We start from the raw sequence: 108,629 nt of genomic DNA, 5'->3' as shown, positions 1-108,629 counted from the left end.
CCGGATATGGCTAGTGCAGCACAATGGCTCGAAGGCGCCCGCCCGCGGACGCTGCCCAATGCGATCGCCCCGGTCCTCGTCGGCACCGGCGCGGCCGCGTCGCTGGATGCCGCGGTGTGGTGGAAGGCCCTGTTGAGCCTGCTCGTTTCGCTGGCTCTGATCATCGGCGTCAACTACGCCAACGACTACTCCGACGGCATTCGCGGCACCGACGACGAGCGCGTGGGCCCGCTGCGTCTGGTCGGTTCGGGTCTGGCGAGTCCGGCCGCGGTGCGCGGCGCGGCGATCGCCTGCCTGAGCGTGGGCGCGATCTTCGGGTTGATCCTGGTGATCACCACGGCGTGGTGGCTGCTGCTGATCGGCGCGGCCTGCCTGGCCGGCGCCTGGTTCTACACCGGCGGCAGTAAACCGTACGGCTACAGCGGTTTCGGTGAGATCGCCGTCTTCGTCTTCTTCGGCCTGGTCGCGGTGCTGGGTACCGAATTCGTGCAGGCGGAACGGCTCGACTGGGCCGGACTGGTCGGTGCGATCGCGGTCGGCGCGTTCTCCAGCGCGGTGCTGGTCACCAACAATCTGCGCGACATCCCGACCGATTCGGTGACCGGGAAGACCACCCTCGCCGTCAAACTGGGCGACACCCGCACCCGCACCCTGCATCTGGTGCTGATGGTGGTGCCGTTCGTGGCCTCGCTGCTGCTGGTGCTGCGCACCCCGTGGGCCCTGGTGGGCCTGCTGGCGATACCGCTCGCCGTCCGATCCCACGCCCCGGTGCGGGGTGGGCAGCAGGGTCCGGGATTGATTCCCTCGCTGCGCGATACCGGCTTGGCGATGCTGGGATGGTCCCTGCTCACCGCACTGGCGCTCGGCCTCGGCTGACGAGCGGCGGCACCGCAGCGTCAGTCCCGGCCGCCCTCGGGAACCAGGACGCCGAGCACCCAGTTGACGAGGGTCACGATGATCGCACCGAAGATCGCCGCCCAGAACCCCTCGACCCGCAGGCCGTAATCGGTGGTTTCGGTGATCTTGGCGGTCAGCCACAGCATGAGGGCATTGATCACCAGCAGGAACAGCCCCAGCGTGACGATCACCAGCGGTAGCGACAGCAATTTCACGATCGGCTTGATCAGCGCGTTGACCAGTCCGAAGACGATCGCGACGCAGACCACGACGAGAATCTTGCCGCCGGTGCCCGCATCGGGCGGATCCTTCAATTCGATACCGCCGACCCAGGCCGCCGCGAGCCAGATCGCGAGGGCGTTGATCGCCAAACGGAGCAGAAGTGCCATGCGGCAATGCTAACGGCGGACGGGACGGGTTACCGGTCACGCGCTGCGCCCCTTCCCCCGCCCCGTGCTCGTCACGCCGCGCGGTCGAGCATTTCCTGAACCGCGCCGCGTACTCGTTCCATCCCGTCGTTCCCGCCCAGCAGTTCTCGCGTGGCAGGGTTGGGGGCGCGCAGGATGCCGAGTAGCACGTGCCCCGCCTCGATGCGGTCGTCACCACGGGAGATCGCCTCGCGCAGGGACAGTTCCAGCGTCTTCTTGGCCTCGCGGGTGAAAGGGATGTGCCCGAAGGTCATTCCGCCGCCGAACCGGAAACGCCCGCGGCCCTTGTCCGGAACCGGGACGGCCTCGTCGAAGGCGCCCTCGCCGAAGCTGGCCTGCACACTGTCGCGCACCGCGTCCAGATCGATGCCGATCGACCTCAGCGCGGCCGCGTCCTCCTCGCCCAGCGGTTCCTCCGCCCGCGGCCGGCCCGGGAGCGAACTCCGGATCGCTTCGGCGGTGATGCCGTTGTCCTCCAGCACTTTTCGCAGCTGAGCGTCGGCGCAGGTCGCGAGCCCCAGCAGCAGATGCTCGACATCGATACTGGGCGAACGCAATTCACGCGCTTCCTCCTGCGCGTCCACGACGGCGGAGCGCGCCGCTTTGGCAAATTTCTCGAACATCAGCGGATTCCGCCTTTCCGGTTGTACTTCTGATGGACCGCCTGCCGGCTGACCTCGAGCGCCTCGGCGATGGCCTGCCAGGACCAGCCCTGCTTACGGGCATTGGCCACCTGGATCGCCTCGAGCCGTTCGAGCAGTCGCCGCAGAGCGAGCACCGCGCGCAGGCCGACCTGGGGGTCGGGACTGCCCGCGGCGGCCGCCAGGGTTGTCGCTTCACTCATGCATGTCAATTTACGTTGACATCACGGGCGCGTCAATCAAAATTGACACCGCGCGTGTTCACCTGCGGCGAACGCCGATGCAGTGATTCCGCGGCTCAGGCGGTCCAGATACCGGTGGCGGTGAATTCGTCGAGAATCGCGTGCGACTCGTCCAGGTCCAGCCCCTGCCCCGCGACCCACTCGTCGTTGAAATACGTTCCGGCATAACGGTCCCCGCCGTCGCACAGCAGCGTCACCACGCTGCCCTCGCGACCGGCGGCGATCATCTCGGCGATGAGGGCGAACGCACCCCACAGATTGGTTCCGGTGGACCCGCCCACCCGCCGGCCGAGCACGTCGCTGGCGTGGCGGCATGCGGCGATGGAGCCGACGTCGGGCACCTCGATCATCCGGTCGACCACATCGCCGATGAAGGAAGGCTCCACCCGCGGCCGGCCGATTCCCTCGATTCGCGACGGCATACCGGTCTGATAGCCCGAGTCCCCGACCTCGTATCCGCCGTAGAACGCCGAATTCTCCGGATCCACCACGGCCAGCCGGGTGGCGTGGCGCCGGTAGCGGATATACCGGCCGATGGTCGCGCTGGTCCCGCCCGTGCCCGCGCCGACCACCACCCAGTCCGGCACCGGGTGGGTCTCCAAAACCATTTGCTGGTAGATGGATTCGGCGATGTTGTTGTTCCCGCGCCAGTCGGTGGCCCGTTCCGCGTAGGTGAACTGGTCCATGTAGTGGCCGTCGCATTCGGCGGCCAGGCGCACGGCCTCGGTGTAGATATCGGGCGCTCGGTCGACGAAATGGCAGCGACCACCCTGCGCCTCGATCAGGGCGATCTTCTCTGGCGAGGTCTTCGCCGGCACCACCGAGACGAAGTCCAGGCCGAGCAGTTTCGCGAAATAGGCCTCGCTGATCGCCGTCGATCCCGAGGACGCCTCGACGATGGTCGTCCCCTCGCGCACCCAGCCGTTGCAGATCGCGTACAGGAACAGCGACCTCGCCAGCCGATGTTTCAAGCTGCCGGTCGGATGGGTGGACTCGTCCTTGAGATACAGCCGCACCCCCCATTCGGGAGGCAGGGGATACCGCAGCAGGTGGGTGTCGGCGCTGCGCTGCGCATCGGCCTCGATCAGCCGCACCGCATTGTCGACCCACTCTCGCGAAGTACTGCGATCGCAGTACTTCACCGCAGCTCCCGCCCGCTCACAGCGCGGTTGTCGCTCACTGCGCGGTTGTCGCTCACTGCGCCTCCTCGCCGCGCAGGCGAGCTCGCAGATTCGCTTTGTCGTTGCGGCGTTTCTCGTCGACCGCCGCGATGTCCTCGTTCACGCGCGCACGCAGCCGCTTGAACAGCACCAGCGACAGCGGCATCGCCACGACCAACGCGAACAGCAGCGCGACGATCAGCGGAATGTCGACGTTCACCACGTGCGCCACCACCAGGATGATCGCGGCGATCACGGCGACCAGAGCCAGCCGGGCCAGGGTGTACAGCGCCAGATTGCGCGCGAGCCGCCGACCCGCCGAGGCCGGGGCCCGATCGCTCGCGGCGTCGTCGGATCGGGATGCTTCACTCACACGACCAGGGTAGGCGACGCCGCCGCACCCGTTCCGACCTGCCCGGGTCCCGGCGAATTCGATCGCCGGAGGTTCGCCGAGGTAACGAACCCAGCCGTACGTATATCCGATTTGTCTATTACTTCCCCTTTACCAACGTTAGATCGTTCGAACACCTGGGGGTCCGGGTGCAACGATGTCGCTATCTGATGAGGGATCTGTCGATTACGGAAAGGTTTGCGAATGACTGCGATCACCGCGGCGAGCCGCACGTTGGGTTCCGTCAACGGCCAGGAGGCCCTCCTGACCCCGGGCCAGGTGGCGGCGCTGTTCCACGTCGATCCGAAAACGGTCACTCGGTGGGCACATGCTGGGCGGCTGGGCTCGCTGCGCACCCCTGGCGGCCATCGCCGCTTCCGTGAGTCCGAAGTTATGCAGCTGCTGAAGTCGCTGACCACCGAGGCGACCCGCCCCTGAGCCGACAGGACCGCCCATTCCGGCGGTCACAGTGCGACAGGTACGCGCACGGGATTACCCTCGATGTCAGGAGGTGAGCGACGTGGCGTACCTGTTGGCACTCATCGCGGTCGTGGCTGTCGCGGTGCTGTGCTGGAAAGCGTTCGGACCGGAGCATGCGCCCCGGATCGGCATCGGACGGGGGCCCGAGAAGCGACGCCGAGTCGTGGGTCCCGATGACGATCCCGAATTCCTGTGGCGGATCTCCCGCCAACATCGCGACGGCGATCCCGGCTCGGATCACTGACGCACATAGCCTCATCTCGGGTGACGGCCGGCGGGCGGTAGGTCCCGTCGCGCGCTGAGGTGATCGGCCTGCTGCACACCGATCGGGCATGCCGCGGGCTCAGCCGATGGGGCCCGCAGCGGCCAGTGCCGCCGATACGGAATCGGCACAGGCCGGCAGTAGGGGCAGGCGTACGTGCGCGCTCGGTATCCGGCCCTGTGCCGCGAGCACCCCTTTCACCACGGTCGGATTGGCCTCGGCGAACAGTGCCCGCGCCAGCTCGACCAAGCGATTGCCGATTTTCCGCGCCGCCTCGATCCGCCCCTCCCGCCAGGCCGCGATCAACTCCGCATAGGCCGCGGGCGCCACATTCGAGCACGTCAGAATGGCCCCCTGCGCGCCCATCGCCAGCAGCGGCGCCGCGTACAGATCGTCGCCGCACAGCACCGTCGTCCGGTCGCCGACCGCCGCCAGCCACGCGACCGTGGTCTCGTCGATGACGCCGACGGCATGTTTGAAGCCCGCGACATTCGGCAGTTCGGCCAGTGCGGTCAATGTTTCCGGATCGAGCGGCCGGCCCGTGCGATGCGGGACGTTGTAGATCAGCAGCGGCACCGGGCTCCGCTGCGCGAGCCGCCGGAAATGTTCCACCACACCTCGCTGCGACGGTTTCGTGTAATACGGGACCACCGTCAGCGCTGCCGCGACGCGCTCGTCCAGTGCGGCCACGGCGTGCTCGGAATCGGCGGTCGAATTCGAGCCGGTGCCCACGATCAGCGGCACGTCACGCTCGGCGCAGACCTGGGCGCAGATGTCGACGACCCGGCGCTTCTCCTCCGCCGTCAGGGTGGCCGGCTCACCGGTGGTACCCAGGGCGACGATGCCGGAGGCGCCCGCATCGAGAACCTCGTGCGCGAGCCGGCCGAGGGCGTCGCAGGCCAGCTCGCCGTCCGCCGTGAACGGCGTGACGAGTGGAACGAAGAGACCGCTGAACGTCATGCCACCTACCCTTGTCGAGGCGTTGATTCAGGTCCAGTTCACAAATCTTCCTTCGAGCTTAAGCTGAACTTATGCTCGATGTTCGCCGCCTACGGCTCCTGCGGGAATTGGCCCATCGCCGGACGATTGCTGCGGTCGCCGAGGCCATGTCCTACACCCCGTCGGCGGTATCCCAGCAGCTCACCGCGCTGGAACGCGAGGCAGGAGTCACGCTACTGGAACGCAGCGGTCGCCGCGTCACCCTCACCGCGGCGGCGTGGCGCTTGGTGGAGCACACCGAATCGGTCCTCGCGATCCTCGAACAGGCGGAGGCCGAACTGGCTACCGCCGAGCTCACCGGCGCCCTGCATATCGGCGCCTTTCCCACCGCCGTGCAGCGGATCCTGCCGCATGCGCTGGTTTCGCTCAGCCGCGCCCATCCGCGCTTGGAACTGCATGTGACGGAACTGGATCCGGCGGCCGTGCCCGCCGCACTGCGCGCCGGCACTCTGGATATCGCGCTCATTCAGGAATACGATTACGTGCCCGCCGAACCGGAGGCCGGCCTGGAAACCGAACCGTTCCTGGAGGAACCGGTATACCTGGCCGCCCGCACGACTCAGCCGTTGTCCGCCTACCGCGATGCGGCATGGATCTCCGGAACGCCCGGCACCCTCTGCCACACCATGACTGTAAGAGCTTGTGAGGCAGCGGGTTTCGTGCCGCATATCCGCCACCGCTCCGACGATTTCGGCACCGTCCTCGCCTTGGTCGCCGCCGGCCAGGGGGTCGCATTCATCCCCCAGCTCGCGATTCCCCTTCATCCCGAAACCGACACCACCCCGGTCGAATTGACACCGCTCCCCATTCGCCGCCGCACCCGGATCGCCTACCGCGCCGGCACCCGCACCCACCCCACGATCTCCGCCGCCCGCACCGCCCTGCACGCCACCACCGGAACCATCCCCCCGGTGGAAGAGCTCACCTGAACTGCCGAGCCGTACCAGCCTCAGACCTGCGGCCGTCGACCACCGTTCGGAGTTCTCCGGGATCCCAGAAATCTCGGACACCCGGGAGGTCGGACAGGTAGTGCAGAATGCGGTCCGGAGGCCAGCCGTGGGATTCGCCGAGGCCGCCGGCCAGCATGCCGAGGTAGCGCGCGGACGGTTTGGTGAGGTCGGTGGTCTGCGGGCTGCCGGGGGAGGTGAAGGTCAGGACCGGGATGCCGTCGGCGTGGTCGACGTGCCACAACGTTTCGTAGCGGCCGTCGCCGAGTTGCACGGAGCCCTGGCGAACCACCTCGGAGGGATCGAAGTCGGGGCCTTCCCCGGGCTGGCGGTGCATTTCCTGAGCCATCAGATCGCTGAACTGGCCCACCGTGAGCAGGTAGCCACGCGCGGCCGCGCCCACCGGCCAGTCCGGTGGCGGCCGGTGGGCGTAGAACGCCACACCACCGCTCCACACCGGGCTCTGCCCGGCGAAATAGACGCATCCGGGAAGTGACAGCGGACAATTCCGCGCGGGCGGCGTGGGATCGCGGAACCCCCCGTAGAGTCGCGGGGTGCCCGGCGGATTGCCGCCCGCCCGGTAGTAGGTGAACCGCTTCTCGAACAGGTTCGATCCGTAAGCGGCGTACCACACGCGCTCCGCGGTCATCGGAGCTCGGTTCCTTCCGGAATGGCCACATCCCGACCATACGGGAGGACCGGGTGTGACCTGCGGCACCTGCGGTCCGCGGTGGGGGGCCGGTTACCGGTGGCGTGTGCACGATCAATTCGGGCTCACGACATCGGCACCGCCGCCTCACTATCGTGAACGAGTGAGTATCAGCGCGAGCGATGATCCGCGCGGCACGAGTGCACGGGATCGGCGGCGGCAGGAACTGCGCGAATATCTGCGCAGCCGCCGGGAACGGCTCACGCCCGCCGAGGTGGGCCTGCCGGAGGCCGGGCGGCGCCGCACTCCCGGATTACGACGCGAAGAGGTCGCCGTGCTGGCCGGGGTCGGGGTGTCCTGGTACACGTGGCTCGAGCAGGGGCGCGATATCAAGGTTTCGGGCGAGGTGCTCGATGCGGTGGCCCGCGCGCTGCTGCTCGACGAGGCCGAGCGCGCACATCTGTATCGCCTCTCCGGTCTCAACCCGCCGCAGCGCGAGGCGGCGCCGTCGGTCCCGGCCTCTCCGCAGATGCAGGCCCTGCTCGACGCCTGGGCGCCGCGCCCGGGATACATCAGGGACCGGCATTGGAATTTCACTGCCGTCAACGACGCCGCACGCCGCGTGTTCGGCTACGGCGACACCGACCACAACTGCCTGGTGTCCTACTTCACCAATGCCCGCTACCGCGTCCTGCACCAGCAGTGGGCGGAGAATGCGCCGGGCGTGGCGGCCGGCTTCCGCGCCGACTCCGCCCGCTATCCCGACGATCCCGAATTCGACCGCATCGCAACCGATCTCGCGCAGGTCAGCCCGGAGTTCGCCGAACTGTGGGCGCGCCACGACGCCGCCGAACACAGCGTCGCGGTGAAGGCCGTCGAACATCCCGACGTGGGCCTGCTGATCTTCGACGCCACGCTGTTCCCGGTGCCCGACCATCCCGGCCACCACCTGATCCTGCACAATCCGCGCCCCGGCACCGACACCGCCGAACGCCTGGAACGGCTGTTGCAGCCTGGTGGTGCCACACCCAGGATGAGCTGACACTGCCACCTCGCCTGTCTCGCGCCGAGGATCGTTGTCATGAGCAACGCACAGATGCAGGCGATCACTATCCCCCAATTCGGTCCCGCGGAGGTGCTGCGGCCGGCGACCGTCGACATCCCGGAACCCGGTCCGGGCCAGGTCTCCATCGATGTCGCCTACGCGGGAGCGAATTTCGCCGAGGTGCTGTACCGGCAGGGCGTGGTCGGTGTGCCGTTGCCGTTCGTGCCGGGGATCGAGGTCTCGGGCCGGATCCGCGCCGTCGGACCGGACGTGGCGGGGCTGACGGTCGGCCGGCCGGTCGCGGCGCTGACCATCGTCGACAGTGGCGGTTACGCCGAGGTCGTCGTCACCTCCGCCGCCCTGGTCGCACCGCTGGACGGTCTCGACCTGAGCCTGGACATCGCGGCCGCGCTGCCGTCCAACAGCACCACCGCTTTCCTGGTTCTCGATCGCGTGGCGCGGATCGAACCCGGCGAGAGTGTGCTGGTGCATGCGGCGGCGGGCGGCGTCGGCAGCCAGCTCGGCCAGGCCGCGCGGTTGCTCGGTGCGGGCCGGGTGGTCGGCACCGTCGGCAGCGCCGAGAAGGTCGCGGTAGCGGAGTCCTTCGGTTACGACGAGGTGATCCTTCGCGAGAACGTCTCCAGCACAGGGGAATTCGACATCGTGGTCGATATGGTCGGCGGGCCGGCCCGTCGCGCGAGCCTGGATCGGCTTCGTCCGCTGGGCCGAATGATCGTGATGGGCAACGCATCCGGCGCCGAGGATGTCGGAGTTTCGGCGAACGAGCTGTGGTTCACCAGCAAAACGGTCTCCGGATTCAATCTCGCCGCCTTCGCCGCCGCCTATCCCGCCGAAGCCGGAGCCGCGCTGCGCCGGGCCGTCGACGCCGCCGCGCGCGGGGTGCTTCGCGTCCAGGTCGAGTCCCTGCCGTTCGACCAGGTTGTGGAGGCGCATCGACGCATCGAGTCGGGCTCCAGCACAGGCAAGTTGGTATTGGCGACTACGAAAGGATGACGACCCGGACGGCGTGTGGATCCCCGTCGATCCCTTCGCCGTTTGCGGTCTCGGCGCACGGGTACTGCTGAGAAGCCGCACACCGGAATCCCTTTCGGCCCGGACACTCGCGGCACAGGAGGAGTGATCATGAACTTGTTGCTGGCTGCCGCCCACACCGATCCGGAAGCTGCCGGATTCATTCTGCGCGGCGTCAAAGGAATCTTCGTCGCCATCGGCAGCATCATCGCCGCGTTCATCTGCGCCGCCATCGCTGCCGCCAAGGGCCGCAACCCGATCGGCTGGGGGCTGTTCGGATTGTTTTTCAGCATCCTGACCCTCATCGTGGTCATCGTCGTCCCCAGCAAGAAATCCTGAAAGTTCTTCGCGCACAATTCGCCCCGGAGATCCGTTCTTCCGGGGCGAATTGTGCACCGTGACCGTCACCCCGGCGTCGATGACGGTTCATTCGCATGACCTCGGAGGTAATGGACGCGCGGACCCGGGCCGGGCAGAGTCGGAACAGTGAACGATTCCGCTCCCACCCGCGCCGTCGTGGAAGATCTGCTGGCCCGCATGGCCGGCGGCGATCCGGAGAAGATCGCCGCGCTGTACGCCCCGACGAGCGACTGGAAACTGAACTGGCCGGAAGACGAGCACGGCCGCGCCGCCACGCCGTGGATCACCCACCGCTCCACCCGCGCCGACGCGGCCGCGCATTTCCGCGACATCGCTGAGCACCATATCCCCGAAGAGGTCGGCACGGTGGTCGAGCGAATTCTCGTCGACGGCCCGGATGCGGTGGTGCTGGGCGAAATTCGCCAAACCGCACGCGCAACCGGACGCCCCTACCGCGCCCGCTTCGCCCTCCACCTCACAGTGGAGAACGGCCTGATCACCCGCCACCACGTCTACGAGGACAGCCTTGCCGTCGCCCGGGCGTTCGCCCCGGACACCACGACCGTAGAAGCGCCGTGAGATAACGACCGCCTCGATCCCACATATCCGTTCGGTGCGGGCGACCCCTGAACTCATCGTGCAAACCTCGCCGATTTCTCGAGTTTTCCGCAAATCTCATCGAGGTTGGCACGAAAAATTCAGGCCGACACCGCGAAGCGGAGAACCAGTGGGGTTCGCTAGAGCCCCGCCCCGATCCACGCCGCGAACCCCAGCAACCCCTCGGATTGACGGCGTTGCGCCGCGGCGATGCCGTACACAGTTTCGCGCACCGAAGGATGCAGCCGCGTCTGCTGCGGTGCGGCGGCACGGGCTTTGTTGAGCGCCGCCAGCGCTCGATCCGGCTTGCCGGACATCAACCACGCGCGCGCATTGTCCTGCCAGTGATGGCCGACGCGTGGTGCCGCGACGTCGGACGGGATCCGCAGTTCCGCGCCCTCACGGGCCGCTCTCCCTGGATCGCCGGCTTCCAATTCCACAGCGCAGGCATGAATTTCGACGTTACCCGGGCCGAAATCCGTCGTGTACAGGTCGCTCTCACGGCTCATCGGTCGCGCGATGTCACGGGCGGCGGCGATGTGGTCCTGTGCGAGTTCCAAACGGCGGCCGCGCGCTGCCACGATCGCCGCGCGCAGGTGCCCGTAACCGCGCAAAACCCGTTCTCCCTGGGTGGTGCCTGGAACCAACGCCATCCCTCGTTCCACCAAATTCATTGCCACATCCGTTGAGTCGTGCGCCATGAGCAGCCGCGAGCGCTTCATCAGGCTGCGAACCGCATACCCGGGGTCGTCGGCGCGCGACGCGACGGTATCGAGCCGGTCGAGCACCAACGCGGTCAACGACGAATATCCGAGCCGGCAGCATGCCCCTTCCGCTGCGATGTAGGCCGCGCACAACATGCCGTACGCTGCGGCGCGCCCCGCGTCATCGGAAGCCGTCTCGGTCGCACCGTGCAGACGCCGAATCAGATTCGGTAGCAACGCAAGAGCGCGACGCGTCCGATCGTTGTGCAACGCAGCTTCGACCGCCTCGAGTTCGGCGCGCAGCTCGGCAGCGGTCGTCGGCTCCAGTGCCTGCACATATGAACCTTCGGCAAGCACGGCGCGCAGCTCCGGCAGACCTTCGAGGGGCCCGTCCTCTTCGAGCGTCTCGAGATAGGGCGTGCCCTGCAACCTGTCCGGGTCCACCCCCAACGCCCTGGAAACCGCCGCAATGAACCCCGGCGACGCGACCTCCCGCCCCTGCTCGACCGCCTTCACCATCGACAGCGAGTAGTTCGCGCGCGCCGCCAACTGACGCTGCCCCAGACCGGCAATCTTGCGCTCGGATGCGATCCGCCGCCCCACGTGTTCGCCCATGCTCCGAGAGTAGATCGATACCGCCGCCCTGTCCCCCTGTCCCTTCACTGGCCCTCGGGCCTCCTACCTGCGCCGAATCTGACATACACAGACAGGAGGGGTAGGGATGAGAACACGTCCGACAGCGCTGGCCTGGATCGATCCGGAGGTCAGCACGGCGCCGAATTGGGATGCGGCACAGGTGAAACGGCTCGCGCGCCACCTCGGTTACACACTGCTCTGGCCAGTCCCGCATCGGACGATTCCGCTGATCGACCAGATCCGCACCGCCGATGTGGATGCGATCGTCATGCCTGCACCCGCCCACCTCGACGCCCGCACGCTCGACCTGATCATGCACCTCGCGGACGTCGAAACAGCGTGTCCTCGCTTGTCTTTCGCACGGTGGAGCGCATCCGGAGCCCCGGCGTGACTCCGAGCGAGCGCGCCGTCCTGCGCACGCTCGCGCCGGGCGGTCTGCTCACCACCGACCAGCTGCAACGCGCCACGGCGCACACGACGCGAAGCGTTCGCAACGCCCTGGCCCGCCTGCACGCGCGCGGTCTGATCGTCCCGAGCCGGGACCGCTGCCGATGGCAGCTGAGCCCGCGTGGTCGCGCCGTCGCGGCGACGATCCGGTGATCGGCCTGCTGATCGCCGCGGGTCTCCCGGCAACCGTATTGCTCTGGGCCGCATGCTGGCCGACCTGTACAGGCGAAACCTTGTTCCGGCCGGCGCGACGCAGTGACCGCCCGCGGCCACCCTCGGAGGACGTCCGCGCGAGAGGAGGGCAGTGCCCCACCCGCTGGGCGGCTCAGACCCACAGAAGTGGGGCACCGGTTCATCCCCTACCAACGAAGGCCGACGTATCCGCTCCCCAGGGAGGGCAACCTTCGCGCCAACACCGTAACCGGTATCAGCCCTCCGGTTAGGTCGCATTAATGCGATTGCAATGAATCGTTACCTCCCTGTCGACCCCGGGCCGCAACCCCGCAGGTACACGCCCACATCCGTGTCTACGCAGGTTGACGCCGCCTTGACCGCATTTGCCTCCACCTTCCCGATTCCCGGCACGAGATCGCAAGATTGCGCCACACGGACCGAGGGTTATCGCGCACCGCCGACCCACATACCGCACCGCGCGAAGCCGGCAGAACCCACACCCGCGCTGACCGCGCCTCACCCGACAGCCGCGAGGACGGCAGAGTAAGCCGACGCGCCTCGTAGCTGCCCGCCGACGGCCCGGACCGGCACGAGTCCTTCGGTCACGGCGGCACCGACGTTCGGCCCTACCGGCACGAAGGGTGCGGTGAATACGGTCGAGACACGAGCGGCCCCGGGAGTCGTATCCGCGGCGATCACGGCGCCGGTCCTCAGCGAAGGCAAGCCGATGACGGACACGCGCGAATCTCACCTCAGCCAGTCCGACCTGTTCTCGTGGAGTATGGAGCGCGACGCGATCCTGCGCTCGACGATCGTCTCGGTCGTGATGCTCGACGCGGAGCCCGACTGGGAACGACTGGTGCGGGCCATCGATCGCGGCACCCGGGTGGCGCCCCGCTTCCGCGATCGGCTGGTCGCCCTGCCGGCCGGGCTCGCGCCGCCGCGCTGGGAAGCCGATCCCGACTTCGACCTGTCCTGGCATATGCGGCGGGTCGCTTTACCAGCCGCGGTCGACCGGACGGCGGTGTTCGAATTCGCCCGCGTCGAGGCCATGACGGCCTTCGACCCGGTCCGCCCGCTGTGGCAGGTGACCGTGCTCGGCGATGTGACCGGTGGTGGCGGCGCGCTGGTGCTCAAGGTGCATCACTGCCTGACCGACGGCTTGGGCGGCATCCAATTGGCCAACGAGATCGTCGATTTCACCCGTTCCGGCGGCGAACCTCGTCCGGATCCCGAGCCCGCTCCGGCAACCCGCGGTGGGCTGGCCGACATCCTCGGATGGAACTGGGCGGTGGGGTCGGAGTTGCTGCGCGGCGGCCTCGCGCATGTGCTGCCGCTGGCCCGCCACGCCCTCACCGACCCGGTGGGGACTGTGCGCGACGGAGTGAGGCTGGCCGTCTCGATCGGCAAGCTGGCGCGACCGGTGGTCGGCACACTCTCCCCCGTGATGACGAAACGTGGTCTGGGGCGCCATCTTTCGACCCTCGACGTCCCGCTCGAACCGCTGCGCCGCGCCGCGCACACGGTCGGCTGCACCCTCAACGACGCCTTCCTGGCCGGGGTGGTCATCGGGCTGCACCGCTATCACGAACTGCACGGGTCGGAAGTCGAGCGGCTGCGGGTCACCATGCCGGTCAGCGTGCGCAAGGACACCGACCCGATCGGCGGGAATCGCATCACGCTGGTCAGATTCGTGCTGCCGGCCGGCATGACCGACCCGGCCGCGCTGATGCCCGTGCTGGACGCGATGGTCGTCGGCTGGCTGCACGAACCGGCGATCCCCTATTCGGCCGCCGTCGCCGCCACGCTCAACCGGCTACCCGTCGCCATCGTCACCGCGATGCTCGAGCACGTGGACTTCGTCGCCTCGGACGTCCCCGGCTCCCCCGTGCCGATCTACATCGCCGGCGCAGCGGTCGAGCGAATGTACGCCTTCGGCCCCACCATCGGCACGGCCTTCAACGTCACCCTCATCTCACACGCCGATACCTGCTGCGTGGGCATCAACACCGACACCGCCGCCGTGCCCGACGTGGAAGTCTTCACCGACTGCCTCGCCGAAGGCTTCCACGCCGTCCTCGAACTGGGTGAAACTAGTTGAGTCCCGCGTACGAGTGCAACCCGCTCACCACGATGTTGATGATGAACAAGTTGAACAGCATCGCGACGAAACCGGCCACGTTGATCCAGGCGGCCTTGGTTTCGCGCCAGCCGGAGGTCGCGCGGGCGTGCAGGTAGGCGGCGTAGATGACCCAGGCGATGAAGGAGACGGTTTCCTTCGGGTCCCAGCCCCAGAAGCGGCCCCACGCGCTTTCGGCCCAGATGGCGCCGAGGATGATGCCGGTGCCGAAGAGGGGGAAGGCCACGACCGTCGTGCGGTAGGCGAGGCGGTCGAGGGTGCGGGCGTCGGGGAGGCGGCGGGCGAGGGCGCCGAGCGGGTTGCTCGATTCCTGGCCTTCCGGCTGGTACATACGCAGCAGGAACAGCAGGCTCGCCACGCCGGAGAGCATGAAGATGCCGCTGCCGACGCTGACGATGGTGACGTGGATCGGCAGCCAGTACGACTTCAGCGCCGGAACCACGGGCGCGGCGTCGGCATAGAGCACCTGGCCGGCCAGGAACATCAGGATCAGCACCGGAACCAGCAGGAAGACCCACATCGCGCGGTACCGGCGATCGTGGATGAACACCAGGCCGGTGACCATCGCGGCCGCGGTCGCCATGGTGATGAACTCGTACATGTTGCCGAGCGGGAAGCGGTGGGTCGCGAAGCCGCGCAACACGATCGAGGCCAGATGCAGGCCGATCGCGACGAAGACGACCGCGAACGCCATATTGCCGAGTTGCTCCGCCAGCGAACGCTTCGGGGCGGGCTCCAGCTTGCCGGGCACGATCGGCCGGTCCGCGCTCGCGCCACCGGAGGCGCCGACGCCGACCAGTTCGCGCTCACGCTCCTGCGCGCTGGTCACCTTCTTCTTCGCCGAGGCGTACTGCACGATCAGCATCGCCAGCACCAGCAGATAGACGACGAACGCCGTCTTGAAGGCGAGATTGCTGTAACCGGCGAGTGTTTCGTCGATCGGCATGTTCACTCTCCCGTGCTCTCGGTCCGGGCGACCGGGCGCTGATCCGTGGGGCTGCCGATGTCGGTGCGATCGGAGCCCAGCAGCCGCGTCAGCAAGCGGTCGAACTCGCCGCCCCAACCCGCCTGGTCGGTGCGGGCCAGCCCACCCATTTCTACTACAGTACGTCGTTCACCGGAACCGCCCGCGTCCGGGCCTTCCGGATAGGCGCGCAACCAGATCCGCCGCCGCTTCACCACCAGCGAGACGAGCAGCCCGGCCATCATCGTCAACGCGCACACCAGCACCCAGTTCTGCGCCGGGTCGTGGGAGACCTGCAGATTCGCATACTGCTGCGCACCGTCGAAGGTGACCTTGGTGCCGTCGGCCAAGGTGGCCGATTCACCGGGCCGCAGATTGACGCGCTGCTGCTTCGTCAACCGGCCCTGTTTGATCATCTCCGGATCGAGGGAGAACAGCGACTGCGCGCGCCCGGTGTCGAGTCCGGTCTCGCCGCGATAGATGTCGATCGCCACCGCCGGATCGGTCAGACCCGGATACGACGAGGTCAGCAGGCTGCCGTGCATCAGCGCGGTGGGGGCGAACAGGCCCTCGATCGCGATCTGGTTCTTGCGGCGCTCGTCCTCGCTGCCGTACATGCCACCCGGCGGGTCGAACCGCATCACACCGCTGGACAGGAAGGTGGCGCCGTCGTCGGGCCGCCACTGGATGGTCTCGGTGCGCTTCTGGCCGTTCGGGTAGGTGACGGTGAACGTCGGCGCGTACCCGTGTCCTTGCAGGTAGACGCGGTCTCCGGCGACGCGCAGCGGATGGTTGACCTGGATGGTGGTGTCCCGCCAGGTGTCGGTTGCCAGATCATCGCCGGTCTGATAGGAGATGTTCGCGGTGAACATCTCGGCCTGGCCGTTGGGCAGATAGTCGGCCTTGAAGTCCTTGACCCGCACGCAGACCGGGGTCAGCCCGGTGCCGTCGTTGACCCGGCCGGCCTTGAAGGAATCGAAGACCGCCGGTGAGGTGGTGCAGAATCCGGGACCGCCGTCGGCGACGACGATCACGTTGCCCTCGTAACCGAACAATTTGCCCGCCGCCACCGCGACCAGCAGGCCGACCAGCGCCAGGTGGAAGACCAGATTGCCGAGCTCGCGCAGATAACCCTTCTCCGCCGAGAGCGTCACCTCACCGGGACGGCCGTTGCGCGCCTCGGAACCGTCGCGCACCACGGTGCGCCAGCCGCGCAGCCCGCGCCGCGCCTGCTCGATCGCCTCGGCGGGTGTGTCACCGGTGGTGGTCGCGGCGTGGTGCGGCAGCCGGGACAGGTTGCGCGGCACCATGACCGGCGGTGTGCGCAGCGCCTTGTAGTGGTCGAAGACGCGCGGCACGATGCAGCCGACCAGCGAGACGAACAGCAGAGCGTAGATCGCGGTGAACCAGAAGCTGGAGAACACGTCGAACAGCTGCAGCCGGTCCATCCACGGACCGAGGGTGCCGCGATCGGCGATGTACTTGTCGACTTTCTGCGGGTTGAGACTGCGCTGCGGCAGCAACGCCCCCGGAATCGCCGCCAGCGCCAGCAGGAACAGCAGCATGAGCGCCGTGCGCATACTGGTCAATCCGCGCCACGCGTTGCGCAGCAGCGCGAACGCGCGGCGCGGCAGCGACTGGCGCGGCGGCTTCGCGGCGGTGGACGGGGGCGTCATCGTGGCAGTCATGGGGCTCAGATCGGCAGGGTTACCTGGGAGACGAAAACATTGCGGATCCATCCGACGAACTGATCCCACATCCCGGTGACCAGTGCGATGCCGACCACCACGAGCAGGATGCCGCCGATGATCTGGATGGTGCGCGAATTGCGCCGGAGCCAGCCGACTCCGCGCAGCGCGGTGGCGGACCCGAACGCGAGAATCACGAACGGCAGGCCGAGACCGAGGCAGTACGCCACGATCAGCGCGACACCGCGAGCGGCCGTCGCGCCCTCGGTCCCGGCGGATACCGCCATCACGCCGGAGAGCGTCGGGCCCAGGCACGGCGTCCAGCCGAGGGCGAAGACCGCGCCCAGCAGCGGTGCGCCGACGATTCCGGTGAGCCGGCGCGGATGCATTCTGGTGTCGCGCTGCAACATCGGCACCAGGCCGAGGAACACCAGCCCCATCACGATCGTCACCACACCGCCGATGCGTTGCAGCAGTTCACGATTGACGTTGAGGGTCTGGATGACCCCGAAGACCGTGGCCGAGGCCAGCACGAACACGACGGTGAAACCGGCGACGAAGAGCCCGGCCGCACCCGCGACCCGCATCCGGCCGGTGCGCAGCGCGACGGCCGCGCCCTTGCCCTGGGCTTCGTCCACGGTGACCGGCGGCGCTTCGGCGCCCACGAGCCCGGCCAGATACGACAGATATCCCGGCACCAGCGGCACCACACACGGCGACGCGAACGAGACCAGTCCGGCGAGCAGGCAGGCGCCCAACGCCAGCAGCAGCGGCCCGGTGGCCGCGGTCTGCTGGAACGATTCACCGACCGAAGCCAATGCCGGCAACGCCGGAGAAGCCACCGCCGGGGACGCCAACGCCGGCGCTGCCAGAGCCGTCACTGCCGGCCCTCCTGCGCGACCTGATTCACCACCGGCAACAGATCCTCGGCCAGCAACGACCGCAGGAAGACCGCGGCGACGCGATGCTGTCGATCCAGCACCAGCGTGGTGGGGATGACGCTGGTGGGAAATTTGCCCCCGAGCGCCAGCAAGCTGCGCATCTCGGGGTCGTAGACGGAGGGATAGCCGACGTGATTGTCGGTCACGAAGTCGCGTGCCTTGTCCTGTTGCGGATCACGCACATTGATCCCGAGGAAGGCGACGCCTTTGTCCTTGGACTGTTCGTAGACCTGCTCCAGCGCGGGTGCTTCGGCCCGGCACGGCCCGCACCACTGTCCCCAGAGATTCAGCACGACGACCTGATTCGGGAAGTCGTCGACCGATACGGTCTTGCCGGTCATCAGATTCGGTCCCGAGAGGTGGCCGATCGTGCCGCGGGCGGCCGGTGGGTCGTACCGGATATCGGTCTTGCCGCCGGGTGAGACGAAATCGAAGGTGCCGCCCTGGGCGACCGCGTCCTTACCCGACGAACAACCGGCCAGCGCGGCGACGACCGCCACGCAGGCCAGCAGCATCGGCAGCAGACGCCGGACCGCCCCGCTCACGCCCCGGTCACCCTGGGGTCCGAGCCGCCCGACGGCTCGGAGTAGACGATGTCGATCAACGTATCGCCTTGGTACACAAGCGAAGTCAGCGAGGCCAGCGAGCACTGCCGCTGCCGTGGATCGTGCCACAGCCGCTTGCCCTCCAGGAAGCGACGCAACGTCCACACCGGCAGCTGATGCGATACCACCACGGCCTCGTGCCCGGCCGCCTCCACCCGCGCCTTGTTCACGGCGGCGAGCATGCGATGCGCGATCTGCAGATACGGCTCACCCCACGACGGGGTGAACGGATCGCGCAACTTCCACCAGTGCCGCGGCTTGCGCAGCGCGCCGTCGCCGACCGACACCCGCAGCCCCTCGAAGGTGTTGCCGGCCTCGATGAGGTTGTCGTCGGTGCGCACGATCAGCCCGTGCTGTCCGGCGATCGGCGCGGCGGTCTCCTGGGCGCGCTGCAGTGGCGAGGCCACCACCAGGGCGATGTCGTGATCGGCCAGGGTGCGCGCCACCGTCGCCGCCTGCGAACGACCCGTGACCGAGAGACTGAAGCCGGGCAGGCGGCCGTACAGGATGCCGTTGGGGTTGTGCACCTCGCCGTGGCGCATCACGTGCACGATGGTCTCGGTATCCGAGGCGACGTCACCGGGTAGCGAGGGAATCTTGCCGGCATCGGCTCCCGAGCCGGGAACGGGCGCCCGCGACGATTCGGTGTCCCCGTTCGCCGCGGCCGCACCGGACGACGCCGGTTCTTCATGCGAAGGGGATTCTGTTGCGGCAGTGACGGATTCGAGCTGATCTGAGTCGCTCACGCGCGGGATCCTTCGGGTGTGGCGGCCGCGGCTGCCGCGGCGGCGGCGGGCAGTGCGGCAGCGATACGGTCGAATGCGTCCTCGTCGAGGGCGGCCGAGACGAACCAGGCCTCGAACGGGCTCGGCGGCGCGTAGACGCCACCTTCCAGCAGCGCGTGGAAGAAGGCCGGGAAGCGCCAGGTGGCGGTGGCCTTCGCGGTGGCGTAGTCGGTAACCGGACCCTCGGCGAAGAACACGCTCACCATATTGCCCGCGAATTGCACGGTGTGCGCGACCCCCGCGGTGGTCAGAGCCTCGGTGATCAGGGATCCCAGGCGCTCGGCATTGCGGTCGAGAGCGGCGTAGACATCCGCGTCGGCGGCGCGCAGCGTGGCCAGCCCGGCCGCCACCGCCACCGGATTACCCGAGAGCGTGCCGGCCTGATAGACCGGCCCGATCGGAGCGAGGTGGTCCATGACCTCGGCGCGGCCGCCGAAGGCCGCGGCGGGAAGCCCGCCGCTCATCACCTTGCCGAAGGTGTACAGGTCGCCCGCGACCGGATCGCGCCCGTACCAGCCCGCCGCACTCACGCGGAAGCCGGTCATCACCTCGTCCATGATCAGCAGGGCGCCGTGCCGGCTGGTCAGCTCGCGCAGGCCGGCGTTGAATCCGGGCAGCGGCGGGACCGCGCCCATATTGCCCGCGGCCGCCTCGGTGATCACGGCGGCGATCTGCCCCGGATATTCGGCGAAGGCGGTGGCGACGGCTTCGAGGTCGTTGTAGGGCAGTACCAGGGTGTCGGAGGCCTGCGCCCCGGTCACGCCCGGCGAGGTCGGCAGGCCGAGGGTGGCGACACCCGAGCCGGCATCGGCCAGCAGCGCGTCGACATGGCCGTGATAGCAGCCGGCGAACTTGACGATCTTGCTGCGCCCGGTGAACCCGCGCGCCAGCCGCACCGCGCTCATGGTGGCCTCGGTGCCGGAGTTCACCAGCCGCACCCGCTGCACCGGATCGACGCGGGCGGCGATCGCCTCGGCCAGTTCGATCTCGGCCTCGGTGGGCGCGCCGAAGGACAGCCCGCTCGTGGCGGCACGCTGCACCGCGTCCACGACGGCCGGATGCGCGTGCCCGAGGATCATCGGCCCCCAGGAACACACGAGGTCCACATAGTCGTTGCCGTCGGCGTCGGTGAGCGTGTACCCGCGCGCCGAAGCGATGAATCGCGGGGTGCCGCCGACCGAATTGAAGGCCCGCACAGGCGAGTTCACACCGCCGGGGATGATCGCGGCGGCGCGTTCGAAGAGTCGGGCGGAGACCGGCACGTTTACCTGGGTCGCGCGCGGAGAAGAACTCACGACCACCAGTGTCGCAGCCCCCGCCGAAGCGGTCGACGACAGGGTGTAGTGGGGTGAGCCACCCCACAAGCCGAGGCGCCGTATTGTACTCCCATCGACTCGATCAGTGGTTTGCCGAGAATTTCCTCACATCGGCCGGTCCCCGCCCGCGAGGCAACACGCGGCGTGAATTTCCTGGCATAAGGGTTGTGGCCTGATTGCCCATGCGTAACCTCGTACCCATCATCACGCTCCACGGCCGGGAGGGTTCATGCGTAAATCAGTATTCGGGATAGCCCTGTTGACAACCCTCGTCGGCTCAGTCGCGGCGGCGACTCAGGCCGCAGCCGCGACGCCGGTCGTCCAGCCCGACCAGCAGCGCGCCGGAGTCGTCCTCACCCACGACGAGACCGCCGCGCTGGGCGACGGGCCGATTCCGGCGCTGGTCACGATGGTCGTTCCGGAGAGCCGGATCGGTGCGGGCCTGAAGCCGGACACCCAGCTCTATCACGATCAGAACGGCAATGTGCACGCCTCACTGCGGCAGGTGATCGAGGAGGCGGCGAGCCACCCGGACGGGAGCGTCGTGGTGATGGCGAACGTGCCCGGATCGCACGGCACGCGCCTGCTCGACGTCTTCCAGCAGTGGCACTGACCGATCGCTCAGGGCAGCGGAACGCCCAGGCACAACAGGGCATAGCCGGTCGAGAGCAAGCAGTTCAGCGGCGTGGGAAGCAGATCCAGTAGCGAGACCTGATCGGCCTGCGGCTGCGCCGGAGTCGCGGCGGCTACCGGATCCGCGACCGTGGCGGCTGTTCCGCTCGGAGACCCGGCCGGGCCGGACACCTGGGGACCGGCCGGCACCACGGTGACTGCCGAAGTCGTTGCGGCCGACGGGTTTTCGGGTGTCGCGGTGGCCACGGCGACCGAAGCGGTACCGATCGCGGCGGCCGCCAGAAGGGTGAACGAGGTTTTCCGCACTGCTCGGGTGCGCGTCATGGTGCTCATTTTCCGGCAATACCCACAACACTCGATCCGCTATCGGGCGACGCGCCGCGAAAACGGGTGCGGCTGTGGCGAACAGGCGTGTCAGTGCGGGCGCACCGCGCACCGCACCACCAGATCGATGGCCGCGAGGCCCGCGGCCGCGACCAATACGGTGGCCAGCGCGAGCCACGGACCGGCGTAGTGGGTGGATTCGAAGGCGGGCTGATCCCCCACCGCCGCGAACCAGGTCCGATGGATACCGTGCCGCCAGCTGGGCACGGCGGCCACAGCACACACCACGACCAGCACCAGATCGAGCAGGATCCACACCCGGCGCATCACGCCACATCCTCCTTGCCCTCGACAGCCTCGTCGTCGGCCGGAGCTTCGGCAGACGGCGACTCCTCGCCGAGCCGGTCGAGTGCGGCGCTCAACTGCGCGCGCAACCGCTGATGATCGCGCGCCCATGCCTGCACCATGGCGCCGTCGCGCAATTTCAGGCCGATGCCGCGGCGGCGGCGCGGCACACCGGTCAGCTCACCCAGCGCGCGGGCCGACTGCCAGGGATCGTCGTCCCACGATTCCTCGTCGTGTTCGGGAAAGATGCGCGCGATCGAACTCAGCGACAGCGTTTCGGTGCCCTCGCGCAGCGTCGAGTCGGTGAGTTCCACGCTGACGTGGCGTTTTCCGGCCACTACCTGCAGAGTCACGAATCCTGCGAGCAGAATCGCGCAGAAGGCGAGGCCGAACCAGTGCACCGGACCGCGTCGCAGCGCGAGTTCCAGAATCAGCACCAGCAGGCAGAGCGCCGGGCCGTAGGCGACCGTTCGCCAGCGGGCGCCGGGCTCGCTGAACAGCACGGAATCCGGCCGCACCGGGGCGGTGGGTTGGGCGTCGCTCACGCAAGACCTCCGAATACGACGCGCGTGCCGGTCCGAACGGGTGGCGGCGGAGTCAGCCGACCTTCCCCGGGAGCAGCAGGCCGGCGAGGGTGAGCAGTGCCAGAAGCAGCAGCAGACCCATCACCAGAACATCGCGTCGAATGCTTTGTCGCTGCTGAATCACCACGCGCATCGATGTCTCCGATCCACCGAAGCCATCCGTGCTGCGCTCTCATCGCGGTAGCCGATCGATGCGACCACCGACCGAAAAACCACATCCGAAGAACAACGCACAACCAACGACTTTCAGTTCCCGAGCTCTCTGTGACAACCCTCACCATACATCCCGGTCGGCACGCGACAAATTCGGCCTCACGTCTCAGCTGCCGTTCGCCCGGAAAAACGCCTCCGATTCCTTTCTGCGGCAGAGGAATACGGCTCCGCAGGCCAGAACGGCCTGTAATATCGCCGCGGCCCCGATCAGCACCGCGGGGCCGCCGGAAATCGCATCGAGACCGAACATCGACCCGACGGCGCCGAGCACCAGCACCACGGTCGCCACATCGGCAATCGTGCGCGCCCACAGCCGGCCGCGACCGAGTTGGTGCACCACGGCCACCGCGCCGATGGCGACGGCGAGGCCGTAGGTGAGGACCAGCACCTCGAGAATCGAGACCACCAGCTCCATCTGCGCCACGCTGAAGTCGGGCCGCTCGCCGTGCAGCTGGTCGTAGAAGTCCTGGGCGACCTGGCGGCGATTGCCGAGGCGGTCGACCGCGCCGAGGATCAGCCGCAACACCCCGAGCGCGACCACGGCCCACCACAGCTGGCAGGCGGTACGCACATCCTCGGGTCTGGTTCGCATGCCGGGCTCGGCCGGCAGGGTCGCCGGATTCACGACAGCCAGTGCGCGGCCTCGGTGGCCCAGTAGGTGAGCACGATGTCCGCGCCCGCCCGGCGGATGCCGAGCAGCGATTCGACGATGGCACCGCGGCGGTCGATCCAGCCGCGTTCGGCGGCGGCGGTGATCATCGCGTACTCGCCGGAGATCTGATAGGCGGCGACCGGAACCGGCGAATGATCGGCGACATCACGCAGGATGTCGAGATACGACATGGCCGGTTTGACCATCACGATGTCGGCGCCCTCGGCCAGGTCCAGTTCCAGCTCACGCAGCGATTCGCGACGATTCGCCGCATCCTGCTGATAGGTGCGGCGATCGCCCTGCAGCGACGAGCCGACGGCCTCCCGGAACGGGCCGTAGAACGCCGAGGCGTATTTCGCCGCGTAGGCGAGGATCCCGGTATCGATGTGACCGGCGGCGTCCAGTCCGGCGCGGATCGCACCGACCTGGCCGTCCATCATCCCGCTGGTGCCCAGCAGTTCGGCGCCGGCCTCGGCCTGGGCCAGCGCCATCTCCACGTAGCGTTCCAGAGTCGCGTCGTTGTCGACCGAGCCGTCGCCGGCCAGCACCCCGCAGTGCCCGTGATCGGTGAACTCGTCCAGGCAGGTGTCGGCCATCACGACGGTGTCACCGCCGACCTCCTCGGTCAGCGCGCGCAGGCCGCGGTTGAGAATGCCGTCCGGGGCGCCGGCCTGGCTACCTTCCGCATCCTTGTCCTCCGGACGCGGCACGCCGAACAGCATGAGCCCGCCGACGCCCGCGCCGACCGCCTCGGCCGCGGCCTTGCGCAGCGAATCCATCGAATGCTGGTACACGCCGGGCATCGAACTGATCTCGCGCGGTTCGGCCAGCCCGTCGGCGACGAACATGGGCAGTACCAATTGCCTTGGTTCCAAGGTAGTTTCGGCGACGAGGCGACGCATCGCGGGGGTACGACGCAACCGCCGCGGGCGGTCCATTCCGGTCATAACCGCACGATACGCCGCGCGGGAGCCCGGCTCCCAGGCACCTCCCGGCCGGTTGGCGTGGGTCACACCCGGCAAATTACGGGCGATGCGGGCGCGACGCCGAAACCCGTTGCGGCGACCGGTTTTTGTCGGTGCTCTCGGGTAGAATCGAAGATGTGTTCGAGGGGATTCGTCAACAGTCGAACCGGCCTCGGTAACGCGCTACTGCCCACGGCGCGCGACCGATCGATCGGCGGTGGGACGGACTGCCCATATCCGTCCCGCCTTCGATTCGGCCCACCGACGACCCGGCGAATCTCCATCCGAGGGGAGGATTCTCATGCCCACCGCACCGACGATCATCGATCCCTACGCGCCGCTGGTGAAACAGCCCCTACCGGCCGGGCGGCCGCGCTCCTGGTACGTCATGCACAACCGCAGGTTGAAGGCCATGCGGCTGGCCATCGCCCTGCTCGATTCCGGCGTCTACCGCGCCAACCTCGCCGACAACCAGACCATCCGGCACACCGCCGAGGTCGTCGGCATCCGCCCGCCCTCGAACAAGACCTGCAGCCTCGTCCGCGACCTCATGCGCGTCCGCCGGGTGTGAGGGCTTTCGCCGCAACCTATCGAGCCGCTCAGCGGCTGCGGCGGCTCTTCTTGCGCGGCGGGGGCAGCAGGCCCTCGGCGCGCAGGTGGGCGGCGTGTTCGGCCAGGGCGTCGACCAGCGGGCCGACCTGAGCGATCTCGGGTTGCACATCCACGCGCAGGCCGAATTCGATTGCGGTCTCGGCGGTTTTGGGGCCGATACAGGCAACGATGGTGCGCGCGTGCGGCTTTCCGGCGATACCGACCAGATTCCGGACCGTGGACGAGGAGGTGAACAGCACGGCGTCGAAACCACCGGTCTTGATCATCTCCCGGGTTTCGGCCGGCGGCGGCGAGGCCCGCACGGTGCGGTACGCGGTGACATCGTCGATCTCCCAGCCGCGGTCGCGCAGACCCTCGGCCAGAGTTTCGGTGGCGATATCGGCACGCGGCAGCAGCACGCGGTTGACCGGGTCGAAAACATCGTCGTAGGGCGGGAAGTCGGCCAGCAGACCCTCCGAGGACTGCTCACCGCTGGGCACCAGTTCGGGATTGATGCCGAACGAGCGCACCTTCTCGGCGGTCGCCTCACCGACACAGGCGATCTTCACACCGGAGAAAGCCCGTGCGTCCAAACCGAATTCGCCGAACTTCTCCCACACCGCGCGCACGGCGTTGGTGGAGGTGAACACCACCCACTGGTAGCGGCCGTCGACCAGTCCCTTGACCGCGCGCTCCATCTGCGCGGGGCTGCGCGGCGGCTCGACGGCGATGGTCGGCACCTCCATCGGAATCGCACCGTGCATGACGAGCTTCTCGCTCATCTCACCGGCCTGCTCCTTGGTGCGCGGCACCAGCACGGTCCAGCCGTACAGGGCCCGCGACTCCCACCACGACATCTTGGCGCGCTTCTCGACCTCCTTGCCGACCGTGACCACCAGCGGTCCGACCAGCTCGGAGGCAGCGGAGTTCAGGGTGGCCAGCGTCGCCTCGATGGTGCGCTGCTGCCGGGTGGTGCCGCGCACGGTCACCGCCACGGGGGTCTGCGGTGCGAGACCGTGCTCGACCAGCGCGCTCGCGGTCTCGGCCAGGTGGCCGGAGGTGGCGTGCAGAACCAGCGGGCCGGGAGCGGCGGCGACGGAGGCCCAGTCGACCTCACCGCGCACGTCGACCTCGGTGTGCGAGGAGCCCAGCGCGATACCGGCATAGGCCGGAACAGTGGTCGCCGACGGCAGCCCGGGCAGCACCTCGAAGTTCATATGCGACCGGGTGACGGCGTTGACCTCGGAGATCACCGAATCGGTGGTCATCGGATCGCCCGAGACCAGCCGCACCACATCATGTCCGGCACGGGCCTCGTGGACCAGCGTCTTCGCGACCTCGGCCGGCTCGCCCAGCGCGGGGCGCACGTCGACGGCGGATTCGCCGTCGGGGCCCGGTTCGACGGCGGTGCCGATCATGGCAAGCACGCCCTTGTCGACATCGGGGTCGGTGAACGCCAGCCGGGCTCGTCCCAGCACCTCGCGGGCGCGGACCGTGAGCAGTGCCGGGTCACCAGGACCCGACCCGACGAACAGAATCCGACCGGGATGTTTCTTGGTGGCTCGGCTCATGGCTTGTTCTCCATCGGGCTGGGATTGGTGAAGTCGGACGCGCCGGCGGATACCTCGCCGGCCAGCAGGTCGCGCGCCCCCAGCTCCAGGAGCTCACGCGCCAGATCGCGGCCCAGCTGCTCTGCATTCGCGAGCGAGCCGACCGCCGAGGCCCGGATGACATCCGAACCGTCGATCGCCGCCGCGCCGCCGCGCAGCGACAGTTCCTCCACCACGCGGCCCTCGTCGTCGAGCGATTCGACGACTTCGGCGAGCGCGCCGACCGGCGCCGTGCAACCGGCTTCGAGTTCGGCGAGCAACGCGCGTTCGGCGACGACCGTGGCGCGACTGCCCGGATCGTCGAGGGTGGACAGGATGCTGACGAGATCGCTTTCCTCGCTGCGGCATTCGACCGCGAGCGCGCCCTGGGCCGGTGCCGGCAACATCTGCACGGGCTCCAGAGCCTCGGTGACCGAACCGAGCCGGTCCACGCGGGACAGCCCGGCCCGCGCGACGACCACGGCGTCGAGTTCACCCTCGGCGACCTTGCGAAGTCTGGTGTCGATATTGCCGCGCAACGGCACGATCTCGAGACCGAGGCCGAGTGCGCGCAACTGGGCGGCACGCCGCGGCGCGGAGGTGCCGATCCGGGATCCGGCGGGCAGTTCGCCCAGCACCAGGCCGTCCCGGGCGACCAGGACGTCACGCGGATCCTCGCGCGGCGGTATCGCGGCGATGGTGAAGCGCGGGTCGGGCGCGGTGGGCAGGTCCTTGTAGGAGTGCACCGCGATGTCCACGGTCCCGGCGGCCAGTTCCTCGCGCAGCGCGGCGGTGAACACGCCGACACCGATCTTCTCGACCGGGTCGGAGGACTTGTCGCCCGCCGTCTTCACGATCACCAATTCGGCGTGCTGCCCGGCGGCGATCAGCGCGTCGCGCACGGTGCCGGCCTGGGTCAGTGCCAGCACGCTGCCGCGGGTGCCGATCCGCCACGGGGCGTCCGTGGTACCACGTCGCGTCATGTTGTGCTCCTGGGTGTCGACCCCGGTGGCCGCGCCCCCGAATGCGGTGGCCGTATCAGCGCTCACTGCGGATGCCCCTGTTCGTCTCCGAGATGGCTCGTGGTGAAGTCGTCGGCCAGTTCGCCGCCGAGCGTGGCGATTTCCATCGGCGCCGCAACAGCTTGTGCCGCACCGGGTTTCAATTCGAACAACTCACGCAGCGCCTCGGCGTAGCTGCCGCCGCCGGGCGCCGAGGCCAGCTGCTTGACCCGCACCGTGGGGGCGTGCAGCAGTTTGTCGACCACCCGGCGCACCGTGCGGGCCACCTCTTCGCGCTGCGGATCGCCGAGGTCGGGCAGTTTGGATTCCAGCCGCATCAGCTCCGCCTCGACCACCTCGGCCGCGCGCTGGCGCAGGGCCGCGACGGTCGGGGTCACCTCGGCCATCCGCTGGCCGGACAGATATTTGGCGAGTTCCTCGGCGACCAGGGCGCGCGCGGCGCTGGTGTCGTCGGCCGCCGCACCCGCCGCGGGATCGCGCTGCAGCGTCTCCATGTCGATGACGGTGACATCGGGCAGCCCGGCCACCGCGGGGTCCACATCGCGCGGCAGGCCCAGATCGCAGATCACCATCTGATGTCCGGCGCGGGAGACGTTGAGCGCCCGGTGGGCGTCGGCCAGGCTCACCACCGAACCGACCGCGCCGGTGCTGGTGATCACGATGTCGGCATCGGCCATGGCGTTCACCAGATTCGACAGCTCCATCGCGGTCGCCGGTGCGCCGTGCATGGTGGTCGCGGTGTGAGCCAGCCGCTGGGCCCGCTCGAGAGTGCGGTTGACCACGACGATTCTGCCGATTCCGGCCCGAGCCAGATGCGCCACCGACAGCCCGCCCATCGCACCCGCGCCGACCACGACCGCGGTGCGGCCGGCCAGATCGCCGAGCACGTTCGCGGCGCGCTCCAAGGCGACCGACACCACCGAGGCGCCCGCGCGGTCGATCCCGGTCTCCGAATGCACCCGCTTGCCGACGCGCAGGGCGTGCTGGGCCAATTCGTGCAGGGTGCGCCCGGCGGCCTGCTGGGCGTCGGCGGCGGCGTAGGCCGAGCGGATCTGGCTGAGCACCTGCTGCTCGCCGACGACCATCGAATCCAGACCGCTGGCGACCGCGAACAGATGTTCCGCCGCCGCCTCGCTGTAGCGCACGTAGGCGTGTTTGGTCAGTTCGGGCAGCGGCAGATCGGAATGCTTGGCCAGCAGATCGCCGACCTCGGCCAGGCCGCCGTGGAAGGCGTCGACCACGGCGTAGATCTCGACCCGGTTGCAGGTGGAGACGATCATCGCCTCGGAGATGTGCTGGGAGGCCAGCATCCGATCGGTCAGCTTGGGCCGGTCCTCCTCGGTGACCGCCACCTTCTCCAGCACCGCCACGGGAGCGCTGCGATGCGAAATTCCGACGAGAAGCACACTCATGGTGCGACCACCGATCCCTTGCTGGTTGGCTCCGTTGCCGAATGCGAGGTTGTCTTGTGGGGTGTGGGCTGGTGGGCCGCGCGTCCGGCCATCCGGCGTCCGATCGGGGTGGATACCGCGTGCACGGTCTCCCCCGCGGCGACGCGCTCGGTCGCCGGCGGCTCGGATGCCTCGAGTTCCGCGCTGCGGGCGCGCTCGAACGACAGCATCTGCAGTTCGACGGCGAGGTCGACGCGGCGGACCTCCACGGTGGCCGGAACCGCCAGGTTCACCGGCGAGAAGCTGAGAATGCACTGCACCCCGGCGGCGACGAGTTCGTCGCAGACGCCCTGGGCCGCGGCATCGGGAACGGTGACCACCGCGATCGTGGGGGCGAGTTCGGCGACCGCGGCCCGCAGCCGGGCGGTGTCGAGCACCCGCAGCCCTGCGACCGAGGCGCCGATCACCGCGGGATCGTTGTCGAAGATGCCGACCATGGTGAATCCGCGCCGCGAGAATCCGCCGTAACCGGCCAGCGCCCGGCCCAGATTCCCGGCGCCGACCAGGATCACCCGATGGCCGTCGGCCAGGCCGAGAACGCCCTCGATGCGGTTGCGCAACTTGGCCACGTCGTAGCCGACGCCGCGAACCCCGTTGGGGCCGAGGAAGGATAGATCCTTGCGAAGCTTGGCCGAACCGACACCCGCCGCGACAGCCAGTTCTTCACTCGATACGATGAGCACACCCTCGTCGGCCAGGACGGCGAGCACTCGGAGGTAGGTGGCCAAGCGGGTCACCGTCGCCTGCGGGATGTCCTTGTTGATGGATTTGCCGGAAACGCTGTTCAGAGCTCTGCCGGAGACGCCACCTGGCGTCTCATGCTGCTCTGTCACGTCGTTCGGCTCCTCGTCCGGCCGGGGGGTAGTGTCCGGGTTCTCGCTTGGTCCGCCGCCGACACCGGGCACGGGCATCGGTATCGGATCGGTATGGGTACACAGGGGTGCGGTTGCGTCCGCCGCCAGAAGCAGGCGGGTCGCGTGTCACCACCGTAACCGCTTGTGAAGCCCTGCACAAAGTCGGTGAATTCAGTCACTCTCCACTCGTCGGCTTCACGAATGCCTGCTCACATTCAACCGCCGCGGAGCACCGGCTTCGGGGCAGGCACGCCGGACCGGTGATTTCCCGCGCGAATCCGGCGATTCGCGGCTAATCGCAGGTCTGTCGGCACGGTGGCATTTAATGGCGATATGAGTACTGCCACGCATTCGGTGACTTTGCTGACCCGCGAGGGCTGCGGTATGTGCACGGTCGCACTGACGCAACTGCGCGCCATCTGCGCCGACTTCGGGCTGGAACCGGCGACCGTCGATGTGGACGCGGCGGCGGCCACCGATCCGTCGCTGCGCGCCGAGTTCGGCGACCGGTTGCCGGTGGTACTGCTCGACGGCCGTGAACACAGCTACTTCGACGTGGACGAATCCCGGTTGCGGGCCGATTTGAGTCGCTGAGCACACATCGCCGAGCAGCCGTCGGGACAACGCTGTACTCGGCTAATGTTGGAGTGTTCGCGCGAACGGGCGGAGGTACTGGTGCCGGAACGATCGAAAGATGCGAGGACGGGCTTCATCGCGGGCAGGTTCGGCGAATTCCCGGCGCGCTGGGGGCAGGGGCTGTCGGATCAGCTCACGCGGATCGCGCGCAGCCCGTTCGGGCCCAGCGAGGAGGAGGTACGCGCCAACCTCGCCGGTGAGGCCAGTGCCGATGCCGCCCTCGCGCTGCACGACGCGGAATTGGCCGAAACCTATGGCGCCGAAGCCGACTCGGAATTGCCGCCGCATGCGCGCCCGCCGCGCGACCTGACCGCTGCGGCATTTTTCGACGTGGACAACACGATGGTGCAGGGCGCCTCGATCGTGCACTTCGCGCGCGGCCTGGCGGCGCGGAAATATTTCAAGACCTCCGACCTCGTCGATATGGCCTGGAAGCAGGTGAAATTCCGGGTCACCGGCAAGGAAAGCCAGGGCGATATGGCCAGCGGTAAGGAAAAGGCGCTGTCATTCATCGCCGGCCGCTCGACCGCCGAACTCGCCGCGCTGGGCGAGGAGATCTACGACGAAATCATCGCCGACAAGATCTGGCCCGGCACCCGCGCGCTGGCGCAAATGCATCTGGACGCCGGTCAGCAGGTGTGGCTGGTGACCGCGACACCGGTGGAACTCGCACAGGTCATCGCGAAACGCCTGGGGTTGACCGGCGCGTTGGGCACGGTCGCCGAAAGTGTGGACGGAGTCTTCACCGGACGGCTGGTCGGCGACATTCTGCACGGCCTGGGCAAGGCACATGCGGTGCGCACGCTGGCCATTCGCGAGGGTCTGAATCTCAAGCGCTGCACGGCCTATTCCGACAGCCACAACGACGTGCCGATGCTCTCGCTGACCGGTACCGCGGTGGCGATCAACCCGGATTCGGACCTGCGTGAGGTCGCCAAGAATCGCGGCTGGGAGATTCGGGATTTCCGCACCGGGCGCAAGGCCGCCAAGATCGGCGTGCCCACCGCATTGGCGCTGGGTGCGGCCGGTGGCGCGGCGGCGGCCGTGCTCACCCGCAAGCGCGAACAACACGGCTGAGCCTCCCCGCCGCGGCGGGGAGGCTCGGTCTTCCACCGGCTTTCCCGGTCAGCCGGTGAACGGGTTACGCCGCTTGGCGAGCAGTTTGTAGAGCGTCTGCTGGATGGTTTCGCGGACCTGATCGGTGACCTCGAACATCGTCATCGGATCGTCGGCGGCCTCGGCCGCATAATCCTCGGTCGCGATGGGCTTGCCGAATTCGATGGTCCACTTCGACGGCAACGGGATCGCGCCCAGCGGTCCCAGATGCGGAAATGTCGGAGTCACCGGGAAATACGGCAATCCGAGCAGGCGTGCCAACGGCTTGATATCGGCGAGTTTCGGATAGATCTCCTCGGATCCGACGATCGAGCACGGAATGATCGGCACGCCGGTTTTCACCGCCGCCGAGACGAATCCGCCGCGACCGAAGCGCTGCAGCTTGTAGCGCTCCGAATACGGCTTGCCGATGCCCTTGAAGCCCTCGGGGAACACGCCCGCGACCTCGCCCGACCGCAGCAGCCGCTCGGCGTCGGCCGGGCAGGCCAGGGTATGGCCGGCCTTGCGGGCCAGCCCGCCGACCACCGGCGTCTCGAACACCAGATCGGCGGCCAGCAGGCGCAGCGACCGGTGGGCGGGGTGCCGGTCGTGCACGGCCAGCTGCAGCATCAGCGCGTCCAGTGCCACCACGCCGGCGTGATTGGAGACCACCAGCGCACCACCGGAGGACGGGAGGTTCTCGATGCCGTTGACGTCCACCCGGAACCACAGCTCCGACAGTGGCCGCAGACTCGGAAGGATGACCGATTCGAGCAGATGTTCGTCCCGCCCGAATTCATCGACCTGGTAGTCCCCGGTGAGGCGGCGGCGGGCGAAATCGGCGGTATTGCGAATACCGTCGGCCACCGCACCCCGCACCAGATCACCCAGCGAGCGCGGCGCCGCCGATTCGGCCAGCCGCTCGGTCAGCGAGGTCACCGGCTGCAGGGCCGACTCCGGCCAGCGCCGCGATGCCGGGCGCGGCCGGGCCTCGAAATCCGTCTCGTGCAGGTGAATGACTTTGGCCACGTCGTTCATCGATGTGCTCCTGTCCCGGCCCCGACGAGGCCGAGGAGTCTGTTTTCTGCAGCGTCGATCCACCGCGGATCGATGACGGGCCGCAACGCTGCGCCCCCGATGAAGTCGTCGAACGCCTGCACCGTCGTCCAACGCGGTGCGAAGCCGAGTTCGGTACGCATTCTCGTGGTGTCCAATCCACAGCCGAAGTGGAAGTAATCGACCTGCTCGGTGGTGAACTCACGCATCACCGGGCCCATGAACGACCGGCCGACCGTTTGAAAAACGCTCATCGGTACCGGTAGTTCGACGCGACCCGCACGGCGGATGGCCTGCGACAACGCCAGCGCTCCGTCACCGGCGACATTGAAGGTGCCGCCGGGTGCGGAATGCGCGGCATGCGCCAGCACCGTGATCGCGTCCTCTTCGTGCAACAGCTGCATGCGGGGGTCGCGGCCGAAGATCGTCGGCGTGATCGGGGAGCGGAAATACTGCACGCCCCGGCCCGCCAGACGCGGCCCCACTATCGGTGCGAATCGAAGGATTGCCGCGGCGATATCCGGACGCCGGCGCGCCATTCCGCGGACGAATCCCTCGACCTCGATCATGTCGCGCGCGAACCAGCCTTTCGGCGGCGTGCGCGCACTCATTTCCTCGGTGAATTTCGCCGGATCCTTCGGACCGCAACCGTAGACCGCCGAGGAGGAGCGGACCACGACACGGCGCACACTCGGCGCCTTCTGGCAGACCGCCATCAACTGCATGGCGCCGAAGACGTTGTAGTCCTTCATCGCCGCCCGGCCGCCACCGGCGGGCGGGCGGGACAGTACGGCCGGATGCACGACGGTGTCGACCTTGTTTCCGTCGATCACCTTGCGGATCAACGGATTTCGAATGTCGGCGCGAACGAACTCGGCGCGCCCCATCCGGCGCAGCAGATCGCGGCTCGGCATGCGAGCGTCGACGGCGATGACGCGTTCGATCGCGGGATCGGCCGCCAGCCGAGTGACGACATTGCCGCCGAAGAAGCGGCTCGCGCCGGTGACGAGAACGACTCTGGGCGGCTGGTCGTCGCGGCCAGCCGTACGCCCGTCCCGCATATCCGAACCCACGCCGAATCCCACCTGTGCACCCCTGCTTGGCTAGTTCCGCTCACCAGAGTAGCGGCTGTTACGGAGGCGGCCGAGAGTATTTACCAGGATCTAACGATGACTTCAGTCACCGGAAACAAATGCTAAAGCCCGCCACCCCAAACGGTGGCGGGCTTCCAGCTAATTTCCAGCGTGTAAGTAGTGCAGTTTACTTGCCGAGTTTGCGACGCTGCACGCGCGTACGGCGAAGCAGCTTGCGGTGCTTCTTCTTCGACATCCGCTTACGGCGCTTCTTGATCACAGAACCCATAGGGTTGTTCCTCGCGTTCTCTCTCTACCCTCGGCACGCACGCCGGTTACGTACGCCCATCTTCCGGTTCGCTCGGCGGCCGCCTGGCAACCAGTGTTCAGCTCCCGACCTGACCCAGATCGGCAGCGGGTAACACAACGGTGGTTCATCGTACCGGGCCAACCCACGGCGAACGAAACGGGCACCGCTGTGCCCGGTCGCCGACACCGCCGACCGGCGTTCGCACGCTGCTATCCGGCGTCGAAGTACGACGTCTGCAGGTAGTCGTGCACCGCCTTGGCGTGTACCCGGAACGATCGACCGACTCTGACAGCGGGTAGTTCTCCCGAGTGAACCAGCCGATACACGGTCATCTTGGAAACCCGCATCAGATTCGCCACCTCGGCAACGGTGAGGAACTGTGTTCCTCCACCGCCGATGACAGGACCGGAACTCGCAGAGCTGTTTCCAGACATCATTGCACCACTGACCTCCGGCACGTCCGCGCCGCCGGCTTCCCCACCGGCGGAACAGACACGCACGTGCTCCCCCGAGCTTAGCGTTACCAGTGGGATTGCTGCGACGGGTGGGAGAAATAGCAGTGTCACCAGCGGATGTCACGTCACACCCGGCGGCCACTCCGCGGTTACTCGCCGGTTGCCCCCTGTTCGACCGAGCGGCGCTTGGCCGCATGCAGCGCCTCCCAGAACGCCGAGCGCACGCCGCCGCGCTCGAGCTCGCGCACGGCCGCCGCGGTGGTCCCCGCCGGCGAGGTCACCGCGGCACGCAACTCGGCGGCATCCTGACCGGATTCCTCCAGCAGCGCCGCCGAGCCGAGCATGGTCTGCACCACCAGTTCGGTGGCCACGTCCCGGGTCAGCCCCAGGCCGACACCGGCCTCGACCATGGCCTCGACCACCAGGAAGAAGTAGGCGGGCCCCGAGCCGGACACCGCGGTCACCGCGTCCATCTGGCTCTCGGCGACGGTGACGACCTTGCCGACCGCACCCAGCAGCTCCGAGACCGTATCGAGCTCGGCGGATTTGGCGTAACGGCCGGCAGCGATCGCGCTCATGCCCTGGCCGACCAGCATCGGGGTATTCGGCATGACCCGCACGACCGGGAATCCGGCGGGCAACTTCGACTCCACCCGGGCGGTGGTCACGCCGGCGGCCAGCGACACCAGGATCTGATCGCGATCGTTGTCGAGTTCGAGTTTGCCCAGTTCGGTCAGCACGGCGTCGACATCGTGCGGCTTCACCGCGACCACCAGCACGTCCGCACCCGTCGCGGCCTCGGCCAGACTGTCGGTGACTCGGATGCCGAACCGCTCGCTCAACACCTGCGCGCGGGCCGTCACCGTCTCGACCACGACCAGATCCTTACCCGGCCGCCCGGCCTCGAGCAGCCCGGCAATCAACGCCTCGCCGATCCGTCCGCCACCGATCACCGCAATTCTCGTCATGAGGCCCAAGGCTATCCGTGCGCGACGGCCGACGCGGGGCAGGGGCGATCAGCGGGGCAGTGCGGTCAGCGAGGAAGGGGAATCAGCGCGAGCTGGCGCGTCTGTGCCACCACCGCGCCCGTGCTGTCGAGCACCAGCTGATCCTCGTCGAACATGCGCTCGCCGATTTCGTGGGCGGTCGCGATCACCCGCAGCCAGCCCGGCGCGGGACGACGCCGCAGATAGGTGGTGAGCTGCACGGTCGGGGCCCAGCCGAACCGGCCCATATTCATCGGCACCGGCGGGCTCATATCGCCGGCCATCATCGCGAAATACGCGGCGACGTCCGGGTCGCTGCCGTCGGTGGCCCGCGGGCGGATCCACAGGCGCAGCCGCGGCTCGCCGCGCTCGCCGGACAGGAACCGCGCCCAGGACGGATCGATCGCCACCGAGGCGCCGCGCGAGACGTTGACCAGCCGGCCCATCGGAGAATCCGGTGCGTCGTAGCCGAGGGCGTCGGCCGGCGGCTCCGGCGGCATATCCGCCACGACCTCGCGCCGATAGGCCGGTTCCGCGTCGTCGAGGTGGCCGAAGGTGAACGCCGAATGCACCAGCGTGCGACCGTCCTGGACCAGATCGGCGTCGACCAGGCAGATCTGGCGGCCCGTCTTGCGGATACGGACCACGTACTCGACCTCGCCCGGGTCCGGGGCGCCGAGGAAATCGGTGCTCGCCGCGATCGGGAGCATCGCGGCCAGATCGGGGTGCGCGGTGCGCAACCGGGTCGTGGCAGCGGCCGCCGACGAGGCGACCATGGTGCCGCCGTGCAGCTTCTTGCCGATCGTCCACACCGGATCGATGACGCCGCGATACCGCGCGAGCTCCGCGGACGTCTCCACCTCGGTCACCGCGCACACGCGGCTGAACGGTGCGTCGTCCAGTTCCGGTCGTACCGTCTCGACCGCCAGGTCCGTCACCCGCCGCTCCTCTCCGTGTGCCCAGCCGGTTCCGGCCCGGCTCGTACACCGTATAAGTCTGCCGGACGGCCGCATGATTCCCTACCGGGTGTGACGAAGCTGTACGGCGGAAGCCGATCGACCCGGCCGATCAACGCTGCCGGGTCGGTTCCCGCCCCGGCGCCGGCTGCAGGTTGTTCAGATGTGTGCGCGCGAACCGCAGCGCTCGCCCCAGCATCGCCGCGCGGTCGGCGGTGGTCCGTGCGTTCTGAGTGTTCACCTCGATCACGGCGTGGCCGCGAAAACCGTTGCGCACCAACGATTCACACACTTCCACACAGGGTTGCCCACCCTCGCCGGGAACCAGGTGTTCGTCGTGGGCGGCGCCGCGGCCGTCGGCCAGGTGCAGGTGCGCCAGACCGCTGCCCATGCGTTCGGCCAGCATCAGCGCATCCATCCCGGCGGTCGCGGTATGCGACAGATCCAGGGTGTAATTCCGGAATCCGGTGTCGGTCGGATCGTAGGACGGACTGAACGCCGTCACCGAAAGTCCCGGTCCCCCACGGCGTTCCAGCCGGCGCGCCGACCCGGAGCGGCGCCCGAACAGGGTGTCGGCGCGCATGGGGAACATGTTCTCCACCGCGACCACGACCGGACTGCTGTCCTCGAGTTCGGCCACCTGCTGGGCGAAGCCCTCCGCGTAACGCCGCTGCCAGCGGAAGGGCGGGTGCACCACGACGGTCGCCGCCCCCAGCGCCTCCGCGGTCCGCACACTGCGTTCGAGTTTGGCCACCGGGTCGGCGCCCCACACCCGCTGTGAGATGAGCAGACAGGGCGCGTGCACCGCCAGCACCGGCACCGCGTACCGGCGCACATACGATTGAACGGTGGCGATGTTCTGGCTGGCCGGTTCGGCCCAGACCATCAATTCCACGCCGTCGTAACCCAATTCCGCGGCATACCGGAACGCCGCCTCGGCATTCTCCGGGTAGACCGACGCCGTCGACAATCCCACCTGAACGGTGGTCCCCACCTGATCGCTGTGCCCCACTTGCTGCTCCCTGCTCAGTTCGTGCTGAGAAGAAAGGCTAGCGGTCCGAGCGTCACGAAGATGCCCACAACGACCGCGATCACCGTGCTGAGGATGTCGTCGGTGCGGCGCAGCACGCGGACCAGCGCCACCAGACCGAGAATCACGACCATCGCCAACACCAGGGCCAGGAACGGCATGACGTCCCACATCTGCTCGAAGCCCTTGAACAGCAACATTCCCGCGACGGCCGCCCCGACGGCCTGACCGCCGAGGATCATCCACTGCCGCCGGTTGAGATCGTCGACCGAGCCGCGGCGGGAAGCGGGCCGGCGGGGAGCCGGCCGGCTCAGCTGCGGCAGTTTGTCGCGCAGGGAGAAGCTGCGCGAGGCGGCCCGGCGTCGGCGCGGGGTCGGCTCGACCTCCTCGTCGTCGAGCAGATCGTCGTCGTAGTCGTCCTCGGGTTCGTCGAGCTCGACCGGTGCGTAGAACTCGGTGCGCGCCTCGGCCGGATCGAGGAGATCGATCACCCCGCGACGCGGCCCACGATCCCGGCGCGCATCGGACCCGCGCCGCTCCTCGCGTGCTCCAGCATCGCGCAGCAGATCTCCGGCAACGGTCTGCCCGGACAGCAGCGGCTGCTCACGGGCGGCCAGCGACCATCCCGGCGACCGGTCCCCGGCCGGCTCGTCCTCGTGGCCGCCGGGTTCGGGTTCGCCGAAATCCCGGGGAGCCGGAGCCGGAGCACCCGGCCGCCGCCGCGCGGACCATGCCGGAAGTCCTTGACGTGCGTCGGCGCCGTTGCGGCCGCCCGCGGGTGCATCGGCCCCGTCGCGTCCCGGCTTCGTGCCGTTGCGGCGCGGCAGATCGGCGCGCCCCGGTGTCGGGAGCTCGGGCGCACCGAATTCACGACCTGCCGGAGCGCCGAATTCGCGGTGCGGAGAAGGGGTTTCGGGCGCGCGCGGCGGCGCCCAGGCCGCGGTGGGCGGTGTGCGGTCGGTTCCCATTCCGCCCTGGAACGGCGGCACCATCACGGTGTTGCTCTCGTCGGGATCCGGCCGATGCCGGCGCCCGGGCCGACCGGACTCCACCGGTGTCTCCGGGGCGGCGAACGAACCCGCCGCCTCCCGTTCGGCCAGCGCCTCCCGCAGTTCGCGGCGAGCGCGGCGACCGGTGGGCGCCGGTGCGGAATCCGCGCCGAACGGGGCCGGCGCCCCCTCCGGCGCGGCGTGCCGGGTGGAATCGGGCTGAACGCCGTATCCGGGAGCGTCGAATCCGGGGGCCGCGCCGAAGTCCGGCGAGGAGCCGTATCCGCCCGGAGAGTCGAACGAGCTGGGCTGGAAGCCGTTCGCCGCGTACCCCGTCGGCTCCCAGGAATTCGGCGCGCTCGGCGCCTCCGGGGCGGCGGCCAGGGGATCGTAGAAACTGATCGGGCCGGACAGCGGTGATTCGGCTTCGTACCCGGGTACCGAGAGCTGGAAGTCCGGCATCGGTTCCGGCTCCGGCTCGGACTCCGGAGCGGCGTGCGAGGAGGAGCCCTCCCGGACCGCCGGCAGGTCGCCCGTCAGGTCGGTGACCGCGATGCCGCGGCCGCCTCTGCGCCGGCGTCCGCCGCCCGACGCCGGAACTCCCTGGCCGTTGCGCGCCAGCAGTTCGGCGACCGACAGCTGGGTCGAATCCTCACTCATGCCGGCTCCTTTCGGTCGTGAACCGCTCGCGGCGCGGTGACGCCGGGCTGCCGCCTCCGCTCCTGCCGTTCACGACGGATCCTCTCCGATTGACCGCTTCCCGCATCGATCATCCCGATACGGCCTCGGTCGGGCCCGGCACACCGATGGGCCGAGTACTACCCGGACCTGGGTCGCCGCCCAGGTCGGTATCCAGTTTGCGCAGGATCAGCCCTTCGCGCAGCGCCCACGGGCAGATTTCGAGCGTATCCAGGGACAACGCCCGCATACTCGCCTCCGCTACCAGTGCGCCGGCCACCAATTGCTGGGACCGGTCGGAACTGACACCTTCCAATTCTGCGCGATCGGCGGCGGTCATCCGAGAGATGAATGCGATCAACTGCCGCAGACCGGAACTGGTGAGACTACGCCGCACGCGCGGTCCCGCGGCCGAAGGGGCGGCTCCGGTCAGCCGGGCCAGCGAGCGGAAGGTTTTCGAGGTGCCGACAGCCAGATCCGGACGCCCGACCGCGAGCAGCTGTTTGGCCGGTACCACCAACTCGGCGTCGAGCCAGTCCCGCAGCACCGCCACCCGGCGCTTACCCGGCGGATCGCCGTTGAGCCAGTCCCTGGTCAGCCGGCCCGCGCCCAACTGCAGCGACAACGCCGCATCGGGCGCCTCGTCGCAGCCGTTGCTCATCTCGAGCGATCCGCCGCCGATGTCGAGATTCAGAATGCGTCCCGCGCTCCACCCGTACCAGCGCCGCACCGCCAGGAACGTCAGCCGGGCCTCGTCGACACCCGAGAGCACCCGCAGATCGACACCCGCACGCGAGCGGATCTGGTCCAGCACGGCATCGGAATTGGCCGCCTCCCGCAGCGCCGAGGTCGCGAACGGCATCAGCTCCACGCAGCCGGAAGTCTTTGCGATACTGGCGAATTCGGTGATCGTCTTGGTGAGCTTGGCCGCGCCCTCGGGCGTGATGCAGCCCCTGTCGTCCATATTCTCCGACAGCCGCAAGGTGGCCTTCGTCGAGCTCATCGGCATCGGGTGCCCACCCCGATGCGCGTCCACCACGAGCAGGTGGACGGTATTACTACCCACATCGAGAACACCGAGCCGCACATGAATACGGTACCGGGGTCGGTGGAGGCACCGGAGGACGAATCGGAACTCCCCTCATCGGACCGGCCCGGAACTGGGGCTCGAGCGCTAAAGCTGTTAGCGTCTGGCGATGTGACCGCAGGAGCATCCGCGCCCACCCCCTTCTCGCCGGACACGGCGCCGACCGGGCTGCGACCAGCGGCGAAAGTCGATCCGGCGCCGGAGGTCGATCTCGACTTCCCGCGGGAGTGGATCGAGTTCGTCGATCCGGCAAACGCCGAGCATCTGATCGCGGCCGATCTCACCTGGCTGCTGTCGCGCTGGACCTGCGTCTTCGGCACGCCCGCCTGCCAGGGCATCATCGAGGGCCGTCCGGACGACGGCTGCTGTTCACACGGCGCGTTCCTCTCCGACGACGACGATCGCAAGAAGCTGGCCAAGGCCGTGAAGATGCTCACGCCGCAGGATTGGCAGCTGATGGACGAGGCGCGCGATCGCGACGGCAAGATTCGCAAGAAGCTGTATCTGGAAGAGGACGAGCTCGACGACGAGCCGGCCATCCGCACCCGCCGCTACGAGGGCGCCTGCATCTTCCTCAACCGCCCGGGTTTCGCCGGCGGGATCGGATGCGCCCTGCACACGATGGCGCTGCGCAAGGGCATCGAGCCGCTGACGGTGAAGCCCGAGGTGTGCTGGCAGCTGCCGATCCGGCGCACTCAGGACTGGGTCGACCGGCCCGACGGCGAACAGATCCTGCGCACCACCATCACCGAATACGATCGGCGCGGCTGGGGCCCGGGCGGGCTGGATCTGCACTGGTACTGCTCGGGCTCGCCCGACGCGCATGTCGGCAGCCGCCCGGTCTGGCAGTCCTACGCGCCCGAACTGATCGAATTGATCGGGCAGCCGGCCTACGACGAACTGGCCCGGCACTGCCGCCGGCGCGAAGGGCTGGGACTGATCGCGGTGCACCCGGCGACGACCGCCGCCCGGGAGAAGGCGGACACGGACCCGGACGGGAATATCTGATCCGCCAACCCCTTTCGTACGAATATGGGTAGCGCGCCGGGTACGCCGGCATCCGAGTCCTCCGTTGGCGAGCCCGAATCCGCGGGAACCGATTCCGTGCCGGAATCACGCCCGGGTGTGCCCCGGATCCTGTTGATTTCCGGAAGTACCCGGCCGGGCTCCACCAACACCGCCGCATTGCGCACATTCGCCGATATCGCCGCGCCGGCGTTCACCACGGAATTGTTCACCGGGCTGGTCGAGATTCCCGCCTTCGTTCCCGGCGATCAGCCCGCGCCGCCGTCGGTGCGGGCCGTGCGTGACCGACTTGCGGCCGCCGATGCCGTGGTGTTCTGCGCGCCCGAATACGCGGGATTCATTCCCGGCAGTCTGAAGAATCTGCTGGAGTGGACCGTCGGCAGCGCGGATCTGCACGAGAAACCGGTGGCCTGGATTTCGGTAGCGGCCCCCGGTCGCGGTGAAGGAGCGATCACCTCGCTGCGCACGGTTCTCGGATATGTCGGCGCGGTGGAAATCGAATCGGCGTGCCGGCGAATCACGGTGCTCGGCACCATGGTCGGGCCCGACGAAAAGGTCGCCGACGCGACGGTGCGACAGGCTCTCGCCGAATCCGTCGCCGCGATCGGCGCATATCTTTCGGCCGCGGCGGCGCCGCGGGAATTGTGAAGTACCGCTGTACGGTCATCGGCTCGCCATGCGCGCTTCACATACCCGTGATAGGTGTAGGTCATGATGAGGAAATTCCTGGCTACTGCTGCTCTCGCCGCCGGCGCGGCCCTGACGCTGGCTCCCGCCGCGCAGGCCGACCCGGCCGTCGATCCGGCTCACTACTCGCTGCAGAACGACAACTTCGTCGCCTACAACGACCCGGCGGCGCTGTCGGCGAAGGACACCGGCAAGCAGGTCATCGTGAGCCCCTACGGCACCTCCAAGCCGATCGCCTGCCACGACGACACCGCGCCGCTGGACGACTGCTGGCAGCGTGACGACTTCGGCTGGTTCCAGCTGCAGAAGCAGGAGCTGCCGCAGATCGGCATCGCATGGGTGCACGTCGTCTGACCGGACCGTCGGCAGCGTTACGTCGATACCGAGAAGCCGCGAGCCCGTCGGGCCTCGCGGCTTTCTCGTACCGGCGGAATCAGGCCTCGAGCTTGTACCCGAGCCCGCGCACGGTCACCAGATGTTCGGGCTTGGCCGGATCGGCCTCGATCTTCGATCGCAGCCGCTTGACGTGAACGTCCAGGGTCTTGGTGTCGCCGACGTAGTCGGCGCCCCAGACGCGGTCGATCAGCTGGCCGCGGGTCAGCACCCGGCCGGAATTGCGGAGCAGGTATTCGAGCAGATCGAATTCCTTCAGCGGCAGCGTCACCGATTTGCCGTTGACCTGCACGGTGTGGCGATCCACATCCATGCGCACCGGCCCGGCCTCGAGGACGCCGCTCTCGCCGGATCCGTCCATCTCCTCCCCGGCGCCGCGGCGCAGCACCGCCCGGATGCGGGCGATCAGCTCGCGGGAGGAGTACGGCTTGGTGACGTAGTCGTCGGCGCCCAGTTCCAGGCCGACCACCTTGTCGATTTCGCTGTCGCGGGCGGTGACCATGATCACCGGCACACTGCTGCGGGTGCGCAACTGCTTGCACACATCGGTGCCGCTCATCCCGGGCAGCATCAGATCCAGCAGGACGATGTCGGCGCCGGAGCGGTCGAATTCCGACAGCGCGGATGGCCCGTCGCCCACGACCGTGACCTCGAAGCCCTCCTTGCGCAGCAGGAACGCGAGCGGATCGGCCAGCGACTCCTCGTCCTCGACGATCAACACACTGGTCATCGGGTTGCCTCCACACCGTTTTGTCCGGTCCGCCGGCGCGGACCATCGTCGTTCTTGCCCACCCCGATTGCGGTGGGGCTCTTCCTCTCCGCCGGGCCGGCGGAATTCTGGTTGCCTGATTCGACCGCGGGAATACGCAGCGTGAACGTGGAACCGGTGCCCAATTTGCTCCACAACGTGATTTCCCCGTTGTGATTGGCGGCCACGTGTTTGACGATAGCCAGCCCGAGTCCGGTTCCGCCGGTGGCACGCGAACGTGCCTTGTCCGCGCGGAAGAAACGTTCGAAGACCCGCTCCTGGTCTTCCTTGGCGATGCCGATACCGCGATCGGTGACGGCGATATTGACGTGGCCGTTGCGCAGCGATCGGCTCACCGACACGTGCGAACCCTTCGGCGAATAGTTGATCGCATTCTCGACCAGATTCGACAGCGCGGTCACCAGCAAAGTTTCGTCGCCGAGGATTTCCAGCCCGCTGTTGGCATCGGTGCTGACGGTGATTCCGGCGGCCTCGGCGGCGGTGCGGGACCGTTCGATCGCGGCATTGACCACGGTGTCGACGTCGACCGCCTCGAGTTGCGGCAGCTTCTCGGCCCCCTGCAGCCGCGACAGCGCGATCAGCTCGGTGACCATCTTGCCCATCCGGTTCGACTCGTTGACCAGTCGCCGCCCGAAATGCCGCACGGAATCCGGATCGTCGGCCGACTCCAGCATGGCCTCGGCCAGCAGGCTCATCGCGCCGACCGGGGTCTTGAGCTCGTGGCTGACGTTGGCGACGAAATCGCGACGGGTGGCCTCCATGCGGGCCTGTTCGGAGTCGTCGTCGGCGAACAGCACGACGAAGTTCGAATCGCCGCGCGAGAGCGGGCGGGCGACACCACGCACGGCGATGCTGTTGCGGCCCGGCAGCGGATTCTTCAGCGTCTGGTCGAACTCGACATCCTCGCCGGTGGCGATCACCTTCTCCACCGCCGCCCAGGCGCGTTCGTCCAGCAATCGGTTGCGGACCAGGCCCAGTTCCTCGGCGCGCGGGTTGACCAGCACCACGTCGCGATATTCGTCGACCACGGCGATGCCGCTCTCCGAGGCCAGCACGATCAGATCCAGGACCTGCGACATGGTCAGGCCGGATTCGGCCGCGCGACGCTCGGCTTGCCGGGCGTTCATGTACGGGATGACCAGGCCACCGACGGCCAGACCGACTACGGCCGCGAGGACTGCAAGCAGCACGGCCTGGGGAACGCTCACATAGAGAATCGTACGGTCGCGGACACGTACTCCAAACCCGGGTTGACGAAGTTTCGCGCAGGTCACGGCTGATTCCGCGATCGTTGGCCGGGTGTTCACACAAAGTTGGCCGAGCCCCGGATCGGCCCCGACCGGCGGTTTTCGGCCGCTCAGCAATGGTCGCGCGAACAGTTTGCCTTGCGGCACCGTACATCTGGAGTCCGCGCGAATCGCGCGTGAACACCTCCGGCGTGTCGATCCGCCGCGTCGCCCGGTCGACCGCATGCGCCGGCTGTGAGGTGCGTCTCGATCCCGCGCCGCGGGCCACCCCCGCAGCGGACTGCCGGGTGACGAAAAGTCCCGGGCACGTACGCCGTTGTACGTTCCCGGGACCGTCGGGGAGCCCCCTACCGGATCACCAGCCGGAGTCTCCCTCGACCGGAATGTTCACGAAGCTCGGGGCATTCGGATCCAGCTGCAGGTGTTCGGGTTTCAGGCCGGTGTCGGCGAGCATCGGCGCGATCGGCAGGCCCTTGGGGAAGTTGCCGGCGAACACGTCCACCCGCAGGCGATGGCCCGGCGCGAGCACGGCCCGGGTGGCGGGCAGGGCGATATTCAACTCGGTGACCTCACCGGGAACCGTGGGCCGGCGCTTGTCCAGCGAGGTGTAGGCCCGCGGATCGGTGTAGTCGCCGTTCTCGGAACGAGTGCTGTTCGCCTCGTCGACCTCGCGCAGCGAGGCCATCAACTGTCCCGAGGACAGCACCGTCGACTGCCCGTCGGGCGCGACGTCGTTCACCGTCACCGTCCAGTACCCGTCGGCGGCGTCCTGAACCGTGTTGAGCCGCACCGCGATCGGGCCCGAGATCGTGGTCTGTCCCGCGACCGGCGCACTGGTGAAGGTGAGCGCGCCGGTCTCCGCGATGCGCGAGTCCGCGGCGCAGCCGTTGATGATCGCGAGCACGCCGGCGGTGGCCTGCGCGGCATCGTTGGAGCACACCGTGGTCAGACCGGGCGCCACCGTCAGCCGCGTCGGCGCACCGGTGAATTCGCCGGTCAGCGAACCGTCGTAGACGCTGTTCGCGGTACCGCTGCGATCAGCGGACAGGTACATGCGGCGATACTTCGCCGCCTCCTCGGCCGGCGCCGACGGCCCGAAACCGCCGTGGGTGACCCAGCCGCCGCCCTGTTCGCGCAACGTCACCGGACCGTAGGTGTCGATGCCGTTGTCGATTCCCTTGAGCCACTTGTCGAACCACGCGCGCTGCAGGACATCCAGCCGCGGCGGCAGGCCGGGCTTGCCGTACTCGTTGCCCGAGTTGAGATGGTAGGTGTTGCCCATGAGCAGCTGCTTCTGCCCGGGCGGCAACGGGATCTGGTTGTAGATCTTGGATTCGGAGTAGGTGAACAGATCGTGCCACCCGCCGGTGACGAAGGTCGGCACCTGAATCCGGCCCGGGTCACCGATCCACGCCTGCCGTTGCGAGGACACGTCGTTCAACATGTCCTTCACCCGCGGATCGAGGGAGTTCATATCGGTGTTGGTGTAGGCGCTCAGCAGCACGTCCATATAGGTGTACGGATCGCTGATCCGGTCGTTCAGCCACGTGGTGTCGAATTTCCCGGTCACGATCGACTGGACGTCCGGCACCCATTTGAGCGTGTTGATCGCGGTGAGCCACAGCGGGATGAAGTTGAACCCGAACCCGCCGCCGGGGGCGAGCACATCGTCGACCAGATCGCTGCCCGGCACCACCGGGAAGATCGCCTTCAGCGCGGGCGGCTGTTTCTCCGCCACCTGGACCTGGTTGATGCCCGAATAGGAGATGCCGGTCATCCCGACCTTGCCGTCCGACCACGGTTGCCGCGACGCCCAGTCGATCACCTCGACGGTGTCCTGCTGCTCGCGCTGCCGCAACATATCCCATTCGCCCTGCGAGAAGCCGGTGCCGCGGACATCGACGACGACCTGGGTGTAACCGCTCTTGATCAACTGCCGGTCGACGGAGAAATTGCGGAGCTCACCCCCGCCGAAAGCCTTGGTCAGATCGGTGACCCCGGACAGCGGGGTGCCACTCATGTCGATCTGACGGAACAGCCCCAGCAGGGCATCGGACAGGCCTGGAACCGAGCCCGCGTGGTCGGCCAGATTCGACACCAGTTTGGTGTAGGGCGTCATGTTCACGACGACCGGCGTGCGGGTGTCGACCGGACGGCTGGCGGCATCGGCGGGCCGGTACACGTTGCCCTTCAGCACCGTGCCGTCGCTCATGGTGATCGGCACATCCCAGTCGATGTGGATATTCGGATACTGCTGCGGGCCGTCCTCGGTCGCGGTCCACGCGGCACCGGCGGCACCACCGTCCGGCCCGGTGGCGACGGGCCCGGCCTGGGCCGGAGTGGCGAAGAACGGGACGGTCACCGACGCGGCGACGGCGGCAACTGTGGCGCGTAACGCGTACTTCATCGAACGTGATCCGCCTCTCGAGATGGTCGAACGACCGAGAGTGTATCTACCGCGGAGTAAGTTGCAAACCAGCGGTTGCAACTTTTGCGAGGAAGGTCTCTCAATTTCTCAACCCCTCATCCCACGTCGATGACCAGCGGAAAGCCCGGCGGCGTGCCTACCGAAAGTTATCCACACCACTCCCCACCGGCCCGGACGCCACTACCGGCCGTACGCATCGGGATGCGGACCGCCGGCGGGCAATTCGATAGCTACGAGTCGACAGAAGAGATGCAGCTCACAAAACGCTGAGTATTGCATATTCGTACGCGGGGCCGAGAGAACTTCGGCATTCGGAAACCCTTCACCCGCAGCGGGTTCGAGAGATACGACAACGCGCCGCGGTCGATGACCGCGGCGCGTCGGACAATGCGGGGAATCCGGTTTATTTACCGCCCTGGCTCGCGACCGCGGCCGCACCCGCGGCTGCCGCCTCGGGGTCCAGGTACTCCGCGGGACCGATCGGACGCAGATTCTCGTCCAGTTCGTAGCGCAGCGGAATTCCCGTGGGAATGTTGAGGCCGGCGATATCCTCGTCCGAAATACCGTCCAGATGCTTCACCAGCGCCCGCAGTGAATTTCCGTGCGCCGCAACCAGAACGGTCTTTCCGGCCACCAGATCGCGGGAAATCGTGGACTCCCAGTACGGGACCATGCGGGCGACGACGTCCTTCAGGCATTCGGTCGCCGGCACGTCGATACCGGCGTAGCGCGCGTCGCCGCTCTGGCTGTATTCGCTGTCGGCCTCGATCGGCGGGGGCGGGGTGTCGTAGCTGCGGCGCCACATCATGAACTGGTCGTCGCCGTACCGATCGCGGATCTGTGCCTTGTTCTTACCCTGCAGCGCGCCGTAGTGCCGCTCGTTGAGCCGCCAGTCCCGGACCACCGGAATCCAGTGCCGGTCCGCGGCGTCCAGGGCGATATTCGCGGTGCTGATCGCGCGGCGCAGCAGCGAGGTGTAGACGATATCGGGCAGGATGCCGTGCTCGGCCAGCAGCTCACCGGCCCGTTTGCCCTCGGCGACACCCTTGTCGGTCAGGTGCACATCCACCCAGCCGGTGAACAGATTGAGAGCATTCCATTCGCTTTCGCCGTGGCGCAGCAACACGAGGGTGTACGTCATGCAGGTCATGCTAGCGGTGTCGCGTCGGCGCAGTTCAGCTGCGCCGGATCGAATACTCGCGACCGTCGCGGGCGCGACCTACCAGCTCACGGTGAGATCGTAGGCGGTCAGAATCGCCTGCAGAGCCGGGTTGATCGGCGGAGGCAGCACCTCGACGCCCGAGTCCGCCGATGTGACGAGTCCGTTGGAGGTGTGCGCGAGACCGGTCCGGCGGAGCCAGACGGCCCAGCAGTCCCATTCGCTCCCGTGCCGCGAACCGTAGGCGATCCCGTGCGCGAGGCTGTCGTCGTCGAGGGTGATCTGCCAGATCCGCGTGGAGATCGCCGTGGTGAGCCAGCGCTCGCCGCCGCGCAGCTCGGCGACCGTGACCTCCCGCAGCCCGCGCTCCACGAGTGCGATCGGGGCATACCGCGCGATCGCCGACAGGCTGGAGGCCGCCTCGATATCGATGAACCATCCGTGCGCCGGGAGCGTCAGGTGGTAGAGCCGATATTCGCTGAGCCACAGCATGTTCAGCTCGCGGGGCGGCCGATAGCCCGAGCTCTGCCACTCCTCCTTGATCAGCGATTCGAGCTCGTCGTCGGAGCCGACATCGTCGAAATAGCGGGATGCGCGACGGGGAAGTTTCGGTTTGAGCGGCGCGAGAAGCTCTCCGTACGCGCCCTGTTCGGTACTGGCGGCGTATACGGTCTGCTGGCCTTCGACGTCGTAGCGGTTCCACTCCGCCCGTGATTCGTCGCTGGAGGTCCCACGCTGGAGCGGATTGAGCGGTCCGTAGGACGGTTTCGCCAGCCGATAGACCTCGCGAGACGCAGCGGGGAGAAGCGTGAAACCGGTCTTGGCGCAGCGCCGAGCATTTCGGGTTTCACGCACAGACACCGATCTCCCTCTTCCGACAGTTCCCCAAAGGCGGAAGTTTATCGAAAGAGGGCTTTCCCGCGCGCCCAGGCCGGCCGAGGTCAGTTGTCCGAGCCGTCGACGAATGCGACTGCGGCAGCGATGGTCTCGCGGAATCGGTCCGCACGGATGGCCAGGGCGGGCGACTCCTCGCCCAGTCGCGGATTGGCTCCGATGAACCACGACCGCGCCACATCGCTGTCCTCGGCGGTCGCCAGGATGATCCAGCATCGATGCGCGACCTGCAGGCGTGCCAGTGCGGCATCCCTGGGCGTCGGACCTTCGGCGTGGGACCACTTGTGCGGCAGCTTGCGGTCGCGGACGCCGGCGAGCAACGCCACCAGCGTGGGACCCAGATGTTGGACGAGCTGTCGCGCCAGCTCCGCCGGACGCAGCTTGGCCGTATCGACATGACTGGTGATGGCAAGAGCGTTCGCAACGGTCATCGATCTCACCCTCCAGTGCACGTGCCGGCCGCAACACGGGCGGATACTTCAGTGTATCCGAAAATGCCACCCGAATGCAACCACTTCTACCACCTTATCTCGCTGGTCGCGGCCTTCTCGAATCTCGCTGATTCGATTACTTTCCCGATGTTTCGACGCCGCTCATGATGACGCCTGATCGCGGGAGTCACCGCGATCGACGGCTATGAGGGAGTCGGCCATGAGCGAACCGGGTGCGGTACCCGACCGGGAAGGTTCGGGGGCATCCGCCCCGGAACCTTCCGTCTTCCATCGGATCGGCGTCGACTGGTGGGCGGTGATCGTCGCGGGGATCTTCGTGCTGCTCGCCGTCGCCGACGCCCTGCCGAAGATTCCGTGGTGACACGATGACTACCGAGACGAACGAAACAACCACCGCGACCACGGAATCGGCGAATCTACGCGGCGCTCTGGCCTATCTGCCGGGCATCGCGCTGCTGGTGGCGGTCGGCTTGCTCGGCAAGTACACCCAGATCTGGGTGAACGACGTCGTCCACGCGCACCACTGGCGCTTCCCCGATATCGAATATGTGCTCTGGGCCATTGTTTTCGGGCTGATCATCGCCAATACCGTTGGGGTGCACAAGATCTTCAAGCCCGGCATCGGCACCTACGAATTCTGGTTGAAGGCCGGCATCGTGGCGCTGGGATCGCGCTTCGTCCTCGGTGATGTCGCGAAATTGGGTGGCACCAGCTTCGTGCTGATCCTCATCGACATGACGGTGGCGGGCGCGATCATCCTCACCGTGGCACGGCTGCTGGGCCTGTCCGGCAAGCTGGGATCGCTGCTGGCCGTGGGCACCTCGATCTGCGGCGTATCGGCGATCGTGGCCGCGCGCGGGGCCATCCGGGCCCGCAACGCGGACGTCGGCTATGCCATCGCGGCCATTCTGACGCTGGGCGCGGTATCGCTGTTCACGCTCCCCGCGATCGGCCACGGCCTGGGTCTGACCGATCACGAATTCGGCCTCTGGTCGGGTCTGGCCGTGGACAACACCGCCGAAACCACCGCGACCGGGTACGCCTACTCCGACGCCGCCGGCAAACTGGCGGTCCTGGTGAAGTCGACCCGCAACGCGCTCATCGGATTCGTGGTCCTGGGCTTCGGCCTGTACTGGGCGTCCCGCGGTGAGGCCGACAGGATCGCTCCGGGACTGCGCGCCAAGGCGGCCTTCGTGTGGGCGAAGTTCCCGAAGTTCGTCCTCGGCTTCCTGGCGGTCTCCGCCCTGGCCACAGCCCACTGGATCGACAAGGCGCAACTGGCCGACCTCGCCAACCTGTCGAAGTGGGCGTTCCTGCTCACCTTCGCCGGCGTGGGTCTCAACACCGATTTCCGCGAACTGGGGCGCAGTGGGTGGCGGCCGCTGGCGGTGGCGGTGGTCGGCCTGGTCGTGGTCGCGACGGTCTCGCTGGGTTTGGTGCTGTTCACCGTCCGGGTCCTGCACTGGGGCGTGGTCGACTGACCGACAGCCCGGCGGCGGGCGACATTTCTCCAAGACGCGAGGCCGCGACCTCCGGGATCGTCATGGCATCAACGGTCCTCGGGAGGAGATATGACAACTGCCGCTGCCGGTCGGGCGAGACGCGCGATGCTACTGGTCACCGTGCTCGTCGCCCTGCTCGCCGGGAACACCGCCGGGGTCGCGACGGCCGCACCGGACGATTCCGTAGACCGGATGGTGCGGCTTCCGGACGGCGATATCCACGTCGTGACCAACGGTGCGCCGAGCCCACGCGCGGTGGTGCTGATCCACGGGACCGGCGGCTCGGTCTCGTGGTGGGATCCGGTCCTGCCCGCGCTGGCGGACCTCTACGTGGTGCGAGTCGACCTGCTCGGCCACGGCCGGTCGGCCAAACCGGACAGCGGTTACGGCATGGCCGAGCAGGGACATCGGGTCGCCGCGGTCCTCGACCGGCTCGGCGTGCGGCACGCGACCGTCGTCGGGCACTCCACCGGCGGATATGTCGCGACCGAACTCGCCGCTCAGCGCCGTGATCTGGTGAACGCGATCGCACTGATCGGCACCGGGTCCCGGCTGGACGCGTTCGCCGACAACGGCCCACTCGGTAACCTGCTGTTCGTCCCGCAGATCGGGCAGCCGCTGTGGCCGCTGCTCCCGGACGCCGCCATTCGATACGCCATGAGCAGCGCGTTCACCCGCGACGTCGCGATTCCGCAGCAACTCGTGGACGACTTCCACGGCATGACCTACCGCAGTCTCACCGCCACCTCCGACGCCTCGGATGTCTATCTGCGGGAACGGCAGGAACCGGACCGCCTCGCCGATCTCGGACTGCCGAGCCTGGTGCTCTACGGCTCCGGGGACCACCGCTGGCCGGCCGCATCCTTCCAGGACTACCGGCGCGTGCCGGATGTGCGGATCGAATCGCTCGACTGCGGCCACAGCCCGATGATCGAGGAGCCCGGCCCGACCGGAGAACTACTGCGCGATTTCGCCGATCAACACTGAACTCGCGCGCGACGCCGAGACCGAGTGACTCACATCACTTCCCGGCGTGGATGAGTACTACCGGCGGAGGCCGTCCACACGAATATGAGCGCACAGAGCACCGCAACGGTGAAGGGTCCCGCGTCCTACTTCCCCGCCATCGAGAAGAAGTACGGACGGCCCGTCGAGGAGTGGTTCGGCATCATTCGCGGGTCGGAGCTGAGTAAGCATATGGACCTGGTCGCGTGGTTGAAGAGTGAGCACGGCCTGGGGCACGGGCACGCGAATGCGCTTGTGGCGCATGTGCGCAGCATCGACCACGGCTGAGCGGCGCGACCGGCACGCCCCGGGGTCGCGATCTCAGTCCCCGGCCAGCGCCGCCGCACCCACCAGGGTGGCGCCGTCGGTGATCGGGGATTTCACCACCTCCAGCTCGCGAATGAAGCCGAGGCGGGCGTGCTTCGCCACCGCCGCGTGCAGCGGCTCCCAGAGCGGGGCGCCGGATTCGGCGAAACCGCCGCCGATCACCACCCGGTCGATGTCGAGTGTCGCGGCCGCGGACGAAATGGCTTGTCCCAGCGCGGTTCCCGCGCGAGACAACGCCGCCAGGGCGATCGGGTCACCGGCTCGGCCGGCACGTGCCAAATCCATCCCGGTGGTTCCGGCCCAGCCTTGTCCGCGTGCCCAACGGACCGACGACATGCCACTCGCGACGGCCTCCACACACCCAACCCCGCCGCACGCGCACGGCACATCCCAGCCGGGCACCACGATATGTCCGACGTGACCGGCATTTCCGGTGCGACCGAACACCACTCGCCCGTCGCTGATTATTCCCCCACCGATCCCGGAGGAGACCGTCATCGCCAATCCGGAACGGACACCGCGTAAACCACCGACGCGATACTCCGCCAACGCCAACGCCGCACCGTCGATCGCGAAGCGAATATCGGCCTCGGGAAAGAGTTCTCGCACCGCGGCGACGATCGGGAAGCCGTCGCGCCACTCGGGGATGTTCAACGGGGCGGTACTGCCGGTGCGGACATCCACCGGTCCGGCGGCGGCGATACCGACCGTCGTTACCTCGAATTCCGCACCGCCGCACGCCTCGTCGGCCGAGGCGGCGGCGACCACGCTGCGCAGCAGCTCACGGCAGGTTTCCCACACGTCGCGCGCGGGGACGCCCACCTGGTGGATATGCCGCAGGGCGGCCGGCCGCGCGACAGTGGACTCGTCGCCGGGCAGCACGCCGATCGGTGATACCGCGACGGCGGCCGCGAATTTGGTCGCGCCGATATCCACAGCCAGCACAGCCACTTCGCCACCGCCTCCTCAGCGCATCACCCGATCGGATGCACGGTACCCGGCGCGGGGCATCGGGCTGGGCGGACGGGCCTCAGGATTCCTCGGTGTCGACCAGATGCTCGAACGCCCGCAGATTCTTCAGCGATTCGCCACGCGAGACACGCCATTTCCATTCGCGCCGAATGGATTCCGCGAAACCGAGCTCCAGCAGCACGTTGAAGTCGCCGTCGACCGCCTCGAGAATCTGGCCGAAGACGCGGTCGAGTTCGTCGGGAGTCACGGCATGGGTCGCGATGCGGCCGACCAGGTAGATGTCGCCGACCCGGTCCAGCGTGTAGGCGACACCGTAGAGGCGGCGGTTGCGGCGCAGCAGATACTTGTAGACACCCTCGAAGTTCTCGTCGGGTTTGCGGCAGACGAAGCATTCGAAGCGCACGCCGTGCTTGCCGACCGTCAGCATGACCGTGGTCTTCAGCTTGCGCTCACCGGGCAGAACCACGACGAAGGTGTCCTGGCCCTCGCGGGTGTAGTCGATCTCGCGCTCACGCACGGTGTCGTCGATCAGCTGCGCGGTCTGCGCGATGGTGTCAGTCACCGGCGTACCACTCCCATCCGGCGCCGCCACAGCGCCCGCGACCTGGCTTGACTGCTCTCTGTCAGCAACGTACCCGGCATTCGCGAACGCACACCCCGATGCCCGGCCAACGCCTCGGCATAGCAGTCGAGCAAACCGTCGGCGGTGTGTTCCCAGGAGAAACCCGCCGCATGGTCCACCGCGGCCGCGCCCATCCGCCGCAGCCGTTCCGGATCGTCGAGCAGCCCGCGCAGGGCCGCCGCCCACTCGTCGGCCTGGTGCCCGGACACCAGCCTGCCCGAAACACCGTCTCGCACAGCGGTACTCAACCCGCCCACGTCGGCGGCCAGCACCGGTGTGCCACTGGCCTGCGCCTCGATGGCGACCAGGCCGAACGACTCGTTGTAACTCGGCACCGCGACCATATCCGCGGCCCGGTACACCTGCACCAGCCGATGCGGCGGCTGCGGCGGCAGGAATGTCACCCGATCCGAGATGCCGAGCGTGGCGGCCAACTCGATCAACGCGTCCGGCCGATCCAGACCGGTCCCCGAGGGCCCGCCCACGATGAGCACCCGCAGCTTGCGTCCGGGTTCGGCGCGCAGCACCTCGGCCGCCGCGAACAGGAGCACATCGGGAGCCTTGAGCGGCTGGATCCGGCCGACGAACGCCACCACCTGCTCATCCGGCTCGATACCGAATTCGGCGCGTGCGGCCGCCCGGTCACCGGGGCGATACCGGGACAGATCCGCACCCGGGGGCACCACGTCGATGCGCTCGGATTCGGCGCCGTACAGCTCGACGAGCTGGCGTGCCTCCTCCGCGGTATTGGCGACCAGCCGATCCGATTCGGCGATGATCTGCTTCTCGCCGACCACCCGCGACAGCGGTTCCGGCGTATCACCCTCGGCCAGGAAGGCGTTCTTCACCGCGGCCAGCGTGTGCGCGGTGTGCACCAGCGGCACCCGCCACCGATCCCGGGCCAGCCAGCCCACCTGTCCCGACAGCCAGTAGTGCGAATGGATCAGGTCGTAGTAGCCGGGCAGCTGCCGGGCCTCCTGACGCAACACCTCCGCCGCGAACGGACACAGCTGAGTCGGCAGATCGTGCTTGTCCAACCCCTCGAACGGTCCCGCCACCACATGCCGCACCAGGACTCCCGGCGCGGCCTCGACCACCGGCTCGTCGTTGGAGGATGTCGCACGCGTGAAGATCTCCACCTCCACGCCGCGGCGAGCCAGCTGTAGCGCCGACTGCAGCACGTAGACGTTCATCCCGCCCGCATCGCCGGTACCCGGCTGCGCGAGTGGAGAGGTGTGCACCGACAACACCGCGATCCGATGCGGACGTTGATCCGGGCGATAACTCACACCCTCCAGTGTGCACGCCTCGGCGCGTCAACCGTTATGCGCGCGAGGCTCGAGTGAGCGTAGTCACACCCACCGCTGGGAGGTGGTGTGCGCGGGATCACCCCAGCGACGCAACGAATTCCGTCAGCTCGTCGGCGAAGCGCTGGGGATCCTCGACGAACAGCCCGTGCTGGGCGTCGTCCCAGAACGAGGTGCGCGACCGGGGGGCCTGCTCGGCGATGTAGCGGCCGTTCTCGACGGGAACCACGGGATCGGCGGTGCCGTGCATGACGAAGACCGGGACGTCGAGGTTGCGCAGAGTTTCGGTGTTGTCGACGGTGCGGTAGAACAGCGCCTTGCGGACCCGGGGCGGCGTCGCGAGGCTGCCGCCGAACAGGCGCTGGGCGTCTTCGCCCTTGTCCCGGCCGGGCCCGGTGTTGGCGTTGCCGAACGCGGCGAATCCGCGCATCGCCCGGCCGGCGCTCTCCTCGAACACATCGGGGATGGCCTTCTGCATCGCCGGCCCGGGCTGGGCGCCCTCGACGCCCCGGCCGATACCGGCCTGCGATCCGCAGTACACCACCCCGGCCAGGGCGCCGGTGCCGTACGCGGTCAGATAGTCGCTGAGCACGATGCCGCCGTAGGACCAGCCCAGCAGCACCGCATCGGCCGTGATCTCCTCCGCGGCCAGCACCGCGGCGACGTCGGCCGCCCAGTTCTTCGGATCGTCGTATCCGGTCTCGGGCGCACCGGAGTAACCGTGCCCGCGCAGATCGACAGCGATCACCCGGAACGTCTCGGCCAGAATCTCCGCCGCACGGCCCCAGCACCGCAACGTGCCGGCCCACCCGTGCAACAACACCAGCGGACGTCCCTGTTCGGGCCCGGAGACCTGATACACGATGTTGGTTCCGTCCGCACTGACCACTTCCCGAATCGCCATGTTCGCCAGGCTAACGGGCAGGACTTCCCGCGGTGTCCGCAAGCCCTCGGTGCCCCCACCGCTAGGCTCGGTTCCCATGAGCACTCGTCACGCCGTCGTCACCGGCGCGAGCTCGGGAATCGGTGAGGCTACCGCCCGCGAGCTCGCGAAACAGGGCTATCACGTGTACGTGGGGGCGCGCCGGATGGACCGGCTGCAGGCGCTGGCCGACGAAATCGGCGGTACCGCAATCGAATTGGATGTCACCGACGAGTCGTCGGTACGCCTGTTCACCGATGCGGTCGAACGGGCCGACGTGCTGGTCAACAACGCCGGCGGGGCGAAGGGGCTGGCGCCGGTCACCGAGGCCGATCTCGACGACTGGCGGTGGATGTGGGAAACCAACGTGCTGGGCACGCTGCGGGTGACCAAGGCGCTGCTGCCGAAACTGATCGACTCGGGTGACGGGCTCATCGTCACCGTCACCTCGGTCGCCGCCTTGCAGCCCTACGACAACGGCTCCGGCTACACCTCGGCCAAGCACGCGCAGGCCGTCCTGCACCGCACGCTGCGCGGGGAGCTGCTGGGCAAGCCGGTGCGGCTCACCGAAATCGCGCCGGGCGCGGTCGAAACCGAATTCTCGCTGGTCCGGTTCGGCGGCGACACCGAGCGCGCGGCCAAGGTCTACGAGGGAATCGACCCGCTGTTCGCCGCCGATATCGCCGAAATCATCGGCTTCGTCGCGAGCCGCCCCCCGCACGTCAACCTCGACACCATCGTGGTGAAGCCGCGCGACCAAGCCGACGCCGGCCGCTTCGCCCGCCGTAGCTGAGCCGTCGCTAGCTACCGCCGCGCACGGGTCCCGGCGCCACCGGAGTCGCCGAGACCACCGGTGCGGGCCGGCCCTGGATCGCCGACATGGTCTTCCACGTGTCCCAATCGATGGTCCAGTCGTAGAGGTCGCCGTCGGCGGCCGACAGGGCGATCGACGTGCCGGTGACCTCGACCGGGTCGCCGTACATGGCCGTCGGGAAGTACTGCTGGGCGTCGCTGGTGCTCAGGTTGATACAGCCGTTGGTGACGTTGGTATTGCCTTGCGCGGACGCCGATTCCGGGTTCGCGTGGATGAATTCGCCGTTGTTCGAAATGCGTACCGCCCAGCGTTCGCGAACGTTGGTGTAGAACGGCGGATTCGACATCAGGAAGTCTTCGTACTTCTCGGTCACCACGTGGATGCCCGAACGCGTCACGTTGCGCGCCTCGTTGCCCTCGCCGTAACTGCACGGAAAGTCGAACAGCGTCGACCCGTCGCGGATCACCTGCACCCGATGGCTGGGTGCGTAACCCTTCACGATCTGGCTGCGGCCGATGGTGAACTGCGAGGACAGATCGGAGTTGCCGTAGGCGCCGCCGCCCAGGTCCAAGCCGTACAGCTTGGCGGCGAAGGTCACCGCCGTGCCGGGCGCCCAGTAGTTGCGCGGACGCCAGTGCGCGCGGGAGCCACCGTTCTCGTCGGGCAGCCAGGCCCAGCCGCCCTCGGTCTCCGGTGTGGTCGTGACGGTCAGCGCCTTCTCGACCGCTTCCTTGTTCTCGACGTGCTTCTTGAACTGCAGGATGATCGGCGCGGCGATGCCGACCTCCTGTCCGTCACCGATGTTGATGGTGGCGGACACGGTCTGCTTCGGAGCGAGGGTGGTGAATGTCGACTCGATCGGCACGGGCTTGTTGTCGGTGCCGATCGCCGTGCCGGACCAGGTGTAGGTGACGCCGTAACCGAGCGGCTCGGTGACCTTGAAACTGCTCTTGTCGGGCGACAGGACGCCGGTGACCTGCTTACCGTCCGGATTGGTCAGCGCGACGCGGTCGATGCGGCCGCTGGTGACCGTCACCGAGACGGGCGCGATCGGGTTGACGTCGCCGGCTCCCTTGCCGGGCTCGAATGTCAGCTTCGCGACCGGGCCGGACTCCTTCGGCGCGGACGAACCGCTCCCGCTACTGCCCGAACATCCGGCCACCAGCGCGGCCACCGCCAGCTGGCCGGCCCCGACCAGTACGGCCCGGCGGCCGGCAATTCCTCGAATGTTCACTTCCGCGAATTTACCGCGCCCCTCCGACGGCCCGGCCCGATCGGAACGTGGTGCCCGCCACGCCTAGAGCTCGAGTCCGACGGTCACCGGTTCGGGTTCCAGCCTGATTCCGAAACGCTGTTCGACGCCCGCCCGCACGGTGCGGGCCAGCTCCACCAGGTCCGCGGCGCGGGCAGAACCCCTGTTGGTCAGGGCGAGCGTATGTTTCGTCGACAACCGGACGGGAGCCTCCGGACCGGGGAACCCCTTGCCGAATCCCGCGCGTTCGATCAGCCAGCCCGCGGAGAATTTCACCCCGCCCTCGGCGGCATAGGTCGGAATAGTGATATCTCCCACATGCGCCCGGATCGCATCGACCACGGCGGGCGCGCGATCGTGCGCCACGACGGGATTGGTGAAGAACGACCCGGCGCTCCAGGTGTCGTGGTCGGCCGGATCGAGCACCATGCCCTTGCCGGCGCGCAGCGCGAGGACGGCCTCGCGCACGGCGGCGGCGGGACGGGACTCACCGTCGGCGGCGTCGAAGGCACGGGCCAGTTCGCCGTATCGCAGCGGGGCGCTGGCACCGTCGGTATTCACCGCGAACTCCACCGCCAGCACCACCGCGCGATCGGAATGTTTGAGCACCGAGGTGCGGTAACCGAAGCCGAGTTCCTCCGGTGCGGCCCAGCGGATTTCGCCGCTGACGCGATCCAGCAGGCGAATCCGGCGCAGCACCTGCGCCACCTCGACGCCGTAGGCGCCGACGTTCTGCACCGGCGTCGCGCCGGCCGAACCCGGAATTCCGGACAGGCACTCGAGTCCGCCGAATCCGGCGGCGACCGTCGTGGCGACCACGCCGTCCCAGTCCGCGCCCGCCTCGGCCGTCACACTGCCGGCTCCCAGCTCGACGGCGTCGGTGGCGATGCGGACGACGACGCCGTCGAATCCGCTGTCGGCGATCAGCAGGTTGGAGCCACCGGCCACCAGCAGCACCGGCACGCCCGCGGCGTCGAGCGTGCGCACCGTCTCGACGAGCGCCTCGGTGGAGCGGCATTCGGCGACCGTCGCGGGCCCGCCGACCCGCAGCGTGGTGAGCTGCGCCAGCGGCACCGAGTCGCGCACCTGCGCGCCGGTCGCGCTCAGCAACTCACGCACGTTGTCGAATGCCACCACTCGAGATGTCTGCACATCGAAAGACGGTAGCGTGTCACACCATGGCGACACCCCTGGCGTACACAGCTCACTACGCGCACCCCGCCGCGGCGGTGCGTGCTGCGCTCGCCGACGAGCAGTACTGGAAGGACCGCATCGCGGAGGTCGGCGGCCCCGGTGCGCGGCTGGACGCCTTCTCGGCCGAGGGGGACCGACTGCGCGTGGAGATGGTGCAGACCATTCCTGCCTCCGAACTGCCCGCCGCGATCACCTCGGTCCGTCCGGGTGATCTGATCATTCCGCGCACCGAGACCTACGAGGGCCTGTCCGGCGTGTTCGAAGCGCATGTCGAGGGCGCGCCCGCGAAGGTGCGCGGCACGGTCACCCTGACCGGTTCCGGCAACGCCTCCCAGGCCGTGGTCGACGGCTCGGTCGAGGTGACGATCCCGTTGTTCGGCAAGAAGATCGAGGCCGTGGTGGCCGAGAAACTGCTGGAACTGCTGGCCTCGGAGACCGGCTTCACCAACACCTGGATCACCGGCCACTGATCGGAGCGCTCTTCGGGGACCAGTACCCTGGTCCCCCATGGCCCGCCGACTGGACTATTCCGCTCGCTATCCGCTGCACACCACCGAAGAGGTGTACGCGGCGCTGTCCAACCGTGCCTACTGGGATGCGCGGATGGAGGAGATGCGCAAGCACTCGCCGAACGAAGTGGTCCACCTGCAGGCCGACGGCGACGGTATCGAGGTCGAGGTGCGCCACATCCTGCCGCGCGACATGCTGCCCGAGATCGCGCAGACCGTGATGCGCAAGGACCTGGTGATCACCCGCAAGGAGAGCTACGGGCCGTTCGGTCCCGAGGTCGACGGTGAGTTCAGCGCCTCGGTTCCGGCCGGTCCGGGGACGCTGACCGGCACCGTGCGGTTGTTTCCCACCGAGACCGGCTGCACCCTGCGCACCTCACCCGTGGCGAAGGTCTTCATTCCGATGCTGGGGCCCAAACTCGAGCAGATGATGCTGGTCAACCTCGTCGACCTGTTCCGCGCCGAAGCGGAATTCACCCAGCAGTGGCTGGAAGAGCAGCGCCCGACAGCCTGAGTTCCGTGGTTCCACCGCACGCCTGCGTCACCGTCATGAGACCGCCGGGCCGGCCCCGCACGGGGAACGCCGGACACCTCGACTCGGCCGCGCACTCGCGGACCGCCGCCCCTGCCGGCCGCGCGGTCCCGGGCACGTCCAAGCCGGTGGGCGCCATCACTCGCGGAACCACCGGGATCAATCGGCTGCGCCGCAGCGACCGCTGGCTGAGCCACGACCCGCTGGTGGTCCACCGGCTGCGATCGGCCGCGGATCCGCTGGTGGTCGATCTGGGCTACGGGGCGAGTCCGGTGACCACACTGGAATTGGCGGCCCGGTTACGCCGGGTCCGCGCCGACGTGCGCGTCGTCGGCTTGGAGATCGATCCCGAACGCGTCGTTCCCGATCGCGACGGCGTGCACTTCGCCCGGGGCGGATTCGAACTCGCGGGATTGCGGCCGGTGCTGGTGCGGGCGTTCAACGTGCTGCGGCAATACGACGAGAGCGAGGTCGCGCGGGCGTGGGCGACGATTCTCGGCGGATTGGCGCCCGAGGGACTGCTGCTCGAGGGGACCTGCGACGAACTGGGCCGCCGCTGCGCGTGGATTCTGCTCGACCGCGAGGGCCCGCTCTCGCTGACGCTGGCCTGGGATCCGTTCACCGTCGGCAAACCCTCCGATATCGCCGAACGGCTGCCGAAGGCGTTGATCCACCGCAATATTCGCGGTGAACGCGTGCACACGCTGCTCACCGCGGCCGACCGGGCGTGGGCGCATGCCGCGCCGATGGCGGTGTACGGTCCGCGCGTGCGCTGGCGGGTGGCGGCGGAACTGTTGCGGGAGCAAGGTTTTCCGGTGCGGAACTACCGGCGGCGGATGCGCGATTGCGTGCTGTCGGTGCCGTGGGAGTGCGTACGGCCCGACTGAATCCGCGGCGCGAGATGGCCGGGTTCAGGCCGCGGCGAGGGCCCGGCGCACTCGCGCGGCCGTATGCGGCGGCAAACCCGCACTCGCCGAAGCGATTTCGTGCGGGATACAGCGATGGATGGCGACCGCGTCGGCGACCACCTCGTCCAGCGCACCCTGACCGATCCCGGTTTCGGCGAGATCGAGGACGGTCCGCACGGGGGTGGTCACCAGGAACGCACCGGCCGATTCCACATCATCGCGATGCAGCTCGCGGCGCAGGACGACCAGCCGGGGGGCTGCGGGCGGGCGGCCCGCACTCGCGGACAGGTGCAGGAAGCGCGGGCGCAGCCGGCCCAGACCGTGCAGTTCGGCGGCGCTGTGATGGGAGACGGCGGCGCCGCCGTCGAACCAGGCCGCCCACATGGCGTATTCGTCGAGCGGGCCGTCCGGCCAATCGGCCATGCGCAGGATGCCGAGGCCGACGCGGATCACCGAACCGTCGGCGAGGGCGCCGCGGATGTGCTGCTCGCATCCGGCACGCAACACGATCCGCGTGGTGAAGTATCCGGCGTGCCGATCGGCAAGCTGACGCAGCACCCACCACCCGTGCTCGGACATGGGATCAGGTTACGCCGGACCGGTGTGCGTCATGTCACAATCGCGTCGGCACTGCATGACAAGCCTCACAGGCTCCACAGAGCGGGCTCAGAAAGCTCGGGAAGAATCGGTTGCCATGACCACTCCGGACACCGCGGTACCCGCTCCCGCACCGGCGGGTGAACCCACACGCCGCAACGGGCGGCGGATCGCACTGATCATCGGACTCGTCGTGCTGCTCGCGCTGGTCGGCACCGCGGCGGGGGCCGAAACCTATCTGCGCCACAAGAATCAGCAGTGCATGGCCTCCCAGGTCGAAAAGGAGCTGGGATCGAAGGTCGATGTGGGATTCGGGCCGAAGCCACTCCTGCTGACCGCCGTCGACCACAAGGTCCAATACATCACCGTCGACAGCGACGATGCGAAGTTCGGGCCGGCCGTGGACATGAAGGTGCACGCCAAGCTCAACGACATCACCCTGCTCGACGGCGGGCGCGGCGGCGCGAAGGTCGGTAGCAGCTCCGCCGACGCCACCTGGAGCAACGCGGGCATCGCCCAGACCCTGACCGGGCTCGTCTCCGGCGTGGAATCGGATCCGGCCGGGGGCACTCTGGACGTCAAGGTGCTCGGCGGGATCGCCGATCTGAAGGTGCAGCCGCACATCGTGAACGGCAAGATCGAGGTCAGCACGCAGTCGGCGTCGCTGCTCGGGCTGGGGTTGCCCACCGATCTGGTCGACAGCATCGTCCAGTCGATGACGCAGAGCCTGCAGAACTACCCGCTGGGTATGCAGCCGACCAGCGTGAAGGTCACCGACAACGGCATCTCGGTGTCGCTGCGCGGCGGCCCGACCACCCTGCAGGGCGGGAACGGGGCGGAGATCCGCTGCTGATCGCGGGCGCTACTCCGGGAAACCCGCGAGAACGTCCGCCGAGCGGGACAACCCCAGCCGGGTCGCACCGGCGGCGATCAGTTCGGCCGCCGCGGCGGCGGTGCGAATTCCGCCGCTGGCCTTGATGCCGAGCCGCCCGCCGACGGTCTCGTGCATCAGCCGCACGGCGCGCACGTCGGCCCCGCCCGCCGGGTGGAATCCGGTGGAGGTTTTCACGAAATCGGCGCCGGCGCGTTCGGCGGCACGGCATACCTCGACGATCGCGGCATCGGAGAGCGCCGCGGACTCCATGATCACCTTGAGCACCGCCCGGTCCTCGACCGCCTCGCGCACGGTCACGATATCGGCGAGAACCGCGTTGTAATCCCCCGCGACGGCCGCGCCGACGTCGATCACCATATCGACCTCGGCCGCGCCCTGTTCTACCGCGAATCGCGCCTCGGTGCCCTTCACCAGGGAGTGGTGTTTACCGGAGGGAAAGCCCGCGACCGTGGCGACGACCAGCCCGGGCGCGGTCACCGGCAACATCGACGGGGACAGGCACACCGCGTACACGCCCAGTTCACGAGCCTCGGCGATGGTGTTCGCGACGTCGGCGGCGGTCGCCTCGGGAGCCAGCAGCGTGTGATCGATCATCGCGGCGACCTGGGCGCGGGTGTAGGCGGTGGGAACGGTGTCGGACATGAGGACCAAGTCTGGCACAGCGCGCGAGCGTTCCCGGCCGGCGAGCGCCTTCGGGTACGCGGCCCGCGAATTCGCTTATCCCGGACCGGCTTTGCGGCTCGCTGCCCGGGCGGCGTGATCGAACCGGGTGCGACCTGCGAGGATCGTGCCCATGAGTGGCACCGTGTCAGCCGATGATCGGCGTTTCGTCCTGAGCCTGGGCTGTCCCGACCGACCGGGCATCATCGCCCGCATCACCTCGTTCATCGCCGAGTTCGGCGGGTCGATCGTGGAAGCCGGTTATCACTCCGACCCCGATACCGGCTGGTTCTTCACCCGCCAGGCGATCGCGGCGGCGACCGTGCCGTTCGACATCGAGGAGTTGCGCGAGCGATTCACCGCGGTGGCCGCCGAACTGGGCCCGCAGACCGACTGGCAACTGCTGGATTCCGGGCGCCGGCGCCGCGCCGTCCTGCTCGTCAGCCGCGACGGGCACTGCCTGCACGACCTGCTCGGCCGGGCCGCCAGTGGCGAGTTGCCCGCCACCATCGAAGCGGTGATCGGCAACCATCCGGATCTGGGCGAGATGACCCGAGCGCACGGAATTCCGTTCCACCACGTGCCCTTCCCCGCCGATCCGGCCGAACGCGGTCCCGCCTTCGAGCGGGTGCGCGAACTCACCGACGCCCACGATCCGCACGCGGTGGTGCTGGCGCGGTTCATGCAGGTGCTGCCGGCCGAATTGTGCGAGCACTGGGCCGGACGCGCACTGAACATCCACCACAGCTTCCTGCCCTCCTTCGTGGGGGCGCGGCCGTATCACCAGGCCTTCGCTCGCGGCGTGAAGCTGATCGGCGCCACCTGCCATTACGTCACCGCCGACCTGGATGCGGGGCCGATCATCGAACAGGACGTCAGCCGCATCGATCATGCCGACACCGTGCGCGACATGGTCCGGCAGGGCCGCGACATCGAACGCGTGGTGCTCGCGCGCGGACTGCGCTGGCACCTGGAGGGGCGGGTGCTGGTGCACGGGCGGCGCACCGTGGTCTTTTCGTAGGAGGGGCTGCTCGTAGCGCGGCGGGCCAAGACCGGGCGCCCTTGACCGGCCTTGGCGGACAACACGATTCAGCGTCGTGTTGCCGTCCTCGCCGCGCGGAGCCGGCTGAGCGGCTCCACGACGACAGGTCTTGTGGCGACTCCCCGATCCGAACGTGGGTCACCAGGATGCACCCGCGCCGCGAGTACGTCCAGCCCCGGCGGGCGGTCGCGGGCGCTCAGCCCGCCACCGCGCGGCGGCCGAAGCGAGTGACCTCGATCAATCGGCGCAGTTCGGCGTTGAACTCCGCGCTCGCCTCGATATTCGCCAGATGTCCGGTGGCGAAGACCGAATAGCGATCCAGATTGCCCGCCGCGGCGAGCTCGTCGGCGATCTTGCGCGACATGCTCTCCGGCAGCAGATTGTCGTAGGCCCCGGCCACCACACTGGTCGGGATGCACAGATCCGCTGCGGCGCCGTGGATTTCGAGTTCGATCAGCGCCAGGGCGTATTTCGCCCGCACCAGCGGCCGGCAGGAGCGCACGATCGAGAGCCCGAAGTCCACCTGGTCGGGCGTGGCGTACCGATTCATGATGCGCGCCTTGAAGATTCCGCGCACCGGAGCGCCGGCCGGGAACGGCACGGGCTGGCCGAACAGGGCACGTCCCAGCCAGTCGGGGGCCGGGACGATGTCGTTGAAGATCGGCAGAACCCGCGTTTCGGCGGCGATATCGCCCGCGGTCGTGGTCAGCAGCAGGGCCGCGCTCGCGCGCTGCGCCACCTGCTCCGGATGGAATTTGGCCCAGGCCTGAATCGTGATGCCGCCCATGCTGTGTCCCACCAGGACGGCCTTCCGTCCCGCCGGCACCACCGCATCCAGGACGGCGCACAGATCGTCGGCCAGCTGTTCGGCGTCGAACCGGCCCGTTCCCAGGGTGCTGGCGCCGTGACCGCGCTGGTCGAACGCGATCACGCGGTGGTCGCGGGCGAAGGCGTTGATCTGCGGGTTCCAGTATTCGAGGCAGCAGGACCAGCCGTGCACGAAGACGATCACATCGCCGTCGGCCGGGCCGTAGGCGTGGACCCGCAGCCGGGCGCCGTCGGTGGTCGTGACCGAGAGGACCTCGGCGCCGGGCGCGCAGTTCAACTCGGCCGTGCGGTAGGTACGCGAACGCATTCTCGCGCGATATCCGCCGGTCAGCGCGCCGATGCCGGTCCGGAGGTCGGCAACGTCCGCGGGCAGGTTCACCAGCATGAGCACTCCTTTGTGTCCTACCGCACGTTACCGCGCTAGCTACGATGCTTGCTAGTGCAAGCAGCGAAGAATTTCCGTTTTCGCACTTTTGTCCGGCGAAGCCGCACTTCAGCGCTGCCCACACCCCCACATCGACCGAATACCCACTCCGCCCAACGGCATTCACATCCGCCGGCGCAACGTCCCACTACCGCTTCTATCGTCCGGTGCCACGGAAGCGCTACGCCGAGTTCGCCATACGATTGCCAGGCCGACTAAGCGGTCGCTTCACGGCAGTGCGGCGAGGCATACGTCTCGGCCAGTACCTGGGAAAGTTCATCGTTGAACGCCTCGTATGCCTCGACGTTGCCGAGGTGGCCGGTCGGCAGTTCGACGAGCTTGCGGAACGCGCCGACCGAGCGCAGTTCCTCGGCCAGGCGCTGCGAGTGCACCGGCGGCGTCATATCGTCCGCGGACCCGGAGATCACCGTGGTCGGCACGGTCACGCAGCGGGTGCAACTCTGCAGGGCCAGTTCGGCCAGCAGGAAACCGAAGCGCGAACGCACCAGCGCCGGGCACGAACGCACGATCGCCAGGGCGAAGTCGACCAGCTCGCCGGTCGAGGCCAGAGTCATGATCTGGCGGCGGAAGATCCACTTCACCGGCCCGATCGGCGGGAACACCACCGGCAGGCCGAGTCCGAGACGGCCGACCGGGAACGGCAGCGCGAGCGGACCGCGGTTGAAGCGCGGCACCACGGTGGTCTCGGCGATCAGGTCACCGGAGGCGGTATTGGCCAGCACCACCGCGTCGGCCCGCTCGGCGACCTGCCGCGGATACCGGCCGGCCCAGGCCTGAATGGTCATTCCGCCGAGGCTGTGCCCCACCAGGACCGCACGCTGACCGGGACGCAGCGTCGCATCCAGGACGGCCGCGAGATCGTCGGCCAGCAGGTCGGTGGACAGCGGCGCGGTCCCCGATTCGCTCTCACCGTGGCCGCGCTGGTCGTAGGCGATCACACGGTATTCGCCGGCGAAGGCGTTGATCTGGGGATTCCAGTATTCGATGCAGCAGGTCCAGCCGTGCGCCAGCACGATCGCCTCACCGTCGGCGGGGCCGTAGCTGTGCACGCGCAGCCGGGCGCCGTCGGACGCGGTCACCGTGGTCACCTCACACGGCACCGCCGGGGAATTCAGTGCGGGCAGGTCGTAGGACCGGGTGCGCAGTGCGGCGCGGTGAGCAGCGGGCAGCCCGCGGAGACGATCCACGATCCCCGCCACCGTGCTGGGCAACATTGCCTGCATGAGAACACTCCTTTGTGTGTTACTGATCGATACAGTAACCCGAAGGAGTGGGTGCTTGCTAGTGCAAGCGCGGGTTGGACCGGTTCACCAGCGCGGACCGCGCTGAATTTCGTCGACCTTCGGCCGCACATCGGCCAGATAGATCCCCGTCGCGATCACCGCGGCGATCCCCAGCAGCCCGACCGGCGTACGGGCGAGCAGCAGGAAACCGAGGGCGACCGCGAGAATCGAGACCCAGATGGGTTTGGTGAGCTTGTCCACGGCGGTGAACGCGTCGGCGCGCTGCCGGATCGCATGCACCAGCGCGAAGATGGTCGCGGCCATCGCGGCGAGCCAGAGCAGCCACAGGATTGCACTCGTCAGCTGGTACACAGCACCCATGATAGGAGCAACGCCCGCATGCGGCAGTGCGCATGCGGGCGTTGCGGGATCCGGTACGACCCGGATCCGCGTGACGGTTCCGGATTACCCCTCGGCCGGTCTTTGCTGCGGCCGAATTACTTCTTGGCCGGAGTGGTCTTCTTCGCGGCGGTGGTGGTGGTCTTGGCCGGCGCCTTCTTGGCGGGAGCCTTCTTCGCCGGGGCCTTCTTGGCCGGGGCGGGATCCTCGGCGGCAGCCTCGGTGGTCACCGCGACGACCTCGGCGTCGACGACCGCGGCGGCCTCGTCGGCCTGCTCGGCCGCTTTGCCCAGAAACCCACGGGCCTGGTCGGACACCTTGGTCAGAACGTCCTCGGCCCGGGTGACGACATCGGTGTAGATGTTCTCGACCTTGTCGAAACGCTCGTCGAAGCCGGGGTTGGAACGCAGCCGATCGACGGTCTCCTCACCGCGCACGGCCAGGTCCGAGTACAGATCCACCAGCTGGCGGTAGTACTGGTCGACCAGCTTGCGCAGCTCCTCCGGGGTGAACTTCTCGCGCAGTTCGGCGAGGTCTTCCGGCAGTTCGGAGGGCAGTCCGGTCAGGCGGCCGCGCAGCGTCTCGATCTGGTCCTGCACATCGGCCGGCAGATTCGACAGGCGCTCGCGAGCCTCCTCGACGCGGGAGTTCACATCGACGGTGGCGGCGCGGTCGCGGACGCGGTCGACGATGTCGTTGACCGCCGCGTAGAGCGCGTCACCGGCTCCGACGGTCGCGTAGATCGGCTTGGTCACAGTGACGTTGGGCTGGGTCATGGTTGTCAGTTCTCCTGGCGTGGCGAGATTTCGGTAGTACTGCCATCGGTGGCATGGTGCGGAACCTCTTTGTTCCCGAGACCGGAGTCTCCGGGGCTTTCGGGTGCACCGCCTATCGGGCCCTCGGGCACACCGCCCCTGCTCCCCCCTGGAACGCCCCCCTCGGATTCCCCCTGAACGGATTCCGAGACGTTCCCTCCGTTGTCGTGCCCGCCGTTTTCCCGGCGGAACGACTCGTAGATGTCCAGGAGCACCTGCTTCTGCCGCTCCGTGATGTCGGTATCGGCCAGCAGTGCGTCCCGGACCGGACTGTGCTCCCTCTGTTCGAGATAGCCGGCCCGGACGTACAAGACCTCCGAAGACACGCGCAGACCCTTGGCGATCTGCGTGAGTACCTCGGCGGACGGGTTGCGCAATCCGCGCTCGATCTGACTCAGGTACGGATTGCTCACCCCCGCCAGCTGTGCGAGCTGACGCAACGAGACCTGAGCGGCCTCCCGCTGCGCCCGGATGAAGCCTCCGATGTCGTGCGCCGCGTTGGCTACGCGACCCACCCGGTCTCCGGGAACCGCAGACGTCTCTGCGGTTTCCCCCGTGTTCCGATCAGAAACCTTTGGTTCCTGTGCCATCACACTGCTCACCTTCCGGCGGTTGTACGGTCGATTCTAAATGAGGGTGCTAACTCTTGCAAGCACCCTTGCTAGCACTATTTCGGCAAACTTCGGGCAGCGACTGTCAGAAGCCCGGGAAGAGTAAATGCGATACGGCGTAAATCGCCAGGCCGGCGAGTGATCCGACCACCGTTCCGTTGATCCGGATGAATTGCAGATCGCGCCCCGCCTGCAATTCGATCTTGCGACTCGCCTCATCGGCATCCCAGCGGGCAACCGTGTCGCTGATCAGGGCCGCGATCTCGGAACCGTAGTTGGCGACGAGATATCTCACACCGCGCTCAACCCAAGCGTCCACTTGTTTTGTCAGTTCGGGTTCGTCGACCAGACGCTGTCCCAACTGCTGCACATTCTCCGAGATCTTGCGGCGCAAGGTGCTGCCCGGATCGTCGGCCGATTCCAGGATCATCCGTTTGGCGGCGCGCCAGGTCGCCCGCGCCATTCCGGTTATTTCCTCCCGCCCCATGATCTCGGCCTTCACCCGCTCGGCCTTGGCGATCATCGCCTCGTCGTACTGCAGATCGCGAGCGAAATCCTCGAGAAATCGGTTCGCCGCCAAACGCACCTCGTGATCGGGTTGCGAACGAATCTTCCAGGTGAATTCCACCAATTCCCGGTAGATCTTCTCCGAAAGCAGGATGTTGGCGAATTTCGGTGCCCAGGACGGGGCATCGCGCATGACGATCCGGTCCAGGGTCTCCTGACTCGCCAGTGCCCACTGGTGGGCGCGCTCGGCCAGCAGATCCAGCAGCGGCTCCTGCCGGTTCTCGGCCAGCAGTTCGGCGAGCACCCGCCCGATCGGCGGCCCCCACTGCGGTTCGGCGATGCGTTTGACGATGGTCTGGTCGATGACCTGCTCGACATCGGAGTCGCGCAACGCGCCGATCACCGCCCGCAGAATCGTCGACGACTCCTCCGACACCCGCGCGGCGTGCCCGGAATCGGCCATCCACGTCCCCAGGCGCAGCGAGATCTGCGCCGAATTCACCTTCGTCGCCACGGTGTCGGGCGAGAGGAAATTGGTGCGCACGAAATCGCCCAGGCTGGTGCCGAGTTGATCTTTCTTCTTGCGGATGATCGCGGTGTGCGGAATCGGCAGGCCCAGCGGATGCCGGAACAGCGCGGTCACCGCGAACCAGTCGGCCAGCGCGCCGACCATGCCGGCCTCCGAGGCCGCGCGCACGTAACCGACCCAGCTGCCGCCGATATCGCGCGAGCCGAGCCAGCAACAGACCAGATAGACGACCGTGGCCGCCGCCAGGAATCCGGTCGCGACCATCTTCATCTTGCGCAGATCGCGTTTCTTCCCGGATTCGTCCATCAGGTCGGCGAACGACGACGGTGGTTCGGGCTTGCCCCGGGCCGGGGGCCGTGTGGCATTTCCCACTCCCGCCCGGGTCTCGGGGTACGCGTTCGCTTCCGCCAGGACGGGGGCGCTGCCGGCAGATTGCTCCATATCCCCATTCTGGCCGGAATATCGGCACGGCCGACGTGCGCCCGCTCACCCCGCGCCCGTCCCCGCCTCCGGTCAACGGCCAAGGGCCGAGAGCCGGCCCACTCGGCGAACCGCCGAACATCACCTCGGCGGAGGACTTAAGCTGGTGGTGCCCATATCCCCGGATCCAGGAGTCCCCTCGAGCATGACCACACATCGTGCCGCGAGCGCTGCCGTCGACACCCCTGCGGTGCGCCCCGGCCGGGTGGACGGTCGCAAGCGACGCTGGCATCAGCACAAGATCGACCGCAGGGAAGAACTCGTCGACGGCACCCTCGCCGCTATCCGCAAACGCGGCGGCGATGTCGGGATGGACGAGATCGCCGCGGAGATCGGCGTATCCAAAACCGTCCTCTACCGCTACTTCTCGGACAAGTCCGATCTGACCCGCGCCACCATGGAGCGGTTCATCGAGACCACGCTGATGCCGCGGATCTACGAGGCGATCAGCGATGACGCCGACGAATATCAGCTCGTCCGCAACACGCTGGCCGCCTATGTGCACACCGTCGAGGCCGATATCGACGTCTACCGGTTCATCATGGGCAACGGCTCGACCACCGACAAGTCCAGCCTCGCCGACTTCGAGAAGCTCTTCGCGGACGTGGTCTCGGTGGTGGTGCAGACCAAGGCCTTCGACCGCGGCGTCGACACCGAGGGTGTGCTGCTGTATTCGTACGTGATCGTCGGCGGTGTGCAACTGGCCACCGACTGGTGGATCAGCAACCGCTCGATGTCGGCCGATCGCATGCTCGACCACCTGGCGATGATGGTGTGGAGCGCCATCGAGGGCATGGTCCGCGCGGGTGGTTCGCCGGAGAAGTTCAACGCCGTGCCCCACCAACTTCCCGAGGCCGACCTGGGCTGATTCGCCCGCGAAGGAATCCGTGCTCGCCGTCTCTGGGCCGACGGCTCGTGCTTGGCTACGCTAAGACCGGCCAGGCGGGGCATCAACGGAGGTCATCAATGGCGAAAGAGCTGCCGACGTCGCGGCTGGCGCGGGGGACGAAACTGGGTGTGGCCGTCGCCGGCAACGTCTTGCGGGCGCAGAAGACCCGCCGTTCCATGCGCGGACGCTCCGAGGCGGTGCGCGAGCGGATGGCCGAGGAATCGATGATCCGGGCCACCGAGCAGATGGTCATGGTGCTGGGCACCATGAAGGGCGTCGCCATGAAGCTCGGCCAGATGCTCTCGGTGCTGGATCTGGATCTGGTGCCGCCGGAGCATCGGGAACGATTCCAGCGCCGGCTGGCCGTCCTGCGCGACAGCGCGCCGAAGGTCTCCTTCGACACCATGCGCGGTGTCATCGAGAAGGATTTCGGCCGCACCCTCGAGGAGTTGTTCGCCGAGTTCGACACCGAACCGATCGCGGCCGCCTCCATCGGCCAGGTCTACCGGGCGCGGCTGCACGACGGGCGCGAGGTCGCGGTGAAGGTGCAGTATCCGGGCATCGATACCGCCGTGCGCGCCGATCTGAAGAATCTCGCGATGTTCCGCCGCGTCCTGCAGTCGGCGATGCCGTGGGTGACGCCGGCGGTCCTGGACGAACTGCGGCTGAATCTCGAGAGCGAACTGGACTACGTGGCCGAGGCGCATACCCAGCGCGAGGTCGCGGAACTGTTCGCCGACCATCCGTTCATCGTGGTCCCGGCCACGATGCCCGAGCTGTCGAGCACGCACGTGCTGGTCAGCGAGTATTTTCCCGGTCGCGGGTTCGAGGAGATCCGCCGGTTGCCGGAGACCGAACGCGACCGGGTCGGCGAGATCATCTACCGCTTCTACGTGGGTTCGCTGTTCACCTTCAACGAATTCTGTGGTGACCCCCATCCGGGCAATCTGCTGCTCGGCGAGGACGGGCGGGTCGCGTTCCTGGATTTCGGGCTGTTCAACCGGATGGATCCCGAGCACGTCCGATTCGAGGCCACCTGCATTCGCGCGGCGGCCGAGGAACGTGCGGAAGACCTGCGCCAGTTGATGATCGACCACGGCATCATCGATTCGCCGGAGGAGATCACCCCCGAGGACTGCCTCGAGTATGTGCTCGCCGCGTGTGAGTGGGCGCTGATCGACCAGGATCTGACCATCACCCCCGAATTGGCCAGCGGCGCCTTCGTCCTGGCGGTCGACCCGCGCGCGAGTGAATACGCCGGGATGAAGCAGCAGAATCTGCCGCCGGAACATCTGTTCTCACGGCGCGCGGATTTCCTGACCTTCGGGGTACTCGGCCAATTGGAAGCGACCGCGAACTGGCATCGGATCGCCCGCGAGTGGCTCTACGGCGATGCCCCGGTGACCGAACTCGGTAAGCAGCACCACGCCTGGCTGGCCCAGCGCGGCCTGCCGCGCAAACCGGCGAAGCGCGCGGCGCCCCGCAAGGCCGCCGGCGGAAAACGCACCAGCACAAAGTAATTCGATCACTCACGCTTCGGCCACCACGAGAATGGGATGGGCATGACCGACAGGGAATTCGACCTCGTACTGTTCGGCGCGACGGGGTTCGTCGGCCGGCTGACCGCGCAGTATCTGGCCGAGGCCGCACCGGCGGATGCGCGCATCGCCCTCGCGGGCCGCTCGCCGGAGAAACTCACCGCCGTGCGCGACGAACTCGGCGGCGCGGCGGCGATCTGGCCGCTGCTGGTCGCCGATTCCTCCGACCAGGCGGCGCTGGACGCGCTGGCGGCCCGAACCAAGGTGGTGGTCACCACCGTGGGCCCGTATCTGCGGTACGGCCTGCCACTGGCCCAGGCGTGCGCGAATGCCGGCACCCACTACGCGGATCTCACCGGCGAGCCGCTGTTCATCCGCGAATGTATCGATCGGTTCGGCGAGCGGGCCGCCGAAACCGGCGCGAAGATCGTGAATTCCTGTGGCTACGACTCGATTCCGTCCGATCTGAGCGTGTACCGGCTCTACCGGCGCTCGGTCGAGGACAACACCGGAGAGCTCACCGACACCACCCTGGTGGCCTGGCTCAAGGGCGGCGCCAGCGGCGGCACCATCGACTCCGGGCGGGCGATGATGGAGGCCATCGCCACCGATCCGTCCAAGGGTTCGGTGCTCTCACACCCGTATTCGCTGAGCCCCGACAAGTCGATGGAACCCGATGTGGGCCGCCAGTCCGATCAGGCTCTCTCGCGCGCCTCGGCCATCGACCCCAGCCTCGACGGCTGGGTCGCCACCTTCGTGATGGCCGCGCACAACACCAAGGTGGTGCGGCGCAGCAACGGCCTGCTGGGCTGGGTATACGGCAAGAATTTCCGGTATCGCGAGGTGATGAGCGCCGGAAGCTCACCGGCGGCACCGCTGGTCGCCGCCGGAATCTCGGGCGGCATCGTCGCCGGCATGACCGCCGGCGCCCTGCTCTCCCGCGTGTCGGTGGGGCGGCGGCTCCTGGACCGGATCCTGCCGAAGCCGGGCACCGGTCCCGGCGAGCAGGCCCGCCGCAGTGGCTGGTTCACCATGAAGACCTTCGCCGACACCACCTCCGGCGCACGGTACGTCTGCACCTTCGCCGGACAGGGCGACCCGGGCTATCAGGCCACCTCGGTGATGCTGGGCGAGGCCGGACTGTGCCTGGCTTTCGACGAACTACCGGAACTGGCGGGCATTCTCACGCCCGCCGCCGCCATGGGCGATCCCCTCACCGATCGCCTGCGGCGAGCCGGGATGACCATCGAGGTCGAGCGGGCCTGAAGGACGAAAACGCCTGCGGCGCCGGCTCGTGCGGCACTGGCTCGTTCACAGATCTTCGGGCAGTGAACGGGTCAGCCGCCACAGCGTGTGCACCGCCGCGCCGTCGAGCATGCCGACCTCGTCGAAGTAGCGCAGCATCGGCTCGGACAGAAAGCTCATGGTCCGCCGGTACTGCGGGCCGGTGAAGGCGGCCGCGAATCCGCGCCGGGGATCGATGCCCACCGCGCGATAGACCTGCGGATTGATCAGCATCGGATACAGCACCAGCGCGAAGTAGGCCAGCAGCAGTTGATGCGGCAACCGCTGCCACCGCGAACGCCGGGCCATTCCGCGCGCCAGCGCGTCGCGGGCGAAGCCGATGTGGCGCGCCTCCTCCAGCACGTGAATCCGCATCAACTGCCGCACGTGCGGCTGAACCGTGCTGTCGGCCATGGCTTCTCGCTGGCCGCGATCGAGGATCTCCTCGATCAGCAGGGTGCCGGCGTAGACGACCGGACCGATCGGGAAGTTCCGGCTGCCACGGCTGCTCCCAATCGATATCGATATCGGCGTCGTAGAAGTGTTCCGCCGACGAGCGAAGCAGCCGCTGGGCCACGCGCTCGCGCCCGTCGCCATAGTCCTCCGCGAGATTGTCGGTGTGCTGTGCCATCGGCTTCACCGTCCTGCCGCTCGCCGCGGCCCGCGTTGTGCTCACCCTCGGCGCATTTGCCCACCGATGTGAGTGGTGGCACACTCGATATTACCTATTACTCATTGTCACGGCTATAGTGCCGCGGGACACCGAAGCGCAGCTCGGAAAGGCGATCATGCGGCAACCCGAAGCGGATTATCAGGGACCGGCCGTGCTCGTGCTCGGCGTCGGATCTCGACAGTGCCCGACCTCGACGCGAGGATGACTCGGTGAATCTCGCACGCCGCACCATGAACAATCCGGTCTTCGCCCTGCTCTACGAGCGGGCGTGGCGGCCGACCAGTTTTCTGCTGGCCACCGGGCGGACCATGCACGCCGATCGTCGTGACGCGGTGCGGACGTTGCGCCTCGGCGCGGGCGACCGGGTGCTCGACATCGCTTGCGGGCCGGGCAATTTCACCCACTATCTGAGCGAACATATCGGCACCGGATACGCGGTGGGCATCGATTTCTCGGTGCCGATGCTGCGACAGGCCGTCGCCGACAACTCCGGCCCGCGAGCAGGCTACGTCCGCGGTGACGCACGCCGGCTTCCCTTCCCCGACAACAGCTTCGACGCGGTCTGCTGTTTCGGTGCGCTGTATCTGATCCCGGATCCGCTGACCGCCGCCGCCGAGATGATCCGGGTGCTCGCGCCCGGCGGCCGCATCGCGATCAGCACCAGTCATCGCCCGCAGGGGTGGGCGGGCCGGGTGTCGACCGCGGTCGGCGGTGCGGGCGGGCTGCGCGTATTCGAGCTCGACACCTTCCCGAAGCTGTTCGCCGAATACGGGCTGGTGGATATCGAGCAGGAAGTGCACGGCCTGCTGCAGTACGTCAGCGCCCGGGCGGCCCAGGCCGCCTGACACCGGCGGCACTTCGAAACGGGTAGCGCCACAGTGACTTACACAGTTTTCGCCCTCCTCGATGTGCGCATTCACAATGCGCCGGGCGCCCGCTGCTCCGGTAAGCTCGCCGAGGGGAAGCGCTCGGGCGGAAGGGGATCAACGCGGTGCCGATTCCGGAGACCGGTCAGCATCTGGCACGTGAGTTGTACGCCGCGGCAACAGGTTCCGGAGCGGAGGTCTTCGAGATCGCCGAGGACACCGCCCGCAATCTCGCGGCGGCCTGCGACCGGCTCGTCGAGGATCTCCACGCCGCCCACTGCGGCGGCGCCGTACCGACCGCGGTGCGCGGCTTCGGCGATCTTCCTTCCGGCCGGGCCCTGGCGCGCGGATTCTCCCGCAAGGGCGGCGAATTCCTCGACACCGTCCTCTCGTTCCAGCAGACGGCACTGCTGTTCAAGGCCGCCTATCTGGCCGCTGGGAAACACTTCGACGAGGCGGAGGCCGCCAACCGCGCGGCGCTCGCGCTGATCCGGCCCGAGCCCGGAGTCTGAGGTGACCGACGCATCCCATGTCGACCCGCCCTTCGTCGCGGATCGGGAGGTATACGGCTCCTACAGCCACCGGCAACTGTGGGAGCTGGTGCACGAGGCGCTGGATCCGGCCGCGCTCGGTGAGGCGGCCGCGGCCTGGCAACAGCAGGCCGACGCCGTCGCCGCGGCGTTCCGGACCTTCGCCGAGGCCACGCACGCCGAATTCGACCGCTGGTCCGGGCGAGCCCGCGCGGCGGCCGAACCCGCGACGGCGGCGTTCGTCGAACGAGGCGCCGCCGCGGCCGAGGCCTGCACCCGGCTGCGGCAGCTGCTGGAGGCCGATGCCGAAGCGGCGCAATCCATTCGGGACGCGCTGCCCGCGCCGCGGAACTACGTGCCGCTGCCCGACCCGGTGGCCGAGGTGGTGCACGGCGGCGCCCGCCGGATGACCCACGACGTCGCCGCCGCCGCGGCCCTGGCCGACGCCCGCGACATCATGACCTTCCGCTACAACAGCACCCTGGCCGCCTCCGGCGATCGGGTGCCGCGCTTCCTTCCCGCACCCCGGCCGGATTCGGGTGGGGGTCACCCGTAGTGAAGTGGGTGCTGACGCCGGACGAGTTCGCCCACGTCTGGGCCACCGAAACCGATCTCGACCGCCGCCCCTATCCGGTGAACATGATCCCGGAATCCACCGTGCGCACCGAATCCGAATATGCCGCACTGGGTTTGCGCACCCGCTACGCGCGCAACACCGATCCCGATCTCACCGCCGCGCTGCTGCTGTGCACCCGGCCGGACGCCACCACGATCACCGTCTCCGGCCGGCGTTCCACGCCGCCGGACGAGCCGGAACTGATCCTCGCCTTCGCCGCCGTCGTCCACCGGCACGCGGCGTTGCTGATCGCGCGGCCCGACGCCGTCACGGTCGCCGTCTGCCACGCGCGCGGGCTGGGCGAACGACTGGTGGCCGCGATCGGCTCGGCGCCGGCGGGCCGATGCGGGCCGATGCGCGAACCGCAGCACGCGGTGCTCGACACCGGGACCGACATCCGGCCCGGCGGCGATATCCGCACACCACAGGATCCGGGCGCCGCCCGCTTCCGCCGCACACTGCGCGCGCCGGTCGACGCGCGCGGATTCATCACCGTCACCGTCGCACCCGACAATCCCATGTCGCCGCCGACGCGGCATCGCACGTGGCTCGACATCAGCGGCGACGGCCGTTATCTGCTCACCACCGCCGCCGAACTGGTGCTGACCCCGGTCGACGACGCCGAATTCGCCGCAGAGCTGACGAGACTCGCCGGAATCGGCTGACTCACGGCACGATCGCCTCCCGGCTGTCGGGGCCGCCGACCATACTCGACGGTTATGGCGAATTCTCCGTGGACCGAACCGGCCACCACCGCGTTGCGAGCCGCCGGAGTCCGGCTCGATTCCTACGACCCTTCCGCGACGCCCGGATTCACCGGCGACAAGAAACTCGGCGAGCAATTGCTGCCCGAACGCGGCAAGGTGCTGTCGGAGCTGCAGGAGATGCTGTTCGCGAACGGCCGATCGGGTGACCATCGCAACCTGCTGCTGATCCTGCAGGGCATGGACACCGCGGGGAAGGGCGGCGTGGTGCGGCACGTGATCGGCATGGTCGACCCGCAGGGGGTGCGGCATGCCGCCTTCGGGGTTCCCACCGAGGAGGAACGCCGCCACCACTATCTGTGGCGAATCCGCAACCGGCTGCCGGTGGGCGGTCAGATCGGCGTCTTCGACCGCTCGCATTACGAGGACGTCCTCGTGGTGCGGGTGCAGAATTTGGTGTCGCGCGCGGTGTGGGAGCCGCGCTACGACGAGATCAACGAGTTCGAACGGGAGATCGCCGACGCGGGCACGACGATCGTCAAGGTCGCGATGTTCGTCTCGCTGAAGGAACAGAAGCGCCGGCTCGGCGAGCGGCTGGAACGCTCCGACAAATACTGGAAGTACGACCCGAGCGATATCGACGACCGCGCCCTCTGGCCGGAATATCGGCAGGCCTATCAGGACGTGCTGGATCGCACCGATACCGACCACGCACCGTGGTACGTCGTTCCGGCCGACCGGAAGTGGTTCGCCCGGCTGGCCGTCACCGAACTGCTCATCGACGCACTGGGTGGTCTGAAGTTGAGCTGGCCCGCGCCGCAATTCGACATCGAGACCGAGAAGGCGCGGCTCGCCGCGAGCTGATCGGCACGGTGCCCGCTTCGCACGGAGACACCGGTCACCACCGCGCGTATTTCGGCCCGAATCTCGGGGATCTCTCAGGTTGACCCGGAATCATGTGGTGCCGAGTGTGCCCGGTGCGAGCGGCCGCGGACGATGCGGCACCGCACGACGGCGCGACGGACGGCCCGTACGATCGCAGGCGGCGGCCGGCCGCACAACACCGATGTCGCACACAGACACGTAACACAGGAAGGCGTGGTGAACTCCGAGGTGAGCAAGAATCCGCGTGGGAAGAACTCGCTGACGGCGATGCGAGGCGGAGATCGCACGCGCACGATCCTGATCCAGGTGGGTGTCGCGGCCGTGCTGATCGCGCTCATTGCGGCCATCGGCATCAGCATCGCCGTCAAACAGTCCCACAAGAACGACACCGGGCCGGTGCCCTCGGTCACCGCGCAGCCGGCCTCGCCCGACGCGGTCACCGGCTCGATCACCGACCAGGGCGAGATCAAGATCGGCAAGCCCGGCGCCAAGGTCGACATCCGCGTCGTCGCCGACCTGCAGTGCCCGGCCTGCAAGATGTTCGAAAGCGCCAACGCCAAGGCCATCGAGGATGCGGTGAACGCCGGCACGGCCAGCGTGCGCTACAACATCATCGCCTTCCTGGACCAGTCGTCGGGCGGCACCCGCTACTCCTCGCGCGCGGCCAACGCCGCCTACTGCGTCGCCGGCTCCGACCCCACCAAATTCCTGCCGTGGCTGAGCACCATGTACGACCAGCAGCCGCCGGAGGGCGGCACCGGCCTGCCCGACGAGAAGCTGGTGCAGATCGCCCAGGCCGCCGGATACACCGACCCGGCCGTGGCCGAGTGCATCACGTCGGACAAGTACGACAAGTACGTGCAGAAGACCACCAAGGACGTACTCAACAGCGGCATCAAGTCCACGCCGACGGTGTACGTGAACGGTAAGCAGATCACCAGCTCGCAGCAGCTGATGCAGCCGGACGGCCTGCGCCCGGTGATCGAGGCCGCGGCCAAGTGATCACCGTCCCGCCCCGTCCAGCGTGGCTACTCCTGCTCGGCACCCTGCTGGGCTGGCTGGCCGCGGTGACGTTGACGATCGAAGACTTCAAACTCCTGAAGGATCCGTCCTACCGGCCGTCGTGCAGCATCAATCCGATCCTGTCCTGCGGTTCGGTGATGGCGACCCATCAGGCGTCGGTGTTCGGATTCCCGAATCCGATCATCGGTGTGACGGGATTCTCGGTGGCGGTCACCATCGCGGTGCTCGCCGTGGCCGGTGTCGCCCTGCCGCGCTGGTTCTGGGGCGGACTGTGGATCGGCCTGATCGCCGGGATGGGCTTCGTCTTCTGGCTGATCTTCCAGAGCCTCTACCGCATCGGCGCGCTGTGCCCGTACTGCATGGTGGTGTGGACGTTCACGCCGATCTGCCTGGCCGTGGTCACCGATCAGCTGTGGGGCGGGGCCCGCGGGATCATGGGCATCGTCGCGCAGTGGCGGTGGACGATCGTGGTGGTCTACTACGCGATCGTGCTGCTGCTGGTTTTCCTGCGCTTCCAGGACTACTGGCTCTCGCTGTTCTGATCAGTTGGGCGGGCCGGCGGCCAGCGCCACCGCGAGCGTGCGGTGCGCGCCGTCCGGCTCGACCAGATCCAGCCGGATCACCTCGTCCGGCCGGCGCACGTTCAGCGCTGCCTTGAGCGTCTGCGCCGAGGTGACCGGGGCGTCGTCGACCGCGACGATCACCTCGCCGGAATTCAGTCCGGCCGTGAAGGCCGGCAGCCCGTAGATCGCCACGTCCACCCGGGCGCCGGTGGGTTTGGCATCGGAGGTCAGGACGCCGAGGGTCGCGGTCGGGCCGACGTGGACCGTATCGGTCGGAATGCCGGTGCGGATCTGGCGCACCACACTCAACGCCCGATCGATCGGCACCGCGTATCCGCTGGCCTGACCCTGCTGCCGGGACAGTTCTCCCGAGGCGGCGGTCACCACACCGATCACCGCGCCGGACCGGTCGACCAGTGCGCCACCGGACTGCCCGGAGACCACCGGCGCGGCGACCTCGATCATGCCGATCAACGCCTTGCGCGACAGATCGGCGGTATCGCGCGCCACGATCGAGGCATCCAGCGCGGTGACCGTGCCCGGTGTCGCGGTCGGGGAACCGGTTCCGCCCGCATTGCCGATCGCCAGCGCCTGATCGCCGACCCGGACCCCGGCGGAGCTGCCGATGCGCGCCACCGACAGCGCCGCCGCCCCGCTCAGCGACAGCAGGGCGATATCGGCGTCGGAGTCGTAGCCGAGCACCGTCGCCGGATAGTGCCCGCCGTTGCCGAGATCGCCGACCGTGATGGTCTCCGCGCCCTTGACCACGTGGTGGCTGGTCAGGATCTCGCCGTCGGGACTGAGCACGATGCCCGATCCGGCCGCGCCCATCCCGCTGGGCCGGATCGACACGTTGATGTTCACCAGTTCGGGTTCCACCGCCGAGGCCACCGCCGTGGGATCCATCGGCGGCACGGGCGGACCGAACAGCGCCGAGGTGGAGTGGCCCGCGGGCACCGCCCAGCGCGGCAGATCCCCGCGGTAACCCAGGAACGCCGCGCCGACCAGGGCCATGACGAGCACGAAGGCGACCGTCGACGGCCACCCGCCGCGAGCCGGACGCGATTGCCGGCCCGAATGCTGCTCGTCCATCGCCGCTCCCGATTCTGCATGCCCGGGGTGGGCTGGCGGAGTTTGTGCTTTTATGTGTATCAAATCGGCGCGGCGCCCGGTATCAGTCCTGCAATGCCGCCACCGCGAACATCAGCGCGGCGCCCGCGATCGTGCAGAACAGCACGGTGCGCGACGGCCGGCCCGAATGTGCTTCCGGCAGAATGTCACTCGTCGCCAGATACAGCAGGAATCCGGCGAAATATCCCAGATACAGGCCCGCGACGTCGGGCGGCACCCGGATCACCGTGCCGATGATCGCGCCCGCCACCGGTGCCAGCGCGTCCAAGCCCAGCAGGGTCAGCGCCCGCCGCCGCGCATTGCCGTACAGCGTGGGAATGGTGAAGGCGTTGAATCCGTCGGCGAAGTCGTGCGAGATCACCGCGATCGCGACCGAGATGCCCAGCGCCGTTCCGGTCTGGAACCCGACGCCGATGCTCAAACCGTCGAGCATGCTGTGGAAGATCAATCCGCCGGTGGCGACCAGTCCGACCGAGGGGAAGTCGTGGGTGTGGCGGCCGAAGTCCTGTTCGTGCCCGACGTGGATCGCCATCTCGCGTTCGATGATGTGAATGGTGAAGAAGCCGATCACGGCCGCCACGAGTACACCGGGCACACCCGAGACGACCCGATCGGATTCGCCCAGGGCATCGGGAATCAGGTCGAAGGCGACCACACCGAGCATGATTCCGGCGGCCAGGCCGAGGATCAGCCGCTTGCGCTCCCCGATGCGCGCGGCCACCAACCCGCCTGCCAGCGTCGAACACATCGATATCAACGCCAGCACGATCGCCACCGGATCAGCATCCGATATCGGCCCGAGCCCACCGAGCACATCCGACCGGCGGGTCGCCGGGGCTGTGTGGTTTGCATAGGTAACCATGCGGGGGTAGGCATGAACGCATGACCACAGCTGCCGCGTATTCCGTTTCCGCGCCCGACGGCGGGTTCGCCAAGACCACCATCGAACGCCGCGCACTCGGCCCGCACGACGTGCTGATCGACATCAAGTACGCCGGCATCTGCCACTCCGACATCCACACCGCCCGCAACGAGTGGCACGGCACCAGGTACCCCTGCGTCCCGGGCCACGAGATCGCCGGCCTGGTCGCCGCGGTCGGCCCGGAGGTGACCAAGTTCGCGGTCGGCGACCGGGTCGGCGTGGGCTGCATGGTCGATTCGTGTGGGCAGTGCGAGCCGTGCCTGGCCGGTGAGCAGCAGTACTGCGTGCGTGGCGCCACGATGACCTACAACGGCACCGTCCCGGAGGAGATCCAGGCCGGCGGCTACACCCTGGGTGGCTATTCGACCCAGGTGGTGGTGACCGAGGGCTTCGTGGTCGGCATTCCGGAGGGCATCGGGCTCGACGAGGCCGCGCCGCTGCTGTGCGCGGGCATCACGCTGTACTCACCGCTGCGGCACTGGAACGCGGGCCCGGGCAAGCAGGTGGCGATCATCGGCATGGGTGGGCTGGGCCATGTCGGAGTGAAGATCGCCGCCGCGATGGGCGCCGAGGTGACGGTACTGAGCCATTCGCTGAGCAAAGAGGACGACGGCCGGCGTTTCGGCGCGCACCACTACTACGCCACCACCGACCGCCAGATCTTCCGCGACCTGCGCAACCGGTTCGACCTGATCCTCAACACCGTCTCCGCCGATCTGCCGATCGACACCTATATGCGCCTGCTGAACCTCGACGGCACCATGGTGATCCTCGGCCTGCCCGACCAGCCCCTCGCGGTGCGCCCCTTCACTCTCACCGGCAACCGCCGGTCGCTGGCCGGCTCGAACATCGGCGGCATCCCGCAAACCCAGGAGATGCTGAACTTCTGCGCCGAACACGGGATCGGCGCGGAAATCGAGGTCATCTCCGCCGACCGCATCGACGAGGCCTACGAGCGCGTGGTCGCCAGCGATGTGCGGTACCGGTTCGTCATCGACGCCGCCACCATGTGAATTTCGCGGCGACGCCGGCGTCCGCGCGCTCGGCGTCGTCGCCGGAGGGCGGTGCTGTGCCGTCGGCGGAGAGCGGTGCCGAGCCGCCGGCGGACGACGCAGCCCCGCGGTCGGCGGGCGACACTGCCGGGCGATCGATGGACGACACTGCCGCGCGGCCGGCGGACGACGCAGCCGGGCTGTCGGCGGACAATGCTCCCGCGCGATCAGGGGACAACGCTCCCCCGCGGCCGGCGGTACGGTGCAGCAACTCCGCGAGATTGCGGCGCACCCGGCCCATCTGGGCACGGCTGTGATCGTTGGTGTCGTATTCGACCTGCACCGTCAACCGGTCGCCCAGGGTGAACGCGGTCAGCTTGGGTGGCATCCCGGGCCCCATGGCGAGCAGGCTGTCGCGCACCAGCCGCACCCCGGCGGGGACGATGTGGTCCGGCACCCGGCCGATGTTCGACAGCGCGATACTGGGCTGTTCCGCGAGCATCCGGGCAGTCGCCTCGTCGCGAATATATCTGCCCGCCAAAGCCAGACGCGCGGGGTCGTGACGCTCCAGGGCCGCGCGGACGTCGGCATGTACCACCCTGCCCAGGTCGAACGGATCGGCGGATTCGGCCACCGCCAGTAGCGTGCCCCAGCCCGAGGCGCAGTTGAGCACCGTTTCGTCGGGCAGCCACGGATCCAGGGCGGCCCGCATGTCGGCGGCATAACCGCAGACCATCGGCAGTGCGCCGACGCCGCCCAGTTCGGCCCGGACCGCGACCAGCGCACACCCGCTCAGCAAGGCGTTCACCCCGATTCCGGCCGAGCGCGCCGCGGCGGCGAAGGCCGCGGTCACCTCCGGTTCCAGCTCGATCCGCTCGGCGACGAACAGACCGCGCCCCGAGCCCGCGGTGCCGTCGCGCGGCAAGCGCGCGGGCGGCTCACCGATGATCGTGCGCATCGCCGCGAGCAATTCGCCGACCTCCGCCTCGGAGACGACCGCGGCGAGGCGCTCGTCCACCGCTTGCGGCAGTTCGTGATTCGCGTGCACCGGCATCGGCGCGCCCCGGCGATGCGCGGTATAGCGCCGCCACATCTCGTCCAGCAGCGCGAAAGACGAACGGCCGTCGGTGATTCCGTGATGGACGACGAGCACGACGCGGGTCCGGTCGTCCTCGCGGAACACCCGCGCGAAGAACAAGCCGTCGTCCCACGGTTGCGGCTGGTTGACGAAATCGACGTATTCGATGTCGCCACCGGGACTTTCGGTGACCGCGGGGCGGTAGCCCTCGACATGACGAAGCACCGGCACCCCGGCGTCGTCGACTCGGCGACAGCTGAGCAGCGGATGCTCGGCGGCCAGTTCGGCCAGCACCGTGCGCAGCAGGTCGGTGTCGAATTCTCCTTCCACGGTCGACCCGATGAACAGCGCCATCCCGCCGACCGGCACGGAACCGAAGGTGGCGTGTTCCTGGAAGTAACCCGACTCGAAGGGCGATATCGGACGTTGCGTGACCATCTGGCACCTCTCGGACGATTCGGAGATCACACCGAGAACCATACATCCGTTTCAAACAATTGTCACAAACATATGTTTGAAACATACGTCAGCGAGCGCTTGCTACCCTGCCGACGTGGGAACACGTGAGGATCTGCTCTCAGCGGCCAAACACTGCCTGGCCGAACGCGGCTATGCCCGGACCACGGTGCGCGATATCGTCGCCGCCTCGGGCAGCAACCTGGCCGCGATCAACTACCACTTCGGCACCCGCGACGCCCTGCTCACGCAGGCCATGATCGAATCGTCCGCCGAGGCCGTACAGCAGATCCTCGACGTGCTCGCCGAGAGCAGCGAACCGCAACCGGCGCAGCGGCTGCTCACCTTCCTCGGCCGCCTCACCGCCACCTTCACCGAGCAGCGTGCGCTGTGGGCGGCCAATATCGAGAGTCTCGCGCAGGCGTTGCATTCCGGTGAGGTGAAGGCCGACATCACGGCCAAACAGCGCGAGGGGAAGGTCGCGCTGACTCGAATGTTGTTGCCCGACAGGGATATCGAGGACGATGGCGGCCCGATCGGGGTGCTGCTCTGGACGCTGCTCGACGGCCTGCTCGTCCAGTGGCTGCTGGACCCGAAGTCCGCGCCCTCGGCCGAGCAGCTCGTCGCCGGTCTACGTGCCCTCGCCCCGATGCTGTAGCCACCGGTGCGGCCGCGGTCGTCGACGACTCGCGCCGGTCACGCGGGCCGGCATCCGGTCAAAGACACACCGGCACGACGAACCTCACGCGCCGAGGACCACACGAAGCACACTCCCCACGCCCGTGGTGACCAGCAGCGCGCGATCGTCGGCGGGGACCTTCGAGACCGAGGTGGCCGGCACACCCAGGTCGGCGACCGTGCAGACCCCGCCGGTGTTCGGGTCGACGCGGACCACGCGGCCGGTCGTGGTCGCGACGTAGAGCATGCCGTCCGGACCCACGGTGAGATCGTCGGGCAGGGCGGTCAGCGGGAGCGCACCGACGGTCACCGAGGCGACGGTCGTCTGCGCCTGCGGAGCGTCGACGGGGATGCGGACGACGCGGCCGTCGAGACTCTGATAAAGCGTCGCGTAGAGCGAATCACCCTGCAGCACAATGCCGTTCACCCCGGATGCCGCGGCGCGCGCGGTCCAGTCGGCGTCGACGGAGCCGCCGGGCCGCACCTTCACCACACCGTGCGCGGTATCGGCGACGTACAGGGTGCCCGCGCCGTCGAACGTCGCGCCGTTGGCCATGCCGAGACCGGACACGTAGACCTGCGGCACCGGACGGTCGGCGCCGGGATCGAACCGGACGACGCCGGAGGAATGCGCGCCGGGCAGCAGTCCGGCCGACGAGTCACCGAAGACCACGTACAGCGCACCGTCGGGCCCGAGCCGGATCGCACCGGGCGCATCCACCGGCACCTCCGCGGTCACCCGCCCACCGGAGTCGTAGCGCTGCACCACATTACGAAAGACGCGCGATACCCAGAGGTTGCCTTGCGCGTCGTAGCCGAGGTTCTCCGCGAAATCCAGCAGCGGAGCCGTGGCGGGCAGCAGTTGTTCCACCGACGAGGCCGGGCAACCGGGCGCCTCGGCGTGCACCGGAGCGAGCGCGTACGGAAGCACGGCCGCAGCACCGATCCACACCGTGGCGAGAACGCCCACACTCGCGACACCGGCGGGCCCGTTCGCACCGCCCCGGCCGCACCGAGCGATCCGTCGCCTGCCACCCCGGGGGAACGAACCACCCATCACGGCCCTCCTGCCGTTCGCCGGTATCTCCGCCCGACCGCATGCGCGCCGGGCGGCGACGCCACCCGGGCCGGTTCGCGGGTCCGGCCGAATCCTACGTGCCGTGGTCCGGACCCGCCCACCCTCGCGCACGCCGAGAAGGCCGGCTCAGGAGCCGGCCGCAGCACGGCGGACAGGTCTCGGGGTCACGACCCGGTCGACATGCGCGGAAGAGCTCTGTAATCGCCTGTGCATCTTGCTATTCGGTGGCGACACGACACTGCGTGCGCTCGGCAGCCGGACCCGCCGCGGCCGGCCCCGATTCGCGACCGCCGAACTCCGCTCCCGGCCGCCCCACACAGCGTAAGGTCGACTCTGGAACCGGGTCCGGGACGGTCCCTGCCGCTATAACCGCAGGTCGGCCCGGCCGGATCCGTGTCGGTGTTCGGTAACCGTGCTGGAGGTCTTCGCGTGCCCGACCGTGAATCGTTCGACTACATCATCATCGGAGCGGGGAGCGCGGGTTGCGTCCTCGCCCACCGCCTCACCGAGGATCCTCAGATCTCGGTCCTGCTGCTGGAGGCCGGTCCCGACGACCGGGCCGACGAGATCAAGATACCCGCGGCGTGGGGCAAACTGATTCGCACCCAATGGGATTGGCGCTACGAGACCACACCGCAGAAGCATCTCGGCGGTCAGCGCGCGTACTGGCCGCGGATGAAGGCGCTGGGCGGCTGTTCGTCGATGAACGCGATGATCTTCATCCGCGGCAACCGCGCCGACTACGACGCCTGGCGGCGCGACTTCGGCGCGGTCGGCTGGAGCTACGAGGACGTCCTGCCCTATTTCCTGCGGTCGGAGACCAATACCGGCCTGCGTTCGCCGTATCACGGCACCGACGGCCCGCTGCACGTCGAGAACCGCCGCTTCACCCACGAACTGACCGATGCCTGGATCGCCGCCGCCGTGGCCGCGGGCATACCGCGCACCGACGATTTCAACGGCGCGACGCAGGAGGGCGTGGGCCGCTACCAGGTCACCCATCGCCACGGCCGCCGCTGGTCCACCGCCGACGGCTATCTGCGCCCGGCACTGGACCGGCCGAATCTGACCGTGCGGACCGAGGCGCACGCCACCGCGCTGGTGCTGGACGGGAACCGCGCGCTCGGCGTCACCTATCGCCGCCACGGCAGCGAGCACACCGTGCACGCCGAGGCCGAGGTGCTGCTGTCCGGCGGTGCGGTCAATTCGCCGCAGCTGCTCATGCTCTCCGGCATCGGGCCCGCGGCGCATCTGCGCGAACTCGGCATCGATGTGGTGGTGGACCTGCCCGGCGTCGGCGAGAATCTGCACGACCATCCGGTCACCCCGATCCTGTGGCGCACCCGCGGCGTCTCCGATCTCGCCGATTTCGAGACCCCGTTCCGGCTCGCGCAGTGGCAGGCACTCGGCCGCGGGCCGCTGACCTCCAATGTCGGCGAGGGCGGCGGATTCGTACGCACCCGCGAGGGACTCGAAGGGCCCGACATCCAGTACCACGTCGCCCCGACGGCCTTCTACGACAACGGTTTTCACGAGAACATCGCTCCGATGTTCACCGCCGGGCCGACGCTGGTCGACGTGCACAGCCGCGGCCGGCTGCGGTTGCGGTCGGCCGACCCGATGTGGAAGCCGGAGATCGATCCGGCCTACTTCTCCGACCCGCGCGATGCGGACGCCCTGCTCGCGGGCTGCCGGCAACTGCTCGAGATCGCGCGGCAGCAGCCGCTGGCCGCCCACCTCGATCGCTCCTACCTGCCCGAACACGCCGAAGACATCGACGAGGACGGCTGGCGCGCCCACATCGCACGCTGGACCCAGACCCTCTTCCACCCGGTCGGCACCTGCGCCATGGGCAACGGTGAGGCGGCGGTGGTCGATCCCGAACTGCGCGTGCACGGCGTCAGCGGTCTGCGCGTGGTCGACGCGTCGGTCATGCCCCGCATCGTCCGCGGCAACACCAACGCACCGACCGTCATGATCGGTGAGAAGGCGGCCGATCTGATCCGCGGCCGCACCCCGTCGTCCAGCACCGGCACCGCTACCAAGGAGGCCACCCGATGACGACCGTGAACGAGATCGGTGAGATCGACACGCATGCCACCTTCGATGTGCGCGATCCCGGCACCGGCGACGTGGTGGGCACCTACCCCATCCACACCGAGGCCGATATCGAGGCGGCGGTCGCCCGCGCCCGCACGGCATACGCATGGTGGTCGGCCCTCGGCTACGCCGAACGGGCCCGGCGCCTGGCCGGATTCGCGGGACTGCTGGCCCGGCGGATGCGGCAGCTGGCCGCGGTGATGCACGACGAGACCGGCAAGCCGTACTCCGATGCCGCGCTGGAGGTGGCGCTGAGTCTCGACCATCTGAAGTGGGCGGGCCGCAACGCGCCGAAGGTGCTGGGCCGCAGGAGCGCCCGGGTGGGGCTGCTCACGATCAATCAGGCGGCGTCGGTGGAGTACAAGCCGCTCGGCGTCATCGGCGTGATCGGCCCCTGGAACTACCCGGTGTTCACGCCGCTGGGTTCGATCGTCTACGCGCTGGCGGCGGGTAATGCCGTGGTGTTCAAACCCAGCGAATACTCTCCCGGCGTCGGTCGCTGGCTGGTCGACATGTTCGCCGAGATCGTGCCGGAACAACCTGTGCTGCAACTCGTTACGGGCGAGGGGGCGACCGGTGCGGCGCTGTGCCGTTCGGGCGTGGACAAGATCGCCTTCACCGGCTCCACGGCGACGGCCAAGAAGGTGATGGCCGCCTGCGCCGAGAGCCTCACGCCGCTGGTCGCCGAATGCGGCGGCAAGGATGTGCTGCTGGTCGACGCCGACGCCGATCTGAACGCCGCGGCCGACGCCGCGCTGTGGGCCGGAATGGCCAATGCCGGCCAGTCCTGTATCGGCACCGAACGGGTCTACGTGCACGAGCGCGTCTACGACAGCTTCCTCGAGACCCTGGTGACGAAGGCGAAACAGCAACGCGCGGGCAATGATCCGGGCGCCAAGATCGGCCCCATCACGATGCCCAAGCAGCTCGACGTGATCCGCCGCCACATCGAGGACGCCGTCGCGCGCGGCGGGCGGGCGCTGACCGGCGGCGTCGACTCCATCGTCGGGCAGGTGGTGCAGCCGACCGTGCTGGTCGACGTGCCCGAGGACGCCCCGGCGGTGACCGAGGAAACCTTCGGGCCCACCCTGACCGTCGCGAAGGTACCCGATATGGATACCGCGGTCGCCCGCGCCAACGACAGCCGGTACGGCCTGTCCGCGGCGGTGTACTCGAAGGCGCGCGGGCGGGAACTGGCCGACCGGCTGCGCACCGGAATGGTCAGCGTCAACGCGGTTTTCACGTTCCCGCAGATTCCCTCACTGCCCTTCGGCGGTGTCGGCGACTCCGGCTTCGGCCGCATCCACGGCCCCGACGGACTGCGCGAATTCACCTACGCCCACGCCGTCGCGCGGCAGCGCTTCCCGTCGCTGCTCGCCCTGACGACCTTCGACCGCACCCAGAAGGCCGATGACACGATGGCGACTCTGATGGCCCTGCTGTTCGGCCGGCACTGATTCGCACAGCACGAAGGCCACGTCCGGCGCGGAGCCGGGCGTGGCCTTCGCCCGTGTACCACCTGTGCGTGGACTACTTCCCGGTCTGCTCGTGCAGTGCCTTCTTCGCCGCCTGCTGCGCGGCGTCGACCTGCTTCTCGAACTTGCCGCCGGTCTGCTTGTCGACCAGATCGCCGACCTTGTCGATCACCGGGTCGAGTTTGTCGGCATTCTTGGCCGCCAGGTCGGCCGCCTTGCCGGCGGCATCCTTGAGCTGGTCGAACATACCCATGAGCGGTTCTCCTGATCTCGAAACAGTAGTCGTAGGCTAACGCACTCCGGGCGAGCGAATCCTCGGCAACGGCTGTGAATTTCGCCCGGGCTCCGGGCGCCGCGGTTGCCCGCGGACGCGATCGCCCGGGTGGCGAACCACCCGGGCGATGCGGATTGCGCAGCGGCAGAACCTGTTCGGGCAGGGACCTATTCGGCGGCGGGGTTGTGTTCGGCCGCTTCCGCCCGGCGACGCACCCGGCGGGCCGCGGCGACCATATTGCGCAGCGACGGGTCCAGCTGCCAGTAGTGGCGGGTCTTCAAACCGCCGTCCGGATTCGCCCACAGCCGCTGCGGCGTGACGGCTTCGGCTGCGGCGGTGAGCAATTCGTCGATCTCGTCGATATCCGGAATCCGCGCCGAACGGCTCTCGTACACACCCGGGCCCACGCCGTGGCTCAGGCCGTGCCCTTCCTCGACATCCTCGGTCAGCGCCTTGAGCACCCATTCCAGCGAGCGGGTCGCGACGATGGCGGTCACGTCGGCGTCGAGTTCCTCGATGGCACGCACGATTTCGGAGCGGGCCGAATACGCGATGTGGGTGTGGATCTGGGTGTCGGGCCGCACCCCGGAGGTCGCCAGCCGGAACGCGTTGACCGCCCAGCGCAGATATTCGGTGCGCCCGTCCGGCCGCAGCGGCAGCAGCTCGCGCACCGCCGGTTCGTCGACCTGGATGATCGCCACGCCGGCCTTCTCGAGATCGGCCAGTTCGTCGCGGATCGCGAGCGCCACCTGATCGGCGGTCTCGTACAGCGGCTGGTCCTGGCGCACGAACGAGCGGGCCACCATCGTCACCGGACCGGTCACGATGCCCTTCACCGGTTTGTCGGTGAGCGACTGCGCGTAGGTGATCCACTCCACCGACATCGGCTTCGGCCGCGACACGTCACCGTAGATGATCGGCGGCCGCACACACCGCGAGCCGTAGACCTGCACCCAGCCGAAGTGGGTGGTCGCGAAACCGTCGAGCAGTTCGGCGAAGTACTGGATCATGTCGTTGCGTTCGTGCTCCCCGTGCACGAGCACATCGAGGCCGATGTCCTCCTGCAGGCGGATGGTCGACTCGATCTCGGCCTCGATCCGCTTGCGGTACTCCTCGTAGGACAACCGGCCTTCGCCCAGGTCGTAGCGGGCCTGGCGCACCGCGTCGGTCTGCGGGAAGGAGCCGAGCGTGGTCGCCGGAACCAGCGGCAGATTCAGCCGCTCCCGCTGCGCCTTCGCGCGCACCTCGTACGGTTCGCGCTCACGCATCTGCGGCGTCACCGCGTAAACCCGTTGCCGCACAGCATGTTTCTGCTTGAAGTGCACCGAGGTCGGCCGCTTGGCCCACTTCGCCGCGGTCTCGCCCCCTTCCCCGCCCCGATGCGCTTCGGTCAGTGCCTTCGCCAGCGAAACCACCTCGAGCACTTTCTGTTTCGCGAAAGCGAGGCGGTCGGCGACGTTGCCCTCGATGTCGTATTCGACCAGCAGGTCGTAGGGCACGTGCAGCAACGTGGTCCCGGTGGACACGACGAGGTCCGGGCACACCTTCGACAGCGCGTTGAGGTATTCGAGGGTGACCAGCCGGTCGGCACGCCAGACGTTGGTGCCGCTGATCACGCCGGCGTAGAGCCGCTTGCGCCGGATTCCGGGAATCTCGGCGAGTTCCTCGGGCCGGATGCGGTGGCTGGCCAGGTCGAGCCCGATCGCCTCCACCGCGGTACCGGCCAGAATCCGCACGGCCTCACCGAAATCGCCGTACTGGCCGGTGACGAGGATGCGCGGACGCAGCGCGGACGTCGACAGTCGCTGGTAGGCGCGCTCGAACGCGGCCAGTTCCTCCGGGGTGCGCTCACTGGTGAAGCACGGCTCGTCGAACTGCACACAGGTGGAACCGCGCTTGGCCAGGATCTCGAGCAGCTGTTCGTAGACCGGCAGCAGCTTGTCCAGCAGGGTCAGCTTGTCGAATTCGGTCTCGCCCGGCACCTGCCCGGCCTTCGACAGCAGCAGCAGCGACAACGGTCCCAGCACCACCGGCCGCAGTTCGATACCGCGGTCCATCGCCCGATCCCACTCCTCCAGCAAGGCTTCGGGATGCAGCGAGAATTCGGTATCGGCGTCGAGTTCGGGCTGACGGTAGTGGTAGTTGGTGCCGAACAGGCGGACCAGCTCCAGCGGCGGCAGATCCGGCCGCCCGCGCGCCATCAGGAAGTAGAAGTCGAGCGGATGCAGTTCCTCGCGATAGGGCTCGAACCGCTTCGGCACCGCGCCGAACAGCAGCGCGTTGTCGAGGATGTGGTCGTAGAAGGAGAAGGTGTTACCGGGTACCTGGGTCAGTCCCGTCGCGGCGAGCTCGGAGAACTGGGTGTCCTGGATGTCGCGCCCCACCGCGAGCAACTCCTCGCGCGAGAGGGTGCCGTGCCAGTAGGACTCCAGTGCACGCTTGAGCTCCCGGTGCGGACCGATCCGCGGGTAACCCAGGATGCTCGATCCGAAACCGTCGGTGACGTTGACCATGAGCGGGACTCCCTTTCGAGCTGCGGTCGAGGACCTCACTGCAGCTTATGCCCGGTAACGGTGATACCCGCCGTGCGAGGCGGTGGGTACAGCCGGTGTGTGGATGAAGTTGTGGATGGGGATATCGGATCCGCGCCGCTCGCGTCCTTCGATCAGCAACAGGAACCGGAGGACACCTCCCTCGCCACCCAGCACGGAGCGAGGCGTACGAGCGAGCGTTCGCGGCCGGCCCGCCGTTCGGGTAGTGCCGCTGCGCAGGCGACGAAGGAGCCAGCAGCGGTGCCCGAACGGCGAGCCCTGGGGGCCGCGAACACGCCGAGCGGGAGCGAGGCCGAAAACTGCGGCTTACCCCCGGTTGTACTGGTAGAAGCCCGCCCCCGTCTTCTTTCCGAGCAGCCCGGCCTCCACCATGCGCATCAGCAGCGGCGGCGCCGAGTAGAGCGGCTCCTTGAATTCGGCGTACATGGAGTCGGCGATCGACTTCACCGTGTCGAGGCCCACCAGGTCGGTCAGGGCGAGCGGGCCCATGGGGTGGGCGCAGCCGAGCACCATCGCCTTGTCGACGTCTTCCTTGGTGGCGAAACCGGATTCGACCATGCGGATGGCCGAGAGCAGGTACGGCACGAGCAGCGCGTTGACGACGAAGCCGGAGCGGTCGGCGGAGCGCACGACCTGCTTGCCGAGGACCTCACCCGCGAAGGCTTCGGCGCGCGCGGACACGGCTTCACTGGTCTTGAGGGTGGTCACGAGTTCGACGAGCGGCAGCACCGGCACCGGGTTGAAGAAGTGCATGCCCACGACCCGCTCGGGGTTGTTGGTGGCGACGGCGATCTTCATGATCGGAATCGAGGATGTGTTGGAGGCCAGCACGGCGTCGGGGTCGGTGACGACCTTGTCGAGTTCGCTGAAGATCGCGGTCTTGACGTCTTCGCTCTCCACGACGGCCTCGACGACCAGCTGCCGGTCGGCGAAGTCACCGAGGTCGGAGGTGAACCGCAGCCGCCAGGCGGCCTGTTCGCGCTCGCGCTCGGTGATCTTGCCGCTGCTCACACCGCGATCCAGGGATCGCAGGATGCGGGCGCGGCCGGCGGCGGCCAGTTCCCGGGTCTGTTCGAACACGAGCACATCGACATGCGCCCGGGCGCAGACCTCGGCGATTCCGGCGCCCATCTGTCCGGCGCCGATGACTCCGACGCGTTGAATCTTCTCGCTGCTGCTCACTGTTCCGCCTCTCCGGAATTTTTGCGGGCGGCTGGGTGCCGCGGTAGTCGTGCATCCGTTGTTGCGTCGGGTGCCAAACCGGTTCTGGGTGTACCCGATGAGTTACCCATGTTCTTACGAAATCAGTTGTCTCGTATCGAATTTTGGTGGGGTACGTCGTCAGCGGGGTGGTCTAAGGGAAAAGCCCTCCCCGCCGGGGCTGTTCGACGGGAAGGGCTGCGGGTCCTCGTTGCAGAAGGGCCCATGTCGGGTGGTGCGAAGTCGGCGGCGACAGCTGCCGCCGCCGACTCACGTCACCGTCGCCCGAAAGGGGCGACTGCGTAGCTCAGTGGAACTGGCCCTCTTCGGTGGAGCCCTTCAGGGCCGCCGTCGAGGTGTTCGGGTCCACGGTGGTGGCGATGGTGTCGAAGTAGCCGGCACCGACCTCACGCTGGTGCTTGATGGCGGTGAAGCCACGCTCGGCGGCGGCCTTGAACTCGCGCTCCTGCAGGTCGACGAAGGCGGTCATACCCTCGCGGGCGTAGCCGTAGGCCAGGTCGAAGGCCGCGTAGTTGAGCGAGTGGAAGCCCGCCAGGGTGATGAACTGGAACTTGAAGCCCATCGCCGCCAGCTCGCGCTGGAACTTCGCGATGGTGGCGTCGTCCAGGTGCGCCTTCCAGTTGAAGGACGGCGAGCAGTTGTAGGCCAGCAGCTGGTCCGGGAACTCGGACTTGACGCCCTCGGCGAACTTGCGGGCGACCTCCAGGTCCGGAATACCGGTCTCCATCCAGATCAGGTCGGAGTAGGGGGCGTAGGCCTTGGCACGCGCGATGCTGGGCTCGATGCCGTTCTTGACGTGGTAGAAGCCCTCGGCGGTGCGCTCACCGGTGATGAACGGACGGTCGCGCTCGTCGACGTCGGAGGTGATCAGGGTGGCGGCCTCGGCATCGGTGCGGGCGATGACGACGGTCGGGACGCCGGCGACGTCGGCGGCCAGGCGAGCCGAGGTCAGGGTGCGGATGTGCTGCTGGGTGGGGATCAGCACCTTGCCACCGAGGTGGCCGCACTTCTTCTCCGACGCCAGCTGGTCCTCCCAGTGGGTACCGGCGGCACCCGCGGCGATCATGGCCTTCTGCAGCTCGTAGACGTTCAGCGCGCCACCGAAGCCGGCCTCACCGTCGGCCACGATCGGCACGACCCAGTTGTCGACCGAGGTGTCGCCCTCGACCTTGGCGATCTCGTCGGCGCGCAGCAGCGCGTTGTTGATGCGGCGCACGACCGACGGCACCGAGTTGGCCGGGTACAGCGACTGGTCGGGGTAGGTGTGGCCGGAGAGGTTCGCGTCACCGGCGACCTGCCAACCGGACAGGTAGATGGCCTTCAGGCCGGCACGCACGGCCTGCACGGCCTGGTTACCGGTCAGAGCGCCGAGCGAGTGGATGTACTCGCCTTCGGCGTTGACGCCCTCCCACAGCAGCTCCGCACCCCGGCGGGCAAGCGTGTGCTCCTCGACGACATTGCCCTGCAGCTGCACGACCTGCTCGGCCGTGTACTCGCGGGTGATGCCCTTCCAGCGCGGGTTGGTGTCCCAGTCCTTCTGGATCTCCGCAGCGGTCTTCGGGGTGCCGACGTTCGACATCTGATGACTCCACTTCTTCGTTCGGTCTCGGTTGCCCCGCTCGCCGAACATCCGCGCCGACTACGGGTCGCGATGTCCAGACTCTGCTGGAGCGGCAATTTGCAGGGTTGCTATGCCCATCGGGTGTACTTCCACACGATGGCACAACTAAAAATCGCCGTCTACCTGTTGCAAGTGTGAATCTCCGCTAGCTTTGCGGGGGTGTTTGCTAAGTCTGCAAAATTTGCCTGTTAATTGCACGCCGAACTTCTACTGGCGAGTAGGCCTGACATGCGGTTTTACGTAACGCTCGTACTGTTTCAGTGAGCCTTACCACCGCGACGATTCCGGAGCACGCATTGCCGAGTGTGAGGACCTTCACAAGGGCGGGCGGCGGCCCTCGGTGTGCGCCGCGCCACTCCCGGCTCCGTACGATTCGGACATACCTCAACGGCTCGGCCGACCGGCTGCGACACTGATCGTCGTGCCCCGGGGGTCGGCACCGGAACCCGGAAAGGAACACGATGCGCACACTGTGGACGGCGGTCGCGGGCGTCGCCTGCTCCCTGGCACTGGCCGTGACGGCCGCCGTGATCGAGGCGCCCGGCGCCGCGGCGGACACGCCGGCGGTGCAGTCGGTGGAGCCACTGTCGGCGGCGGCGACGCTGCCCGGCTCCGTGGATTCCCAGCGCATTCTCTATACGACGAGCACGGTCGGGAACCAGCCGACGGTCGCGAGCGCCGCGGTGTACTTCCCGCCGGGACCCGCCCCGGCCGGCGGCTGGCCGGTCGTCGCCTGGGCGCACGGCACGGTCGGCCTCGGCGACAGTTGCGCCTACAGCATCGCCGGCCCCGGCGCCGTGGAGCGGGACTGGGCCTATCTGGGCACCTGGCTGAAGCAGGGCTATGCGATCGTGGCCGCCGACTACGCCGGCCTCGGCACCCCCGGCGATCACCCGTACCTCAACGGCGTCGTCGAGGCGCACAACGTGGTCGACGCCGTGCGGGCGGCCGTCGGCCACTACTCGCAGCTGTCGCGCAAATGGGTCGTGATCGGCCAGTCGCAGGGCGGCGGCGCGGCGATGTTCACCGCGCGCTACGCCACCGAGTTCGGCGGGCCCGACCTCGATTACCGGGGCGGTGTCGGCACCGGCGTACCGGCCTACATCGAGGACATCCTGATGCCGCTGGGCCCGGGCGTTCCGCCGGTGAAGCTGAGCCCGCACACCACCGGATACGTTCTCTACATCCTGAACGGCCTGCGCACCACATTCCCGGAGCTCGGCATCGAATCGTTCCTGAACGACTCCGGCCGGAACTGGCTCGACCGCGCGAAGGACGAATGTCTCACGCCCCTCGGGGACGATCTGGCCGCCGCCGGCGTGGTGATCGGCGATCTGTTCACCCGCCCGTTGTCGCAGATTCCGAATCTGCACGGTTTGCTGGCCGGCTACCTCGGCTTGCCCGAAACCGGTTACGACAGGCCGATTTTCATGGGGCAGGGTCTGCGCGACACCGACGTGATCACCCCGGAGACACTGCGCTACGCGGGGGTTCTGACCGCCAACCGGCAGCCGCTGACCTTCCGGGTCTATCCCACCGACCACAGCGGCACGGTGAACGCCTCACTGGTCGATTCGTTGCCGTTCGTTCGCGGCTTGTTCGCCTGACGGTACAACCCGGTCGGTTATTCGGTTGTGCTATGTCACAACCGGATTCGCCCGCCGGTCGGTGCCCGTCGGGGAATTCCCATCGCCGACACGACGACACGCACCGGAGCGGTTATCGTGGCCCTCACGTGTGACGATCTGGCGACGGGACGCTGCGACCGGCGGGCCCGCCCACTCGCGCACGCTGATCGGGAGCATGTGATGCGTGACATCGTCGAGGACCTGCTACGGGTCTGGCACAGCGGCCGCACGGGCGGCCTGGCAACCCTGGTCCGCACCTTCGGAAGCTCCCCGTTACCGGTGGGCTCGGCGATGCTCGTCGACCCCGACGGCGGCGTGCACGGATCGGTCTCCGACGGCTGCTACGAGGCGGCCGTCTACGAGGCCGCGGTGGAGGCCGCGCGCACCGGCCACCGGGAGCTGCGGCGCTTCGACGCGACCTCCGGATTCGAGGTGAGCGCGGAATGCGGGACCATCGACGTGTTCGTAGAACCGTTCTCGCGCAACGACTTTCCGGAATTCGCCGCGGTGGCCGGGGATATCGCGCGGCACAAGCCGGTCACGGTGTTCACCGTCGTGTGGCACAGCGATCCGGAGGTGATCGGCCAGCATCTGGTCACCGACCGCCGGCACAACACCGAGCTGGTGTCACTGCCGGAATCGGATGTGTTCGTCTCCTCCCACACCGCGCCCCCGCGGCTGATCATCTTCGGCGCCAACACCTTCGCGGCCGCGTTGACGACGCAGGCCCGGCTGCTCGGCTATCGCGTGACCATCTGCGATCCGCGCGAGGCCTTCGCTGTTCCCGCGTCGTTCCCGGGCGCAGAGGTGGTGGTGGTGGACTGGCCACACCGCTATCTGAACGCCCAGGCCGGCGCGGGGGCCATCGACCGCACCACCGCAATCGTCGCCGCGACCCAGGACCCGAAGTTCGAGATCCCCCTGCTCACCATCGCGCTGCGGCTACCCGAGCTGGGCTATCTGGGCGCGCTCGGCTCGCATTCGGTACACGACCATCGGCTCGAGGCGTTGCAGGCCGGCGGATTCGGCGCCGAGACACTGTCCCGGCTGCACGCCCCGGCGGGCTTCGACGTCGGCGCCCGCACCCCGATGGAACATGCCGTGGCGATCGCGGCCGAACTGCTCGCGGTGCGGTCCGCGGGTTCGAGCCGGACCCCCGCGCACGCCACCGCCGCCGCCTCCTGATCGACGCGTCGGCCCTAGGGTTCGAACCAGTCGCGGGCCGAACGTCGCAGCAGCAACCCGGCGACCAGTACCGAGACCACGGGCCCCAGCCAGCCGGGCGGGCGGCCCACGACGATCGAGGGCACCGTCCACAGTGCGTTGAGCACCGCGAGGAGGACCGCGGCGATCCGGATGCTCGCGCCCACGGCGCCGAAGGCCAGGGCGACCGCGCCCAACACCCAGCTCGCGACGAACGACAGCCCGGTGATCAGTGCGACGTGCGAGCCGGACAACCAGCCTGCGGTGACGGTGCAGCCGACGCCGACCGCGGCCAGACCGAGCGCGAGTACCTGCGCCGCGCGGACCGGGAAGGGCATCCGGTAGACCGATACGTCGTCGGCCGGCGGTGCGGCGACCGGGTCGGGAGCGGACTCGGGGGCGCGGCCAGGGCTCGAGTCGGTGCCGGTGTCGGGGACCGGCTCGGGGGCGGCAGCGGGGTCTGGTGCGGGGTCGGGCATCAGCTCACCTCTTCCGGAACTCCGGTTCGACGATCCTCTGTTTCGGCGATCCTCTGTTTCGGCGATCCGGGCACCGAACATCCCACGGCGCGCGGACAACGACAAAGCCCGTTCGCAATGTACCGCTCTGCGCCACCCCGGCCTCCGCATATGCGCGGCGCGGCGAAATCCGTGCGCCGAGCCCGGCAGTGTCAGCAGTCGCCGTGCGGATCGGCGAGCTTCTCGACCACGACCTCCGCGAGCATCCGCTGCCGCAGCGACAGGTCGATCTCGCCGGCCACGGCCATCACCACCGCGGCCGCCGAGGTGGCGACCGCGTCGGCGAGTATCGCGGGCCACTCCGGCCGGTCGGGTCCGGCCAGCCCGGCGATCACGGCGGCGACCGCGGCATCACCGGCACCGATCGGATTGCCGGACAACGGCTCGGGCAGAGCGGCCGACCACGCGCCGTCCGGTGTCACCGCGACCATGCCGTCCGGGCCCCGGGTCACGATCACCGCTGCGGCGCCGGCGCCCACCAGCGCGGCGGCCGCCGCGGCCACCTCCTCGGTCGTGACCGGGTGCGTCCCGGTCAGGCCCGCGAGTTCCTCGAGGTCCGGCATGAGGATCACGCCCGGCACCCGGGCGGCGGCCGCGAGGGCGAGCCCGTCCACATCGCAGATCACCGGAACTCCGGCGTCGATCCCGATGCGGGCCAGGTCGGCGGGCAGCGACGCGCGTACGCCGCCCGGTAGCGATCCGGAGACGACGATGCCGCCGGCCTCACCGGCCAGTCCCCTCACTCGCACCAGCAGTTGATCCACCGCATCGAGATCGGTGAGACGTGCCCCCGGCTCCCACAGCGAGGTCGCCGAGCCGTCGTGACTGTCGCTGATCACGACCGTGCGCCGCACCCACGGCAGCGCGTGCACGAAGTCCACCGGCAGTTCCCGTTCGGCGGCGGCGGAGAACATGTGATCGGCGAAACCGGTTGCGCGCGAATATTTCCCGATCTGATTCAGCACGCGGGAGACATTGATGCCCTGACCGCCGACGCGCTGCTCGACCGACGAAACCCGATGCGCCCGCCCGGATTCGAAGTTCTCGACGCGATAGGTCATGTCGTAGGCCGGGTTCAGCGTCACGGTGAGGATCACCTCAACCACTGTCCTCGCCGCAGCACCGCACGCAACTCCAGATCCGAATCCACCACCAGCACATCGGCGAACATTCCGGGCCGCAGATCACCGACGGCCGTCGCGCCGATCGCGGCCGCGGGCGTGGTCGCCGCCGCGCGCACCGCGTCGACCAGATCCACACCGCATTCGTACACCGCCCAGCGCAGGCACTGCAATTGCGTCGCGGTACCTCCGGCCAGGGCGCCGCTGGGCACCCGCGCCACTCCCGCTTCCACGCGGACCGCCTGCGGGCCGAGACGGTAGTCTCCGTCGGGCAGACCGGCCGCCTGCATGGCATCGGTCACCAGCGCCACGCGGTGCCGAGCCGTCACGAAAACCAGTGCACCGAAGCCGGATTCGAGGTGCACGCCGTCTCCGATAACTTCGACCACCACATCACCGGCGGCAGCGCTCACCAGCGCGGCGGCGACCGCGCCCGGCGCGCGATGGTGCAGCGGTGCCATCGTATTGGCGAGGTGTGTGACGAGGGTACCGGAGCCGTTGGGCGCCAACGCTTCTCGGAACAGTTCGTAACCGGCGTCGGTATGGCCGAGCGCCACCACCACGCCGTGTTCGGCGAGCTGCTGCGCGGCGGCGCGGAATCCGGGGCGTTCGGGCGCCAGCGTCATCACGCGCAGCTGTCCGTCCGCGGCAGCGAGCAGCCGCCGGATCAGTTCGGGATCGGGGTCGAGGAGGTAGCGGGGATCCTGCGCACCACACCGCTGTGCGGAAAGAAACGGTCCTTCGACGTGAATTCCGGCGATCTCACCGTCCGCGGCCACCTCGCGCAGCGCCGCGACCTGGGCCACCATCGTGTCGGGCGCGGCGGTCACGATGCTCGCCAGCACCGTCGTCGCCCCCTGCCGATGGTGATAGCGCGCCGCCGCGCGCGCCTGTTCGGGATCGGTGGTGTCGAATCGGTGGCCGAAGCCGCCGTGGTTGTGGATGTCGACCAGACCGGGCAGCAATGTCCCCCGATGCGGCGGCGGTTCGGCGCCTCGATTGCCGAACGTCCATTGCGCGAGGGGCCGCACCGCCTCGATGCGGCCGTCGGACACCTCGAGCACCGCATCGTCGACGACCCCGGCCGAGGTGACCACGCGGCCGCGAAGCACCGGCTGCTCATCGGTCATTCGAGGACCCCCAGCCGGGCGTACCGGGCCGCGCCCACCAGCCCGGCCCGCACACCGAACGCACCCGTGACGACCTGTGGAACCGGCGCCACGCGCACCAGCCGGTCCAGACGCGCGCGCAGTCCCTCGATCAGCACCGGCCCGGCGCCCGCCAGCCCGCCACCGATCACGATGCGCCGCGGGCAGACCGCGTGCACGACCCCGACCAGACCATCGGCCAGTGCGTCGAGCGCGTCGTCGATCACCGCTCGTGCGTCCGCGTCGCCCGGCAACGCCGCGAAAACGGCTTCGGCGCTGTCGATGTCGCGACCGGTGCGCTCGCGGTAGGCCCGTGCGACGGCCGGCCCCGAGGCCACGGTTTCCACACACCCGATATTTCCGCAGGAGCAGCGTCGCCCGTCGCGCCGCACCGGAATATGCCCGTATTCACCGGCCTGCCCGGCGCCTCCGCGCACGAGCCGCCCTGCGACGACCAGTGCCCCGCTGATTCCGGTGCCGAGATTCACCACAAGGACATCGTCGGCGCCGCACCCGGCGCCCAGGCGCCACTCCGCCCAGCCGGCCAGCGTCACATCGTGTTCGATCAGCACCGGAAATCCCCACCGGTCTCGGAAACGGTTGCCCACCAGCACATCCCGCCAGCCGATATTGCCGCTGAACACCGCCAGTGACCGTGCCGCGTCCACGATGCCCGGCAGTGCGATCGCCCCGCGACGCAGGCCGGCCCGCGTGTCGGAGGAGATCTCGGCCAGCAAGCGGTCGCCCAGCGCGGCCATGGCGTCGAAGGCCCGCTCACCATGCGGGGTGAGCACCGTCGCGGCGGCCGCGACCCGGCCGCGAGAGTCGCTGATCTCGGCCTTGATCGTGGTACCGCCGACATCCATGGCGAGGACCGCATCGAGTTCCCCCGCTTCGGTCATCGCAGGATCACCGATCGCCGCAGCCCGCGCGGATGGTCGGGATCCAGCCCCAGATCCGCGGACCGCAGCAGGCACAGCCGATGCACGCGCACGAGTTCGGCCATCGGGTCGATATCGCGATGTTCGAGATGTGCTCCGGTAGCGGCGATGTCGTCACGCAGCCCGGCGGCGAGGGGTCCCAGCGCCCACACCGCACGACCGGGTGCCGCGATACTGATGGGACCGTGCCGGTATTCGGTCGCGAGATACCCTTCGGCCCAGGCCCGGCACGATTCCCGCAATTTCAACCCCGCCTCGTCGGCCAGCGCCGCGGCGAAACCCGTTCCCACGAAGGTGATCTGCTCCGCATGCCGCAGCGCGGCCGGCACACTCGATTCGGCGGCCTCGGCCAGCACGGCGCGCGCCTGGTCGATCGCCGGTGCCAGATCCTGCCCCAGATGCCATCGAAGTATCGCGAGAGCCGTTGTCGCGAAGCGTGTTTGGACCACCGAACGCTCGTCGACCGCGTCGATGAGGATCGGCTCGGCGAGCTCGAGGACCGGCGTCCCCGTACTGGAGCAGATCACGGTGCGCGCCACCCTGGCAGGCATCGCCCGCATCGCGTCGACCACCTCGGTGGTGGTACCGGAACGGCAGATCACCAGATAGCAGTCGTAATCACGGCCGCCGCGCACCGCGCTCGCCGGCCACGCGTCGGTGAGACCGTGTCCGGCCGATTCCCGGAGTTCGGCGATCGCGCAGGCCATGAAGTAGGAGGTGCCGCAGCCGACGACCGCCACCCGCTCACCGGGGCGCGGCAACAGCGTGCGGTGCTCCGCCGCGACCGCCGCGGCCCACGCCCAATCGTCGGGTTGAGTGGCCACCTCGGCGGCCAGGTGGGGCCGGGGCGGATGCGTGCGATCCGAGCTCTCGGTGGAGGGCGGCACGGTCTCAGAATCGGACCGCGATTCGATCATGTCAACTGTGCTCTGCACCGACCTATCTGCGCCGACCTTCCCACACCGACTTTCCCGCGAATCGTCCCGCGCGACCACCGCCCCGGTTAGATTCGGACGAGCCGGACCGGTGCCTACCCTCCGGCATCCGCCGATGCCTTGCGAATGCCGCGGGTGACGGTTGTACGAAGGGGAAGGTTGACGCTGGTGTCCGGTCGGCCGCGCGGTGCGTTCGCGATCGCCGCGCTTCTCGTCGTGCTGTCGGTGGCCGTTGCCGCCTGCGGCTTCCGTGGCCGCAGCACCGACGATTCCGACCCCAACGCCCTGGCGCTGCTGGTGCCCGCCTACAGCGACGCGACCCGCGCGGAATGGACTGCGATCATCGCGGGCTTTCGCGACCGGAATCCGCAGATCACGATCCACCTTCAGGTCGAATCGTGGGATGCGATCAACGAGGTGGTGCGCACTGATCTCCAGGCGGTGACGACCACACCTGACATTCTCGGGATCGACGCCTACTCCGCGTACGCGACCGACGACATGCTCTATCCGGCAACCGATATCGCCGATCCGGCGGTGCTGCACGACATCGATCCCGGATTCGCCCGCAACGCCTCCATCGACGGAACCCAGTGGGCGCTACCGCTGTTCGCCTCGACGCGCACGCTGTTCTACAACACGGATCTGTTCGCCCGCGCCGGCATCGCCGCCCCGCCACGGACCTGGTCCGAATTGCGGGAGGACGCGCATCGCATCCAGGCCCTCGGCGGCGGGATCTCCGGTTACGGCCTGCCGCTGGGCAGCGAGGAGGCGCAGGGCGAGACGTCGATCTGGACCTTCGGCGCCGGCGGCAGCTGGTCCGACGGCGCGACCCTCACCGTCGACACCGACGCCAACCGGGAAGGGGTGCAAGCGATGTCGGACCTGGCCGCGGCGGGCGACACCCAGCCGAATCCGGGCTCCACCGATCGCAAGGACGTGATCAATGCGTTCGTCCAGGGCCGGATCGGCATGATCGAAGGCCTGCCGCCGGTGCTGGGCATGATCGACCGGCAGAATCCGGCGCTGCGCTACGCCACCGCACCCTCGCCGACGAAAACCGGTGCGCCCGTGACGCTCGGCGTCGCCGACCACCTGATGGCATTCCGCAAACACGGCAACAAGCAGGCCGCGATCCGGCAGTTCCTGAACTATTTCTATTCGCCCGCGGTCTACCCGGAATTCGTGCGGGCGGAGCACTTCATCCCGATCACCGCCTCCGGCGCTCGCGCACTCGCCCACGATCCGGTGACCGAAACCTTCGCCGCCACCCTGCCGGTCGCCCGCTTCTATCCCTCCGCCGATCCGAAATGGGCCGCGGTCCAGGGCGCGATCCGGCAGCAGATGGGCACGGTGGCCCAGGGCGCGGACCCGGCGGAGGTCCTGCGCCGCATCGCGCGGGCGGCAGCATGAGCAGTCCACGCGGCCGCGCGGGATCCGCGATCCGCGCCCTGCCGTGGATCGGCCCGGTGATCATCCTGATCGCCGCCGTGGTGGCGTTTCCCGCCGGATACATGCTCTGGACCAGCACCCGCGATCTCAGCCCTTACGGGCGCGATCGCGGCTTCGCCGGGACGGCCAACTTCCGCCGGCTGTTCGGCATCGAGGAACTCGGCAGCGTCCTCGCCCACACCGTCGTCTGGGTGGTCGCCGTCGTGCTGATCACCCTGGTGTTCTCGGCGGCGTTGGCGCAGTTTCTCGCTCTCGACTTTCCCGGCCGTACCCTGATCCGGCTGGCGATCCTGGTGCCGTGGGCGGCCTCGGTGGTCATGACCACGAGCGTCTTCGCCTATCTGCTGGATCCGGAGGTCGGCCTCGCCAACCGTCTCCTGGTCGATATCGGGGTGCTCGATCGTGGTTTCGGGTTCACCAAGGAGCCGGGGCCGGGCTTCGCGGTGGCGATCGCGGTCGCGGTCTTCGTGTCGATTCCGTTCACCACCTATACGATTCTGGCCGGGCTGCAATCGATTCCGGACGAAGTGGGCGAGGCGGGCCGCGTGGACGGCGCGTCGGCGTGGCAACGCTACCGATATCTGACGCTGCCGCAGCTACGTCCGGCGATCGCGGTCGCCACCGTCGTCAACATCATCAACGTCTTCAATTCGCTGCCGATTCTGCAGGTGCTGACGGGCAGTATCGCCGGATTCTCCGCCGACACCACAACCACGTTGACCTACAAGCTGATTCGGCAGAATCAGCAACTGGCCACCGCCGCCGCGATGAGTGTGCTGAACTTCGCGCTGATCGCCGTGATCATCGCGGTCTACGTGAAACTGGTCCGGCCTACCGCGGACACCGGCGCATGACCACCCGCGAGCGCACCGCGCGGAAACCGAAGCGGCGCTGGGGGCTGACCGTGGTCGGCGTGGTGATCGCCGCTGTGTTTCTCGTCCCGTACCTCGTGATGGTGCTCGGATCGCTGAAACCCCGGTCGGAGATCCTGCGCATCCCGCCGGCCTATCTGCCGCATCGGTGGCGGCCCGGAAATTACGCCGATATGTGGCATACCCCGGAAACGCCACTGCCGTTCAATATCGTCAGCACGCTCGCCATCTCGGTGCTCGCGACGCTGCTGGTGCTGGCCGTGGCCGTGCCGGCCGCGTATTACACTGCGCGACGGCACTTTCCGGGAAGAACCGCCTTTCTCGGCGCGGTCCTGATCAACCAGATGCTGCAGCCGGCGGTGCTGGTGACGGGTCTGATCCGGGAGTTCTTCGCCGTCGGCATCAACGACACCTGGTTCGCGATGATTCTGGTGAACGCGGCGTTCAACCTCTCGTTCGCGGTGTGGATCCTGCACAGCTTCTTCGCCTCGGTTCCGGTGCAGATCGAGGAAGCCGCGCAACTCGACGGACTGTCCCGGCCGCATATTCTGCTGCGAATCAGCCTACCGCTGGTATGGCCCGGAATTGTCACCGCGACGATTTTCGTCTTCGTCTCCTGCTGGAACGAATTCGCCGCGAGCCTGGTGGTACTGACCACGCCGGAAAATCAGCCGCTCGCGGTGGCACTGACGAAATTCGTCGGTCAATACGACACCGCCTGGCAGTACGTGTTCGCCATCTCCACCGTCGGGATCGTGCCGGTGGTCGTGCTGTTCGTCCTCATCGAGAAGCGGCTGGTCGCGGGCCTGACGGCGGGAAGCGTGAAATGACCGCCGCGACACGCCGGCCCTGAGAACAATCGACTTGACGAATCGCATATACGGCTGCCATTATTGAAGTGGGAAGACACCGATAATGCGGTGTCTTATTCTTGTCGCGCTCTCGACAACCTTCTATTTGCGGTGTACTTTGGGACCTCCCGCAGCCCGGATGCCCGCCAACTCTCGAAATACGAAACAGCCGTGGACAGCGATGCAATCTGCGTGTCGCTGACCATCGGTTCGGCCGAGGCATGTTCGGACGACATCCGGTGCGGATTTGTGCATACAGCCCCTACAGGACAAGCAGATCTCGTGCCGGTCACCCATGTCGTGCCCGCGCGCGGTGCTGGAAGGACGCGCCTTGACAATCTCGAAACGACTCTCGTTCGCGAAACTCACCGAGCCCCTGGAGATTCCGGGGCTGCTCGAGGTTCAGACCGACTCGTTCGCCTGGCTGGTCGGAGCGCCCGAATGGCAGCGGCGCGCGGCCGCGCGCGGTGACGACCCGATCGGCGGGCTCGCCGAGGTGCTGGCCGAGGTCAGCCCCATCGAGGACTTCTCCGAAACCATGTCGCTCACCCTCTCCGATCCGCGCTTCGAAGAGGTGAAGGCCTCGATCGAGGAGTGCAAGGACAAGGACATGACCTACGCGGCACCGCTGTTCGTGACCGCGGAGTTCATCAACAACAACACCGGTGAGATCAAGTCGCAGACGGTCTTCATGGGTGATTTCCCGATGATGACCGACAAGGGCACCTTCGTCGTCAACGGCACCGAGCGTGTGGTGGTGTCGCAGTTGGTGCGTTCGCCGGGTGTGTATTTCGACGAGTCCATCGACAAGGGCACGGAGAAGACGCTGTACTCGGCGCGGGTGATTCCGTCGCGTGGTGCGTGGCTGGAATTCGACGTCGACAAGCGCGACACCGTCGGTGTGCGTATCGATCGCAAGCGTCGCCAGCCGGTCACCGTGCTGCTCAAGGCGCTGGGCTGGAGCAGCGAACGGATCGCCGAACGCTTCGGATTCTCCGAGATCATGACCACCTCATTGGCCAAGGACAACACCGCGGGCACCGACGAGGCGCTGCTCGACATCCACCGCAAGCTGCGTCCGGGCGAGCCGCCGACCAAGGAATCGGCGCAGAATCTGCTGGAAAACCTGTTCTTCCGGGACAACCGCTACGACCTCGGCGCGGTCGGCCGGTACAAGATCAACAAGAAACTCGGGGTGCACGGCGGCCGCACGGGCGGTCCGCGCGTGCTGACCGAGGACGACATCGTCACCATCATCGAGTACCTGTTGCGTTTGCGCGCAGGCGATTCCACGATGACCGCGACCGGCGGGCCGGAAGTTCCGGTCGAGGTCGACGATATCGACCACTTCGGCAACCGGCGGGTCCGCACGGTCGGCGAGTTGATCCAGAACCAGATCCGCATCGGGCTCTCGCGGATGGAGCGGGTGGTCCGGGAACGGATGACGACGCAGGATGTCGAGGCCATCACCCCCCAGACCTTGATCAACATCCGCCCGATCACGGCGGCCGTGCGGGAATTCTTCGGCAGCTCCCAGCTGTCGCAGTTCCTGGACGAACGCAATCCGCTGGCGAGTTTGACCAACAAGCGCCGGCTGTCGGCGTTGGGGCCCGGCGGTCTGAGCCGGGAACGCGCCGGGCTGGAGGTCCGCGATGTGCACTACAGCCACTACGGGCGGATGTGCCCGATCGAGACGCCCGAAGGGCCGAGTATCGGCCTGATCGGCTACCTCTCGGTGTACGCGCGGGTCAATCCGTTCGGCTTCCTCGAGACGCCGTATCGCAGGGTGGTCGACGGCGTCGTCACCGACGAGGTCGACTATCTGACCGCCGACGAGGAGGACCGGCACGTCGTCGCCCAGGCCAACGAACCACTCGATGCGGCAGGACGCTTCATCGAGGCGCGAATTCCGGTGCGGCGCAGAAATTCCGAGGTCGAGCTCGTCGATTCGAAGCTGATCGACTACATGGATGTCTCGCCGCGCCAGATGGTGTCGGTCGCGACCGCCATGATTCCGTTCCTCGAGCACGACGACGCCAACCGCGCCCTGATGGGTGCGAACATGCAGAAGCAGGCGGTTCCGTTGCTGTGCACCGAGGCGCCGCTGGTCGGCACCGGTATGGAACGACGAGCCGCCGTCGACGCCGGCGATCTGATCGTCAACGAGAAATCCGGTGTGGTGGAGGAAGTTTCGGCCGACTACATCACCGTCGCGCACGACGACGGGACGCGGCGCAGCTATCGGCTGCGGAAGTTCTCCCGCACGAATCAGGGCACCTGCGCCAACCAGCGTCCCATCGTGGACGAGGACCAGCGGGTGGTCGCCGGGGACGTCCTAGCCGACGGCCCGGCCACCGAGAACGGTGAGATGGCGTTGGGTAAGAACCTGTTGGTGGCGATCATGCCGTGGGAGGGTCACAACTACGAGGACGCGATCATCTTGTCGCAGCGTCTCGTGGAGGAGGATGTGCTGACCTCGATTCATATCGAGGAGCACGAGATCGACGCGCGTGACACCAAGCTGGGTGCCGAGGAGATCACCCGCGATATCCCGAACGTCTCCGACGAGGTCCTGGCGGATCTGGACGAGCGTGGCATCGTGCGTATCGGTGCCGAGGTGCGTGACGGTGACATCCTGGTCGGCAAGGTCACCCCGAAGGGTGAGACCGAGCTGACCCCGGAGGAGCGGTTGCTGCGGGCGATCTTCGGCGAGAAGGCGCGCGAGGTGCGCGACACCTCCCTGAAGGTGCCTCAC

114 protein-coding genes are annotated in these 108,629 nt (G+C 68.2%); 48 read left to right on the top strand and 66 right to left on the bottom strand.

Annotation, left to right across the window (positions count from 1 at the left end):
- The first annotated feature begins 6 nt into the window (after nucleotides 1–6).
- Entirely contained in the window at nucleotides 7–876 is an 870-nt protein-coding gene (locus NA3_RS29870; RefSeq protein WP_062967286.1) for a 1,4-dihydroxy-2-naphthoate polyprenyltransferase, read from the top strand.
- Nucleotides 877–896: 20 nt separating this feature from the next.
- Here NA3_RS29870 and NA3_RS29865 read toward each other — a convergent pair whose 3' ends face one another.
- The 5 genes from NA3_RS29865 to NA3_RS29845 form a co-directional block, all read right to left on the bottom strand.
- Entirely contained in the window at nucleotides 897–1,286 is a 390-nt protein-coding gene (locus tag NA3_RS29865; RefSeq protein WP_062967284.1) for a phage holin family protein, read from the bottom strand.
- A 71-nt stretch (nucleotides 1,287–1,357) separates the two neighbouring features.
- Entirely contained in the window at nucleotides 1,358–1,948 is a 591-nt protein-coding gene (locus NA3_RS29860; RefSeq protein ID WP_062967282.1) for a Clp protease N-terminal domain-containing protein, read from the bottom strand.
- Nucleotides 1,948–2,169, bottom strand: coding sequence for a helix-turn-helix domain-containing protein (locus NA3_RS29855; RefSeq protein ID WP_030516234.1), 222 nt, complete (start codon nucleotides 2,167–2,169; stop codon nucleotides 1,948–1,950). The genes NA3_RS29860 and NA3_RS29855 overlap by 1 nt, the downstream gene beginning before the upstream one ends.
- A gap of 95 nt (nucleotides 2,170–2,264) precedes the next feature.
- Nucleotides 2,265–3,350, bottom strand: a complete 1,086-nt coding sequence (gene cds1, locus NA3_RS29850) for an L-cysteine desulfhydrase Cds1 (protein ID WP_062967280.1) — start codon at nucleotides 3,348–3,350, stop codon at nucleotides 2,265–2,267.
- A gap of 52 nt (nucleotides 3,351–3,402) precedes the next feature.
- Nucleotides 3,403–3,741 (bottom strand): DUF4229 domain-containing protein, encoded by a 339-nt coding sequence (locus tag NA3_RS29845; RefSeq protein WP_030516232.1) that lies wholly within the window; start codon nucleotides 3,739–3,741, stop codon nucleotides 3,403–3,405.
- Nucleotides 3,742–3,963: 222 nt separating this feature from the next.
- On the opposite strand from NA3_RS29845, the gene NA3_RS29840 reads away from it, so the two are divergent.
- On the top strand, nucleotides 3,964–4,197 hold the full coding sequence (locus NA3_RS29840; protein WP_051025198.1) for a BldC family transcriptional regulator: 234 nt from the start codon (nucleotides 3,964–3,966) through the stop codon (nucleotides 4,195–4,197).
- 82 nt (nucleotides 4,198–4,279) lie between these two features.
- Nucleotides 4,280–4,483 (top strand): hypothetical protein, encoded by a 204-nt coding sequence (locus tag NA3_RS29835; protein WP_062967340.1) that lies wholly within the window; start codon nucleotides 4,280–4,282, stop codon nucleotides 4,481–4,483.
- 99 nt (nucleotides 4,484–4,582) lie between these two features.
- Here NA3_RS29835 and dapA read toward each other — a convergent pair whose 3' ends face one another.
- Entirely contained in the window at nucleotides 4,583–5,461 is an 879-nt protein-coding gene (gene dapA, locus NA3_RS29830) for a 4-hydroxy-tetrahydrodipicolinate synthase (RefSeq protein ID WP_062967278.1), read from the bottom strand.
- Between the two features lie 71 nt (nucleotides 5,462–5,532).
- Between dapA and NA3_RS29825 the strand changes: the two genes are divergently transcribed.
- The gene (locus tag NA3_RS29825; RefSeq protein WP_062967276.1) at nucleotides 5,533–6,429 is read left to right on the top strand and encodes a LysR family transcriptional regulator; all 897 of its coding nucleotides are present in this window, start codon (nucleotides 5,533–5,535) and stop codon (nucleotides 6,427–6,429) included.
- On the opposite strand, the gene NA3_RS29820 is transcribed toward NA3_RS29825, so the two are convergent.
- Nucleotides 6,422–7,096, bottom strand: coding sequence for a hypothetical protein (locus NA3_RS29820; RefSeq protein WP_062967274.1), 675 nt, complete (start codon nucleotides 7,094–7,096; stop codon nucleotides 6,422–6,424). The two genes, NA3_RS29825 and NA3_RS29820, sit on opposite strands and share 8 nt — an antisense overlap.
- A gap of 163 nt (nucleotides 7,097–7,259) precedes the next feature.
- Here NA3_RS29820 and NA3_RS29815 point away from each other — a divergent pair, with 163 nt between their 5' ends.
- The 4 genes from NA3_RS29815 (at nucleotide 7,260) to NA3_RS29800 (ending at nucleotide 10,112) form a co-directional block, all read left to right on the top strand.
- A complete protein-coding gene (locus NA3_RS29815) occupies nucleotides 7,260–8,138 on the top strand; it encodes a helix-turn-helix transcriptional regulator (RefSeq protein ID WP_227995577.1) in 879 nt (292 codons plus the stop codon).
- 39 nt (nucleotides 8,139–8,177) lie between these two features.
- Nucleotides 8,178–9,155: a quinone oxidoreductase family protein gene (locus NA3_RS29810; RefSeq protein ID WP_062967272.1), complete on the top strand. Its 978-nt coding sequence runs from the start codon at nucleotides 8,178–8,180 to the stop codon at nucleotides 9,153–9,155.
- 129 nt (nucleotides 9,156–9,284) lie between these two features.
- Nucleotides 9,285–9,512, top strand: a complete 228-nt coding sequence (locus NA3_RS29805) for a deoxyribodipyrimidine photolyase (RefSeq protein ID WP_227995578.1) — start codon at nucleotides 9,285–9,287, stop codon at nucleotides 9,510–9,512.
- 147 nt (nucleotides 9,513–9,659) lie between these two features.
- Complete coding sequence (locus tag NA3_RS29800; protein WP_084491986.1) at nucleotides 9,660–10,112, top strand: nuclear transport factor 2 family protein; 453 nt, start codon at nucleotides 9,660–9,662, stop codon at nucleotides 10,110–10,112.
- Nucleotides 10,113–10,270: 158 nt separating this feature from the next.
- Here the strand turns inward: NA3_RS29800 and NA3_RS29795 are convergent, their stop codons facing one another.
- Nucleotides 10,271–11,449: a helix-turn-helix domain-containing protein gene (locus NA3_RS29795; protein WP_062967268.1), complete on the bottom strand. Its 1,179-nt coding sequence runs from the start codon at nucleotides 11,447–11,449 to the stop codon at nucleotides 10,271–10,273.
- 106 nt (nucleotides 11,450–11,555) lie between these two features.
- Here NA3_RS29795 and NA3_RS29790 point away from each other — a divergent pair, with 106 nt between their 5' ends.
- The 3 genes from NA3_RS29790 (at nucleotide 11,556) to NA3_RS29780 (ending at nucleotide 14,192) form a co-directional block, all read left to right on the top strand.
- Nucleotides 11,556–11,861, top strand: coding sequence for a hypothetical protein (locus tag NA3_RS29790; protein ID WP_062967266.1), 306 nt, complete (start codon nucleotides 11,556–11,558; stop codon nucleotides 11,859–11,861).
- Nucleotides 11,858–12,070: a MarR family transcriptional regulator gene (locus NA3_RS29785; RefSeq protein ID WP_128145600.1), complete on the top strand. Its 213-nt coding sequence runs from the start codon at nucleotides 11,858–11,860 to the stop codon at nucleotides 12,068–12,070. The genes NA3_RS29790 and NA3_RS29785 overlap by 4 nt, the downstream gene beginning before the upstream one ends.
- Before the next feature lie 748 nt (nucleotides 12,071–12,818).
- Complete coding sequence (locus NA3_RS29780; RefSeq protein WP_062967334.1) at nucleotides 12,819–14,192, top strand: wax ester/triacylglycerol synthase domain-containing protein; 1,374 nt, start codon at nucleotides 12,819–12,821, stop codon at nucleotides 14,190–14,192.
- Here NA3_RS29780 and ccsB read toward each other — a convergent pair.
- From ccsB to hemL, 6 genes are all read right to left on the bottom strand, one after another.
- Nucleotides 14,185–15,177 carry a c-type cytochrome biogenesis protein CcsB gene (gene ccsB / locus NA3_RS29775; protein ID WP_062967263.1) on the bottom strand — a complete coding sequence of 331 codons (993 nt, stop codon included), beginning with the start codon at nucleotides 15,175–15,177 and terminating at the stop codon, nucleotides 14,185–14,187. The two genes, NA3_RS29780 and ccsB, sit on opposite strands and share 8 nt — an antisense overlap.
- A gap of 2 nt (nucleotides 15,178–15,179) precedes the next feature.
- Nucleotides 15,180–16,883, bottom strand: a complete 1,704-nt coding sequence (resB, locus tag NA3_RS29770) for a cytochrome c biogenesis protein ResB (RefSeq protein ID WP_062967261.1) — start codon at nucleotides 16,881–16,883, stop codon at nucleotides 15,180–15,182.
- 5 nt (nucleotides 16,884–16,888) lie between these two features.
- Nucleotides 16,889–17,710 (bottom strand): cytochrome c biogenesis CcdA family protein, encoded by an 822-nt coding sequence (locus NA3_RS29765; RefSeq protein ID WP_062967332.1) that lies wholly within the window; start codon nucleotides 17,708–17,710, stop codon nucleotides 16,889–16,891.
- Between the two features lie 50 nt (nucleotides 17,711–17,760).
- Entirely contained in the window at nucleotides 17,761–18,339 is a 579-nt protein-coding gene (locus tag NA3_RS29760) for a TlpA disulfide reductase family protein (RefSeq protein ID WP_062967330.1), read from the bottom strand.
- Nucleotides 18,340–18,365: 26 nt separating this feature from the next.
- Nucleotides 18,366–18,971, bottom strand: coding sequence for a histidine phosphatase family protein (locus NA3_RS29755; RefSeq protein ID WP_062967326.1), 606 nt, complete (start codon nucleotides 18,969–18,971; stop codon nucleotides 18,366–18,368).
- Nucleotides 18,972–19,171: 200 nt separating this feature from the next.
- On the bottom strand, nucleotides 19,172–20,509 hold the full coding sequence (gene hemL, locus NA3_RS29750) for a glutamate-1-semialdehyde 2,1-aminomutase (RefSeq protein WP_062967328.1): 1,338 nt from the start codon (nucleotides 20,507–20,509) through the stop codon (nucleotides 19,172–19,174).
- A 250-nt stretch (nucleotides 20,510–20,759) separates the two neighbouring features.
- On the opposite strand from hemL, the gene NA3_RS29745 reads away from it, so the two are divergent.
- Complete coding sequence (locus NA3_RS29745) at nucleotides 20,760–21,143, top strand: hypothetical protein (RefSeq protein ID WP_062967259.1); 384 nt, start codon at nucleotides 20,760–20,762, stop codon at nucleotides 21,141–21,143.
- A gap of 8 nt (nucleotides 21,144–21,151) precedes the next feature.
- On the opposite strand, the gene NA3_RS29740 is transcribed toward NA3_RS29745, so the two are convergent.
- From NA3_RS29740 to hemB, 5 genes are all read right to left on the bottom strand, one after another.
- Nucleotides 21,152–21,496 (bottom strand): hypothetical protein, encoded by a 345-nt coding sequence (locus NA3_RS29740; RefSeq protein WP_062967257.1) that lies wholly within the window; start codon nucleotides 21,494–21,496, stop codon nucleotides 21,152–21,154.
- An 81-nt stretch (nucleotides 21,497–21,577) separates the two neighbouring features.
- On the bottom strand, nucleotides 21,578–21,817 hold the full coding sequence (locus NA3_RS29735) for a hypothetical protein (protein ID WP_128145602.1): 240 nt from the start codon (nucleotides 21,815–21,817) through the stop codon (nucleotides 21,578–21,580).
- A complete protein-coding gene (gene mce1N, locus NA3_RS29730) occupies nucleotides 21,814–22,350 on the bottom strand; it encodes a transport-regulating membrane protein Mce1N (protein WP_062967324.1) in 537 nt (178 codons plus the stop codon). The genes NA3_RS29735 and mce1N overlap by 4 nt, the downstream gene beginning before the upstream one ends.
- A gap of 385 nt (nucleotides 22,351–22,735) precedes the next feature.
- On the bottom strand, nucleotides 22,736–23,221 hold the full coding sequence (locus tag NA3_RS29725) for a hypothetical protein (protein WP_063917819.1): 486 nt from the start codon (nucleotides 23,219–23,221) through the stop codon (nucleotides 22,736–22,738).
- Between the two features lie 29 nt (nucleotides 23,222–23,250).
- Complete coding sequence (hemB, locus tag NA3_RS29720; RefSeq protein ID WP_062967251.1) at nucleotides 23,251–24,228, bottom strand: porphobilinogen synthase; 978 nt, start codon at nucleotides 24,226–24,228, stop codon at nucleotides 23,251–23,253.
- A 319-nt stretch (nucleotides 24,229–24,547) separates the two neighbouring features.
- Between hemB and NA3_RS29715 the strand changes: the two genes are divergently transcribed.
- On the top strand, nucleotides 24,548–24,817 hold the full coding sequence (locus tag NA3_RS29715) for a hypothetical protein (RefSeq protein ID WP_062967249.1): 270 nt from the start codon (nucleotides 24,548–24,550) through the stop codon (nucleotides 24,815–24,817).
- Nucleotides 24,818–24,845: 28 nt separating this feature from the next.
- On the opposite strand, the gene NA3_RS29710 is transcribed toward NA3_RS29715, so the two are convergent.
- The 4 genes from NA3_RS29710 to NA3_RS29695 form a co-directional block, all read right to left on the bottom strand.
- Nucleotides 24,846–26,408 (bottom strand): bifunctional uroporphyrinogen-III C-methyltransferase/uroporphyrinogen-III synthase, encoded by a 1,563-nt coding sequence (locus tag NA3_RS29710; protein WP_062967247.1) that lies wholly within the window; start codon nucleotides 26,406–26,408, stop codon nucleotides 24,846–24,848.
- Nucleotides 26,405–27,409: a hydroxymethylbilane synthase gene (gene hemC / locus NA3_RS29705; RefSeq protein ID WP_062967322.1), complete on the bottom strand. Its 1,005-nt coding sequence runs from the start codon at nucleotides 27,407–27,409 to the stop codon at nucleotides 26,405–26,407. The genes NA3_RS29710 and hemC overlap by 4 nt, the downstream gene beginning before the upstream one ends.
- A gap of 62 nt (nucleotides 27,410–27,471) precedes the next feature.
- Nucleotides 27,472–28,860, bottom strand: a complete 1,389-nt coding sequence (locus tag NA3_RS29700; protein ID WP_062967245.1) for a glutamyl-tRNA reductase — start codon at nucleotides 28,858–28,860, stop codon at nucleotides 27,472–27,474.
- Complete coding sequence (locus NA3_RS29695) at nucleotides 28,857–29,732, bottom strand: redox-sensing transcriptional repressor Rex (protein WP_062967320.1); 876 nt, start codon at nucleotides 29,730–29,732, stop codon at nucleotides 28,857–28,859. The genes NA3_RS29700 and NA3_RS29695 overlap by 4 nt, the downstream gene beginning before the upstream one ends.
- A 354-nt stretch (nucleotides 29,733–30,086) precedes the next feature.
- On the opposite strand from NA3_RS29695, the gene NA3_RS29690 reads away from it, so the two are divergent.
- On the top strand, nucleotides 30,087–30,347 hold the full coding sequence (locus NA3_RS29690; RefSeq protein ID WP_030516194.1) for a glutaredoxin family protein: 261 nt from the start codon (nucleotides 30,087–30,089) through the stop codon (nucleotides 30,345–30,347).
- An 81-nt stretch (nucleotides 30,348–30,428) separates the two neighbouring features.
- Nucleotides 30,429–31,466, top strand: coding sequence for an HAD family hydrolase (locus NA3_RS29685; protein ID WP_372464288.1), 1,038 nt, complete (start codon nucleotides 30,429–30,431; stop codon nucleotides 31,464–31,466).
- A gap of 48 nt (nucleotides 31,467–31,514) precedes the next feature.
- Here NA3_RS29685 and NA3_RS29680 read toward each other — a convergent pair whose 3' ends face one another.
- From NA3_RS29680 to NA3_RS29645, 9 genes are all read right to left on the bottom strand, one after another.
- Nucleotides 31,515–32,522, bottom strand: coding sequence for a lysophospholipid acyltransferase family protein (locus tag NA3_RS29680; RefSeq protein ID WP_062967243.1), 1,008 nt, complete (start codon nucleotides 32,520–32,522; stop codon nucleotides 31,515–31,517).
- Entirely contained in the window at nucleotides 32,519–33,601 is a 1,083-nt protein-coding gene (locus NA3_RS29675; RefSeq protein WP_062967317.1) for an NAD-dependent epimerase/dehydratase family protein, read from the bottom strand. Before NA3_RS29675 ends, NA3_RS29680 begins: the two co-directional genes overlap by 4 nt.
- 199 nt (nucleotides 33,602–33,800) lie before the next feature.
- Nucleotides 33,801–33,902, bottom strand: a complete 102-nt coding sequence (locus tag NA3_RS36370) for a 30S ribosomal protein bS22 (protein ID WP_003402602.1) — start codon at nucleotides 33,900–33,902, stop codon at nucleotides 33,801–33,803.
- 230 nt (nucleotides 33,903–34,132) lie between these two features.
- Complete coding sequence (locus NA3_RS29670) at nucleotides 34,133–34,360, bottom strand: helix-turn-helix domain-containing protein (RefSeq protein ID WP_030516190.1); 228 nt, start codon at nucleotides 34,358–34,360, stop codon at nucleotides 34,133–34,135.
- 167 nt (nucleotides 34,361–34,527) lie between these two features.
- The gene (gene proC, locus NA3_RS29665) at nucleotides 34,528–35,346 is read right to left on the bottom strand and encodes a pyrroline-5-carboxylate reductase (RefSeq protein ID WP_062967241.1); all 819 of its coding nucleotides are present in this window, start codon (nucleotides 35,344–35,346) and stop codon (nucleotides 34,528–34,530) included.
- Nucleotides 35,347–35,411: 65 nt separating this feature from the next.
- Nucleotides 35,412–36,266 carry a thioesterase family protein gene (locus tag NA3_RS29660; protein WP_372464301.1) on the bottom strand — a complete coding sequence of 285 codons (855 nt, stop codon included), beginning with the start codon at nucleotides 36,264–36,266 and terminating at the stop codon, nucleotides 35,412–35,414.
- 166 nt (nucleotides 36,267–36,432) lie between these two features.
- A complete protein-coding gene (locus NA3_RS29655) occupies nucleotides 36,433–37,296 on the bottom strand; it encodes a sugar phosphate isomerase/epimerase family protein (RefSeq protein ID WP_062967313.1) in 864 nt (287 codons plus the stop codon).
- A gap of 50 nt (nucleotides 37,297–37,346) precedes the next feature.
- Entirely contained in the window at nucleotides 37,347–38,999 is a 1,653-nt protein-coding gene (locus NA3_RS29650; protein WP_062967239.1) for an Rv0497 family membrane protein, read from the bottom strand.
- A gap of 109 nt (nucleotides 39,000–39,108) precedes the next feature.
- Entirely contained in the window at nucleotides 39,109–40,104 is a 996-nt protein-coding gene (locus NA3_RS29645; protein WP_062967237.1) for a Ppx/GppA family phosphatase, read from the bottom strand.
- A gap of 168 nt (nucleotides 40,105–40,272) precedes the next feature.
- On the opposite strand from NA3_RS29645, the gene NA3_RS29640 reads away from it, so the two are divergent.
- The 3 genes from NA3_RS29640 (at nucleotide 40,273) to NA3_RS29630 (ending at nucleotide 42,171) form a co-directional block, all read left to right on the top strand.
- Nucleotides 40,273–41,112, top strand: coding sequence for a DUF3109 family protein (locus NA3_RS29640; protein ID WP_062967311.1), 840 nt, complete (start codon nucleotides 40,273–40,275; stop codon nucleotides 41,110–41,112).
- A gap of 96 nt (nucleotides 41,113–41,208) precedes the next feature.
- Nucleotides 41,209–41,778 (top strand): NADPH-dependent FMN reductase, encoded by a 570-nt coding sequence (locus tag NA3_RS29635; RefSeq protein WP_062967235.1) that lies wholly within the window; start codon nucleotides 41,209–41,211, stop codon nucleotides 41,776–41,778.
- A gap of 63 nt (nucleotides 41,779–41,841) precedes the next feature.
- The gene (locus NA3_RS29630; RefSeq protein WP_062967233.1) at nucleotides 41,842–42,171 is read left to right on the top strand and encodes a hypothetical protein; all 330 of its coding nucleotides are present in this window, start codon (nucleotides 41,842–41,844) and stop codon (nucleotides 42,169–42,171) included.
- Nucleotides 42,172–42,250: 79 nt separating this feature from the next.
- On the opposite strand, the gene NA3_RS29625 is transcribed toward NA3_RS29630, so the two are convergent.
- From NA3_RS29625 to NA3_RS29600, 6 genes are all read right to left on the bottom strand, one after another.
- Nucleotides 42,251–42,940 (bottom strand): response regulator, encoded by a 690-nt coding sequence (locus NA3_RS29625; RefSeq protein WP_030516181.1) that lies wholly within the window; start codon nucleotides 42,938–42,940, stop codon nucleotides 42,251–42,253.
- Nucleotides 42,937–44,187: a sensor histidine kinase gene (locus NA3_RS29620; protein WP_062967232.1), complete on the bottom strand. Its 1,251-nt coding sequence runs from the start codon at nucleotides 44,185–44,187 to the stop codon at nucleotides 42,937–42,939. The genes NA3_RS29625 and NA3_RS29620 overlap by 4 nt, the downstream gene beginning before the upstream one ends.
- A gap of 394 nt (nucleotides 44,188–44,581) precedes the next feature.
- Nucleotides 44,582–46,633, bottom strand: a complete 2,052-nt coding sequence (locus tag NA3_RS29615) for a CocE/NonD family hydrolase (protein ID WP_062967230.1) — start codon at nucleotides 46,631–46,633, stop codon at nucleotides 44,582–44,584.
- A gap of 424 nt (nucleotides 46,634–47,057) precedes the next feature.
- Entirely contained in the window at nucleotides 47,058–47,795 is a 738-nt protein-coding gene (locus NA3_RS29610; RefSeq protein WP_062967309.1) for a phosphoglyceromutase, read from the bottom strand.
- A 78-nt stretch (nucleotides 47,796–47,873) separates the two neighbouring features.
- On the bottom strand, nucleotides 47,874–48,674 hold the full coding sequence (locus NA3_RS29605) for a hypothetical protein (protein WP_218021914.1): 801 nt from the start codon (nucleotides 48,672–48,674) through the stop codon (nucleotides 47,874–47,876).
- Between the two features lie 80 nt (nucleotides 48,675–48,754).
- The gene (locus tag NA3_RS29600; protein WP_062967226.1) at nucleotides 48,755–49,138 is read right to left on the bottom strand and encodes a hypothetical protein; all 384 of its coding nucleotides are present in this window, start codon (nucleotides 49,136–49,138) and stop codon (nucleotides 48,755–48,757) included.
- 220 nt (nucleotides 49,139–49,358) lie between these two features.
- Between NA3_RS29600 and NA3_RS37835 the strand changes: the two genes are divergently transcribed.
- The 4 genes from NA3_RS37835 to NA3_RS29585 all read left to right on the top strand — a co-directional run bounded on the left by NA3_RS37835 (nucleotide 49,359) and on the right by NA3_RS29585 (nucleotide 51,954).
- Nucleotides 49,359–49,520: a hypothetical protein gene (locus NA3_RS37835; protein WP_167355064.1), complete on the top strand. Its 162-nt coding sequence runs from the start codon at nucleotides 49,359–49,361 to the stop codon at nucleotides 49,518–49,520.
- Between the two features lie 4 nt (nucleotides 49,521–49,524).
- On the top strand, nucleotides 49,525–50,640 hold the full coding sequence (locus NA3_RS29595) for a YeiH family protein (protein ID WP_062967224.1): 1,116 nt from the start codon (nucleotides 49,525–49,527) through the stop codon (nucleotides 50,638–50,640).
- A 90-nt stretch (nucleotides 50,641–50,730) separates the two neighbouring features.
- Entirely contained in the window at nucleotides 50,731–51,648 is a 918-nt protein-coding gene (locus NA3_RS29590) for an alpha/beta fold hydrolase (protein ID WP_062967222.1), read from the top strand.
- Between the two features lie 84 nt (nucleotides 51,649–51,732).
- Nucleotides 51,733–51,954 (top strand): DUF4287 domain-containing protein, encoded by a 222-nt coding sequence (locus NA3_RS29585; protein WP_062967220.1) that lies wholly within the window; start codon nucleotides 51,733–51,735, stop codon nucleotides 51,952–51,954.
- Nucleotides 51,955–51,987: 33 nt separating this feature from the next.
- Here the strand turns inward: NA3_RS29585 and NA3_RS29580 are convergent, their stop codons facing one another.
- The 4 genes from NA3_RS29580 to NA3_RS29565 form a co-directional block, all read right to left on the bottom strand.
- On the bottom strand, nucleotides 51,988–52,944 hold the full coding sequence (locus tag NA3_RS29580; RefSeq protein ID WP_062967218.1) for an ROK family protein: 957 nt from the start codon (nucleotides 52,942–52,944) through the stop codon (nucleotides 51,988–51,990).
- 79 nt (nucleotides 52,945–53,023) lie between these two features.
- On the bottom strand, nucleotides 53,024–53,527 hold the full coding sequence (locus tag NA3_RS29575; protein ID WP_372464289.1) for a type III secretion system chaperone family protein: 504 nt from the start codon (nucleotides 53,525–53,527) through the stop codon (nucleotides 53,024–53,026).
- Entirely contained in the window at nucleotides 53,524–54,876 is a 1,353-nt protein-coding gene (mshA, locus tag NA3_RS29570; RefSeq protein ID WP_062967216.1) for a D-inositol-3-phosphate glycosyltransferase, read from the bottom strand. The genes NA3_RS29575 and mshA overlap by 4 nt, the downstream gene beginning before the upstream one ends.
- 97 nt (nucleotides 54,877–54,973) lie before the next feature.
- The gene (locus NA3_RS29565; protein WP_062967214.1) at nucleotides 54,974–55,798 is read right to left on the bottom strand and encodes an alpha/beta fold hydrolase; all 825 of its coding nucleotides are present in this window, start codon (nucleotides 55,796–55,798) and stop codon (nucleotides 54,974–54,976) included.
- Nucleotides 55,799–55,874: 76 nt separating this feature from the next.
- Between NA3_RS29565 and NA3_RS29560 the strand changes: the two genes are divergently transcribed.
- Complete coding sequence (locus NA3_RS29560; RefSeq protein ID WP_062967213.1) at nucleotides 55,875–56,609, top strand: SDR family NAD(P)-dependent oxidoreductase; 735 nt, start codon at nucleotides 55,875–55,877, stop codon at nucleotides 56,607–56,609.
- 7 nt (nucleotides 56,610–56,616) lie between these two features.
- Here the strand turns inward: NA3_RS29560 and NA3_RS29555 are convergent, their stop codons facing one another.
- Together NA3_RS29555 and NA3_RS29550 are read right to left on the bottom strand one after the other, a co-directional pair.
- On the bottom strand, nucleotides 56,617–57,864 hold the full coding sequence (locus NA3_RS29555) for a L,D-transpeptidase (protein ID WP_062967211.1): 1,248 nt from the start codon (nucleotides 57,862–57,864) through the stop codon (nucleotides 56,617–56,619).
- 63 nt (nucleotides 57,865–57,927) lie between these two features.
- Nucleotides 57,928–58,968, bottom strand: a complete 1,041-nt coding sequence (locus tag NA3_RS29550) for a UDP-N-acetylmuramate dehydrogenase (protein ID WP_062967305.1) — start codon at nucleotides 58,966–58,968, stop codon at nucleotides 57,928–57,930.
- Nucleotides 58,969–59,060: 92 nt separating this feature from the next.
- On the opposite strand from NA3_RS29550, the gene NA3_RS29545 reads away from it, so the two are divergent.
- Genes NA3_RS29545 through NA3_RS29535 form a run of 3 tightly spaced genes read left to right on the top strand, consistent with a single transcriptional unit; the run spans nucleotide 59,061 to nucleotide 61,004 of the window.
- Nucleotides 59,061–59,546 (top strand): DUF2505 domain-containing protein, encoded by a 486-nt coding sequence (locus tag NA3_RS29545; protein WP_062967209.1) that lies wholly within the window; start codon nucleotides 59,061–59,063, stop codon nucleotides 59,544–59,546.
- A gap of 37 nt (nucleotides 59,547–59,583) precedes the next feature.
- On the top strand, nucleotides 59,584–60,099 hold the full coding sequence (locus NA3_RS29540; RefSeq protein WP_062967207.1) for a DUF2505 domain-containing protein: 516 nt from the start codon (nucleotides 59,584–59,586) through the stop codon (nucleotides 60,097–60,099).
- Nucleotides 60,100–60,134: 35 nt separating this feature from the next.
- On the top strand, nucleotides 60,135–61,004 hold the full coding sequence (locus NA3_RS29535; protein ID WP_372464302.1) for a class I SAM-dependent methyltransferase: 870 nt from the start codon (nucleotides 60,135–60,137) through the stop codon (nucleotides 61,002–61,004).
- A 24-nt stretch (nucleotides 61,005–61,028) separates the two neighbouring features.
- On the opposite strand, the gene NA3_RS29530 is transcribed toward NA3_RS29535, so the two are convergent.
- Entirely contained in the window at nucleotides 61,029–61,604 is a 576-nt protein-coding gene (locus NA3_RS29530; protein ID WP_062967205.1) for a hypothetical protein, read from the bottom strand.
- Between the two features lie 115 nt (nucleotides 61,605–61,719).
- Between NA3_RS29530 and NA3_RS29525 the strand changes: the two genes are divergently transcribed.
- Nucleotides 61,720–62,475: an LmeA family phospholipid-binding protein gene (locus NA3_RS29525; RefSeq protein WP_063917814.1), complete on the top strand. Its 756-nt coding sequence runs from the start codon at nucleotides 61,720–61,722 to the stop codon at nucleotides 62,473–62,475.
- A 9-nt stretch (nucleotides 62,476–62,484) separates the two neighbouring features.
- Here the strand turns inward: NA3_RS29525 and deoC are convergent, their stop codons facing one another.
- Complete coding sequence (gene deoC, locus NA3_RS29520; protein WP_062967203.1) at nucleotides 62,485–63,159, bottom strand: deoxyribose-phosphate aldolase; 675 nt, start codon at nucleotides 63,157–63,159, stop codon at nucleotides 62,485–62,487.
- 151 nt (nucleotides 63,160–63,310) lie between these two features.
- Between deoC and purU the strand changes: the two genes are divergently transcribed.
- Nucleotides 63,311–64,198, top strand: a complete 888-nt coding sequence (gene purU, locus NA3_RS29515; protein ID WP_062967201.1) for a formyltetrahydrofolate deformylase — start codon at nucleotides 63,311–63,313, stop codon at nucleotides 64,196–64,198.
- Between the two features lie 217 nt (nucleotides 64,199–64,415).
- Here the strand turns inward: purU and NA3_RS29510 are convergent, their stop codons facing one another.
- The 6 genes from NA3_RS29510 to NA3_RS29485 all read right to left on the bottom strand — a co-directional run bounded on the left by NA3_RS29510 (nucleotide 64,416) and on the right by NA3_RS29485 (nucleotide 69,882).
- Entirely contained in the window at nucleotides 64,416–65,432 is a 1,017-nt protein-coding gene (locus NA3_RS29510) for an alpha/beta fold hydrolase (protein ID WP_062967299.1), read from the bottom strand.
- 254 nt (nucleotides 65,433–65,686) lie between these two features.
- Nucleotides 65,687–66,715, bottom strand: a complete 1,029-nt coding sequence (locus tag NA3_RS29505; protein ID WP_062967199.1) for an alpha/beta fold hydrolase — start codon at nucleotides 66,713–66,715, stop codon at nucleotides 65,687–65,689.
- Nucleotides 66,716–66,799: 84 nt separating this feature from the next.
- Nucleotides 66,800–67,096, bottom strand: coding sequence for a DUF2516 family protein (locus NA3_RS29500; RefSeq protein ID WP_030516156.1), 297 nt, complete (start codon nucleotides 67,094–67,096; stop codon nucleotides 66,800–66,802).
- A 116-nt stretch (nucleotides 67,097–67,212) separates the two neighbouring features.
- Nucleotides 67,213–67,890: a hypothetical protein gene (locus tag NA3_RS29495; protein WP_062967197.1), complete on the bottom strand. Its 678-nt coding sequence runs from the start codon at nucleotides 67,888–67,890 to the stop codon at nucleotides 67,213–67,215.
- Nucleotides 67,891–67,895: 5 nt separating this feature from the next.
- Nucleotides 67,896–68,519: a helix-turn-helix domain-containing protein gene (locus NA3_RS38870; protein WP_227995582.1), complete on the bottom strand. Its 624-nt coding sequence runs from the start codon at nucleotides 68,517–68,519 to the stop codon at nucleotides 67,896–67,898.
- Between the two features lie 106 nt (nucleotides 68,520–68,625).
- Nucleotides 68,626–69,882: a DUF445 domain-containing protein gene (locus NA3_RS29485; protein WP_128145604.1), complete on the bottom strand. Its 1,257-nt coding sequence runs from the start codon at nucleotides 69,880–69,882 to the stop codon at nucleotides 68,626–68,628.
- Between the two features lie 319 nt (nucleotides 69,883–70,201).
- Here NA3_RS29485 and NA3_RS29480 point away from each other — a divergent pair, with 319 nt between their 5' ends.
- The 3 genes from NA3_RS29480 (at nucleotide 70,202) to NA3_RS29470 (ending at nucleotide 73,749) form a co-directional block, all read left to right on the top strand.
- Nucleotides 70,202–70,924: a TetR/AcrR family transcriptional regulator gene (locus NA3_RS29480; RefSeq protein WP_062967195.1), complete on the top strand. Its 723-nt coding sequence runs from the start codon at nucleotides 70,202–70,204 to the stop codon at nucleotides 70,922–70,924.
- Between the two features lie 98 nt (nucleotides 70,925–71,022).
- Complete coding sequence (locus tag NA3_RS29475; RefSeq protein ID WP_062967193.1) at nucleotides 71,023–72,465, top strand: ABC1 kinase family protein; 1,443 nt, start codon at nucleotides 71,023–71,025, stop codon at nucleotides 72,463–72,465.
- Nucleotides 72,466–72,501: 36 nt separating this feature from the next.
- Nucleotides 72,502–73,749 carry a saccharopine dehydrogenase family protein gene (locus NA3_RS29470; RefSeq protein ID WP_062967191.1) on the top strand — a complete coding sequence of 416 codons (1,248 nt, stop codon included), beginning with the start codon at nucleotides 72,502–72,504 and terminating at the stop codon, nucleotides 73,747–73,749.
- Nucleotides 73,750–73,794: 45 nt separating this feature from the next.
- On the opposite strand, the gene NA3_RS29465 is transcribed toward NA3_RS29470, so the two are convergent.
- A complete protein-coding gene (locus tag NA3_RS29465) occupies nucleotides 73,795–74,364 on the bottom strand; it encodes a diiron oxygenase (protein ID WP_062967189.1) in 570 nt (189 codons plus the stop codon).
- A gap of 285 nt (nucleotides 74,365–74,649) precedes the next feature.
- Between NA3_RS29465 and NA3_RS29460 the strand changes: the two genes are divergently transcribed.
- The 7 genes from NA3_RS29460 to NA3_RS29430 all read left to right on the top strand — a co-directional run bounded on the left by NA3_RS29460 (nucleotide 74,650) and on the right by NA3_RS29430 (nucleotide 79,606).
- Nucleotides 74,650–75,285, top strand: a complete 636-nt coding sequence (locus NA3_RS29460; protein ID WP_062967187.1) for a class I SAM-dependent methyltransferase — start codon at nucleotides 74,650–74,652, stop codon at nucleotides 75,283–75,285.
- A gap of 146 nt (nucleotides 75,286–75,431) precedes the next feature.
- The gene (locus NA3_RS29455) at nucleotides 75,432–75,818 is read left to right on the top strand and encodes a hypothetical protein (RefSeq protein WP_062967185.1); all 387 of its coding nucleotides are present in this window, start codon (nucleotides 75,432–75,434) and stop codon (nucleotides 75,816–75,818) included.
- A 1-nt stretch (nucleotide 75,819) separates the two neighbouring features.
- Nucleotides 75,820–76,392 carry a hypothetical protein gene (locus tag NA3_RS29450; protein ID WP_062967183.1) on the top strand — a complete coding sequence of 191 codons (573 nt, stop codon included), beginning with the start codon at nucleotides 75,820–75,822 and terminating at the stop codon, nucleotides 76,390–76,392.
- Complete coding sequence (locus tag NA3_RS29445) at nucleotides 76,392–77,117, top strand: ESX secretion-associated protein EspG (RefSeq protein ID WP_062967181.1); 726 nt, start codon at nucleotides 76,392–76,394, stop codon at nucleotides 77,115–77,117. Before NA3_RS29450 ends, NA3_RS29445 begins: the two co-directional genes overlap by 1 nt.
- 54 nt (nucleotides 77,118–77,171) lie before the next feature.
- Nucleotides 77,172–78,020 carry a PPK2 family polyphosphate kinase gene (locus tag NA3_RS29440; RefSeq protein WP_062967179.1) on the top strand — a complete coding sequence of 283 codons (849 nt, stop codon included), beginning with the start codon at nucleotides 77,172–77,174 and terminating at the stop codon, nucleotides 78,018–78,020.
- A gap of 237 nt (nucleotides 78,021–78,257) precedes the next feature.
- Nucleotides 78,258–79,043 carry a DsbA family protein gene (locus tag NA3_RS29435; protein WP_227995583.1) on the top strand — a complete coding sequence of 262 codons (786 nt, stop codon included), beginning with the start codon at nucleotides 78,258–78,260 and terminating at the stop codon, nucleotides 79,041–79,043.
- Nucleotides 79,040–79,606, top strand: a complete 567-nt coding sequence (locus tag NA3_RS29430; RefSeq protein ID WP_062967177.1) for a vitamin K epoxide reductase family protein — start codon at nucleotides 79,040–79,042, stop codon at nucleotides 79,604–79,606. The genes NA3_RS29435 and NA3_RS29430 overlap by 4 nt, the downstream gene beginning before the upstream one ends.
- Here NA3_RS29430 and NA3_RS29425 read toward each other — a convergent pair whose 3' ends face one another.
- Together NA3_RS29425 and NA3_RS29420 are read right to left on the bottom strand one after the other, a co-directional pair.
- Nucleotides 79,607–80,719: a S1C family serine protease gene (locus tag NA3_RS29425; RefSeq protein ID WP_062967175.1), complete on the bottom strand. Its 1,113-nt coding sequence runs from the start codon at nucleotides 80,717–80,719 to the stop codon at nucleotides 79,607–79,609.
- A gap of 82 nt (nucleotides 80,720–80,801) precedes the next feature.
- Complete coding sequence (locus NA3_RS29420; protein ID WP_062967171.1) at nucleotides 80,802–81,533, bottom strand: ZIP family metal transporter; 732 nt, start codon at nucleotides 81,531–81,533, stop codon at nucleotides 80,802–80,804.
- A gap of 107 nt (nucleotides 81,534–81,640) precedes the next feature.
- Between NA3_RS29420 and NA3_RS29415 the strand changes: the two genes are divergently transcribed.
- Nucleotides 81,641–82,693, top strand: coding sequence for an NAD(P)-dependent alcohol dehydrogenase (locus tag NA3_RS29415; protein WP_062967170.1), 1,053 nt, complete (start codon nucleotides 81,641–81,643; stop codon nucleotides 82,691–82,693).
- Here the strand turns inward: NA3_RS29415 and NA3_RS29410 are convergent.
- Nucleotides 82,671–84,188 (bottom strand): phthiocerol/phthiodiolone dimycocerosyl transferase family protein, encoded by a 1,518-nt coding sequence (locus NA3_RS29410; protein WP_167355063.1) that lies wholly within the window; start codon nucleotides 84,186–84,188, stop codon nucleotides 82,671–82,673. The genes NA3_RS29415 and NA3_RS29410 overlap by 23 nt on opposite strands.
- Before the next feature lie 115 nt (nucleotides 84,189–84,303).
- Here NA3_RS29410 and NA3_RS29405 point away from each other — a divergent pair, with 115 nt between their 5' ends.
- A complete protein-coding gene (locus NA3_RS29405; protein ID WP_062967166.1) occupies nucleotides 84,304–84,864 on the top strand; it encodes a TetR/AcrR family transcriptional regulator in 561 nt (186 codons plus the stop codon).
- Nucleotides 84,865–84,948: 84 nt separating this feature from the next.
- Here the strand turns inward: NA3_RS29405 and NA3_RS29400 are convergent, their stop codons facing one another.
- Nucleotides 84,949–85,854: an SMP-30/gluconolactonase/LRE family protein gene (locus tag NA3_RS29400; protein ID WP_062967164.1), complete on the bottom strand. Its 906-nt coding sequence runs from the start codon at nucleotides 85,852–85,854 to the stop codon at nucleotides 84,949–84,951.
- A 537-nt stretch (nucleotides 85,855–86,391) separates the two neighbouring features.
- Between NA3_RS29400 and NA3_RS29395 the strand changes: the two genes are divergently transcribed.
- Nucleotides 86,392–88,023, top strand: a complete 1,632-nt coding sequence (locus NA3_RS29395) for a GMC family oxidoreductase (protein WP_062967162.1) — start codon at nucleotides 86,392–86,394, stop codon at nucleotides 88,021–88,023.
- Complete coding sequence (locus NA3_RS29390) at nucleotides 88,020–89,519, top strand: aldehyde dehydrogenase family protein (protein ID WP_062967160.1); 1,500 nt, start codon at nucleotides 88,020–88,022, stop codon at nucleotides 89,517–89,519. The genes NA3_RS29395 and NA3_RS29390 overlap by 4 nt, the downstream gene beginning before the upstream one ends.
- Nucleotides 89,520–89,592: 73 nt before the next feature.
- Here NA3_RS29390 and NA3_RS29385 read toward each other — a convergent pair whose 3' ends face one another.
- From NA3_RS29385 to aceA, 4 genes are all read right to left on the bottom strand, one after another.
- Nucleotides 89,593–89,790, bottom strand: a complete 198-nt coding sequence (locus NA3_RS29385; RefSeq protein WP_062967158.1) for an antitoxin — start codon at nucleotides 89,788–89,790, stop codon at nucleotides 89,593–89,595.
- Between the two features lie 188 nt (nucleotides 89,791–89,978).
- Nucleotides 89,979–92,324: a 5-methyltetrahydropteroyltriglutamate--homocysteine S-methyltransferase gene (metE, locus tag NA3_RS29380; RefSeq protein WP_062967156.1), complete on the bottom strand. Its 2,346-nt coding sequence runs from the start codon at nucleotides 92,322–92,324 to the stop codon at nucleotides 89,979–89,981.
- A 345-nt stretch (nucleotides 92,325–92,669) separates the two neighbouring features.
- Complete coding sequence (locus tag NA3_RS29375; protein WP_128145607.1) at nucleotides 92,670–93,545, bottom strand: 3-hydroxybutyryl-CoA dehydrogenase; 876 nt, start codon at nucleotides 93,543–93,545, stop codon at nucleotides 92,670–92,672.
- 325 nt (nucleotides 93,546–93,870) lie between these two features.
- On the bottom strand, nucleotides 93,871–95,163 hold the full coding sequence (aceA, locus tag NA3_RS29370; protein ID WP_062967154.1) for an isocitrate lyase: 1,293 nt from the start codon (nucleotides 95,161–95,163) through the stop codon (nucleotides 93,871–93,873).
- A gap of 503 nt (nucleotides 95,164–95,666) precedes the next feature.
- Between aceA and NA3_RS29365 the strand changes: the two genes are divergently transcribed.
- Both NA3_RS29365 and NA3_RS29360 read left to right on the top strand, forming a co-directional pair.
- The gene (locus tag NA3_RS29365) at nucleotides 95,667–96,812 is read left to right on the top strand and encodes a lipase family protein (RefSeq protein WP_062967152.1); all 1,146 of its coding nucleotides are present in this window, start codon (nucleotides 95,667–95,669) and stop codon (nucleotides 96,810–96,812) included.
- Between the two features lie 201 nt (nucleotides 96,813–97,013).
- Complete coding sequence (locus NA3_RS29360; RefSeq protein ID WP_062967150.1) at nucleotides 97,014–98,018, top strand: XdhC family protein; 1,005 nt, start codon at nucleotides 97,014–97,016, stop codon at nucleotides 98,016–98,018.
- Nucleotides 98,019–98,032: 14 nt separating this feature from the next.
- Here the strand turns inward: NA3_RS29360 and NA3_RS29355 are convergent, their stop codons facing one another.
- From NA3_RS29355 to NA3_RS29335, 5 genes are all read right to left on the bottom strand, one after another.
- On the bottom strand, nucleotides 98,033–98,515 hold the full coding sequence (locus NA3_RS29355; protein WP_062967148.1) for a hypothetical protein: 483 nt from the start codon (nucleotides 98,513–98,515) through the stop codon (nucleotides 98,033–98,035).
- Nucleotides 98,516–98,706: 191 nt separating this feature from the next.
- A complete protein-coding gene (locus NA3_RS29350) occupies nucleotides 98,707–99,651 on the bottom strand; it encodes a hexose kinase (protein WP_062967146.1) in 945 nt (314 codons plus the stop codon).
- On the bottom strand, nucleotides 99,648–100,805 hold the full coding sequence (nagA, locus tag NA3_RS29345; protein WP_062967144.1) for an N-acetylglucosamine-6-phosphate deacetylase: 1,158 nt from the start codon (nucleotides 100,803–100,805) through the stop codon (nucleotides 99,648–99,650). The genes NA3_RS29350 and nagA overlap by 4 nt, the downstream gene beginning before the upstream one ends.
- Nucleotides 100,802–101,725 carry an ROK family protein gene (locus NA3_RS29340; protein ID WP_062967143.1) on the bottom strand — a complete coding sequence of 308 codons (924 nt, stop codon included), beginning with the start codon at nucleotides 101,723–101,725 and terminating at the stop codon, nucleotides 100,802–100,804. The genes nagA and NA3_RS29340 overlap by 4 nt, the downstream gene beginning before the upstream one ends.
- A complete protein-coding gene (locus NA3_RS29335) occupies nucleotides 101,722–102,651 on the bottom strand; it encodes an SIS domain-containing protein (protein ID WP_062967291.1) in 930 nt (309 codons plus the stop codon). The genes NA3_RS29340 and NA3_RS29335 overlap by 4 nt, the downstream gene beginning before the upstream one ends.
- Nucleotides 102,652–102,867: 216 nt before the next feature.
- On the opposite strand from NA3_RS29335, the gene NA3_RS29330 reads away from it, so the two are divergent.
- From NA3_RS29330 to rpoB, 4 genes are all read left to right on the top strand, one after another.
- On the top strand, nucleotides 102,868–104,112 hold the full coding sequence (locus NA3_RS29330; protein ID WP_063917816.1) for an extracellular solute-binding protein: 1,245 nt from the start codon (nucleotides 102,868–102,870) through the stop codon (nucleotides 104,110–104,112).
- The gene (locus NA3_RS29325) at nucleotides 104,109–105,005 is read left to right on the top strand and encodes a carbohydrate ABC transporter permease (RefSeq protein WP_062967141.1); all 897 of its coding nucleotides are present in this window, start codon (nucleotides 104,109–104,111) and stop codon (nucleotides 105,003–105,005) included. Before NA3_RS29330 ends, NA3_RS29325 begins: the two co-directional genes overlap by 4 nt.
- Nucleotides 105,002–105,853, top strand: a complete 852-nt coding sequence (locus NA3_RS29320; RefSeq protein ID WP_062967139.1) for a carbohydrate ABC transporter permease — start codon at nucleotides 105,002–105,004, stop codon at nucleotides 105,851–105,853. The genes NA3_RS29325 and NA3_RS29320 overlap by 4 nt, the downstream gene beginning before the upstream one ends.
- Nucleotides 105,854–106,205: 352 nt before the next feature.
- Nucleotides 106,206–108,629: DNA-directed RNA polymerase subunit beta (gene rpoB / locus NA3_RS29315; RefSeq protein WP_233427339.1), on the top strand; the 2,424-nt coding region annotated here is incomplete at its 3' end.

The sequence above is a fragment of the Nocardia africana NBRC 100379 genome, assembly GCF_001612635.1.
Lineage (GTDB): Bacteria > Actinomycetota > Actinomycetes > Mycobacteriales > Mycobacteriaceae > Nocardia > Nocardia africana.
The sequence above is the reverse complement of the archived record's forward strand: the minus strand, read 5'-3'. Positions and strand labels throughout refer to the sequence as shown.

What these genes read in the sequence shown, in the direction of transcription:
- NA3_RS29525 (WP_063917814.1), top strand. Translation starts at nt 61,720, where the DNA reads ATGACCACTCCGGACACCGCGGTACCCGCTCCCGCACCGGCGGGTGAA.
- NA3_RS29320 (WP_062967139.1), top strand. Translation starts at nt 105,002, where the DNA reads ATGACCACCCGCGAGCGCACCGCGCGGAAACCGAAGCGGCGCTGGGGG.
- NA3_RS29355 (WP_062967148.1), bottom strand. Translation starts at nt 98,515, where the DNA reads ATGCCCGACCCCGCACCAGACCCCGCTGCCGCCCCCGAGCCGGTCCCC.
- NA3_RS29675 (WP_062967317.1), bottom strand. Translation starts at nt 33,601, where the DNA reads ATGCGGGACGGGCGTACGGCTGGCCGCGACGACCAGCCGCCCAGAGTC.
- NA3_RS29390 (WP_062967160.1), top strand. Translation starts at nt 88,020, where the DNA reads ATGACGACCGTGAACGAGATCGGTGAGATCGACACGCATGCCACCTTC.
- NA3_RS29740 (WP_062967257.1), bottom strand. Translation starts at nt 21,496, where the DNA reads ATGAGCACCATGACGCGCACCCGAGCAGTGCGGAAAACCTCGTTCACC.
- NA3_RS29560 (WP_062967213.1), top strand. Translation starts at nt 55,875, where the DNA reads ATGAGCACTCGTCACGCCGTCGTCACCGGCGCGAGCTCGGGAATCGGT.
- NA3_RS29700 (WP_062967245.1), bottom strand. Translation starts at nt 28,860, where the DNA reads ATGAGTGTGCTTCTCGTCGGAATTTCGCATCGCAGCGCTCCCGTGGCG.
- NA3_RS29780 (WP_062967334.1), top strand. Translation starts at nt 12,819, where the DNA reads ATGACGGACACGCGCGAATCTCACCTCAGCCAGTCCGACCTGTTCTCG.
- NA3_RS29465 (WP_062967189.1), bottom strand. Translation starts at nt 74,364, where the DNA reads ATGGCGACGGGCGCGAGCGCGTGGCCCAGCGGCTGCTTCGCTCGTCGG.
- NA3_RS29530 (WP_062967205.1), bottom strand. Translation starts at nt 61,604, where the DNA reads ATGTCCGAGCACGGGTGGTGGGTGCTGCGTCAGCTTGCCGATCGGCAC.
- NA3_RS29440 (WP_062967179.1), top strand. Translation starts at nt 77,172, where the DNA reads ATGGCGAATTCTCCGTGGACCGAACCGGCCACCACCGCGTTGCGAGCC.
- NA3_RS29670 (WP_030516190.1), bottom strand. Translation starts at nt 34,360, where the DNA reads ATGATGTCTGGAAACAGCTCTGCGAGTTCCGGTCCTGTCATCGGCGGT.
- dapA (WP_062967278.1), bottom strand. Translation starts at nt 5,461, where the DNA reads ATGACGTTCAGCGGTCTCTTCGTTCCACTCGTCACGCCGTTCACGGCG.
- NA3_RS29565 (WP_062967214.1), bottom strand. Translation starts at nt 55,798, where the DNA reads ATGGCGATTCGGGAAGTGGTCAGTGCGGACGGAACCAACATCGTGTAT.
- NA3_RS29625 (WP_030516181.1), bottom strand. Translation starts at nt 42,940, where the DNA reads ATGACCAGTGTGTTGATCGTCGAGGACGAGGAGTCGCTGGCCGATCCG.
- NA3_RS29810 (WP_062967272.1), top strand. Translation starts at nt 8,178, where the DNA reads ATGAGCAACGCACAGATGCAGGCGATCACTATCCCCCAATTCGGTCCC.
- metE (WP_062967156.1), bottom strand. Translation starts at nt 92,324, where the DNA reads ATGGTCAACGTCACCGACGGTTTCGGATCGAGCATCCTGGGTTACCCG.
- purU (WP_062967201.1), top strand. Translation starts at nt 63,311, where the DNA reads ATGAGTGGCACCGTGTCAGCCGATGATCGGCGTTTCGTCCTGAGCCTG.
- NA3_RS29610 (WP_062967309.1), bottom strand. Translation starts at nt 47,795, where the DNA reads ATGACGTACACCCTCGTGTTGCTGCGCCACGGCGAAAGCGAATGGAAT.
- NA3_RS29485 (WP_128145604.1), bottom strand. Translation starts at nt 69,882, where the DNA reads ATGGACGAATCCGGGAAGAAACGCGATCTGCGCAAGATGAAGATGGTC.
- NA3_RS29505 (WP_062967199.1), bottom strand. Translation starts at nt 66,715, where the DNA reads ATGCAGGCAATGTTGCCCAGCACGGTGGCGGGGATCGTGGATCGTCTC.
- NA3_RS29825 (WP_062967276.1), top strand. Translation starts at nt 5,533, where the DNA reads ATGCTCGATGTTCGCCGCCTACGGCTCCTGCGGGAATTGGCCCATCGC.
- NA3_RS29415 (WP_062967170.1), top strand. Translation starts at nt 81,641, where the DNA reads ATGACCACAGCTGCCGCGTATTCCGTTTCCGCGCCCGACGGCGGGTTC.
- NA3_RS29535 (WP_372464302.1), top strand. Translation starts at nt 60,135, where the DNA reads ATGAGACCGCCGGGCCGGCCCCGCACGGGGAACGCCGGACACCTCGAC.
- NA3_RS29585 (WP_062967220.1), top strand. Translation starts at nt 51,733, where the DNA reads ATGAGCGCACAGAGCACCGCAACGGTGAAGGGTCCCGCGTCCTACTTC.
- NA3_RS29840 (WP_051025198.1), top strand. Translation starts at nt 3,964, where the DNA reads ATGACTGCGATCACCGCGGCGAGCCGCACGTTGGGTTCCGTCAACGGC.
- NA3_RS29630 (WP_062967233.1), top strand. Translation starts at nt 41,842, where the DNA reads ATGATGAGGAAATTCCTGGCTACTGCTGCTCTCGCCGCCGGCGCGGCC.
- NA3_RS29860 (WP_062967282.1), bottom strand. Translation starts at nt 1,948, where the DNA reads ATGTTCGAGAAATTTGCCAAAGCGGCGCGCTCCGCCGTCGTGGACGCG.
- nagA (WP_062967144.1), bottom strand. Translation starts at nt 100,805, where the DNA reads ATGACCGATGAGCAGCCGGTGCTTCGCGGCCGCGTGGTCACCTCGGCC.
- NA3_RS29680 (WP_062967243.1), bottom strand. Translation starts at nt 32,522, where the DNA reads ATGAACGACGTGGCCAAAGTCATTCACCTGCACGAGACGGATTTCGAG.
- NA3_RS29710 (WP_062967247.1), bottom strand. Translation starts at nt 26,408, where the DNA reads ATGAGCCGAGCCACCAAGAAACATCCCGGTCGGATTCTGTTCGTCGGG.
- NA3_RS29865 (WP_062967284.1), bottom strand. Translation starts at nt 1,286, where the DNA reads ATGGCACTTCTGCTCCGTTTGGCGATCAACGCCCTCGCGATCTGGCTC.
- NA3_RS36370 (WP_003402602.1), bottom strand. Translation starts at nt 33,902, where the DNA reads ATGGGTTCTGTGATCAAGAAGCGCCGTAAGCGGATGTCGAAGAAGAAG.
- NA3_RS29480 (WP_062967195.1), top strand. Translation starts at nt 70,202, where the DNA reads ATGACCACACATCGTGCCGCGAGCGCTGCCGTCGACACCCCTGCGGTG.
- NA3_RS29545 (WP_062967209.1), top strand. Translation starts at nt 59,061, where the DNA reads ATGGCGACACCCCTGGCGTACACAGCTCACTACGCGCACCCCGCCGCG.
- NA3_RS29410 (WP_167355063.1), bottom strand. Translation starts at nt 84,188, where the DNA reads ATGGTCACGCAACGTCCGATATCGCCCTTCGAGTCGGGTTACTTCCAG.
- NA3_RS29365 (WP_062967152.1), top strand. Translation starts at nt 95,667, where the DNA reads ATGCGCACACTGTGGACGGCGGTCGCGGGCGTCGCCTGCTCCCTGGCA.
- NA3_RS29790 (WP_062967266.1), top strand. Translation starts at nt 11,556, where the DNA reads ATGAGAACACGTCCGACAGCGCTGGCCTGGATCGATCCGGAGGTCAGC.
- NA3_RS29540 (WP_062967207.1), top strand. Translation starts at nt 59,584, where the DNA reads ATGGCCCGCCGACTGGACTATTCCGCTCGCTATCCGCTGCACACCACC.
- NA3_RS29690 (WP_030516194.1), top strand. Translation starts at nt 30,087, where the DNA reads ATGAGTACTGCCACGCATTCGGTGACTTTGCTGACCCGCGAGGGCTGC.
- NA3_RS29760 (WP_062967330.1), bottom strand. Translation starts at nt 18,339, where the DNA reads ATGCTGCTGGCCTGCGTGGCGGTCGTCGCCGCGCTGGCCGGTTGTTCG.
- NA3_RS29495 (WP_062967197.1), bottom strand. Translation starts at nt 67,890, where the DNA reads ATGACCCAGCCCAACGTCACTGTGACCAAGCCGATCTACGCGACCGTC.
- NA3_RS29615 (WP_062967230.1), bottom strand. Translation starts at nt 46,633, where the DNA reads ATGAAGTACGCGTTACGCGCCACAGTTGCCGCCGTCGCCGCGTCGGTG.
- ccsB (WP_062967263.1), bottom strand. Translation starts at nt 15,177, where the DNA reads ATGCCGATCGACGAAACACTCGCCGGTTACAGCAATCTCGCCTTCAAG.
- NA3_RS29510 (WP_062967299.1), bottom strand. Translation starts at nt 65,432, where the DNA reads ATGCTGGTGAACCTGCCCGCGGACGTTGCCGACCTCCGGACCGGCATC.
- NA3_RS29470 (WP_062967191.1), top strand. Translation starts at nt 72,502, where the DNA reads ATGGGCATGACCGACAGGGAATTCGACCTCGTACTGTTCGGCGCGACG.
- resB (WP_062967261.1), bottom strand. Translation starts at nt 16,883, where the DNA reads ATGACTGCCACGATGACGCCCCCGTCCACCGCCGCGAAGCCGCCGCGC.
- NA3_RS37835 (WP_167355064.1), top strand. Translation starts at nt 49,359, where the DNA reads ATGAGCGAACCGGGTGCGGTACCCGACCGGGAAGGTTCGGGGGCATCC.
- NA3_RS29725 (WP_063917819.1), bottom strand. Translation starts at nt 23,221, where the DNA reads ATGCGAACCAGACCCGAGGATGTGCGTACCGCCTGCCAGCTGTGGTGG.
- NA3_RS29590 (WP_062967222.1), top strand. Translation starts at nt 50,731, where the DNA reads ATGACAACTGCCGCTGCCGGTCGGGCGAGACGCGCGATGCTACTGGTC.
- NA3_RS38870 (WP_227995582.1), bottom strand. Translation starts at nt 68,519, where the DNA reads ATGGCACAGGAACCAAAGGTTTCTGATCGGAACACGGGGGAAACCGCA.
- NA3_RS29805 (WP_227995578.1), top strand. Translation starts at nt 9,285, where the DNA reads ATGAACTTGTTGCTGGCTGCCGCCCACACCGATCCGGAAGCTGCCGGA.
- NA3_RS29340 (WP_062967143.1), bottom strand. Translation starts at nt 101,725, where the DNA reads ATGACCGAAGCGGGGGAACTCGATGCGGTCCTCGCCATGGATGTCGGC.
- NA3_RS29475 (WP_062967193.1), top strand. Translation starts at nt 71,023, where the DNA reads ATGGCGAAAGAGCTGCCGACGTCGCGGCTGGCGCGGGGGACGAAACTG.
- NA3_RS29650 (WP_062967239.1), bottom strand. Translation starts at nt 38,999, where the DNA reads ATGAGTGAGGATTCGACCCAGCTGTCGGTCGCCGAACTGCTGGCGCGC.
- NA3_RS29820 (WP_062967274.1), bottom strand. Translation starts at nt 7,096, where the DNA reads ATGACCGCGGAGCGCGTGTGGTACGCCGCTTACGGATCGAACCTGTTC.
- NA3_RS29795 (WP_062967268.1), bottom strand. Translation starts at nt 11,449, where the DNA reads ATGGGCGAACACGTGGGGCGGCGGATCGCATCCGAGCGCAAGATTGCC.
- NA3_RS29595 (WP_062967224.1), top strand. Translation starts at nt 49,525, where the DNA reads ATGACTACCGAGACGAACGAAACAACCACCGCGACCACGGAATCGGCG.
- NA3_RS29870 (WP_062967286.1), top strand. Translation starts at nt 7, where the DNA reads ATGGCTAGTGCAGCACAATGGCTCGAAGGCGCCCGCCCGCGGACGCTG.
- NA3_RS29600 (WP_062967226.1), bottom strand. Translation starts at nt 49,138, where the DNA reads ATGACCGTTGCGAACGCTCTTGCCATCACCAGTCATGTCGATACGGCC.
- hemB (WP_062967251.1), bottom strand. Translation starts at nt 24,228, where the DNA reads ATGACCGGAATGGACCGCCCGCGGCGGTTGCGTCGTACCCCCGCGATG.
- hemC (WP_062967322.1), bottom strand. Translation starts at nt 27,409, where the DNA reads ATGACGCGACGTGGTACCACGGACGCCCCGTGGCGGATCGGCACCCGC.
- aceA (WP_062967154.1), bottom strand. Translation starts at nt 95,163, where the DNA reads ATGTCGAACGTCGGCACCCCGAAGACCGCTGCGGAGATCCAGAAGGAC.
- NA3_RS29360 (WP_062967150.1), top strand. Translation starts at nt 97,014, where the DNA reads ATGCGTGACATCGTCGAGGACCTGCTACGGGTCTGGCACAGCGGCCGC.
- deoC (WP_062967203.1), bottom strand. Translation starts at nt 63,159, where the DNA reads ATGTCCGACACCGTTCCCACCGCCTACACCCGCGCCCAGGTCGCCGCG.
- NA3_RS29425 (WP_062967175.1), bottom strand. Translation starts at nt 80,719, where the DNA reads ATGGACGAGCAGCATTCGGGCCGGCAATCGCGTCCGGCTCGCGGCGGG.
- NA3_RS29755 (WP_062967326.1), bottom strand. Translation starts at nt 18,971, where the DNA reads ATGCGCCACGGCGAGGTGCACAACCCCAACGGCATCCTGTACGGCCGC.
- NA3_RS29855 (WP_030516234.1), bottom strand. Translation starts at nt 2,169, where the DNA reads ATGAGTGAAGCGACAACCCTGGCGGCCGCCGCGGGCAGTCCCGACCCC.
- NA3_RS29745 (WP_062967259.1), top strand. Translation starts at nt 20,760, where the DNA reads ATGCGTAAATCAGTATTCGGGATAGCCCTGTTGACAACCCTCGTCGGC.
- NA3_RS29325 (WP_062967141.1), top strand. Translation starts at nt 104,109, where the DNA reads ATGAGCAGTCCACGCGGCCGCGCGGGATCCGCGATCCGCGCCCTGCCG.
- NA3_RS29500 (WP_030516156.1), bottom strand. Translation starts at nt 67,096, where the DNA reads ATGGGTGCTGTGTACCAGCTGACGAGTGCAATCCTGTGGCTGCTCTGG.
- NA3_RS29715 (WP_062967249.1), top strand. Translation starts at nt 24,548, where the DNA reads ATGCCCACCGCACCGACGATCATCGATCCCTACGCGCCGCTGGTGAAA.
- NA3_RS29385 (WP_062967158.1), bottom strand. Translation starts at nt 89,790, where the DNA reads ATGGGTATGTTCGACCAGCTCAAGGATGCCGCCGGCAAGGCGGCCGAC.
- proC (WP_062967241.1), bottom strand. Translation starts at nt 35,346, where the DNA reads ATGACGAGAATTGCGGTGATCGGTGGCGGACGGATCGGCGAGGCGTTG.